General features: G+C 51.6%; 114 protein-coding genes, 1 riboswitch and 1 other annotated feature. Of the genes, 15 read left to right on the plus strand and 99 right to left on the minus strand.

Features of this window, described 5'->3' with window-relative positions; translation table 11 throughout:
* Positions 1-251 precede the first annotated feature (251 nt).
* The 14 genes from IEY53_RS09670 to IEY53_RS09735 form a co-directional block, all read right to left on the minus strand.
* Complete coding sequence (locus tag IEY53_RS09670; RefSeq protein ID WP_229696069.1) at positions 252-716, minus strand: GNAT family N-acetyltransferase; 465 nt, start codon at positions 714-716, stop codon at positions 252-254.
* Positions 706-1896 carry a formate-dependent phosphoribosylglycinamide formyltransferase gene (purT, locus tag IEY53_RS09675; protein WP_189024850.1) on the minus strand — a complete coding sequence of 397 codons (1191 nt, stop codon included), beginning with the start codon at positions 1894-1896 and terminating at the stop codon, positions 706-708. Before purT ends, IEY53_RS09670 begins: the two co-directional genes overlap by 11 nt.
* 148 nt (positions 1897-2044) lie before the next feature.
* Positions 2045-5728: a dynamin family protein gene (locus tag IEY53_RS09680; protein WP_189024354.1), complete on the minus strand. Its 3684-nt coding sequence runs from the start codon at positions 5726-5728 to the stop codon at positions 2045-2047.
* 402 nt (positions 5729-6130) lie between these two features.
* Positions 6131-6397, minus strand: a complete 267-nt coding sequence (locus IEY53_RS09685; RefSeq protein WP_189024356.1) for an NAD/NADP transhydrogenase alpha subunit — start codon at positions 6395-6397, stop codon at positions 6131-6133.
* 2 nt (positions 6398-6399) lie between these two features.
* Positions 6400-7110: an endonuclease III gene (gene nth / locus IEY53_RS09690; protein WP_189024358.1), complete on the minus strand. Its 711-nt coding sequence runs from the start codon at positions 7108-7110 to the stop codon at positions 6400-6402.
* Positions 7111-7311: 201 nt separating this feature from the next.
* On the minus strand, positions 7312-10032 hold the full coding sequence (locus IEY53_RS09695) for an S-layer homology domain-containing protein (RefSeq protein ID WP_189024360.1): 2721 nt from the start codon (positions 10030-10032) through the stop codon (positions 7312-7314).
* Between the two features lie 76 nt (positions 10033-10108).
* Entirely contained in the window at positions 10109-10792 is a 684-nt protein-coding gene (locus IEY53_RS09700; RefSeq protein WP_229696070.1) for a GerMN domain-containing protein, read from the minus strand.
* Positions 10793-10901: 109 nt separating this feature from the next.
* Positions 10902-12359 carry an N-acetylmuramoyl-L-alanine amidase family protein gene (locus IEY53_RS09705; RefSeq protein ID WP_189024363.1) on the minus strand — a complete coding sequence of 486 codons (1458 nt, stop codon included), beginning with the start codon at positions 12357-12359 and terminating at the stop codon, positions 10902-10904.
* A gap of 164 nt (positions 12360-12523) precedes the next feature.
* Positions 12524-14077 (minus strand): N-acetylmuramoyl-L-alanine amidase family protein, encoded by a 1554-nt coding sequence (locus tag IEY53_RS09710; protein ID WP_189024365.1) that lies wholly within the window; start codon positions 14075-14077, stop codon positions 12524-12526.
* 203 nt (positions 14078-14280) lie between these two features.
* The gene (gene leuD, locus IEY53_RS09715; RefSeq protein ID WP_189024367.1) at positions 14281-14883 is read right to left on the minus strand and encodes a 3-isopropylmalate dehydratase small subunit; all 603 of its coding nucleotides are present in this window, start codon (positions 14881-14883) and stop codon (positions 14281-14283) included.
* A gap of 30 nt (positions 14884-14913) precedes the next feature.
* A complete protein-coding gene (gene leuC, locus IEY53_RS09720) occupies positions 14914-16338 on the minus strand; it encodes a 3-isopropylmalate dehydratase large subunit (RefSeq protein WP_189024369.1) in 1425 nt (474 codons plus the stop codon).
* Between the two features lie 186 nt (positions 16339-16524).
* Entirely contained in the window at positions 16525-16938 is a 414-nt protein-coding gene (locus tag IEY53_RS09725) for a hypothetical protein (protein ID WP_189024371.1), read from the minus strand.
* Positions 16939-16974: 36 nt separating this feature from the next.
* Entirely contained in the window at positions 16975-17433 is a 459-nt protein-coding gene (locus tag IEY53_RS09730; RefSeq protein WP_189024373.1) for a RidA family protein, read from the minus strand.
* 21 nt (positions 17434-17454) lie between these two features.
* A complete protein-coding gene (locus IEY53_RS09735) occupies positions 17455-17994 on the minus strand; it encodes a GNAT family N-acetyltransferase (protein WP_229696071.1) in 540 nt (179 codons plus the stop codon).
* A gap of 141 nt (positions 17995-18135) precedes the next feature.
* On the opposite strand from IEY53_RS09735, the gene IEY53_RS09740 reads away from it, so the two are divergent.
* Positions 18136-19047 (plus strand): LysR family transcriptional regulator, encoded by a 912-nt coding sequence (locus tag IEY53_RS09740; RefSeq protein ID WP_189024376.1) that lies wholly within the window; start codon positions 18136-18138, stop codon positions 19045-19047.
* Positions 19048-19595: 548 nt separating this feature from the next.
* Here IEY53_RS09740 and IEY53_RS09745 read toward each other — a convergent pair.
* Positions 19596-19793 (minus strand): hypothetical protein, encoded by a 198-nt coding sequence (locus IEY53_RS09745; protein ID WP_189024378.1) that lies wholly within the window; start codon positions 19791-19793, stop codon positions 19596-19598.
* A gap of 439 nt (positions 19794-20232) precedes the next feature.
* Here IEY53_RS09745 and proB point away from each other — a divergent pair, with 439 nt between their 5' ends.
* Genes proB through proC form a run of 3 tightly spaced genes read left to right on the plus strand, consistent with a single transcriptional unit; the run spans position 20233 to position 23520 of the window.
* Positions 20233-21336: a glutamate 5-kinase gene (proB, locus tag IEY53_RS09750; RefSeq protein WP_189024380.1), complete on the plus strand. Its 1104-nt coding sequence runs from the start codon at positions 20233-20235 to the stop codon at positions 21334-21336.
* Between the two features lie 30 nt (positions 21337-21366).
* Positions 21367-22614, plus strand: a complete 1248-nt coding sequence (locus IEY53_RS09755; RefSeq protein ID WP_189024381.1) for a glutamate-5-semialdehyde dehydrogenase — start codon at positions 21367-21369, stop codon at positions 22612-22614.
* 27 nt (positions 22615-22641) lie between these two features.
* Positions 22642-23520, plus strand: coding sequence for a pyrroline-5-carboxylate reductase (gene proC, locus IEY53_RS09760; RefSeq protein WP_189024383.1), 879 nt, complete (start codon positions 22642-22644; stop codon positions 23518-23520).
* Positions 23521-23749: 229 nt separating this feature from the next.
* Here the strand turns inward: proC and IEY53_RS09765 are convergent, their stop codons facing one another.
* The 23 genes from IEY53_RS09765 to IEY53_RS09875 all read right to left on the minus strand — a co-directional run bounded on the left by IEY53_RS09765 (position 23750) and on the right by IEY53_RS09875 (position 47815).
* Positions 23750-24517 carry a DnaD domain-containing protein gene (locus tag IEY53_RS09765; protein WP_189024385.1) on the minus strand — a complete coding sequence of 256 codons (768 nt, stop codon included), beginning with the start codon at positions 24515-24517 and terminating at the stop codon, positions 23750-23752.
* Positions 24518-24538: 21 nt separating this feature from the next.
* Positions 24539-25834, minus strand: a complete 1296-nt coding sequence (asnS, locus tag IEY53_RS09770; protein ID WP_189024387.1) for an asparagine--tRNA ligase — start codon at positions 25832-25834, stop codon at positions 24539-24541.
* A gap of 19 nt (positions 25835-25853) precedes the next feature.
* On the minus strand, positions 25854-27062 hold the full coding sequence (locus IEY53_RS09775; RefSeq protein WP_189024389.1) for an acetate/propionate family kinase: 1209 nt from the start codon (positions 27060-27062) through the stop codon (positions 25854-25856).
* A complete protein-coding gene (locus IEY53_RS09780; RefSeq protein WP_189024391.1) occupies positions 27059-27931 on the minus strand; it encodes a 3-hydroxyacyl-CoA dehydrogenase family protein in 873 nt (290 codons plus the stop codon). Before IEY53_RS09780 ends, IEY53_RS09775 begins: the two co-directional genes overlap by 4 nt.
* A 133-nt stretch (positions 27932-28064) precedes the next feature.
* Entirely contained in the window at positions 28065-29567 is a 1503-nt protein-coding gene (locus IEY53_RS09785) for an AAA family ATPase (protein WP_189024393.1), read from the minus strand.
* The gene (locus IEY53_RS09790) at positions 29560-30102 is read right to left on the minus strand and encodes a hypothetical protein (RefSeq protein ID WP_229696072.1); all 543 of its coding nucleotides are present in this window, start codon (positions 30100-30102) and stop codon (positions 29560-29562) included. Before IEY53_RS09790 ends, IEY53_RS09785 begins: the two co-directional genes overlap by 8 nt.
* 1133 nt (positions 30103-31235) lie before the next feature.
* A complete protein-coding gene (locus IEY53_RS09795) occupies positions 31236-31748 on the minus strand; it encodes a cell wall elongation regulator TseB-like domain-containing protein (protein WP_189024395.1) in 513 nt (170 codons plus the stop codon).
* Between the two features lie 56 nt (positions 31749-31804).
* Positions 31805-33106 (minus strand): amidohydrolase, encoded by a 1302-nt coding sequence (locus IEY53_RS09800; RefSeq protein WP_189024397.1) that lies wholly within the window; start codon positions 33104-33106, stop codon positions 31805-31807.
* Entirely contained in the window at positions 33093-33746 is a 654-nt protein-coding gene (locus IEY53_RS09805; RefSeq protein WP_189024399.1) for a redox-sensing transcriptional repressor Rex, read from the minus strand. The genes IEY53_RS09800 and IEY53_RS09805 overlap by 14 nt, the downstream gene beginning before the upstream one ends.
* A gap of 197 nt (positions 33747-33943) precedes the next feature.
* The gene (dinG, locus tag IEY53_RS09810; protein WP_189024401.1) at positions 33944-36805 is read right to left on the minus strand and encodes an ATP-dependent DNA helicase DinG; all 2862 of its coding nucleotides are present in this window, start codon (positions 36803-36805) and stop codon (positions 33944-33946) included.
* A 116-nt stretch (positions 36806-36921) separates the two neighbouring features.
* Positions 36922-37563, minus strand: coding sequence for a tetratricopeptide repeat protein (locus tag IEY53_RS09815; protein WP_189024403.1), 642 nt, complete (start codon positions 37561-37563; stop codon positions 36922-36924).
* Positions 37564-37674: 111 nt separating this feature from the next.
* On the minus strand, positions 37675-38058 hold the full coding sequence (gene panD, locus IEY53_RS09820; protein ID WP_189024405.1) for an aspartate 1-decarboxylase: 384 nt from the start codon (positions 38056-38058) through the stop codon (positions 37675-37677).
* Positions 38051-38893 carry a pantoate--beta-alanine ligase gene (gene panC / locus IEY53_RS09825; protein ID WP_373293838.1) on the minus strand — a complete coding sequence of 281 codons (843 nt, stop codon included), beginning with the start codon at positions 38891-38893 and terminating at the stop codon, positions 38051-38053. Before panC ends, panD begins: the two co-directional genes overlap by 8 nt.
* 44 nt (positions 38894-38937) lie before the next feature.
* Complete coding sequence (gene panB, locus IEY53_RS09830) at positions 38938-39810, minus strand: 3-methyl-2-oxobutanoate hydroxymethyltransferase (RefSeq protein WP_189024409.1); 873 nt, start codon at positions 39808-39810, stop codon at positions 38938-38940.
* A 779-nt stretch (positions 39811-40589) separates the two neighbouring features.
* Positions 40590-41390 (minus strand): biotin--[acetyl-CoA-carboxylase] ligase, encoded by an 801-nt coding sequence (locus tag IEY53_RS09835; protein WP_189024411.1) that lies wholly within the window; start codon positions 41388-41390, stop codon positions 40590-40592.
* On the minus strand, positions 41383-42678 hold the full coding sequence (locus IEY53_RS09840; RefSeq protein ID WP_189024413.1) for a CCA tRNA nucleotidyltransferase: 1296 nt from the start codon (positions 42676-42678) through the stop codon (positions 41383-41385). Before IEY53_RS09840 ends, IEY53_RS09835 begins: the two co-directional genes overlap by 8 nt.
* Positions 42678-43850 (minus strand): N-acetyl-alpha-D-glucosaminyl L-malate synthase BshA, encoded by a 1173-nt coding sequence (bshA, locus tag IEY53_RS09845; RefSeq protein WP_189024415.1) that lies wholly within the window; start codon positions 43848-43850, stop codon positions 42678-42680. Before bshA ends, IEY53_RS09840 begins: the two co-directional genes overlap by 1 nt.
* A 93-nt stretch (positions 43851-43943) precedes the next feature.
* Entirely contained in the window at positions 43944-44846 is a 903-nt protein-coding gene (locus tag IEY53_RS09850) for an alpha/beta hydrolase (protein ID WP_189024417.1), read from the minus strand.
* 71 nt (positions 44847-44917) lie between these two features.
* Positions 44918-45631 (minus strand): bacillithiol biosynthesis deacetylase BshB1, encoded by a 714-nt coding sequence (gene bshB1 / locus IEY53_RS09855; protein WP_189024419.1) that lies wholly within the window; start codon positions 45629-45631, stop codon positions 44918-44920.
* Complete coding sequence (gene mgsA / locus IEY53_RS09860; RefSeq protein ID WP_189024421.1) at positions 45628-46050, minus strand: methylglyoxal synthase; 423 nt, start codon at positions 46048-46050, stop codon at positions 45628-45630. Before mgsA ends, bshB1 begins: the two co-directional genes overlap by 4 nt.
* Positions 46051-46068: 18 nt before the next feature.
* Positions 46069-46872 (minus strand): 4-hydroxy-tetrahydrodipicolinate reductase, encoded by an 804-nt coding sequence (gene dapB / locus IEY53_RS09865; RefSeq protein ID WP_189024423.1) that lies wholly within the window; start codon positions 46870-46872, stop codon positions 46069-46071.
* A 33-nt stretch (positions 46873-46905) separates the two neighbouring features.
* Positions 46906-47427, minus strand: coding sequence for a tetratricopeptide repeat protein (locus IEY53_RS09870; protein ID WP_189024425.1), 522 nt, complete (start codon positions 47425-47427; stop codon positions 46906-46908).
* A 58-nt stretch (positions 47428-47485) separates the two neighbouring features.
* A complete protein-coding gene (locus tag IEY53_RS09875; RefSeq protein ID WP_189024427.1) occupies positions 47486-47815 on the minus strand; it encodes a nucleotide pyrophosphohydrolase in 330 nt (109 codons plus the stop codon).
* A gap of 185 nt (positions 47816-48000) precedes the next feature.
* On the opposite strand from IEY53_RS09875, the gene IEY53_RS09880 reads away from it, so the two are divergent.
* Positions 48001-48870 (plus strand): YitT family protein, encoded by an 870-nt coding sequence (locus IEY53_RS09880; RefSeq protein ID WP_189024429.1) that lies wholly within the window; start codon positions 48001-48003, stop codon positions 48868-48870.
* A 149-nt stretch (positions 48871-49019) separates the two neighbouring features.
* Here IEY53_RS09880 and IEY53_RS09885 read toward each other — a convergent pair whose 3' ends face one another.
* From IEY53_RS09885 to spoIVA, 35 genes are all read right to left on the minus strand, one after another.
* The gene (locus IEY53_RS09885) at positions 49020-49916 is read right to left on the minus strand and encodes a sporulation protein YpjB (RefSeq protein WP_189024431.1); all 897 of its coding nucleotides are present in this window, start codon (positions 49914-49916) and stop codon (positions 49020-49022) included.
* Positions 49917-50002: 86 nt separating this feature from the next.
* Positions 50003-50620 carry a DUF1405 domain-containing protein gene (locus tag IEY53_RS09890; protein WP_189024433.1) on the minus strand — a complete coding sequence of 206 codons (618 nt, stop codon included), beginning with the start codon at positions 50618-50620 and terminating at the stop codon, positions 50003-50005.
* Positions 50621-50713: 93 nt separating this feature from the next.
* Positions 50714-51592 carry a menaquinol-cytochrome c reductase cytochrome b/c subunit gene (locus IEY53_RS09895; protein ID WP_189024435.1) on the minus strand — a complete coding sequence of 293 codons (879 nt, stop codon included), beginning with the start codon at positions 51590-51592 and terminating at the stop codon, positions 50714-50716.
* Between the two features lie 30 nt (positions 51593-51622).
* Positions 51623-52294, minus strand: coding sequence for a menaquinol-cytochrome c reductase cytochrome b subunit (gene qcrB, locus IEY53_RS09900; RefSeq protein ID WP_020427667.1), 672 nt, complete (start codon positions 52292-52294; stop codon positions 51623-51625).
* A gap of 6 nt (positions 52295-52300) precedes the next feature.
* Positions 52301-52855, minus strand: coding sequence for a QcrA and Rieske domain-containing protein (locus IEY53_RS09905; protein ID WP_189024437.1), 555 nt, complete (start codon positions 52853-52855; stop codon positions 52301-52303).
* 224 nt (positions 52856-53079) lie between these two features.
* Positions 53080-53508, minus strand: coding sequence for a DUF2487 family protein (locus IEY53_RS09910; protein ID WP_189024439.1), 429 nt, complete (start codon positions 53506-53508; stop codon positions 53080-53082).
* A gap of 179 nt (positions 53509-53687) precedes the next feature.
* Positions 53688-53867 (minus strand): IDEAL domain-containing protein, encoded by a 180-nt coding sequence (locus tag IEY53_RS09915; protein WP_189024441.1) that lies wholly within the window; start codon positions 53865-53867, stop codon positions 53688-53690.
* 18 nt (positions 53868-53885) lie between these two features.
* Positions 53886-54392 (minus strand): gamma carbonic anhydrase family protein, encoded by a 507-nt coding sequence (locus IEY53_RS09920; RefSeq protein WP_189024442.1) that lies wholly within the window; start codon positions 54390-54392, stop codon positions 53886-53888.
* Between the two features lie 10 nt (positions 54393-54402).
* On the minus strand, positions 54403-55491 hold the full coding sequence (locus tag IEY53_RS09925; protein ID WP_189024444.1) for a hypothetical protein: 1089 nt from the start codon (positions 55489-55491) through the stop codon (positions 54403-54405).
* 89 nt (positions 55492-55580) lie between these two features.
* Entirely contained in the window at positions 55581-56168 is a 588-nt protein-coding gene (locus tag IEY53_RS09930) for a histidine phosphatase family protein (protein WP_189024449.1), read from the minus strand.
* 132 nt (positions 56169-56300) lie between these two features.
* Entirely contained in the window at positions 56301-56894 is a 594-nt protein-coding gene (locus IEY53_RS09935) for an anti-sigma factor (RefSeq protein WP_189024451.1), read from the minus strand.
* Between the two features lie 5 nt (positions 56895-56899).
* On the minus strand, positions 56900-57490 hold the full coding sequence (locus IEY53_RS09940; RefSeq protein WP_189024453.1) for an RNA polymerase sigma factor: 591 nt from the start codon (positions 57488-57490) through the stop codon (positions 56900-56902).
* An 874-nt stretch (positions 57491-58364) separates the two neighbouring features.
* Positions 58365-59459, minus strand: coding sequence for a prephenate dehydrogenase (locus IEY53_RS09945; protein ID WP_189024455.1), 1095 nt, complete (start codon positions 59457-59459; stop codon positions 58365-58367).
* 47 nt (positions 59460-59506) lie between these two features.
* The gene (gene hisC / locus IEY53_RS09950) at positions 59507-60604 is read right to left on the minus strand and encodes a histidinol-phosphate transaminase (protein ID WP_189024457.1); all 1098 of its coding nucleotides are present in this window, start codon (positions 60602-60604) and stop codon (positions 59507-59509) included.
* Between the two features lie 49 nt (positions 60605-60653).
* Positions 60654-61475 carry a tryptophan synthase subunit alpha gene (gene trpA / locus IEY53_RS09955; protein ID WP_189024459.1) on the minus strand — a complete coding sequence of 274 codons (822 nt, stop codon included), beginning with the start codon at positions 61473-61475 and terminating at the stop codon, positions 60654-60656.
* Positions 61472-62671, minus strand: a complete 1200-nt coding sequence (gene trpB, locus IEY53_RS09960; RefSeq protein WP_189024461.1) for a tryptophan synthase subunit beta — start codon at positions 62669-62671, stop codon at positions 61472-61474. Before trpB ends, trpA begins: the two co-directional genes overlap by 4 nt.
* A complete protein-coding gene (locus IEY53_RS09965) occupies positions 62668-63348 on the minus strand; it encodes a phosphoribosylanthranilate isomerase (RefSeq protein ID WP_189024463.1) in 681 nt (226 codons plus the stop codon). Before IEY53_RS09965 ends, trpB begins: the two co-directional genes overlap by 4 nt.
* Positions 63341-64168: an indole-3-glycerol phosphate synthase TrpC gene (gene trpC / locus IEY53_RS09970; protein ID WP_189024465.1), complete on the minus strand. Its 828-nt coding sequence runs from the start codon at positions 64166-64168 to the stop codon at positions 63341-63343. Before trpC ends, IEY53_RS09965 begins: the two co-directional genes overlap by 8 nt.
* The gene (trpD, locus tag IEY53_RS09975) at positions 64158-65198 is read right to left on the minus strand and encodes an anthranilate phosphoribosyltransferase (protein ID WP_189024467.1); all 1041 of its coding nucleotides are present in this window, start codon (positions 65196-65198) and stop codon (positions 64158-64160) included. Before trpD ends, trpC begins: the two co-directional genes overlap by 11 nt.
* Positions 65199-65274: 76 nt before the next feature.
* A complete protein-coding gene (gene trpE, locus IEY53_RS09980) occupies positions 65275-66828 on the minus strand; it encodes an anthranilate synthase component I (protein WP_189024469.1) in 1554 nt (517 codons plus the stop codon).
* A gap of 330 nt (positions 66829-67158) precedes the next feature.
* Positions 67159-67533 (minus strand): chorismate mutase, encoded by a 375-nt coding sequence (gene aroH / locus IEY53_RS09985; RefSeq protein WP_189024471.1) that lies wholly within the window; start codon positions 67531-67533, stop codon positions 67159-67161.
* Positions 67527-68630: a 3-dehydroquinate synthase gene (aroB, locus tag IEY53_RS09990; protein ID WP_189024857.1), complete on the minus strand. Its 1104-nt coding sequence runs from the start codon at positions 68628-68630 to the stop codon at positions 67527-67529. Before aroB ends, aroH begins: the two co-directional genes overlap by 7 nt.
* A gap of 2 nt (positions 68631-68632) precedes the next feature.
* Positions 68633-69802, minus strand: a complete 1170-nt coding sequence (gene aroC, locus IEY53_RS09995) for a chorismate synthase (RefSeq protein WP_189024480.1) — start codon at positions 69800-69802, stop codon at positions 68633-68635.
* 238 nt (positions 69803-70040) lie between these two features.
* Entirely contained in the window at positions 70041-70844 is an 804-nt protein-coding gene (locus IEY53_RS10000; protein WP_308424216.1) for a CheR family methyltransferase, read from the minus strand.
* Positions 70845-70868: 24 nt separating this feature from the next.
* Positions 70869-71312, minus strand: coding sequence for a nucleoside-diphosphate kinase (gene ndk, locus IEY53_RS10005; protein WP_189024482.1), 444 nt, complete (start codon positions 71310-71312; stop codon positions 70869-70871).
* Between the two features lie 93 nt (positions 71313-71405).
* Positions 71406-72374 (minus strand): polyprenyl synthetase family protein, encoded by a 969-nt coding sequence (locus IEY53_RS10010; protein ID WP_189024484.1) that lies wholly within the window; start codon positions 72372-72374, stop codon positions 71406-71408.
* Entirely contained in the window at positions 72371-73231 is an 861-nt protein-coding gene (locus tag IEY53_RS10015) for a menaquinone biosynthetic enzyme MqnA/MqnD family protein (RefSeq protein WP_189024486.1), read from the minus strand. Before IEY53_RS10015 ends, IEY53_RS10010 begins: the two co-directional genes overlap by 4 nt.
* Positions 73232-73233: 2 nt before the next feature.
* A complete protein-coding gene (locus IEY53_RS10020; RefSeq protein ID WP_189024487.1) occupies positions 73234-73836 on the minus strand; it encodes a UbiX family flavin prenyltransferase in 603 nt (200 codons plus the stop codon).
* Entirely contained in the window at positions 73833-74708 is an 876-nt protein-coding gene (locus IEY53_RS10025; protein ID WP_189024489.1) for a UbiA-like polyprenyltransferase, read from the minus strand. The genes IEY53_RS10020 and IEY53_RS10025 overlap by 4 nt, the downstream gene beginning before the upstream one ends.
* The gene (locus tag IEY53_RS10030; protein WP_189024491.1) at positions 74701-75456 is read right to left on the minus strand and encodes a demethylmenaquinone methyltransferase; all 756 of its coding nucleotides are present in this window, start codon (positions 75454-75456) and stop codon (positions 74701-74703) included. The genes IEY53_RS10025 and IEY53_RS10030 overlap by 8 nt, the downstream gene beginning before the upstream one ends.
* A 4-nt stretch (positions 75457-75460) precedes the next feature.
* On the minus strand, positions 75461-76375 hold the full coding sequence (locus IEY53_RS10035; protein WP_229696073.1) for a heptaprenyl diphosphate synthase component 1: 915 nt from the start codon (positions 76373-76375) through the stop codon (positions 75461-75463).
* Between the two features lie 69 nt (positions 76376-76444).
* Positions 76445-76987 (minus strand): hypothetical protein, encoded by a 543-nt coding sequence (locus tag IEY53_RS10040; RefSeq protein ID WP_189024493.1) that lies wholly within the window; start codon positions 76985-76987, stop codon positions 76445-76447.
* Positions 76988-77114: 127 nt separating this feature from the next.
* Positions 77115-77363 carry a trp RNA-binding attenuation protein MtrB gene (gene mtrB, locus IEY53_RS10045; protein ID WP_189024495.1) on the minus strand — a complete coding sequence of 83 codons (249 nt, stop codon included), beginning with the start codon at positions 77361-77363 and terminating at the stop codon, positions 77115-77117.
* 122 nt (positions 77364-77485) lie between these two features.
* Positions 77486-77758 (minus strand): non-specific DNA-binding protein Hbs, encoded by a 273-nt coding sequence (hbs, locus tag IEY53_RS10050; RefSeq protein WP_019909963.1) that lies wholly within the window; start codon positions 77756-77758, stop codon positions 77486-77488.
* A gap of 349 nt (positions 77759-78107) precedes the next feature.
* A complete protein-coding gene (gene spoIVA, locus IEY53_RS10055) occupies positions 78108-79586 on the minus strand; it encodes a stage IV sporulation protein A (protein WP_189024497.1) in 1479 nt (492 codons plus the stop codon).
* 447 nt (positions 79587-80033) lie between these two features.
* On the opposite strand from spoIVA, the gene IEY53_RS10060 reads away from it, so the two are divergent.
* Positions 80034-80396: a RidA family protein gene (locus IEY53_RS10060; protein WP_189024499.1), complete on the plus strand. Its 363-nt coding sequence runs from the start codon at positions 80034-80036 to the stop codon at positions 80394-80396.
* A 216-nt stretch (positions 80397-80612) separates the two neighbouring features.
* Here the strand turns inward: IEY53_RS10060 and IEY53_RS10065 are convergent, their stop codons facing one another.
* The 16 genes from IEY53_RS10065 to IEY53_RS10140 form a co-directional block, all read right to left on the minus strand.
* Positions 80613-81365 (minus strand): YphF family lipoprotein, encoded by a 753-nt coding sequence (locus tag IEY53_RS10065; RefSeq protein ID WP_229696074.1) that lies wholly within the window; start codon positions 81363-81365, stop codon positions 80613-80615.
* 36 nt (positions 81366-81401) lie between these two features.
* Positions 81402-81770, minus strand: a complete 369-nt coding sequence (locus tag IEY53_RS10070; RefSeq protein ID WP_189024501.1) for a 2Fe-2S iron-sulfur cluster-binding protein — start codon at positions 81768-81770, stop codon at positions 81402-81404.
* Positions 81736-82407 carry a nucleotidyltransferase family protein gene (locus IEY53_RS10075; protein WP_189024503.1) on the minus strand — a complete coding sequence of 224 codons (672 nt, stop codon included), beginning with the start codon at positions 82405-82407 and terminating at the stop codon, positions 81736-81738. The genes IEY53_RS10070 and IEY53_RS10075 overlap by 35 nt, the downstream gene beginning before the upstream one ends.
* 112 nt (positions 82408-82519) lie before the next feature.
* Positions 82520-82690, minus strand: a complete 171-nt coding sequence (locus IEY53_RS10080; protein ID WP_373293832.1) for a DUF2768 family protein — start codon at positions 82688-82690, stop codon at positions 82520-82522.
* A 154-nt stretch (positions 82691-82844) separates the two neighbouring features.
* Positions 82845-83120 (minus strand): stage VI sporulation protein F, encoded by a 276-nt coding sequence (locus tag IEY53_RS10085; RefSeq protein WP_189024507.1) that lies wholly within the window; start codon positions 83118-83120, stop codon positions 82845-82847.
* A gap of 67 nt (positions 83121-83187) precedes the next feature.
* Positions 83188-84228, minus strand: a complete 1041-nt coding sequence (locus IEY53_RS10090) for an NAD(P)H-dependent glycerol-3-phosphate dehydrogenase (protein WP_189024509.1) — start codon at positions 84226-84228, stop codon at positions 83188-83190.
* Positions 84221-84838: a glycerol-3-phosphate 1-O-acyltransferase PlsY gene (gene plsY / locus IEY53_RS10095; protein ID WP_189024511.1), complete on the minus strand. Its 618-nt coding sequence runs from the start codon at positions 84836-84838 to the stop codon at positions 84221-84223. Before plsY ends, IEY53_RS10090 begins: the two co-directional genes overlap by 8 nt.
* A 12-nt stretch (positions 84839-84850) precedes the next feature.
* Positions 84851-86176 carry a ribosome biogenesis GTPase Der gene (der, locus tag IEY53_RS10100; protein ID WP_189024513.1) on the minus strand — a complete coding sequence of 442 codons (1326 nt, stop codon included), beginning with the start codon at positions 86174-86176 and terminating at the stop codon, positions 84851-84853.
* Between the two features lie 137 nt (positions 86177-86313).
* A complete protein-coding gene (gene rpsA / locus IEY53_RS10105) occupies positions 86314-87636 on the minus strand; it encodes a 30S ribosomal protein S1 (protein WP_229696075.1) in 1323 nt (440 codons plus the stop codon).
* Positions 87637-87794: 158 nt separating this feature from the next.
* Entirely contained in the window at positions 87795-88382 is a 588-nt protein-coding gene (locus IEY53_RS10110; protein WP_189024515.1) for a lysophospholipid acyltransferase family protein, read from the minus strand.
* Positions 88379-89089, minus strand: a complete 711-nt coding sequence (cmk, locus tag IEY53_RS10115) for a (d)CMP kinase (protein ID WP_189024517.1) — start codon at positions 89087-89089, stop codon at positions 88379-88381. The genes IEY53_RS10110 and cmk overlap by 4 nt, the downstream gene beginning before the upstream one ends.
* A gap of 178 nt (positions 89090-89267) precedes the next feature.
* Complete coding sequence (locus tag IEY53_RS10120) at positions 89268-89921, minus strand: flagellar brake protein (protein ID WP_189024519.1); 654 nt, start codon at positions 89919-89921, stop codon at positions 89268-89270.
* A 176-nt stretch (positions 89922-90097) separates the two neighbouring features.
* Positions 90098-91456 carry a germination protein YpeB gene (gene ypeB, locus IEY53_RS10125; RefSeq protein ID WP_189024521.1) on the minus strand — a complete coding sequence of 453 codons (1359 nt, stop codon included), beginning with the start codon at positions 91454-91456 and terminating at the stop codon, positions 90098-90100.
* 299 nt (positions 91457-91755) lie between these two features.
* Positions 91756-92451, minus strand: coding sequence for a glutamic-type intramembrane protease PrsW (gene prsW, locus IEY53_RS10130; RefSeq protein WP_189024523.1), 696 nt, complete (start codon positions 92449-92451; stop codon positions 91756-91758).
* 124 nt (positions 92452-92575) lie between these two features.
* Complete coding sequence (locus IEY53_RS10135; RefSeq protein ID WP_189024525.1) at positions 92576-93190, minus strand: genetic competence negative regulator; 615 nt, start codon at positions 93188-93190, stop codon at positions 92576-92578.
* A 189-nt stretch (positions 93191-93379) separates the two neighbouring features.
* The gene (locus tag IEY53_RS10140) at positions 93380-93754 is read right to left on the minus strand and encodes a hypothetical protein (RefSeq protein WP_189024527.1); all 375 of its coding nucleotides are present in this window, start codon (positions 93752-93754) and stop codon (positions 93380-93382) included.
* A 94-nt stretch (positions 93755-93848) separates the two neighbouring features.
* On the opposite strand from IEY53_RS10140, the gene IEY53_RS10145 reads away from it, so the two are divergent.
* The gene (locus IEY53_RS10145) at positions 93849-94799 is read left to right on the plus strand and encodes a polysaccharide deacetylase family protein (RefSeq protein WP_189024529.1); all 951 of its coding nucleotides are present in this window, start codon (positions 93849-93851) and stop codon (positions 94797-94799) included.
* A 393-nt stretch (positions 94800-95192) separates the two neighbouring features.
* Here IEY53_RS10145 and IEY53_RS10150 read toward each other — a convergent pair whose 3' ends face one another.
* From IEY53_RS10150 to IEY53_RS10160, 3 genes are read right to left on the minus strand one after another with little or no spacing between them, the layout of a single operon-like run.
* Positions 95193-96044 (minus strand): metallophosphoesterase, encoded by an 852-nt coding sequence (locus IEY53_RS10150; protein ID WP_189024531.1) that lies wholly within the window; start codon positions 96042-96044, stop codon positions 95193-95195.
* Complete coding sequence (locus IEY53_RS10155; protein ID WP_189024533.1) at positions 96038-96400, minus strand: hypothetical protein; 363 nt, start codon at positions 96398-96400, stop codon at positions 96038-96040. The genes IEY53_RS10150 and IEY53_RS10155 overlap by 7 nt, the downstream gene beginning before the upstream one ends.
* On the minus strand, positions 96397-96990 hold the full coding sequence (locus IEY53_RS10160) for a type II CAAX endopeptidase family protein (protein ID WP_189024534.1): 594 nt from the start codon (positions 96988-96990) through the stop codon (positions 96397-96399). The genes IEY53_RS10155 and IEY53_RS10160 overlap by 4 nt, the downstream gene beginning before the upstream one ends.
* A 77-nt stretch (positions 96991-97067) precedes the next feature.
* Between IEY53_RS10160 and IEY53_RS10165 the strand changes: the two genes are divergently transcribed.
* Together IEY53_RS10165 and serA are read left to right on the plus strand one after the other, a co-directional pair.
* Positions 97068-97973, plus strand: a complete 906-nt coding sequence (locus IEY53_RS10165) for a hypothetical protein (protein ID WP_189024535.1) — start codon at positions 97068-97070, stop codon at positions 97971-97973.
* 110 nt (positions 97974-98083) lie between these two features.
* Positions 98084-98311, plus strand: a binding site (T-box leader).
* A 241-nt stretch (positions 98312-98552) separates the two neighbouring features.
* On the plus strand, positions 98553-100145 hold the full coding sequence (gene serA / locus IEY53_RS10170; protein WP_189024536.1) for a phosphoglycerate dehydrogenase: 1593 nt from the start codon (positions 98553-98555) through the stop codon (positions 100143-100145).
* A 61-nt stretch (positions 100146-100206) separates the two neighbouring features.
* On the opposite strand, the gene IEY53_RS10175 is transcribed toward serA, so the two are convergent.
* Complete coding sequence (locus tag IEY53_RS10175) at positions 100207-101019, minus strand: SDR family NAD(P)-dependent oxidoreductase (RefSeq protein ID WP_189024537.1); 813 nt, start codon at positions 101017-101019, stop codon at positions 100207-100209.
* A 154-nt stretch (positions 101020-101173) separates the two neighbouring features.
* Here IEY53_RS10175 and IEY53_RS10180 point away from each other — a divergent pair, with 154 nt between their 5' ends.
* The 6 genes from IEY53_RS10180 (at position 101174) to IEY53_RS10205 (ending at position 107899) form a co-directional block, all read left to right on the plus strand.
* A complete protein-coding gene (locus tag IEY53_RS10180) occupies positions 101174-102142 on the plus strand; it encodes a helix-turn-helix transcriptional regulator (RefSeq protein ID WP_189024538.1) in 969 nt (322 codons plus the stop codon).
* A gap of 88 nt (positions 102143-102230) precedes the next feature.
* The gene (locus IEY53_RS10185) at positions 102231-103481 is read left to right on the plus strand and encodes a methyl-accepting chemotaxis protein (protein ID WP_189024539.1); all 1251 of its coding nucleotides are present in this window, start codon (positions 102231-102233) and stop codon (positions 103479-103481) included.
* A 597-nt stretch (positions 103482-104078) separates the two neighbouring features.
* Positions 104079-104173: riboswitch (cyclic di-GMP riboswitch) on the plus strand.
* Between the two features lie 162 nt (positions 104174-104335).
* Entirely contained in the window at positions 104336-105976 is a 1641-nt protein-coding gene (locus IEY53_RS10190; RefSeq protein WP_189024540.1) for a thiamine pyrophosphate-binding protein, read from the plus strand.
* A gap of 9 nt (positions 105977-105985) precedes the next feature.
* On the plus strand, positions 105986-106381 hold the full coding sequence (locus IEY53_RS10195) for a carboxymuconolactone decarboxylase family protein (RefSeq protein ID WP_189024541.1): 396 nt from the start codon (positions 105986-105988) through the stop codon (positions 106379-106381).
* A 122-nt stretch (positions 106382-106503) separates the two neighbouring features.
* Positions 106504-106884 carry a hypothetical protein gene (locus IEY53_RS10200; protein WP_229696076.1) on the plus strand — a complete coding sequence of 127 codons (381 nt, stop codon included), beginning with the start codon at positions 106504-106506 and terminating at the stop codon, positions 106882-106884.
* Positions 106885-106906: 22 nt separating this feature from the next.
* Positions 106907-107899, plus strand: a complete 993-nt coding sequence (locus IEY53_RS10205; RefSeq protein WP_189024543.1) for a ketoacyl-ACP synthase III — start codon at positions 106907-106909, stop codon at positions 107897-107899.
* Between the two features lie 95 nt (positions 107900-107994).
* Here IEY53_RS10205 and glpK read toward each other — a convergent pair whose 3' ends face one another.
* From glpK to resA, 6 genes are all read right to left on the minus strand, one after another.
* On the minus strand, positions 107995-109488 hold the full coding sequence (gene glpK, locus IEY53_RS10210) for a glycerol kinase GlpK (protein WP_189024545.1): 1494 nt from the start codon (positions 109486-109488) through the stop codon (positions 107995-107997).
* Positions 109489-109633: 145 nt separating this feature from the next.
* A complete protein-coding gene (locus IEY53_RS10215) occupies positions 109634-111073 on the minus strand; it encodes a HAMP domain-containing sensor histidine kinase (protein ID WP_189024547.1) in 1440 nt (479 codons plus the stop codon).
* Positions 111074-111790, minus strand: a complete 717-nt coding sequence (locus IEY53_RS10220) for a response regulator transcription factor (protein ID WP_189024549.1) — start codon at positions 111788-111790, stop codon at positions 111074-111076.
* A 77-nt stretch (positions 111791-111867) separates the two neighbouring features.
* Positions 111868-113130, minus strand: a complete 1263-nt coding sequence (ccsA, locus tag IEY53_RS10225; RefSeq protein WP_189024551.1) for a cytochrome c biogenesis protein CcsA — start codon at positions 113128-113130, stop codon at positions 111868-111870.
* A complete protein-coding gene (gene resB, locus IEY53_RS10230) occupies positions 113127-114815 on the minus strand; it encodes a cytochrome c biogenesis protein ResB (RefSeq protein WP_229696077.1) in 1689 nt (562 codons plus the stop codon). The genes ccsA and resB overlap by 4 nt, the downstream gene beginning before the upstream one ends.
* Entirely contained in the window at positions 114812-115336 is a 525-nt protein-coding gene (gene resA / locus IEY53_RS10235; protein ID WP_189024552.1) for a thiol-disulfide oxidoreductase ResA, read from the minus strand. The genes resB and resA overlap by 4 nt, the downstream gene beginning before the upstream one ends.
* Positions 115337-115343: the final 7 nt, after the last annotated feature.

Below are 115343 nucleotides of genomic sequence, written 5' to 3' on the forward strand. Positions count from 1 at the left end.
GGAGTTTGATTCTATTATCCATGAGTTGTACTTTCCGTGTCCACCTCTTAGTCTAAATCAAATGACCCTCTAATCCTAGTCCATTTAGCCAAAAATGGCTTAACAGGCATAATTAACGGGTTGATTTCCCCCTAATTGTTCAGTATCCAGGAAATCGAAGAATTTAGCGGGCAAATTTCCCTCTAACCTGCTGCTAAAGAGACAAAAAAAAGCCATCCCGCAATCCGGGATGGGATGATCGTAACGTAAAATTATAGCAATGTTTTGCTGAAACGGTAGCCTGCCGATTTCTCGAACCCGATATGCCGGTAGAAAGCATGCGCCGGCGCGCGCTCTACACGGTTGCCGCTTCTCAGGAACAGCTCGCAGCAGCCTTGCTCACGGGCCCATTCTTCCGCAGCAGCCATAAGTCTCTTGCCAAGTCCGTTACCTCTGAGCTCTTCCGATACAATAAGGGCGGTAACCTCAGTAATACAATCCTGCTGTTTGTAATAAGAACTTACCTGCCGAAGCCCGATCATACCCACAACCTCGTTCTCTAATTCAGCAACAAGTGTGCAATGGAAAGGATCATTCGCCATGCTTTCCATTCTCTCTTTCATCACGCTAAGCGTTGTTGGATAGCCGAATTCCCGCAGAAGCGCTGTAACTCTCTCCAAGTCATTCATGCCGCATCTGCGAATTTGCAGTACTGGTGCCTGAGTACTACTGTTCATTCTCATATACCTCCACTTTTAGCATAGACGCCGCCTGCTTGGCTATCGTCCGCGCGATTTCCACATCTTCTGCTGCACTTAATGCGACTGCCATCCGCCGGCCCGGGCGAACTGCCGGTTTGCCGAATACACGGATCTGGGTACGCGGAAGCGCTAGCGCCTCTCCCATCCCGGATACAGTAAAAGCTTGTCCTTCTCCTTCTGCCTTCAGCGTAGCCGAGGCCCCCGGGGTTAGCAGCTGCACCGACTCTACGGGAAATCCAAGGATGGCTCTGACATGTAATGCAAACTGCGATACATCCTGCGTTGCCATGGTCACCATGCCGGTATCATGCGGCCTTGGTGATACCTCACTGAACAAAACTCCCTGATCTGTAAGGAACAGCTCCACTCCAAAAATACCGCGGCCTCCCAGCTGATCGGTCACCGCTTTGGCAATGGACTGCGCTTCTTCCAGCTCCCCGGCAGACATAAAATGCGGCTGCCATGATTCGACATAATCCCCATCCTTCTGGATATGCCCAATCGGCGGGCAAAACACGGTTCCGGACACCGAACGAACGGTCAGCAGTGTGATTTCACTTCTGAACGACACGAAAGCCTCCACAATCACACGTGTGCCTTTGGCTCTTGCTCCCTCAAGCGCGGTGTTCCAGCAAACTTCTGCATCTTCCGGTACACGGCAGATGCTTTGTCCCTTGCCGGAAGAACTCATGATCGGCTTGATCACACAAGGTGTGCCCAGCTCTTCCACAGCCTGGCGCAGCTCATCCAGGCTGTCCGCAAAGCGGTACGCTGCCGTGGGCAGGCCCAGTTCTTCCGCCGCAAGCCGGCGAATGCCTTCACGGTCCATCGTCAGGCGGGCGGCACGTGCCGTCGGAACCACGAAGAAACCTTCCTGCTCGAGTTCCTCCAGTGCATGTGTCGCAATAGCCTCAATCTCCGGCACGATAAGATCCGGTTTCTCCAGGCGGATCAGTGCTTTGAGCGCCTCAGCGTCAAGCATGTCAATTACATAAGAGCGGTGGGCCACACCCATAGCAGGTGCGTGTTCATAACTGTCCACAGCTACGGTCTCTACGCCCAGGCGCTGAGCTTCAATAATGACTTCCTTACCCAGTTCCCCGCTGCCCAGCAGCAGCAGCTTGCGGCTTTGAGCTGAAAAAGGAGCTCCCCACATGGCCATTTCCAACCTCTTTCGGCAATTCGACTGATACGTCCTTTGAATTACAGCAAACGTTGCAGTTTCATTGTAAATTTTCAGACTTCTTTATTTTCATCCATCATTCGTCAGATTGCAAGTGTTCATCGACAATTTCCTACAAACTTCACAGTTGACTTTCCATGATTTCGTCAAAAGAGTGCTCCAACTGCGATAATTGACGTTCGATTGGACCCCAATGCTCTGCAGCGTCACCCCCTTTCAGCAGTTCTGCCATGGCTTCCTCCTGCTCGGCCAGACCCTCACGCAGTCCGGCTGCTGCAACTTGCAGGGCGTGTTCCAGATTCTTGCTGTATCTGTCCAGCAAATGCTGCTCCTGCAGCGCTGCAGCCGAAGCGATAGCCTCCCTGAACACAGGCTCCACTTCGGATTTGACCTTCTCGCGTCCGGGACCTTCAAAGAAATGCCGCGCCGATTTGAAATGTCCCCACAAGCTCAGCCATTCCACCGGTGGAAGCGGACATTCCAGTGTTGCGGGAGACAGCCAGGTTTCCTTGCCCGACTCCACCCCCTCCAAATCCTGCTCGGAGAGTTCCAGTTCTGCCGCTGCGGAAGTAAACGCCGAGCGTACCAGTCCGCGCCCGGCCGCCTCAAGCCGCAGTGTTGTGGCCCACAGCTCCTGCTCCAGCTCACGCTGTGCCGTCCTCCACAGCTCTGCGCCGCAGGCGGCGAAGATCTCTTTCAGGTTCCCGGCATCCTCCCGCAACAGCGAGGGGTGAAACGACTCCTGAAAAAAACGGCCAAAAGCAAACCCCAGCCGCTGCCGGACATGGTAGATCAACTCTCCGCCCTCGCTCCTCAAATCGCGGAACGGGCGTTCTTCAGCCACGACCAGCAACAGCCTTTCTTCCATGCGGCGGCGGCGCTCCTTATGGCGCTGCAGCGCCGCTTCCCGCTCGCCGGATTCCTGCGACTCGAGCGCCCGCCATTCTTCTGCCCGGCTGCGGACAGAAGCAATGCTCTCTCTCGCCGCCTCCAGCGCCAACATAGGTAATTCCTCACCGGCGAAGTTGGACAAGGCTTCCTCGAAGCCCGCAAATCGGGAGCGTGCATAAAGCTCACGGTCATTTGTCAGCTTGGCATCCAGCGCCTGTAGACTGGACAGGGCATAAATTCTCGCAGATGTCAGGCCGCCGGACCGTAAATTCTGCCGGACATGCTCTTTCACCTCATCCAGCTCTTCTTCACTGGAAGCCAGATCCGAAGCGTTGACGATAAAGAACATTTTATCCAGCGCAAAGCTGTCTTTGATCCGGCCCAGCTGAGCCAGCAGGCCCCGGTCCGCTTTGGAGAAGGCATGATTGTAGTAGGTCACAAAACAAATGGCATCCGCATCCTTCATGTACCCAAAGGTGACACCGGTATGGCGCGCGTGCAAGGAATCCGCTCCCGGGGTATCAACCAGCACAATGCCGCTTTCGGTTAGGGGACAGGCATAATACAGATCAATCCCCTGCACAAAACACGCCCGCGTCTCCTCTGCTACCAATTGGCGGTATTCCTCCAGTTCCACTGTCCTTACCGTACCCAGAAGCGGTTCCGCTTCACTCCAGCCCGCCGCAGCTGCCCGCAGAAATCCGATATGCGGCAGAGCCGAGGGATGGATGCCGCTGATTTGCAGCTTGGCCGTTACGGATGTCCAGGTCTCTTTCTGCGGCTCTCCCAGCTGCAGCACACCGAAGGAATGCGTAATGTCTTCCCAGAATTCCGCCGGCTGCTTCATCGTCACTACCGCACTGGCATGGCGGAAATCTCCTTCCGGTGCGAGGATACGTCCTATGGCTGCCGTGGCGGGATGGGGAGACACGGGCAGAATGTCCTCGCCGAGCAAAGCGTTGGCGAAGGAGGATTTGCCCGCGCTGAATGCACCGAACAGCGCGAGTGTGAAGCGGCCGCCGGCGAGGTTCTCCGCCCGCGCCGCCAGACTGCGCGCCGCCGAGGCCATTGCCGGCTCGCCGCGCAGCAGTTCAGCCGCGGCGGTAAGCGTTGCCGCAGCTGCCGAGAGCCGGCGGCGTCCGCCCGCCGGCGAAGCCGGGCCCGCCGCCCAGTCTGGGGCGGCGGGGGCCTTGGCCGCCGCAGCAGCACGCGGCGGCTGCTCTTGCGCGGCGCCCGGCGCTGCCGCGCGCGGGATGTTCCTCACCTCCGGCAGCAGGCCGGGGGTGAGGGTACGGCGCGGCGGCAGCATCGCCGCGAGCGCTTGCGCGCGTGCCGCGGCCGCGCGGTCTAGCGTGGCCACCGCGGCAACGGCACGCGCCTGGCGTGCCAGGGCCTGTTCGCGGCGGTCAAGCGTTGCCCGCCGCTCGTCCAGCAGCGATGGCAGCTGCGCCAGCAGCTCATCGCCCAGGGCCAGCGCGGCACGGCGGAACTGCCCTTTAATTTCGGCCGCCAGATTGCGGCAGAAATTAAGCAGCGCCTCGCCCTCCGCGCCCGTTCCCGGCTTCACTGCAGCCGCCAGCCATTGCTGGCTCACCGCCGGGAAGCTGTTTTTGAGCGTAGTCTCAGCCTCCTCCGCCCAGACTCCAAGCTGCTCGGCCCATGCTCTGACCAGCTGGATCATATGCCATTCCAGCTGGGTAGAAACTTCGCGGCCGAGCAGCTCTTGCCAGGCAGCCAGGCGTTTCTTCTGCTCCTTCTCCCGTTTGGCAGCCGTGGAGAACAGGCCCATGCGGAAGCCGGGACTGACACTAAGCAGATAATCCCCTGTTGCCGATCTAACCTCGGCAGGCATCAGATTGAGATTGTTCAGCAAGTGATCCAGCTCGTTACGCAGCTTGAACCGGGACTGCTCCGGAAGCTCGTTCAGTGCCGTACGTTCCATGGCGACAGAAGCAAGCTCGGCCTCCACAGCTGCAGCTTCCATATCACCCAGCTCTTCGAGTGCAGCATCGCGTTCCTCCTGCTGCTGCTCCCTAAAAGCAGCCAGCGAAGAATCCGCAGCGTGATGGATGGAGCGGGAAAGGCTGTAACCCAGCAACTGCTCCCGTTGCTCCAGGAGATCCGCAATAAGTTCGAGCAGCTGCTCCCAACCGTTAAGCGGATGCTCTTTCACTTTCAGAGAGGTGAACAGGATGCCTGCACACTGAATGCCCCACTCTTGGAAAGCGCTTTCCAGTTGCCGCTGATAGGCCTCAATCGTGATTTCCCGTTCGCGGTGCTTATCGATTTGATTGATAACCAGATAAAGCGGTTTTCCCCAGTCACTGAGGTTTTTGGCAAATGCCAGATTGTTCTCGGACTGCACATGGTTGTAATCCATCACATAGAACACCACATCCGCCAAATGCAGCGCAGAGCGGGTCGCCGCCTGATGTCCATCATCCGTGGAGTCTACACCGGGGGTATCCATGAGCACCCCATGGGCTCCAAGCAGAGGCACCTCTTCCCATACTTCGATTGCGGAGTAATCTCCTCCGTTTCGGCAGTAGACCTGCAGCTTCTCCGGTGTCGTCTCATATGGGAGGACATCGGCTTGTCCTGGTTCCGTTCTGGGATAGATCAGCACACGCGGTGTTCCGCTGCGGATCGAGACAATATTGGCACTGGTCGGCACCGGCCCGGAAGGTAACACGGTGCTGCCGCACAGTTTATTGATCATACTTGATTTTCCTGCCGAAAAATGTCCGCAAAAAGCGATTGTCAGCTCCCCCGCGAGCTCTTTCTGCTGCAAGTCAGCATAGATACGCTCACTTTCCTCGTCGCCCTGCTGCTCCATGAATTGCCTCAGCCGGGAAAGCGGCGACGCTGTTTCCTTACTGGTACCGCTCTCCATCCTGGCTTGCTTTGCACCCATTCCCGTCCACCTCTGTTTCTATTTCAACGTTTATCCAAGTCATTGTCTTAGTAATAATAATTACATTTTATCACCTGTTTGCCACAAATCAAATACACACTACTTACAAAATAACCTATAATCCTTTACGAAACGAGCCGTTGTTCCAATCGCTGTTATCCCCAAGCTTTTATTTATTCTCCTTAGCGGTGAAAATCCGGGGACAAAGGCGAACGCTATCGCTTTTCCGCGGGTCGTTCCGTCCTCTCCGCTGTTTAAGCGGGGGGTTCGGAGATTTCTACCTTGGGGCTTACAAAAACACAAAGCAGCGATTCTCCGGTTATTGGAGAATCGCTGCTTTGCTGACTTAGTACGGTTACTATATATCTTGCACCAAAAACTCCCCAAAAATGAGAGATTCTTTTAAGCTGTTTCCAGTACAGGAAGCAGAATTTCAAATACTTTACCATGCTGCAGAATGGTCACTCCACGGGATTTATCTCTCATGACCACAACTTCAGGCTTTTGGGACATACGCTCCAAGTAATGCTCAGGCACATCGCCGGAATTGCTGATCGTGATGCCTTCGACTTCCTGTTCTTCATTTTCTTCGAGTGAGCTGTCCACTACCCGGTCAAAAATATCCGAAAATACTTCAAAATTGTCAGTGTATACAGAAATGCATTTCATCTCTATCCCATCCTCTTCTTCATCTCTAACTCTTTACTCCGGGGTCTATGATCTTTAGCTTTCCTGATCGTAGATGTTTTCATACGTTTCTTGCCCTCACGGCACACATCCAGAAGCGGACAGAGCTGACATTTGGGATTCTGCGCCTTGCAGTGGTATCGTCCAAAAAAGATCAGCCGGTGGTGTGTCAGTGTCCATTCGTCGCGCGGCACCGCCTTCATCAGCTTCTTCTCCACTTCCAGAACCGAGTCTTTCCACCCGGCCAGCGCAAGCCGTTTCGCGACCCGTTCCACATGCGTATCCACAGCGATGGCCGGAACGCCAAAAGCGTTGGAAACGACCACATTGGCTGTTTTGCGGCCCACCCCGGGCAACGTCACCAGCTGGTCATGCGCCTCCGGCACTTCTCCCCCATACTGTTCAATCAGGATGGCGCACAGGTTCTGGATATGCTTGGCTTTATTACGGAATAAGCCGATGCGCCGGATATCGCCTTCAAGCTCCTCCAGGGGTACGGAGATGTAATCGTGAGGGGTTTTATACTTTTGGAAAAGGTCCTCAGTTACTTTATTCACCGTTGCGTCCGTACATTGGGCAGACAATAACACCGCTATTGTTAATTCAAAGGCGTTGCTATGATTCAGCTCACAATGCGCATCCGGGAACAGGTCTCCAATGGTATCCAAAATGTGGCGGACCTCTGCAACCTTCATAACGTCCCCTCCACAGAGTAATGAAACTCGGCCGAGCCATACTCTTAAATTTATTGAAGAAATATAAGTAAAGTATGTATTGTAACGTATAGCTTCATACATTTCAATACATAACCCGCCTTATATTTCAAAAAAAACGCCCTGACGCAGGCAAGCCCCTGCGCCAAGACGGTGTTCCACCTGGAAAATCACCATACGTCCTTATTGCTTCACAATCTCAACGATAATACCATTATTGATATATAATACAATATTATCATTTTCTTTGAGAGATTGCACGGATAATGTCGTGTCACCTTGATGAATATATGCGTTTGGAGACACACGGAAACGGTAGTTGTTATCATTCAGATTCGCACGTTTGACCAGAAGCTCACTCGTTGTGGTTTCATAACGCCAGAAAATCCGGTTCGCTTGGCTCAAAACATTGATAATCAGTGCTCCGTTCGCATCCTTGCGCACTTCCACGCGGTCGGCAGTTGTCACGTTCCCAAGTGCAGTTGTTGTGGTGCCGTCACGGATAATTTTCACCCCGGCACTGGCCGTGAAGTTCTGAACCGCACCGGCATAATCCTTCACGCTAAGGGTACCGGAAGCAGCATCCACAGCGGCAACTTGTCCGGCAGTACGTTTAACAAACTGCACCGAAAGCGGGGTTGTTCCGTCGAAAGTCACATTGATGAATTCTCCCGATACCAGCTCGGTCAGCTTGACGGCCTGGCCGGCTTCATTCGTTAATGGTATCGCCTGCGTATTGATCTCGCTGACCCCTCCGCTCCATTTCACGCCGATTTTGTTCGTTCCCGAGTTGACGGTAGCTGCTTCAAGCTGTGTCACCATTCTCGCTTTAAGAACCTGTACAACATCCTGGCTGCCTGACAATATAGCGGTTATCGGGCTGCCGATAGGCACGTCCGTAATCGTCGGATTAAGTACACCGAACATGTCCACTGCCTGCGGATAAGACAGGGTCAAACTTTGTCCGTCGCTGACTTTGATCACCATATGACGTGCATTCGTATTCACTTCTGTCAGCGTACCCTCATATTTCGTAACGACCTCCAGGGAAATAGCACGCTCACCGATCCCTTTCACGTTTACCTTGCGATTCTGGGTAAGTCTTGCACCAACGCTGCTCAGGACTGGCGATACTCCGTCGTAGATCAATTTGGTTTTGTCATCCAGCAGGAAGACATGCGGCTTTCCGCTGCTGTCCTTGACTGTCAGCAACTGTGTTTTGGCATTGTAATCTACCACTGCGGCCCCATCAAGCTGCTCGATTTGACGTTTAAGCACTTCGATTTTGGTCACCTGATCGCTGCTGTTCAATGTAAGCTGGATGTTATCCCCGCCTACCGGGTCTGCAATCAGATCATCGATCACGGGCACGGCCATATTCGGAATGACAATAACCGGTGCCGTTCCCAGCAGCTTCACCTCACGTGTACCATCAGCCTTTTTATAAACCACCGAAGATTTGGTCATTTCATTCAATGTTCCCTGAACCGTCCGCTCTATGCCTTCGGTTACCTCTACGGATCGGATCATATTATCCTGAACCGTATACTTAACTGCCGCACCCGTCTTCAGATCTGCAGGAAGCAGAACCGAGCTCTGTGTACGGAACAGGGAAGTGCCATCCTCCCACTTAAAGGTTTCTTCTTTGCCGGCGGCATTTTTGAACGTAATACTCTTCCCGGTCAGATCCACACTTTGAATGGTGCCTGAGGCCGTTTTATTGATAATCCCGGAGGTGACCTGAACGCTCACCACTTTATGAGCGCCCGTGTAGGTTTCGCGCTGCAGTGTAACCGTGCTGTCCGCAACGAGTGCTGCGGGATCGATTTTGTCTCCATTCACATCCACAAAAGTCGTTGCTTCATCATAAGTATATTCGGTGAAACCAGTCGCTGATTTCAACCATATTTTGTTGCCTGGTGCTACCATAGCAAAATTACCCGATAGACTTTCTACCTGTTGTACCGGATCAGTAACCTCAACATAAACAGGACTGTAGGTGGCGCCTATTACAGTAACTTTCGTATGGGGCTGAATATCACTCAGGTTGATACGGGTTTCGGAGGCACTGGTGAAGTAGGCCGTGTTCGCCCCCAAATTATAGACGGAAGAACTTCCGCCTGCATATAAAGTAAGCTTGCCATCCGCCAGTGCACTTACTGTACCTTTGATCGTATTGTCATATTCCAGGGTTGTTTGCGCTTCTGCCCGGCTAAAAAAGGTAGCCAGCTGTGCTCTTGTCACCGCTCCTTGCGGATCAAAACGGTTCCCGTCCAGTCCATTGGCCAGCCCAAGCTTCACGGCAAGATTAATAACCCCCCGCTTGTTCGCTGAAACCTTTGCATCATCGGCAAAGCCGGTTGGCTCGGTGGCATAAGCGGCTGCATCGGCATTTTTGCCAAGCGAACGCACCAGCATTTCGGCAATCCATTCACGGGTAGCCTTGCGTTCTCCCCAAGGCGTCTTTAAATTGTCGGCTGCCATTTCGGTTGTTTTGTCCAACAGCCCTTGCTGGAAAGCCAGCACCACATAATTTTTGAAATAATTGGATACTACAAACTCTTCAGGCAGGGCTACCATGGTTTCGCTGTTCACTTTATCCTGGATTTTCATGAAACGAAGGGCCATAAGCACCGCTTCCTGCTGGGTAACAGAGTCTCCGGGACGGAACAAACCGTTATTGCCGACAATGATCCCTTGGGAGGCCAGTTTATAGATATGTTTTTCAGCCCAAAAGCCTGTCTTCACATCACTGAATATTCCGGAAGCTGCCGAGGTTGCTGCACCGGGTTTGGTGGTTTGAGCTCCAGCTGCCGGCTCCAGCGCAAACACCGCTCCGCCTCCGCCAAAAGCCAGGGCTCCGGCCAATACTGCCGACACCGCTCTAGCAGAATAAGTTATCATGGGACGTTTTAATCTCTTTTGATCTGACAAATGGTTATTCCCCTCTCTATGAACAAATAAATGCAAGACTTATACGTTATTCACTCGCGCTCTCCCGGGTTATCGGATGCTCGAGATCCACATGTCCCATCAGACTCTCCACTTGCTGCCCGTCCACAAGCACATCCAGGCTCTTCACTTCTTCAAATTGGAAAAAAGTCTTAGTCAGCGCACTGATTGCCATGGCTTCACCGCCAGCACCCAACTGGGCCTCCTCCGGTTTGTGGATATCAATAATCACTTGACCATCCTCAACCTTCAGGGATTTAAGTTCGATCTTGCCCCACAGGGATACTTGATCCTGCTTTTCGCTGGTTTGCAGGGCCTTGTAGGCTTCCGTATATTTTTCCAGATCGCTGGTAAAGCTGATTTTTGCCTGGGCAGCTACAAGATCCATTTGCTGGTTGTCCGTATAGTAGACTTCAATGCTCTGACTCTGTTTCTCTACAGCTGCCGACGGCGAGGGGGTAGGACTTGGTTCGCTGGTGGCCGGATTACTGCTCTCCGGAGTCGGTTCAGGGGTATTCTCCACATCCTGCACGACTTCCTCCGGGGCCGTATTATCACTGTTATCCGTGTTATTCCCGGCGCCGCTGACAACAGCAGGCGTTGCAATCCCGCCCTCGTTCACAGGAGCAGCCGCAGGTTTGTCTCCACAGCCCGCAATTACCACCAGTAGCAGTGCGGCTATACTTGCATAACCCAATCTTTTGTTTATCATCGTTGACGCCTCCTTTAGAAGAATGTAGGCAGACCGATGCCGCAAAGTCTACCGGCCCCATTAGACGGGCAGGACGCTGACTTTGCGGCGTTTGTCTGCCGCTTGGCTGTTATTGTATACCGAGATATTCCTTAATGCCACTAACCATGGATGCAGCCACTTTGTTCTGCAGATCTTCGGTGAAAAGAAGCGCTTCATCCTTCTTGTTGCTGAGATATCCGACTTCCAGCAGTACGGCAGGCATCTTGGTTTCCCTGATGACATGGAAGTTCCCGCTGCGTACTCCCCGGTCGCTTAGCCCTGTAGCCTGTACCAAATATTTATGCATCACTTTGGCCAAAGCCTTGCTGGCTTCACGTTTGTAATAGGTCTCCGTCCCGCTCGCAGAAGAAGAACCGCTGCTGTTGGCATGCACGGAGATAAATAAATCCGCCTTGAGGTTGTTGGCAATGGCTACCCGTTCCTTCAATTCCAGGAAAGTATCGTCGCTGCGCGTGAGCACTACATCGAACTTGTCTTCCTGTTTCAGCAGTTCCGCCGCTTTCATGACAATCGCCAAATTAAAATTCTTCTCATACTTCCCGGTGACACCGACGGCACCGGAGTCTTTTGCACCATGACCGGCGTCGAGCACAATAAGCTTGCGGCCGCTTGAGCCCGGCTGGGTGGTGGTGTCTTCCGGACTGGCAGCATTCAGGTCAATAACCACAAGCTTCGTGCTGTCTCCCGTAACGCTGACATTATAATTCTTCGGGTTATTCAGATCGAGTACAAAACGTACGGTATAAGGTACTGTATTATACAGCGAGTAGCGTATCTTCGACACGTCAGGATAATCCGTCACTACCATCTGGCCGTTCAGATTGGGGTCCAGTTCCTGGCCGGATCCGAACATATCGGAGAAAGTGGCATTCGGCAAATCCACAACAATCCGGTCGGGATTTTTCTGCACCGTAACTTTGGGAACGGCATTCCCCTCCATGGCAATTGCGAAACGGTTCTCGCTGAAGCTTATGCCATTGACAATTGTCAAATTCTCCGCGCTACCTGTCTCAGGTACGACTACACTTGTTCCGCCACCTGTTGTTCCGCCACCTGTTGTTCCATCATTTGGGTTGCTGTTATCACTGGGTGGTTGCGGGGTAATAAGATTTACAATCTTCTTCGTATTGTCCCATTCTACAGTCAGCCCGAACTGTTCCCCAATGAAACGAATCGGTACCAGTGTCGTATTATTGCGCAAGAGCGGAGCCGTAGTCAGAATTACGGTCTTGTCATCTACAGAGGCGGCTGTCTGATCCACAACCAGCTTGATGATTCTGCCTTGCTGTTCAATGCTTACCGTCTTGCTTGACTGATCCCAGCCTACCTGGTAGCCAAGGTTCTCGGCGATCATTCTCAGCGGCACCATAACCGTGCTATTCACATTCTCAACCGGGACGTTCTGCCCTGATGTAATATCATTGCCATCCAGAACAATCGTGTTCTTGATGGAGGCAGCCTGTCCATGCTCCGGCACAACCAGTACAAAGAGCAGCAGCAACAGCATAAATCCAAATTTCTTCATTCTTCACCTCTAAGAATCTAGTATTCCGCCTGAGAACGGCGTTCATGATGACACATGCCACCGGCAACCTTCGACATTCATTAGACGCCGCTTATGCGCAAAAGTTGCGAATATATTCCAAGCAAAAACAGCTTTTCATAGAGTCAAGAATGATATACACAGATCTAAAGACCCAAATATTCCTTGATTCCCGCTGCAATTTCCCGGGCCAGATTGTCCTGCAGAGCCTCGCTGTAGAGCGCAGCCTCATTTCCCGGATTGGTCAGATACCCGGCTTCCAGCAGCACAGCCGGCATACTGCTTTCACGAGTAACATGAAGACTTTTGCTCTTCACACCGTTGTCCTTGAAGCCCGTTCCCGCTACCAGATGCTTATGCATAATTTCAGCCAGGGGCAGGCTTGCACTGCGGCTGTAATACGTTTCGCTTCCGTTCACCTTAGCCCGGTTAGGGTGGTTCTCAGGAAGTGAGTTGGCGTGCAGCGAAACGAACAGATTGGCTTTGGCCGCCTCCGCTATTTTGACACGGTCCTGCAGGCCCAGCGTAATATCGTCTGTCCGTGTAAATATTACTTCTACAAGTCCTTCCTGCAAAAGAAGCTCCCCGGTTTTGCGGATGACCGCCAAATTAAAATCCTTCTCTTTCTTTCCCGATGGACTGACTGCACCCGGCTGGGAGCCGCCATGTCCCGCATCCAGCACCACGACCGGCTTACCAGTGCCTGGAGTTACAGGATTTGCAGGCGGATTCGCCTGAACATTAAGATCAATGGTAACCAGCCCTGTGCTTGCATCCGTACTGAGCTGATACGGCTGACTGGCAGCTGTTTCAATGACAAAACGCACCGTTGGCGGGCTCTGGCTGAACAAGGCATACCGGATCTCTGATACGGACGGATAACCGGTCACATCCAGCATTCCCTGCGGACTGCCGTTGCCGGCTACCCCATTCATGCTTCCGGAAAATTCTGCGGCAAATGCTGCTCCCGGAAAATCGACTATGATCCGGTGCGGACTGTCTGCCGTGGATACATTTGGCTTCACAGAGCCCGTAAGCGCGATCATGAGCTTATTCTCTGTGAATACCGCTCCGTTGACCAGCGGCTGGCCGACAGGCGTACCAGGACTGCCTGGAGTTGGCGACGGGCTGGCTCCGCCAGGTACCGCGCCTTGATCTGTTCCGCCGGCAAGCGGAGGCGTTACAGTTGTTGGCGTTGCAGCCGGAGTGTCCGTCGGCACAGGGGCTGAGTTGTCTCCCCCTATACTAGCTGAGCCGCCTGTAAGGTAGACAATTTTGTCGCTGTTATCCCAGCCTACCTTGAGGCCAAACTGCTCGCTGACAAAACGGATCGGAACCAGTACGGTGCCGCCGGTCTGTTTGGGCGCCGCGTTCAGATCCAGCGTCACTCCGTCGGCCGTGGCCGTTTTGCTTCCCACTGCCAGTTCAACACTTTTATGATCCTGCTGAACGGTGACCCTTTTGGATTTCTGCTCCCAAAGCACCTCAAATCCCAGATTCTCCACGACCACACGGATCGGAATCATAACGCTTCCATTCACGTTCTCAAGCTTGATCCCCTTGGGCATGGTTAGCTCCTGGTTGTCCAGAATGATCTTGCCCGCGCTGTTTCCGGCAGCAGCAGCCTTATCGCCGGCAAATGACAAGAACAGCAATGGCAGAATCAACAGCAAGAATAAACGGTGTCCGGCTCTTCTCATCCTTTTCTCTCCTTTGACAAGTAATAGATACATAGAACAGATAAATAGAACTCAAGTACCAGACGACAGAAACTACCAAAAGTTACCTCTGTCGGCAACGAATATATCGATTATAGCAAAAAAACTTCTATTTCCGACACCCGGAAATAGAAGTTTTGCGTAAATTTTGTAAAGTTTTCGTTCTTCACCAGCTTTTGCCGGGCTTACCCGAACAATTTAGCGGTGTGGCGTTCCTCATAAGCAGTAATATCATCGGCATGCTGAAGTGTCAGACCGATATCATCGAGCCCCTGCAGCAGGAACTGGCGGCGGTGCTCATCCAGTTCAAAATTAATCTTCAGACCATAATCATCGCTAAGCGTATTGTTCTCCAGATCTACGTGCAGCACGTAGCCGTCATGCTCGGCGGTGCGGCTGAAAAGCTCATCCACCTGCTCCTCGGACAGCTTGACCGGCAGGATGCCATTCTTAAAGCAGTTATTGTAAAAAATATCCGCATAAGAAGGAGCGATTACCGTTTTGAAGCCATAATCCATAATAGCCCAAGGCGCATGCTCCCGGGAGGAGCCGCAGCCAAAGTTAGCCCGCGAGATCAGAACAGAAGCCCCTTGATAACGGGGTTTGTTCATTTCAAATTCCGGATTGTCGTTGCCGGCTTCATCAAAACGCCATTCATAGAACAAAAATTGCCCAAAGCCGGTACGTTCAATCCGTTTCAAAAATTGCTTCGGAATAATCGCATCCGTATCTACATTAACCCGGTCCACCGGTGCTACAATCCCTGTCAGTTTCTTAAAAGCATCCATAGTTAGTACCCTCCCGCTTCTCTATCAATCTTATACGCCTACGGCTTCGGTCTTATAGTTCCAATCGCGAATATCGGTAAAATGGCCTTTGATTGCAGCCGCAGCCGCCATTGCAGGCGATACCAGATGCGTACGTCCGCCGCGTCCCTGGCGTCCTTCAAAGTTACGATTTGAGGTCGATGCGCAGCGCTGTCCCGGCTGCAGAACATCCGGATTCATCGCCAGGCACATACTGCAGCCTGCATCGCGCCACTCAAACCCGGCTTCCGTAAAGATTTTATCCAGACCTTCTTTTTCTGCCTGCATCTTCACGCGTCCGGAGCCCGGCACCACAATCGCCGTCACTTTACCCGATACCGAGTGGCCTTTGGCAACCTGTGCCGCCGCTCGCAAATCCTCAATGCGGCCGTTAGTGCAGGAGCCGATGAAGACATAGTCAATGCCAATTTCAGAGATCGGTGTGCCTGGTACCAAATCCATATATTCAAGCGCTTTTTCAGCCGCTTTGCGTTCATTCTCTGTCGTGAAGTCAGCCGGATTCGGCACGCTTGCCGTGATATCCGTGCCCATGCCCGGGCTGGTTCCCCAGGTTACCTGCGGGATGAGTGTTTCTACATCAAAATAAACCACTGTATCGTATTCCGCGCCCTCATCACTAACAAGCTTCTTCCACTCTTCAACAGCAACGTCATATGCTGCACCTTGCGGCACATACTGACGGCCGCGCAGGTAGTTGAATGTAGTCTCATCCGGTGCAATCAGACCGGCTCTGGCTCCGCCTTCGATCGACATATTGCAGACCGTCATGCGCTCTTCCATGGACAACTCGCGGATGGCTTCGCCTGTATATTCAATGACATACCCTGTTGCAAAATCCGTGCCGTATTTGGCAATTACGCCGAGAATCATGTCCTTGGCGGTTACGCCGGGATTGCGTTTGCCTGTAAAGCGGATTTCCATCGTCTTGGCCTTGGACTGCTGCAGACATTGGGTAGCAAGTACATGCTCCACTTCACTTGTGCCGATCCCGAATGCCAAAGCGCCGAAAGCGCCGTGGGTGGAAGTGTGGCTGTCGCCGCAGACGATCGTTTTGCCCGGATGGGTCAGACCGATTTCCGGCCCCATAACGTGCACTACACCTTGATCGATATCATTCAGATCGAATAGTCTCACGCCGAAATCACGGCAGTTCTGCGAGAGTGTGTCGATTTGTTGTTTGGAGATTGGATCTGTAATATTAAAACGGTCCTTGGTAGGCACATTGTGATCCATGGTTGCAAAGGTAAGCTCCGGACGGCGAACCTTGCGGTTGCTGAGACGCAGACCTTCAAAGGCTTGCGGAGAAGTTACTTCATGAACCAGGTGGAGGTCGATATACAAAATGCTTGGTTTGCCCTCTTCTTGATGAATAACGTGATTGTCCCAAATCTTTTCAAACATTGTCTTCTTGCTCATGATTTCACCTCATCTTAGAATCGTACATTGGAAGAGAGCGTGGAGTCTCTCTTTAATGTTCTAAATATAACATCACCCTGTTTATAATTCCAAGATATGATATCTATAAATCTTATAGGGGTGGCCTATAAGGCGGATAGTGTAAATTGCGCAACACAAAGGTACATTTTTTGGGGAGGGGCGTATTTAAAATTGTCTTGCACTTACATTAATATCAAGGGAAGTTCCATTAGTGCTGTATATGTAGACTTTATAAGTACCTGTCAGACCAATGCCTAATTGATCTTCAAATGATATTGGTTCCTGTGAACGGGCAGCCACTGGAACATCAAAATATACTGAACCGTTACGTGTTACTTGAAATTGAACTGAAACGTTACTGTTATTTTGCATCCACACCTTTAAACTGCTTCCGTTAGATGGAGCTAAAGTAAATTCATTTTGAAAAGCCCCTCCCGTATGGTGAGTATTTATCACCTGCGACTCTAAAATTGAAACTTCAGATAATGATGAGCGTTCCGGAGATGCTGAATCTAAAAAAACAGTATTTGGTGAAAGAAGTAAGGCTGCGGCCAAAGCGAATCGTAATACTCCCACCATAATAAGCACCTCCCGATAGTTTCACTTTAACTCGCCCTAATCCACAATCTCAAAAATCGAATCCACAATAAGCGGCAGGTTGTCCCGGACCGAAACGGCACCGAACACCGAACGGGCATGCATGCCCCGATCACCGAACACCTCCAGCAGCAGGTCGGAACACCCGTTCAACACTTTATGGTGCTCTTCAAATTGCGGGTCGGCATTGACGAAGCCCTGAATTTTGACCACTCTTTTGACTCTGTCCAAGGATCCCAGCTCCGACTTCAGCACCGCCAGGATCTCTATACCGGTCAACCTGGCAAAGGCATAACCTTCTTCTGTAGTGAAGTCCTGCCCAAGCTTTCCTTTGGGTTTGCCTGCGGGACCCTTTCCCGATACAAACAACAATCCGTTTACGTTGACGCAGTTGGCATATTTGGCCGCGGGCTCGCTGGCCACAGGCAGCTTAATGCCCAGTTCCTGTAGTCTTTGCTCGATCGCTTGCTCCGGCATTTGTAGCCCTCCTTCAGGTAATCACTTCTCGATGGCAAACATCAGATGTTCTTTCCAGACTCCGTTCACTTTTACCTGCTGACTGCCTGCCTCCGTGAACCCTGCCTTGCGGAGTACACGGATTGAGCCGGTGTTATCCGGCAATGCCCCAGCTTCTACACGCTTAATCCCTGCCTCCATAAAAGCAAAATTCAGCACCAATTGGATCGCTTCACTCATATACCCTTGCCCCTGGTGCGCCTGTTCCAGGACATAACCTACAATCCATTTCTTCCCCGAATCAAGCAGCAGTTCAAACAGCGAGATATCACCAATTAATTCCCCGGTGGCAACCAGGAAAATCCCGAAGGAATAACGTTTCCCCTCTTCCCGGGCCCGTGTCCACCCCTCAATAAGTGCGGTCTGTGCTTCAAGGGTATAGAAGGATTCGGAACGGTCACTTACTGAAATCTCTTCAAACATTCTTTGGTTGCGCAGCTGCAAATCCAGCATATCCCCGGCATCGGCTGTCTCCAGATATCTTATGGTTATCCGTTCCCCGGCTTCTTTATATTTCTTCAAATGTACTTCCGCCTCCTTCTCTTCAGTTTAGCAGTCCCCTAAAAGGATGTACAACTCATGGAGCAGAACAGTCCTATATGTAAGAAGTGTAGTTATAGGTTATACTTATAAGTATTCTAGATACAAGCAAGGAGTTCTCTAATGGAACTACGACAACTGCAATACGCGCTGCAAATCGCAGCGGAGCGGAATTTTTCCCGGGCTGCCGACAAACTGCATATCGCTCAACCCTCCCTCAGCCAACAACTCTCCAAGCTGGAAAAAGAGCTGGGTGTGCTGCTCTTTCAACGTAATACCAGCTCGGTGGAGCTGACTCACGCCGGTGCGAAATTTGTGGAGCAGGCACAGATTATCATCGATGCTGTGGAGCTGCTGCGCCAGGAAATGGCCGACATCTCTCAGCTGCGCACCGGACGTGTCGTTGTAGGGAGCATGCCGATCACGGGAGCGCATCTTTTGCCGCATGTGCTGCCTGTTTTTAAACAGAAATATCCCGAAGTGGAGATCACTTTGCTGGAGGACTCCTCCATGAACCTGGAGAAGCTGACGGCCAGCGGCCAGACCGATCTCAGCCTGCTGTCGCTTCCGCTAGAGGTGCCCTCCCTTACCTATGAGGAGCTGGGCGAGGAAAAAATTGACCTGGCCGTCCCCCCTGAGCATCCTTTGGCGGTAAGAAGCGAATCCGGCCTCCGCACCGCGCTTGCGGAACTGGTGAACGAACCTTTTATCGTGCTTAAGGAAGGACAAGGTTTTCGCAAAATGACCGTGGAGCTCTGCCGGGGAGCCGGGTTTGAGCCACGGATCGTGTTCGAAAGCAATAATATGGAGACGGTCCAGTCTCTGGTAGCAACGGGCATGGGCGTTACGCTGGTGCCTCACTTTATCGCCCGCGCACCGCGCAGCGAGTTCGTGCCGGTCTACCTGCCGCTGGAGGAGCCGGTCCCCAGCCGGACTCTGGTTGTGGCTTATCGGCGTGGACGTTATTTGTCCAAGGCGGCAGAAGCCTTTATGGAGACCTTCAAATCCACTGTAGCGGAGCTGACGAAGAGATAAGGACTGCTGAAGACGGCAAATCAAGGATACAGTTTGGTGCCATAAATTGGGCTGTACCTTAAAATATGCTGTTGACAGACTTAACGGACCGGAGAAACGTTATTTCGCGAAATCAGCACATTTTTCTGGTCAAACGGACTCAGGAGCCGCTAAATGATCCATTGACCCCCGTTTTGGGCCAGAGATCATACAATAAGAGCACCTGAATCCGTATAAAAGGACAATACCCTTCGTTGCCTCAAATAAGAGCACCTGAGTCCGCTTCCTAGCACAGCCGGTCCCGGTGACGAGTGGTTGCCGGGACCAAGTCAACCGCTGATTGTAAGATGGATTAAGGGACGTCAGGAGTGAACGTGCGTCAACCTTGGATGAGTTAGTAGATTTCACACGACAGCGGTAGATCCGATATTGCTTCATACGATTCATAGCAGGAAAAAGACGACAGTCTAATCGGAAGTAACCGAATGGACTGTCGTCAATTTGATTTCAGTGGCACCGCCCCGGCAACGGGTGCGGTCTATTTATGGTATCCATTGTCGCAAGCGGTATTATTTACGCAAATTATGCACGCTGGTCAGACGGTTCTGATCATCATCTATACGGGAAGTACTCTGGCTCACCGGACCTTTGGCTCCGGGCTTTCCGGTCTTGTCCTCTACAAATTCACGGATTGCCTGGTTCTGGAATACTGCCGTTTCATTGGAGTCCTGCATCTTTACCTGCTCGGCCTTGTTGCCTTTACTCAAGTCGTATCCACCTCCTGATGACAGATTATAAATAATTACCCGCTCGGCCGCCGGATAAACATAATTCCAGCACAAACCTTCCGCAGGCTGAAATAAATAGGCCCGAATTCCTTTGCAAACCGCCGTACACCATGGTATTCTATAGGACAAATAGTGAAACGTGTTGACGGGACCAGTAAGAACGAGCCTCCCCGCGTCCAGAGAGTAAATTCCGGCCAGGCTGAGAGAATTTACCGCGGGTCCGTTCCGAATCCTACCCCCGAGCGGCCTGCCCTGCAGGACGGATACTCCCGTTACGAGAATGAAGTCGGATGAACCCTCATCAATTAAGGTGGTACCGCGGAAGTTACAAGCTTTCGTCCTTTGCTAAGTCTAAGGATGGGGGCTTTTTGTTGTTTAATTGAACAAATTCTTATTAATCCAGAGGAAGTGAAAGGCAATGACTTCACGAATAGTGGTCAAAATCGGGAGCAGCTCGCTTACCGGTCCGGAAGGCGGATTGAACCGCGAGGCCGTCGCCTTTTTTGCAGCGGAGATTGCACGGCTGAGGCAGAATGGCTCCGAAGTTCTGCTGGTCACCTCCGGGGCAGTAGCTGCCGGATTCCGCAGCATCGGGTATTCGTCCCGCCCCAGGCTGCTCCATGAGAAACAGGCAGCGGCAGCGGTGGGCCAGGTGCTGCTGATGCGGGCCTATCAGGAAGCTTTTGCGGAGCATGGCATTGCCACCGCCCAGATCCTGCTTACCCGCACAGATTTCTGCAGCCGCCGGGCGATGAATAACGCCGTGATGACAGTGGAAGAGTTGCTCAGACAAGGTGCTGTGCCTGTATTTAATGAGAATGATACGGTATCTGTCGATGAACTAAAGTTCGGGGATAATGATACCCTCTCTGCACTTGTCGCCAATCTGCTTAAAGCCAGCCACCTGCTGGTACTGACGGATATGGACGGATTGTACAGCGGAGATCCGCGTAAGTTTCCTGACGCAGTGCGTTATCCGCTCATTGAGGAAATTACGCCGGAGATTTACGCCATCGCCGGTGGGGCCGGCTCAAGTGTCGGCACAGGCGGCATGCGTTCCAAAATTGATGCAGCCAAGATTGCTACACGCGGAGGGGTCCCGGTATTTGTCGGCAGGGCCACGGAAGCCGGCGATTTGGAGCTTGCCGCTTTGGGCAAGGGAAGAGGGACTTATTTTGCCACCACCTTGTCCTCCCTTCCGGTCAAAAAACAATGGCTCGGCTTCATGTCCACCCCGCTGGGCTCCCTTTATGTCGATGAAGGAGCGGCGGAAGCCTTGCTCCATGGCGGCCATAGCCTGCTGCCGGTCGGTGTAAAGCGGACCTTGGGCAACTTCCATGCAGGTGATGTCGTAGAAGTGCTTGGGCCTGATTCCCAGCTGCTTGGGAGAGGCATTGTCAATTATGATGATGCCCAGCTCCGCAGCATTCAGGGCCTGCCGAGCCGGGAGATCGTGCCGAAGCTTGGCGAGGTACACCGGCTGGAAGTCATCCACCGGGATGAATGGATTACGCTGAGATAATAATATATATCTTATTTGGGAGGTTACGCCATGAGTGAAGTTGTACGCAAAGCTAAATTGGCCAAGGAAACCACAGGCGTGCTGGCCAGCTTAACGACCAGCCAGAAGAATGAGGCTCTGCTTGTGATGGCAGAAGCACTCCGTACCGAAGCGCCATCCATCATTGCCGCCAATGCCGAAGATTTGGAGCGGGGCCGCAGGAACGGAACTTCGGAATCCTTGCTGGACCGTCTGGCTCTGGACCCTGGCCGCATCGACAGCATTGCCGAAGGCTTGCAGCAGATAGCGGAGCTGCCCGATCCGGTCGGCGACCGTTTGGAGACCATCGAGCGCCCGAATGGCCTGACCATTGATAAGCTTCGGGTGCCGCTTGGTGTCATCGGCATCATTTATGAAGCCCGGCCAAATGTAACTGTCGATGCTGCAGGGTTATGCCTCAAGACCGGGAATGCCGTGGTGCTGCGCGGCGGCTCCTCCGCCCTCTCTTCCAACCGCAGAATCGTCGAGGTGCTGCATATCGCCCTTGCCGGAACTGCCCTTCCGCCCCATGCGCTGCAGCTGATTGAAGATGCTGACCGTGCCTCGGTTGATGAGATGCTGAAGCTGAACGGTCTGCTGGATGTCATTATCCCGCGCGGCGGCAGTTCGCTGATTCAGAACGTTGTACTTAATGCCACAGTGCCCGTCATTGAGACCGGCGCCGGCATCTGTCATACGTACATTGATGAAAGTGCGCTGCCTGAAATGGCGCTCAGCATCAGCCTGAACGCCAAGGCCCAGCGTCCATCCGTCTGCAATTCCATGGAGACACTGCTGATCCACCGGGATTATGCCAAAGTTCATTTGCCTGCTCTTGCGGAAGCATTCCGTGATGCAAATGTGGAGCTGCGCGGCTGTCCCGAAACTGTGGCTCTGGTTCCATGGGCACTGCCAGCCACCCTTGAAGATTACGCTACAGAATACAACGATTATATTCTTAACCTCAAAATTGTCAGCGGCCTGGATGAAGCCATGTTGCATATCGCCCAGTTTGGAACGAGTCATTCCGAATGTATCGTCACCGAAAATAAAAACTATGCTGCACGTTTCCTGCAGGAGGTCGATGCAGCCGCTGTATATCATAATGCTTCCACCCGTTTCACCGACGGTTTTGAGTTCGGGTTCGGCGCCGAAATCGGCATCAGCACCCAGAAGCTGCACGCCCGCGGACCCATGGGTCTTCCGGCGCTCACTTCAACCAAATATAAAATATACGGCACCGGACAAGTTCGGGGTTAATATTTAAACCACAGGGGGATTTACGCGATGTGTCAGCAACCTTCAACTCCGCTTCTTAATCATAATATTGTTTTTTACGGTGCAGGCTCGATGGCGGAAGCCATTGTCCGCGGCCTGATCAATCGGAGTGTGGTCGCAGCCGGGAATGTGATCATGCTGAACCGCAGCAGCACCGAACGCCTGGCCGAACTGCGGAGCCGCTATGGTGTGCTGGTCAGCAATGATCCTGCCCACAAAACAGAATACCTGCAAAATGCATCTGTTATTGTACTGGCGATGAAACCCAAGGACGCAACGGAGGCCTTAAAAAATCTGGGCCCTTTGCTCACTCCGAATCAACTCATCATTTCTATGATTGCAGGCTTGTCGATCCGCACCATGCAAGGCCTGCTTGGCACACGTCAGCCGATTGTCCGCTCCATGCCCAATACCTCCAGCTCAATTGGTCTCGGAGCTACTGGTCTCGCCTTCTCCAAAGAGGTGGATGAATCAAACCGCCGGCTGGGTCTCAATATCTTCGAAGCGGTCGGAATCACTACAGTTATCGATGAAGACCGGATGGATACCTTGACAGGTATTTCCGGCAGCGGTCCTGCTTATATCTACTACATGATGGAAGCGATGATCGCTGCAGGCATCCGTGGCGGGCTTCCCCTTGAGCAGAGCACCGAATTAACCGTGCAGACCGTGCTTGGAGCAGCCCGTATGGTCCAGCAGACCGGAGAAGAGCCGGCGGCGCTGCGCAAAAAAGTAACCTCGCCAAACGGCTCCACGCAAGCAGCCCTTGAAGTCCTGGAAAGAGGCGACTTTTTTGAAACAGTCATTGCCGCTGTGAACCGCTGTGCCGAACGCTCCCGCGAGATGGGCTCCATTCTGGAAAAGGAGCTTATGAAGGACACCTACTAACATTCCCTTTGGAATGAAATCCCGTTCCTTCGATTAAACAACATCTGCGCACTCCAAAGATCGCTGCTTAGCTTCCTGACCCGGGACGCGGCAGCGATCTTTTTGCATGCTTTTTTTCATATGCTGTGTACGTTCTGGAAGCATCCAAACCTACCGCAGCTCTTCACCTTGCACACCATCAAAAAAAACCGTACCGCCCGGGTACAAGACACGGGCAATACGGTTGTATTCATCTTCCGCCGTTGCGGAATTTCTGGGAATAGTTCTTTACATCCTGGGCATTCTTAACCCGATTGCGGGCCCATTCCAGCAGAATCCGGTCGATATAGCGGAAATGAAGCTTGCCCGCAAAAACCGACTCCTTCAGGGCCAGCAGAATCAGTTCCTCAGGATACCGGTCCTGATCGACCCAGCCGGAAATGTTCTCACATTCCATCGGAGATAAGGGCCGGCCAAATTCCTTCTCAAAAATACTGAACAAACTGCGGCTCTCCTCAGCCTCTACGCCAGCTCCAGGAGCGGCAGGCCTGCCGTAGCCGCCATCCGGTGCTGCTGCCCCGGAATGATGCGCTGCAGCCCGCAGATCGGGCGCAAAAGCCCCCTTATCCTGTCCCTGCGCAGACTGCTTAGCAGCTTCGGCCAGATAGCTGCCAAGCTTGCTGTACAGGCCTGAGAAATTGTAGCGCTCATAATGGATATCTCTCAGCTCATCGTTATCTCCGTCAATGCTGATAAACCCTTCCTTCATGAGCTTCTGCAATTCCCCGGCGATGACGGAGATGCTGCGGCCTGTGACCTGCTGCAGCTCCTCCATTGAAGGGAATTCAATTCCCTCCACCTGTCTGAAGGAGAGCAGATGAATCAGCAGCATCGCTTCACTGCCGCTTAAGCCCAGCTTTCTGTAATGCTTCAGCAGTGCATATGGAATGACGGCCATCCCGTTCTCCAAACCAAAGGCAACGCCTTCGGCCCAGTTAGTCCATCCTTTGCCGTCCATATTCGTCCCCCTTTGTTTCCTTTACGGGTAGAGGCGGTACAGCGTACGAGGGAATGGAATCGTCTCACGCACGTGGTCAAGGCCACAAATCCAGGCTACTGTCCGTTCCAGCCCCAGTCCAAATCCGGAGTGAGGCACTGAACCGTAAGTGCGCAGATCCATATACCACTTGTACGTATCCATCGACAGGTTATGCTCCTTAAAACGTTCTTCCATCAGCGCAGGATCATCGATCCGCTGTGAACCGCCGATGATCTCGCCATACCCCTCGGGAGCGATCATATCCGCGCATAGCACAACTTCCGGACGATTCGGATCCGGCTTCATATAAAAGGCTTTGAAGGAAGCCGGGTAATGCGTAATGAATACCGGCTTCTCATAGGCTTCAGCAATAGCCGTCTCATGCGGTGCACCAAAATCCTCACCCCAGGCGATTTCAAAACCTTTCTCATTCAGGAACTTGATCGCATCATCATAAGTGATCCGCGGGAAAGGTGCTTTTATATTCTCCAGCTTGGAGATGTCGCGGCCCACGGCTTCGAGCTCAGGCCGGCAATTCTTGACTACAGATTGCACGACATGACTGACGAAAGCTTCCTGAACCTTAAGACTCTCCTCATGATCGGTGAAGGCCATCTCCGGTTCAATCATCCAGAACTCGATCAGGTGACGGCGGGTCTTGGATTTCTCCGCACGGAAGGTTGGACCAAAGGAGTACACACGGCCTAGCGCCATTGCCGCCGCTTCCATGTACAGCTGTCCGCTTTGCGTCAAGTAGGCATCCTCTTCAAAATATTTAGTGTGAAACAGATTCGTGGTGCCTTCTGCTGACGTAGGTGTCAGAATCGGCGGGTCCACCAGTGTAAATCCGTTAGTATCAAAATATTCCTGCACCGCACGGATAATCTCTGCGCGAATCACCAGCACTGCACGTTGTTTCGCGGACCGGAGCCATAGATGGCGGTGGTCCATCAAGAAATCAACCCCGTGCTCCTTTGGAGTAATCGGGTAGTTCTCGGTAATATGCAGTACTTCAATACCGGTAACTGTCATCTCATAACCCGACGCACTGCGCGGTTCTTCACGGATCACGCCGGTAACATACAACGAGCTCTCCTGGGTGAGGCTCTTGGCAGCGTCCCATACCTCTTCAGGCACTTCCGATTTCACGACAACCCCTTGGATATAACCTGTCCCGTCGCGAAGCTGCAAGAACTGGATTTTGCCGCTGGAGCGTTTGTTGTTCACCCAACAGCCGATGACAACACTTTCTCCGACATGCTCATTCACCTGTTTAATTACACTTTTATTAGCCATCCCTACGTCTCCCCCAATTTTAGCCGTTAATTCCTTGCACAATACGATACGTATCGCGTGCGATCACAAGCTCTTCGTTTGTTGGAACCACAAGAACCTGAACCTTGGAATCGGCTGTGGAGATACGGCGAGGATCACCGGAGCGGATCTTATTGGCTTCCGCATCAAGCTCGATACCGAGATATGTCAGGTTGTTCAACACTTTCTCACGCAGCAAGGATGCGTTCTCTCCCACACCAGCCGTGAAGACAATCACATCGGCACCATTTAAGGCAGCGGCATAAGCACCAATGTATTTCCGCAAGCGGTATTCGTACATTTCAAAGGCCAGGGAGGCATTTGGCTCTCCTTTTTCGTAACCTTCAATAATCTCCCGCATGTCGCTGCTGATGCCGGAAATGGCCAGCATACCACTGTGCTTGTTCAGCATGGAGTTTACTTCACCGTGAGTCAGTTCTTCCTTGTTCATAACGTAAGGAACGATTGCCGGGTCGATATCACCGCTCCGTGTTCCCATCATCAGGCCTTCCAGCGGTGTCATCCCCATCGAAGTATCGATGGATATCCCACCCTCAATCGCGGTCAGGCTCGCCCCGTTGCCGATATGGCAAGTGATGATCTTCAGTTCTTCAAGAGGACGCCCTACAAATTCGGCAGCCGCCTTGCTCACATAATCATGGGAAGTCCCGTGGAAACCATAGCGGCGGATTTTGTACTTGCTGTACAGCACCCGTGGAATAGCATACAAATAAGCCTTCTCAGGCATCGTCTGGTGGAATGCAGTATCAAAAATAATGGTCTGAGGAACACCCGGCATATTGCTCTCAGCGGCAAGAATTCCCAGCAGGGCTGCAGGGTTATGCAGCGGCGCCAGGTCAAACAGCCGGCGGATTTCCGTTTTGGCCTCCTGGTTCACAAGAGCCGATTCCTTAAAAATCTCTCCACCGTGAACGACACGGTGTCCCACAGCATTAATCTCGTCGATGGAAGAAATTACGCCATGCACTTTGTCGGTCAGGCAAGCGAGGACCTTGCGGATCGCTGTAGTGTGCTCCAGAATTTCGCTTACTTCGGTAACTTCCTGTTTGTCGGTAGGTTTGTGCGTCAGTATGGAGGAATCCATTCCTATGCGCTCTACCAGGCCTTTAGCCAATACGGATTCGTCTGTCATGTTATACAGCTGATATTTCAGCGATGAACTGCCTGCATTAATTACTAAGATATTCATATCCGGTCACCATCCTTGTCGTACTTGAAGAAGCCTTCTCCCGATTTCATGCCCAGTTGTCCCGCACGCACCATCTTCTTGAGAATAGTCGAAGGACGGTATTTCAGTTCTCCGTATTCGCGGAACATGTTCTCGAGTGCTGCGAGGACGGAGTCCAGTCCAAAACGGTCTGCCATTTCCAGCGGTCCATTCTGGAATTGGTAGCCAATCCGCATGGCGTCATCTATGTCTTCAGGGGAAGCTACACCTTCTTGCAGAACATGCATGGCTTCGTTGATGAACAGACAAATGAGACGTGAAGTTACAAATCCGGGGGATTCGTAGATCATGACGCCTTTTTTCTCAACGATTTCGTCGACAAAGGACTTGGTATCTTCAAAGGTGCTGTCTGAGGTCTTCAGACCGCGGACAATCTCAACAAGATCCACCTTGCCTACAGGATGTATAAAATGCATGCCGATTACGCGTTCCGGGTACATCGTTGAGCTGGCAAGTTCAGTCAAGCTGAGTGTTGACGTATTGCTGGCCAGAATAATGTGGCTCGGACACACTTGATCAAGCTGGTTAAATACCTTTTGCTTGGCTTCCAAATCTTCTGTAATGGTCTCGATAACCATGTCACAGGAGCTGAGCTCCGCGAAATGAGTCACTTTTTGGATACGGCCCAGAATCAGCTTTTTTTCGGCTTGTGTAATGGCCCACTTCTCCAATTGTTTGTCGAGACTGGTCTCGATCATGGCGTAGGAGTAATCCAGTCTTTCTGCGGTTTTCTCCACCAGCATCACATCCAGGCCTTTGGCTGCCAGCATTTCAGCAATCCCTTGTCCCATTGTGCCGCCGCCAATGACACCAATTTTCTTAAAATTCATAAAAATGTCTCCATCCTTTCAGGTATCTATACCTTAGCATTGTACCTTGTCTGTCGTAAAGATTGAATAAGCCCGACATATAATGATATCTTAGCATGCCTGAAAAGTAAAAAAAAATAACCGGCATAAAGAATTATGCCGGTAAAAGGACACTGTCACGAAATTGACAACGAAATTGCTCTCCAGAGAGGACTTCTTCCTTCATTAAAATGTCAAGGGAGTAATCAAATACATTTCTTTGCTTCTCCAGCAGTTCATGTGTACGAAGCATCAACTCATCCAGAATCTTACTATTTTCCTTCATAAGCTCTTCTGTGGTTACCATTTCCAGCTTGGCAATACCGAGCGAGGTAAGTCCCGACTTCATCATGGTTTCCACAATATTCAAGGCCTGGTCAAAGTCTCCACGCGATCCGGTACTGCGTCCGCCATAAAAAATAACTTCGGCAGCCGCCCCGCCAAGAGCTATCATAATTTGCTCCTCAAGGTAGTCTTTAGTGTACAAATATTGCTCCTGCTGCGGATTATGCCGCACATAACCCAGCGCTTGTCCGCGCGGAGTTAATGTTACCTGACTGACACTTCCCGGACGCAGCAGCTCCGCCATGATCGCATGGCCCAGTTCATGGATGGCCACGCGCTTTTTCTCTTCCTGATTGGTCTCACGGTCGGTCTTCTCACCCATCATAACCTTGTCAATAGCCATCGAAAGATGCCGTTGTTCGACCTCCGTCAGATTCTCACGCATCATGTAAATAGCGCCTTCATTCATTACGCTCTCAAGCTGGGCACCGGAGAAACCGTACGCTTCTTCCGCAATCTTGTCCAAATCGACCTCTTGATGCAGCGGTTTGTTCTTGGCATGCAGGTCAAGAATCGACTTGCGGCCTTTCTTATCCGGCATGTCCACTTGAATGTGGCGGTCGAACCGTCCCGGACGCAGCAGCGCCGAATCAAGCATCTCCTTACGGTTCGTAGCAGCAATAAGCAGGATACGCGGAGTCTCATTGTTGTAGATCCCGTCCATCTCCGTGAGCAGCTGGTTCAGCGTCTGATCATACTCACGCTGTTGTCCGCCTTCGCGTTTGCCGCCAATGACATCAATTTCATCGATAAAAATAATAGCGCTTTGCTTGTTCTCTTTCTGTGCCCGGGTGCGTGCATCCTTGAACAAATCACGGACACGTCCTGCACCTACACCCACATACATTTCTACGAACTCACTGCCCGATGCGGCTACAAATACGGAGTTTGTGTAGTGAGCGGCAGCTTTAGCCATCAGAGTTTTACCGGTTCCCGGAGGGCCCGTAAGCAAAATGCCCTTGAGCGGACGAATCCCGAACTTGCTGATTTCTTCGTGCCGGATCAGGAAATCAAGTGCTTCACGCAGCTCCTGCTTGGCATTGTCCTGACCGCCTATTTCTTCAAAAGTTAGCTTGGAGGGGCCATTCTTTTTGCGTTTCTTCTCAGCACCGGCATTGACGGCCAGTCCACCGCGCAAATGTGCGATTAGCAGCAACGCTCCGATCATGCCTCCGGCAATCACTATAGGAAAAATATTGATACCGATAAAGGCCATAAATATCAGCAGCACAGGCAAAAATCCCATTAGCACTTCTTTGATCCACTTAGGCATTGTTCCATACCCCCATCGCTGCCGGCTGCCGTGGTAAAATGATAAACTTGCTGTTTTTACCATCGCTTATGGCTACATAAACATTCGTGTCGTCGATTTCCGTCGTTGCTGTAACGTTCTTGTATTTCTCATGTTGTGCTTTCAAGCCATCCAGCTTGGCCGGAATAAGTGTATATTTGCGGCTCTCCATCGCCTCAGCCACAGAGAACATCGCTTCATCCCAATATTCGTCAAGCACGGCGTTGGAATGCTGCTCCACATCCAGCTTTAATCGCCGGCCGTCAATCACGGACTTGCCTTCTGTGGATACATACTGTACCAACTGACGCAATTTTGTGCCCGGCTGTAAATCAAGTTTCAAAGTAACCTGATCGTGGTTAATAGTAATATGTGAATTATTAACTCCTTCATATTGGGACACGATCTTTTGGAGCGGCTCCTGAATGACAAACTGGCGATACAGGAACCATCCCCCGAATAAAAGGGTAGCCGACAGCAGTGACGTTAGCAGTACAGGCATAAGACGAAGTTTCAAAAAACGTCCTCCTCTCAATATATAAAAAATAAGTATAATATATTTTTTAAACTCATAGTGTGTCCAGCCTCTTCCGAGACTGACATGCTCTTAATCATGTTTAAGTACAAATAGTAGTATATCACATGTGTATATACGATTTCTAAAAAAAGTGTGAATATATTTTAAATTTTGAATACTAATTTCTGCCTTCTAGGGGCAGGCTTTTTCTTTTATCGACATTTAGCGCCCGTTTATTAAGAGTTTGCACCGTACAGCCTGTTCTTTGGAGTCCAAGGAATGGAGGCATACGACCCTGTAGAGAGTCTCGAATAGCATACTGAGAGTATATACAAATAGCTATACCCAAACTATTGATTTTACCGTTTATTCTACTGAAATCATCTTCTTCTTCGCCAGAACATTTTAATAGTTTTCAGTATAACTAAAAATAAAGGGAAATTCCAATTTGCGTCACCACTGCAATGAGTCAATGCGAACAAGTGACAGGCTAACTTTCTAAAAAATGTAAACCTTGCGGCTATTACGCCAATCGGCTTGTTCACCAAGGATACCTTACTTTTTTGTTGCTTGACTAGGATTCAAAACTTGGTACATAACTTACTTTAGCCCATCGCCAGACGCTCCACGAGAGGCATTTTTGCCTCTCCTTTCGCCTAAAACCATACCGGGCGCCCCACGAGAGGCATTTTTGCCTCTCTTTTCGCCCAAAACCACGCCGGGCACCTCACGAGAGGCATTTTTGCCTCTCTTTTCGCCCAAAACTACGCCGGGCGCTCCACGAGAGGCATTTTTGCCTCTCCTTTCGCCCAAAACCGCGCCAGGCGCTTCACGAGAGGCATTTTTGCCTCTCTTTTCGCCCACAACCGCGTCAGGCGCCCCACGAGAGGCATTTTTGCCTCTCTTTTCGCCCACAACCGCGCCGGCGCTCGACTGTCTTCGGGTTTTCACCAATAATCCAGTTCGTTTGTGGAGCGTTCACACCGAGCGCCCAAACAGTCATTTTATGGTTTATGGGACAGCCCCCACTCCGCTCGCTGCATTAAACTTAAGCCGGAAAAGTTTCCACCATCCTCAAAAACGCAAAGCAGCGATCCTCCAATAAGGAGGATCGCTTAGTTTTGACTGACTTATTAACGGATAGGCAGACTGTAGCCTTCACCAATCTGCGTGCCGTCCGAGAAGCGGTAGAATTTATAATAATAACGCTCGTCCTGCTCATAAAAAAGCTGCCATGCATATTCCCCGTTATACACCCCTGGCAGCAGCCGTTCGATGCTAATCTCCGGAAGCTCAGCCGCAATCTGGTTGCGGATTTGCTTCTCGGTGGTTCCGTTGCTTAGCTCTTCCGCATATACCGCATTGTCGCCTTCTGCAACCTTTCCGTCCTCCGTGAAACGCACCCACACCATAAGGTCGGTGCCGGCTTTGTTTTTCCCCGTCAAAACCCAATACACCGAGTCCCAGACCGATTTCTGCGCCTTCACCACTTCTGTCAGACCGGCCCGGGCAAGGGCAACCTCTTTGGCCGTGTCGCGTTCAGCCCATTGATCCTTCATAATATACACATAGAACTGGCTTAGTCCGAACAGAACGAGCAGAAGCAGTGCCGAGCCCAGCAGGACCCATTTTTTCCTTTTTTTCAACACACAGCTTCCTTTCTTGAATAATCGAAAGTTCTCTCCCCCGGCAGGCCGGATGATTAACGCTTCAGCAGCCCTTCAAAAGACTCCTGGGCCTTGCGGCGAATCTCTTCCTCATCCAGCGTCAGACACTCGCCATGCTTCACAACCTGTCTGCCGTCCACCCAGACATGCTCCACATCCTTGGCACTCGCCGAATATACCGCATGGGATAACAGGTCCGTATGCGGCAGCAGATGGGGCTGATCGATATCAATGGCGATAAAGTCAGCTTTCATTCCTGCTTCCAGCCGGCCTACGCCATCCAGAAAAATAGACTTGGCCCCGTATTCCGTGGCCATCAGCAACGCTTCCGGTGCCGGCACAGCCGTCGGATCACCCGTTATCCCTTTATGGATCAGCGCGGCAAGACGCATCTCTTCAAACATATCCAGATTGTTATTGCTGGCCGCCCCGTCGGTTCCAAGCGATACGGTTACTCCGGCCTTCAGCAGCTCCGTGACCCGTGCTATCCCGCTGGCAAGCTTGAGATTACTCCCGGGGTTATGAGATACACCGACCTTGTAGCGGGCCAGAATCTCGATCTCTTCGTCATTCAAATGAACACCATGGGCAACAAGTGAAGGACGGGTAAACATGCCCAGCTTCTCCAGATGAGCCACCGGCCGAAGTCCGTAATCAGCCGCATTTTGCTCCACTTCACGGAGGGTCTCCGACATATGGGTATGCATCGGCAAATCCAGATCATGGGCTGCCTGTACAAACTTCACCAGAAAATCAGGAGGACAGGTGTATGGGGCGTGAGGAGAAATCATCGACGTAATACGTCCATTCGCCTTGCCATGCCAATTCCGGGCAAAAGCAATCGCCTCCGCGAGCTTTTGATTCTGTACCTCTTCCGGGCATAATCCGATTACACCGCGCATCAGCACGGCCCGGATCCCCGATAATTCGGCAACCTCAGCTACCCGGTCCATATGATCATACATATCCAGGAAGGTAGTCGTGCCGCCTTTAAGCATTTCCAGAACCGATAGCGAAGCTCCCCAGTAAACATCGTCCCCCGTAAACTTCTCTTCCATCGGCCACATCTTCTCCTGCAGCCAGACCTGAAGGGTCAAATCATCCCCGTAGCCGCGCAAGAGAGACATCGCCGCATGGCCATGGGTGTTCACCAGACCGGGCATAAACATCAGACGGCTGCCGTCCACAACATGCGCGTCCTCAACCGCAAGAGGTTCCTTTTCCCCTATGTATGTGATTCGGTCATTTTCAATGGTCATATAGCCCTGGAGAACGGGCTTGTCCGCTCCCGGAACCAGAAACCGGCCGTTTTTGATAATTGTTTTATGGCTGCTCATGTACAGTTTCTTCCTTTCCGTCTTGCAAATAATAAGCCAGACTTTGCAGATCAGTCGTAAAGTCGGCGGCATGGATGCGGATGTTGGATGGCGTTTTCAAAATAACCGGCGCGAAATTCAGAATCGCTTCGATTCCGGAATCCACCAGGATATCAGCTACATTCTGGGCCTCCGTATCAGGGACTGTGATAATGCCGATACGAATACCTTGCTCGCGGATGGTGCTTCCCAGCTCTTCCATGGGCTGAACGGTCAACGAGTTGATTTTTTGTCCCACCTTGGGTGCATATGAGTCAAAGATTGCCGTAATTTTCATTGTATCCTTGAGATAGGCATTGTAGTTGGACAAGGCATGACCCAGGTTACCTGCCCCTACCAGCGCAACATTGATCTGCTGGTCCAGCTTGAGGATATGGCGGATTTTCTCAATGAGATAAGAGACATCATAACCAATACCCTTGCGCCCGAAATCGCCAAAATAGGCCAGATCCTTACGAATCTGTGCCGGGTTAAGATCCAGCTTCTGTCCCAGCTCCTGAGAAGAAACTGTCGCGATTTCACGTTTTTTGAGATCGTTCAGAAAACGCAGGTACACCGGGAGTCTGCGAACCACTGCCTCCGATATTTTATCCGATTTCATGTTTTCTCCTCCTAAAATAAATGAACTTGCCAAGATACAGCCGGGAAAAAGGTATTCCCCCCTTCTCACCGCCAGGCCCCGCGTAATTCATCGGCAGCCTGGGGTGTGAGGAAAGAGCCAGTTTTCGCTCTCACTGCTTTAATTGTGATAAACACTATTTTAACTAATCAGGCACGAAACAAACAACCGGGAAAACCCTAGGAAATGCCGCCTTCTTCTAGCCACTCGGCTATACGCGGAACCATTTGTTCCGTCAGCATATGCTCCATCTTCGGCCCGGGCAGGGAATAAAGGAAATACTTTCCGTAATAAGATTCAATGACTCTGGTATCATACACAATAACAATACCCTTATCCTGCGCCGTCCGGACGAGTCGTCCGAATCCCTGCTTGAAGCGGATCACCGCCTGCGGCACCGAAAGCTTCATAAAAGGGTTCTTCTTCTGAGCCTGCAGCAGCTCTGCCTTTGCTTCCGCAAGCGGATGATTCGGCGGCTGAAACGGCAGTCTGACGATGGCCAGGCAGGTCAGCGCCTCCCCGGGAATGTCCACCCCTTCCCAGAAGCTGCTGGTCCCAAGCAGCACGGAAGCACTGCTGTCCTGGAAACGGCGGATCAGCTTGCTGCGGCTGCCGCCCTCTACCCCTTGTCCAAGGACCGCGATTTCCTGAGAGGCCAGCGCTTCCTTCAGCGGGTCGTAGACCTGCCGCAGCATCTTATAGGAGGTGAACAGCACCAGCATCCGGCCGCGGGTCGTGATTGCGGCATCAGCCAGTGACTGCACCAGCATATTCACAAAACGGGCATCGCCTATACTGCCCTTCACACTCGGAAAATCACGGGGAATGACCAACAGGGCCTGTTCCCGGTAACGGAATGGGGAAGGCAGCAGAGCGGTCATCAGACGCCCCTGATCGGATGCTTCGCCAAGACCGAGGTTGTCGATCATGAATTGAAACGATTTATCAACCGACAGTGTAGCCGAAGTAAGGACGATGCTTTTCTTCTTGTCGAAGAACAGCTCCTTCAGCTGGGAGCTCACATCCACCGGCACAGCATACATTTGCAGCGATTTACTGCGGTAATTCCCGTTAGCCTCCAGCCAATAAACTACATTCTCGTCATTCAGCCCCATAAAAAAGCGGACTTGCTCACGAATGGCGGCCAGATCCTTAAATAACCCGCTAATATCGGTTGCGAGACTATCCGATGAGGATTGGCTCTCCTGATCACGCATTTCGCTGATCATCTTGTCCCCTTTGCGGATAATCTCGCTCAGCGCCAGGTTCATCGTATTCTCCAAAGCCGCCAATTCCTCCCAGGCCTCGGGTCTTTTACCCGGCAGCAGACGAAGCACTAATTGTCCGGCTTCGCCTGCCGATGCATCGCTGCGCTCGGGCAAAAGGCTGAACAATCTGTCGCTGAGCTGATCCCAGGTTTCTTTGACGGTAAGCAGATCCGGATAAAGCCGGTCAATCACCCCGCTCCATTCCGCAGCCTGCTCGCTGCCCCCCGACTGCAGCATCTGGCGGAGAACAGGCAGCTGTCCGTTCCGGCTGTCCTTGTACAGGCGGGAGAGCGTGTGCGATACAGTGAAATGCTTCATATGCATGCCCAGGTGTTTGCCGGCCACATCCTCCAAATGATGCGCCTCATCAATGACGAGATGCTCATAAGCAGGCAACAGCTGATGTCCGGCTTTGACATCGGCAAACAGCTTGGAGTGGTTGGTGACGACCACATCGGCAATTCCGGCCTCATGTTTGGCCCGGTGATAATAACATTTGCGGAACCATGGACAGGCGCGTCCCAGACAGGAATCGGTGTCACTTGCCACCGTCTCCCAGAAATCACCGCCGCGTCCGCCCAGATTGAGTTCTTCATCATCCCCGGATTCACTTTGCGTCAGCCAGACGATCATTTGGGCTGCCGTGAGCGTATCCTCCCTGGGGCTTGTAAAGTCCCTTTTGTTAATTTTATGTTCAAACTTGCGCAGGCATAAATAATGTCCTCTGCCTTTGAAGATCGCCGCCTTGAACGGAAACGGAACGACCTGCGTCAGCAAAGGAATGTCCCGTTCACGCAGCTGATCCTGAAGATTAATGGTATGAGTGCTGACCATAACTTTCTGGTCCGTCTTGACGCTTTGGTAAATTGCCGGGAGCAGATAACCCAGTGATTTACCAGTCCCGGTCCCTGCCTCAATTAGCAGATGTTTGTCTTCCGAAAGGGCCGTCATTACTTCCTGAATCATGATTTCCTGGGCTTCACGCGACTCATAGTGGGGCAATGCGGCCTTAAGGCGTTTCATTACCTCATCCATGTAATCGTTAAAAGACAGGGCTGCAAGCGGATTGCTTGCATTCTCTTCCCTCGGCGGAGCAAGCTCCGCCCAGTCCCCGACCGCAAGGGCAAGCTGCCGGTAGAAGGTCAGCTCTCCTTCGGGCTGGAAGGTCTCCTGTTCCCGTTCATGCAGCAGGCCGTCGAAATACCAGCCCAGATCGCTGTCTTCACCCCCGAACAGCTCGCTCAGGCGCTGAATGGTCAGCAGCGGCAGACTGTACAGCTCCTCCAGGCATTTCAGCAGCACCCTTGCGGTGGCTTCCGCATCACTGTCCGCCTGATGCGGACGGTCATGCGTAATCCCGAAATGCGTGCTGACCGCACCCAGCTGGTAGCTGGTCAAGGAAGGAAAACAAATTTTGAGAAAATCGATGGTATCAAGTATTCTTCCCTGAAACGGCAAATAGCCGCACCGGTCCAGTGCATTTTGCAAAAAATGGAAGTCGAAGGCCACATTATGGCCTACCAGCACCACATCATCCAGCAGCGGCACCAGCTCCATCATCATCTCGTCCAGCTCCGGCGCATCCTGTACATCACTGTCGGTAATACCGGTCAGGCCCGTTATAAAAGGAGGGATCGGTGTTCCGGGCTTGACATAGGAACCATATACCCGTGAGATGGACCGGTCTTCTTCTATAATGGCAAGGCCAACCTGGATAATTTCACCCACAGATTGGGTTCCCGTCGTTTCAAAATCAAGCACGGCAAATTTCATTATAAGTTCTATTCCCTTTCACTTGAGACTCTTTATCAGCATAACAGAAGTTGCGAAAAAAGGCGATGCACACTGAGTGTTCAGTGGATGCATCGCTTCAATGGAGAAACCTATAATTACAAAAGCGAAACCAGCTGATTTCCAAAATGCAGCTTTCCTTCCCTCTTGCGGCACACCTCCAGATTGACGCTTGGCTCAGGCAGAGCCGGGTCATGCTGCAGGGAGAGCCCAAACAGCTCACTGGCTTCGTGAAAGCGCGCCTGGGAAGCCCGGATGCAGCCCATGGCGTTATAAATCATCGCCTTCAGCTTGCGCTCCCGAATCAGGGACAGCATATGTCCCAAATGTCCCCAGGCTGCTTCACCGTCACCTTCCTGGAGATAAGCCATGGCCAAGTACAAGCGTGCGGCCAGACTGTTCGGATATTGCCGGATAACCAGCTTAAACTGCTCAATGCATTTGCGGTACATCAAGAGCTTGTAATACCCCTGGCCTCTGGCAAAAGAATCCATGGACAACTCCGGGGCCTCCTGCTCCTTCATCCCCCCGTCAAGCTGGGCCGCTACATCCGCACTTTCACGGAATTGGCTCAGTTTCTCCGCAAAGGACAGCCATTCATCCATGACATCGTCGCTGAGTCTGTGCAGCATATTGTACTTGCCCAAAAGCTCATTCCGGCGGGTACCTTCCGCTGTAGGGAATTCAGCAACGATTTCGCGAAGCATCTCGTTCATTTCAGCAAATAAATGTTGAAACATGGGACATCCCACCCTTACTGAAAATGAAATCAGCTTAAGCTTGCCTTACTTCATTTTTGGCAAGTCCGGGGGCTTTCATCCCTGCCATTCATTACATGGCTTAAAGGAGGATTATGCAATCGTAGCGTGAATCTCATGGTCGGCCAGCTTCATTGGCTGATTGTTCTCGTCAACAAAGACCACGGTCGGCTTATGGGACGCCAGTTCCTCGGAAGACAACATCGCATAGGATATGATAATGACCGTATCTCCAGGATGGACAAGCCGCGCTGCCGCACCGTTCAGACAAATGACGCCACTGCCGCGCGGGCCGGGGATTACATAAGTTTCCAGGCGTGAGCCGTTGTTATTGTCCACAATCTGTACCTTTTCATTCTCCAGCAGATCGGCCGCTTCCATCAGATTCTCATCAATGGTAATGCTGCCCACATAATTCAAATTGGCTTCCGTTACCGTTGCACGGTGAATCTTGGACTTCATCATATGTCTAAACAAGAACAGCAACCTCCTTTGGGATAAACACGTTATTGTCAATCAGCCGGGTTCGGCCGAACTTCACGGCCAACGCCATAATAATCTCTCCAGGCGCTTCGTTAAGACTGATGCCTTGGTCCAGCGGCTCAAGTTCCGGAAAACTGAGAATTTCCGCATAATCTATGACTGCCAGCGGAGAGGATTCAATGACGGATACCAGCAGCCCTCGAACCTCTGCAGCTGTTCGCACCTGTCCTGTCTGGATCGCCTCCCGCGCTTCGCGCAGCGAATGGGACAATACCAGGGCCTGGCTGCGTTCCTCAGCCGAGAGATAAACATTGCGCGAGCTCAGGGCAAGTCCGTCCGCTTCACGGACAATTGGACAAGCTACGATCTGCACGTTCATATTCAGGTCGGATACCATACGGCGCAGAACAGCAACCTGCTGGGCGTCCTTCAGTCCAAAAAAGGCATAATCCGGCTGCACCATATTAAACAGCTTGCTGACTACGGTGGTCACCCCGTCAAAATGCCCGGGACGGGAAGCACCGCACAGCTGAGTAGTCAGCGACGATACCGTTACCTGGGTACGGGTAGGCTGTGGATACATTTCTTCTACACTCGGGATGAACACAATATCCGCCCCCTCGCGCTCGGCGAGTTCCAAATCCCGGCGTTCATCGCGCGGATACGCTTCAAAATCCTCATTCGGCCCGAATTGCAGCGGATTGACAAATATGCTCATGACAACCGTATTACTCATTTCTGCAGCCTTGCGCAGCAGACTGGCATGCCCTTCGTGCAGAAAACCCATGGTAGGCACAAACCCGACCGGGGTATGGCCGCCTTGGCGCATATATTCCAAAGTTTCGCGCAGCTGCTCTACTGTTCTGACTACTCTCATTTGGGGTCCGCTCCTTTTCCGGCATTGCCGTATAAAGATTCCAGCACCGTCTCATCCGCATTGAAGACATGGCGTTCTTCCGGGAAGGAGCGCTGTTTCACATCCTGTACATATTGGCTGATCCCTTCGCGGATCACATTTCCAATATCGGCATAGGTTTTGACAAAACGTTTCTCGCGGTAGGACGAATCATAACGCAACAGATCATGGTAGACCAGCACCTGACCGTCCACATAACGGCCTGCCCCAATGCCTATGGTTGGAATGCTTACGGCTTCGGAGATAGCCCGCGCCACTTCCTCAGTCACCAGTTCCAGCACGATGCCGAACGCACCCGCAGCTTCCAGAGCTTTGGCTTCGTCCATTAGCCGCTGCGCATCTTTGGCATCCTTACCTTGAATGCGGTAGCCGCCGATCATGTTCACCGACTGCGGGGTCAGGCCGATATGTCCAAGAACGGGAACACCGGCAGCCACAATGGCCGCCACCGTACCGCAGATTTCCTGGCCGCCTTCCATTTTGACGGCATGGGCCAGCCCTTCCTGCATTAGACGCCGGACCCCCCGCATGCTCTCGTCGATACTTCCGTGATACGTCATAAAAGGCATATCCGCTACGATAAAGGTATGCGGCGCTCCGCGCTTGACTGTGCGGGCATGATAGACCATGTCGTCTATTGTAACCGGCAAGGTCGTCTCATTCCCCTGCACGACATTGCCGAGCGAATCGCCAACCAGAATCATGTCGATTCCCGCTTCTTCCGCCAGCTGTGCAGAAGGATAATCATAAGCGGTCAGCATGCTGATCGGCACGCCGTCCGTTTTCATTTTTTTAAATTTCACAATATTCAACGCCTGTTTGTCAGCCACTCTTCCCATCCCCTTTTCGTGAATTGAACCTGCGCGAAAATGCGCAAACAAAAAAACCTTTTAGCATAGTCCGCTAAAAAGGTCCGAAGGGCAAAAAAGAGTCACTCGCGATCGTCCCTTCTGTCTCGGTCCTTACGGCTCAGAGCAGAATCCAACGTAACCGTCAATGCAGTTATGAAGGCAATTCCCATAAAAGCTATCAAAATGACATTCAGTTAACCCGAGTGCAGTTCAACTGTCTGATACCGCCTCTGCCGATAGTATAACAAAAACACCGCAGAATTACACCCTAAAAATGTGACAAGTGATGACAAGCTCGGGAATTTTATACGAAGGGAACACTCAAAAAAACAAAAGGGATGCCGTGAGAGCCTGGAGTAGGCTGGCTACGGCACCCCTGATTACGGTAGGGATAAGGGAAAGGGAAAAACACCCGCTAACTGCAGAATATTGGCAATAAGGCGGTGGTTATCGGGAATAACACCCGCTAATCTTCCTTGGCTCGCCTGAATTCTGGAGAGGGGTTCGATTAGTGGGCGGGATTCCCTTTAAAGTGGATAAAAGAAGCCAAATTCGAAAATTAAGGGGTGGATTTCCCTATAACTGAGTTACAACCTCGCGAACAGCAGTGGAGCGTTCTCCCGAGCAGCCCCTTACACATTAGTTCCGAGTGGACGGACTTATCAGCGGGAGCGGGAAACCTCTCCTGGAGATAAAGGCCTAACGCCTGCCTGCCGCTTTCAAGCTACGATCGCATAAGAGTGCAGGATAACCCGGCTTTAGATCAGCTCAATCTCACCGGAGCATACATTAATAATCTCGCCGGCGCTGTCGCGCAGCAGCAATCCTCCCTGTCCGTCCAGTCCAACCGCCGTCCCTTCATTTCTCCCTTGCGGGGTATGAAAGGCAACCTGGCGTCCCAGGGTGACAGACATGGCCTCCCAACGCTCCCGGACAGGCTGAAAGCCTTGCTCCAGGTAAAGGGCATACAGGCTTTCCAGCTCTGCCAGTACCACACCCGCCAATGCCGAGCGGTCTACCGGCTCTCCTCCCCGTTCAATCCGCAGTGAGGTGCCCACTCCCTGAATATAATCGGGATAATCTTCAGACACCAGATTCACGGAGATTCCAATACCGGCGATGCAGTAGTTGAGTTCTCCCTCACTCAGCGAGGATTCCAGCAGGATCCCGCAGATTTTGCGGCCCCCGGCCAGCAAATCGTTTGGCCATTTGATGCCAGCCTGTACGCCGGTGGCCTGTCTCACGGCCGTACAGACCGCTACCCCGGCCAGCAAGGTGAGCTGTGGCGTCGTGAGCAGCGGCAACTGCGGTCGCAGTACTACGCTCATCCAGATGCCTTTGCCACTGGGGGAATGCCATTTCCTGCCCATGCGGCCTCTGCCGCCGGTCTGTTCTTCCGCCAGGACGGCCGTCCCTTCGGGCGCACCGTCTTCGGCCAGCCTTTTTGCTTCCTCCTGGGTGGAAATGACCGTTTCCAGCAGGTGCACCGTCTTAGACCAGCCGGATGAATGCGCTGCTTCCTGGAGCCGGGTCAGCGACAGTCTCTCATAGTTATTCATAGCCATCCATCCTTTTTGCTTCCTGCAGCAATACTTGCCGCTCATTGGAAATATCCCCTGCCGCCGCGGCAAACAGAAGCTTTTGCAGCAGCTGGCCGACCCAGGGGCCAGGCCGTTTCTGCAGCAATTCGGCCAAATCGCCGCCGGACACCGCCAGCTCAGCCAGGCTGCTTAGCGGCATCCGGCTGAGCCACTCCCCGGCGGCGTCAGGCCCGCCGCCGCCGTGCCCCGGTGCTGCCCCATCTCCGGGCAGCACCCTAAGCACCGCCAGCCAGCCTGCGGCGGCCTGCGGGCCTTGGTCCAGCACGGCGGCGATCCAGCGCCGCCGCAGCGTTTCCGTGCCGCCCGGGGTACCCGGCGGCACTTCCTGCAGGGCCGCGGTCCAGGCTTCGCCGACCCGCAGGACCCGGGCGACGGCTATGCGCGTCGCCCCCGGGAACGTCCATGCCCGCAGCAGCTCGTCGGCCTCATTGGCCGACTGCTTCAGGGCATGGAGTAGCAGCGCCCACCTGCGGTGGGCGCTCTGCAGTTCCCCGATCCCGGCTGTGCTGGCGGCGGCTGCCGCCAGGTCCGGTCCGGTCCAGGGGAACGGGGCCTTGCCGCGCGCAAGCAGGCTGCTGCGCGCAAGCATGCCGAGGCCGCGCAGGGGATGCGGCCCCTCCACGATCCGCTCCAGCTCTGCGCGGACCCGCTCCACGGCAATATGCGCCAGCTGATCCCGCTGGCGCAGGAGCCCCCGCCAGGTGTTCTTGGCTATGGCGAAATCCAGCACGGCTGCAAAACGCACACAACGCAGCATCCGCAGCGCATCTTCATCAAAACGCTCTTCGGCAGCCCCGACACAGCGGACCCGCTTGCGGCGCAGATCCTCTGCCCCGCCAAAAGGATCGGTCAGCTTGCCGTCAGCACCGCAGCAAATCGCATTGATGGTGAAGTCGCGGCGGCGCAAATCCTCCTTTACATCACGGACGAAAAACACCTGCTCCGGACGGCGGTGATCGGCATAACCGCTCTCTGTACGATAGGTGGTCACCTCAAAGCCGAATCCATCGAGCAGCACCGTCACCGTGCCATGCTGAAGCCCCGTCGGAACCGTCCGCTCAAATAGCGCAATCACTTCCTCCGGCAGCGCCGAAGTCGTCAGATCCATATCATGCACGGGACGGCTTAGCAGCTCGTCCCGGACACAGCCGCCTACCCAATAGGCCTCATGGCCCTGATCGATCAGGCGGCGTACCACTTTGCCGGCAGCTTCAGCCATGCCGGCCGGTGCCATGCTCCATTTCATCAGTAGCTCCCTGCTCCCAGGCTGCAGCCCACTTTGGGGGCCTGGCGCCCGAGCACGCGGTAATAAATATCTTCATATTGATTAGTAATGGCGTCATTACAGAAATCTTTACACGACCGGTGAAGGCAGGCCTCTCTGAATTCTGCCGTCATCTTGTCATCGGACAACAGTTGCACGGCATATTTGGCCATGGTTTCCGTATCTCCGATCGGGGCAAGGAACCCCGTCTTGCCGTGCTGGATCAGCTCGGGAATTCCCCCTGCGAGCGAACCGATGGTTGGTACTCCGCAAGCCATTGCTTCCAGTGCTACCAGTCCAAAGCTTTCCTTCTCCGACGGAAGCAGCAGCAGGTCCGCCAATGAAATGACCTGTGCAATCTCATCCTGCTTACCAAGGAAGCGCACCTTGTCTTCGAGTCCCATTTCGGCGATTTTTGCCTGGATTTTCGGAAGCTCCGGTCCTTCCCCGACCAGCAGCAGCCGCGAAGGCAGTTCCCGGCTTACCCGGGCAAACACTTCTACAACATCACTGACTCTTTTAACCGGACGGAAGTTCGAGATGTGCATCAGAATCTTCTCGTCAGGCGTGGCAAAGTCGCCGCGCAGGTCGGACACATCCCGTGGATAATAGACGCGTTTGTCCACAAAGTTATAGGTAAGATCAATATCGCGTGTGATATCCAGCACTTTCCGGGTTTCATTGATAAGATCCTTTGATACTGCCGTCACGGCATCACTTTCATTAATTCCGAGCCGGATCAAATCTTTAAGTGATTCATCCTGGCCCAGCACCGTTATGTCCGTTCCATGCAGTGTAGTGACCACCTTCATATCATTGCCCAGCATTTGTTTGGCCAGGAAAGCGCATACCGCATGCGGAACCGCGTAATGCACGTGCAGCAGATCTAGTTTCTGCATCTTGGCCACCTGGGCCATCTTGGTAGCCAGCGCCAAATCATAAGGAGGGTAGCGGAATACATAATAATCGTTGACCTCAACCTCATGATAAAAAATGTTCTTCTGAAACGTACCCAGCCGGAACGGGACACTGTGCGTAATAAAATGGACCTCATGGCCTTTTTCAGCCAGCAGCTTGCCCAGTTCAGTAGCCACTACACCCGAGCCGCCTAGAGACGGATAGCAGGTAATACCTATTTTTAACAACCGGTCCATAGTTCCGTCCCCTTCTTATTTAACTATTGTCTATAACTGATATTACCCTTGCAGGTTATTTTCGACCGTCTCCAGAAATGAAAGAACCGCAGCTTACATCTGCTGAAGTCCCGGAGCTTCAATCGGAAAATGTCCGGCTCCCTCCAGGATCACACATTCTTTCGCAGACCCCAGCCTGTTATAAAAAGGTTCGCTAAAAGCGATCGGCGTCATTGCGTCCTGCTCCGGATGCACCAGCAGCACAGGGCAGGTCTTGAAATCTTCAGGCTGGACCTCCGGCTGCATATTCAGAAAAGTCCGCAGTAACCTAAGCGGAATACGTGTTCCGGCTGCTGAGGGATCATTGATAATCAGCCGGGTCAGATCCGTATTGTTGGAGATGAACTGCATACGGGACACGTGCTTCACCGAGATTTTGAAAGAGTCCAGAACTAAGGGTAACCTATCCATTGCCAGTTTACCTAAGCGGCTGATGATCCGGTTGGGTGCAAGTTGATCCCGAACCTCAGGCCGGCTGGTATCCACAAACGTCGTGGCGATGAGTCCCTTCACGCGTTTGTTTCGGGCAGCCGCATGATAAGCCAGCATTCCGCCAATACTGCTGCCGAGCAAAACGACCGGAATCCCGTCATGCGCATATTCACGGTCGATCAGTTCGGCAATTAAATCAACCCATAGGGAATAATTCAAAGAATATGTAGAATGAGTCCGGCTTAACCCATACGGAGGCAAGTCGGGCGATACCACCTCATAACCACAGCTTTGTAGCATCCCTGCATAAGGGGCAAGTAATCTGCCATAACCACCCGCACCATGTACCGAAATAATTTTGAGCCGGGCACCGGCTGCAGGCATCCGGTCCAGATGAATCTTCCCCCGCTCCCACTCCCACCACTCCTCAGTGGGCAGTCGTCCTTGCTTAAGCCTGATTTCTTCAGGAAAAAATCTCTGATACTGCTTCCAGTAGAGCAAAGAATCATTATAAGAATAGCACATATAGCCGCCCTCTCGAAGTTGCTGTCACATCCTTCTTTAGCGGCATCCCCGCAAAGAAGATACGGGGCCGCTCATTGCCCCCCGGAAGTACCAGCATTAAACAGGTCTACCCGATAGGGGAGCTTGGTTGCAAATGCTTCCGCATAAGGAATGAGCCGCCGCTGCCCGAGCAGCATGTCCCTGGAACGCACACGTTCGATATACCCTTCATTGAGGGGGGTAGAAACTACATCCTCGCCCGGTGCCTTCTCGAATTGGGAGCGGTAGCAGGCAAGCGCCTGTTCCTTGAGACTGTACTGCTCGGTCACATCCACCATCAGATCGGTACGGCCCAAATCGTTAATGAAGTAAAAATACAGCTGCTGGACAGCTACCGGGGGTTTGTCCGGCATATATTTGCGCAGCTTGGCATTAAACACCGCCTCTTCCACCAGCTTGCTGCAGGCAATATGATCGGGATGGCGGTCTTCCCAATAAGGCGCAAACACGATGGCCGGAGAACAGCGGCGGATTTCCGCCGTGACCGCAGCCAAATGCGCTTCGGTCAGAAACAGCCCCCGGTCAGGTAAACCCAGATTGGTCCGCTCCACAGCGCCGAGCAGCTCTGCAGCCGCCTGCGCTTCCGCCTTGCGGCGTTCCACGGTTCCATTGGAAGACATCTCCGCAGCGGTCAAATCGCATAATCCAACCTTAAGTCCGGCGGCGGTATGTTTGGCAATGGTCCCTCCCATGCCGATCTCGGCATCATCCGCGTGAGCACCGAAAACAAGAATATCCAGCTTCATTCGTCAACCCCGGGCTTGTACTTATGTACCAGTTCACGCCAGGCAAAGTCTCCGCGGTCAATCGCCTTCACCAAAATTTCGGCTGTCGCAATATTGGTGGCCACCGGAATGCCATACACATCACATAGCCGGAGCAAAGCCGTGATATCCGGCTCATGCGGCTGCGCCATCAGAGGATCACGGAGAAAAATAATCAAATCCAGTTCATCCTGGGCCACCATGGACCCGATTTGCTGGTCTCCGCCGAGCGGACCGGACATATACCGGTGAATATCAAGCTTGGTGACTTCCATGATCCGCTGCCCGGTTGTCCCGGTGGAATACAGGCTGTGCCCCACAAATACATGCTCATAAGCCGTTACGAAATTGACCATTTCATCCTTTTTGCGGTCATGTGCGATAAATGCAATCTTCAACATTAGGTGTCCCTCTCCCGTCTACTCTATAAAATGCTCAAAACCATATATTAAACCGGTATATTCCATGACCTTTTGCACACCCAGCTTGACTCCCGGCATATATCCGGCTCTTTCATAGGAATCATGACGGATTTTGAGCGACTGTCCATACCCGCCAAAGATGACTTCCTCCTGGGCAAATACCCCCGGAAGACGGACGCTGTGAATCCGGAAGCCGTTATAATATCCCCCGCGCGACCCTTCGATAGTTTCTTCCTCCTTGGGATTGCCTTGACGGAGCTCTTCGCGGACCTCCGAGATCATCTCCGCCGTTTTGATCGCCGTACCCGATGGGGCATCCAGCTTCTGGTCGCCATGATATTCGATAATCTCCAAATGAGGGAAATACTTCGAGGCCTGAGCGGCGAATTTCATCATAAGAATGGCTCCGATGGAGAAATTGGGCGCAATCAGGCCGCCAATCCCCTGATCCTGGCACTGCTTGTCCAGCTCCGTAATCTGCTCCGGAGTGAAACCTGTAGTGCCAATGACCGGACGCACCCCGTATTTGATGGCCAGTGCGGTGTGTGCGTAGGCAAATTGCGGCGTAGTAAAATCAACCATTACATCCGCATTCCCGGCTGCCAGAGCAGCCTCCAGATCGGACGAAACAATGACACCGGAATCCTGCAGGCCGACTAAGCGGCCTGCATCCGTCTCCTTTGCCGAACGGTCAATGGCTGCCGCCAGCACCAATTCCTCATCCTCAAGCACCAGCTTCAATACTTCCTTGCCCATTCTTCCGCCTGCACCGGCTACAATAACCCTGATCTTGTTGTTCATATAGATTCATCCTCGCTTTCACTGGTTCCATGATTATTGCATATACGTTTGCAATGATTTTTGAAGGTCCTTCATCAATTGCCGCAGTCCGGCATCATCCGGATGCAAGGAAATTACCTCTTTTAAGGCAGCGATGGCCTGTAAATGTTCATTCATTCGGCTGTGCGCGATGGCCAGCCACACATATGCGTCACCATATAATGGATCGAGAGTGATCGCTTCCTGTAACAAGGTTATGGGGTGATAGGGATTCTGCGCAGCTCCGTCCTCGACCTCCAGCAGGCGCTTGGCCTGCTGCACAAGCACCAGCGCCTGCAAATGCTGCAGATGCAGCAGATACTCCGGTTTGTCTGGGTCCAGCCCTACGGCGGCAAGTGCGTGCTCGATCGCTTTTTCAAGCATACCGTTCCTGGCATAAGTGATGGAGCAGCGGTACCTGACCTCGGCATCGCCCGGACTTGCCGCTATGGCCGCCTCAAAACAAGTGATCGCCTCGGCAAAATCACTGCGCAGAATACACCGGTAAGCCTCTCTAACATAATCATTCGGACTCATATGAACACCACCCTCACGGCTGTAGCCGTTCGTTTGGTACAGCATATGATATCAATGCCTAATCGGTGTTAATCTTCGTCCAGCGCCCGGCATCCCGGGTGTTGAACTTGTGCATGACTTTATCGTGTGCTTCCTGCAGATCAATGTCAAGCGAGTTGGCGAAGCAGACGGTGATAAACAGAATGTCGCCCAGCTCCAGTTCTATGGAGTTCTCGGCCTCATCCAACTTCTTCGGTTTCTCGCCGAACTGATGATTCACTTCTCTCGCCAGCTCGCCTACTTCCTCGGACATCCGGGCCAGCATGGACAACGGACTGAAGTAACCTTCCTTAAACTGCGATATATAAGCATCTACTTCACGCTGGATGTCACCGAGACTTTTATTCATATTTTTCCAATTCGCCCCCTTGAATCATCTTGCCTTCTGTTTGCCCCTATGTTATCGTAAAGACGTTTTGAAGACAAATCTTTTTTCGTTTTTTTATGAAATGATGCAAAAAAGGGATACTAAAGCTGAAGCCGCAGATAACCTGCTGGGCGCGATAAGCCAGTATAATGAAAACGGGGGATTACATGAATTCATCCAAATTGTTTGCCATTAGCAAGACCGTAGCACCCATTATGCTGGGCACGGCAGTGTATGCCTTCGGGCTGCTCTATTTCATTATCCCCAACCAGCTCATGGAAGGCGGGGTTACCGGAATTACCCTCCTGCTGAATTATGCTTTCAGCATTCCGATCTTCCTGACAACCCTGCTGCTTAATCTACCGCTGTTCCTGCTGGGCTGGAAAATCCTCGGTGCACGGCAAATCGCCTACACCGGCGTCGGAATCGGATCCTTATCCCTTTTCCTCTGGATCTTTGAACGAATGATAGCGGCAGGCTGGATTGTACCGTTTACAACAGAGCATGATTTCATTCTTGCTTCATTATATGCAGGCGTTACGCTAGGCGCGGGCCTGGGCATCGTGTTCCGCTTTGGGGGCACGACAGGCGGTGTCGATATTGTCGCCAGAATTTGCGGCCGCAGCTTTGGCTGGAGTATGGGCCAGGTGATTCTGGCCATCGATATTCTCATTATCGGCGCTTCCCTGTTTTATATCCCAAGGGAAAAAATCTTATATACACTGGTAGCCGTCTTCATTTCCTCACGGGTCATTGACTTCATCCAGGAAGGCGTGTATGCAGCCAAAGCCTTCACCATTATCAGTGATGAAGCCCCCAAGATCGCCGATCTGATCGGCGAGGAACTGGAACGCGGGGTCACCCTTATTCCCGCTATCGGAGCCTATTCCAAACAGTCCAAATACATGGTCTACTGTGTGGTCTCCCGCCAGGAAATCCGCCGGCTGAGCCTGCTGGTCAAATCAGTCGACCCGAGGGCATTTATCATCATCAACGATGTCCACGATGTTCAGGGCGAAGGTTTCCGGGAAAGCTGAGGGGCACACCTTATTTCTAACAGGCTGCCCCCATGGCCAAACAGTAAAACAGCGATTCTCCAAATAACCGGAGAATCGCTGCCACGGCTTGTGGAAACCTTCGTTAGCCCAAAGCACCTGCCGGATTTCACACGGTGGGCACTCCCCGTCTATACTGCCTTCCATTCCTTGCTGTCACCGCGATACTTGCGGTACCCGGCATAACCGAGTGCTACGAGAATAAATGCCGCAGCCAGCATCCCCCAGCCGCTGTAGCCCTCAGGTGCCAGCGGTGTGGTCAAGGCAGGCTCATCCTTTTCTTTGCCGAACATCACCCGGGCGGCCTCCTGACCGTAGGAGACCATTTCCAGCAGCTTAGCGCGTTCGCTGGGCTGTGAAGATTTCGGAATTCCGGCTGCATGAGACAACCAGGAATCAAAAACATTCACTACATCCGGCTGCCGGGAAATAATCACAGCGGGACGAATCGTATTGTACCTGCTGTCCAGTCGGCTGAGTGCCGTCTGCCAGCCCTTCAGGTCATTGGCCGAAGCGCTTTGCTCCATCGCATTCAGATCTTCACGGATCAGCTTATAGTATTGAAGCCACATCGGCTGCCGGGGGTGGTTCAGGCTGTTAGCCGCCAGCCTCAGCTTCGCCGCTGCGGCTTCCCAGCGCTCCGGTGAGGACTGTACTGCAGATACCGCCGTCTTCACATCCATAATCACGCTCGAAAGTGCATTGATGCCTTCCACCGACGTTAACCCCTCAAACGAAGAAGACACAAAAATTCGCGAAACTTCATCCGTAGCTTGCCGGACCTTTGCCACATTTCCTTCCAGTACATAGCCATATAAATCTTCAGCCGACTGTTCCAGCTGCTGCGCTCCGCTTTTGCCGCCGAGCACCACTGCCCCTTGGTCAGGGGCCTCAGCACTGCCCGGGGACGCTGGCTGACCGGAACTGCCGGAAGCAGCACCCTCGGCAGCCGACACTGCAGCCCCGGCCGTGCCGGCCAGCAGCCAGCCCAGCAGCAGAACCATAAACACATAACCTATCCGCGGCATGAGACATCCCTCCTACCCTAAATGTATGGGCGGAGGACAAGGGATAGAACAGTTCATCAGAGCCATTCTGAAGGCCCTGGCCTCAACTATAAACGTCTCTTTCTCCCCGTGAACAGCCAAGCGGCAGCGACGCTTGCAAAGGTCAGACCAAAGGTGAAGTATTGAACCTTAGTCACATGATTGCTCAGCTCTGCCGGCAGCCAGGGATAGATGCCGTAAGAATAATCCACCGTGTCATTCCACAGTGTCCAGATCAGGGCGAGCGGAATCATTTTCCGGTAGGAGAAAAGACCGGCATAGAGCAGCACCTCCACCGCCATTCCTGTATGGGAAATGACAAGCATCCAATCTTTCCAGCCCAGCACATCTCCTTGATATCCTCCGGCAAAGATGATCCCCACCGCCCAGATTCCATATTTCACCGAAGTTACAACCGCAAGCGCTTCGATTAATTCACGGATGATCCCAAAGGCCAACCCTTTGGGCGGATATAACATCAGCAGTAATGCCGCCGTGAAGAACAGACTCGCCGTCGGGCTGTCCGGGACAAATGGAAGCAGCCAGAGCGGATAATTCGCGGCAGTGTACTCCAGTTGATTGCCATACCATATGTACCCGTATACTGTACCGAGAAGATTCACAATAAACAACAGCCAGATGATTCCCCGGTGTTTAAACAATCTTTTCAACCTATGTTCCGTCATACAGACTTTATACCCTCCCGATTAGGCCAGCTTGATCGTTGTAACATACAAAAACCTGACCGCATAGACGATCAGGTTCGCGTACTTTTTATTTTACTGTTCGCTTTTTTGTTTGGCAAGCCAGCCGGCCAGATCGTCAATATCCTGTTCGGTGAGACCTGCCCCCATAGCAGCGTCATGCATCGGAGGCATCTGCCCCGTGCCTTCATTTATAATAGTAAGGATTGCATTCTTGTCCAGCGTATCCCCGATCCCCCGGAGGGAAGGACCCGCCGCTCCCTTAAGATCGGTAGCGTGACAGCTTACACAGGTAGCCTGCTTGAACAAAGCCATTGCAGGGTCATCCTTATCCACGATGGCTATATCCTTGGTCTGCACGGCGCTCGTCGTCGGCAGCCCTTTGGCTCTGTTCTCTGCCGCCTTTTCTTCACGCTGCACATCTTCGGGAATTTGTCCCGTTTCGGCCATCTCATGTTTGTATTCGGTCCAGGCGGTATTCGTTAAATACATTATAGCCGCCAGGGACAGAAACATTAGAGAAGAAGCGATCGGTCTGCGGTAAAAGCGCCGTTCTCTGCCCGTGTCTAAGAATGGAGCCAGAAGCAGCGCCCCGAAGGCTACCCCGGTTACCCCGAGAGTCCCCAGTACAATATAATCTCCGGAAGCATAAGGAAGCTTCAGGTATTGATACAGGAACAGGAAATACCAGTCCGGCATCGGTATAACGGTCGCGGCCGCATTTGCCGGGAAACCCAGCGGAGCAGGCTCTGAAATCGTCAGCACCAGTATGCCCACCAGCACTACTACACCGACCATCCATTCTTTTAACAAAAAGTTAGGGATAAATGCTTCGGATTTGCCAGGGTAGGCCGTATAATCCGGAGGCGTGATAAAACCATTGCCTCTGCGTACCCGCGAATCCCCGACAAATACGACTTTTTCTTTGGAGTTGTCTCCTTTTCCGTGTGCCATCCATACTCCTCCTCTCTGACTTAAGTTGACTTACAGCGGACCGGAAATACCCTGTCTGCGGATCATAATAAAGTGTCCTACGAGCAGAATAAGCAGTACCGCCGGGAGGAAGAATACATGCAGGGCAAAAAACCGGGTCAGCGTTTCAGCGCCAACAATAGTCCCGCCTTGCATCAGCTCCTTAAGCACCGGCCCCATGACCGGAACCGAGTTCGCAATCTCCAGTGTAACCTTGGTGGCAAAATAGGCTTTGTTATCCCAAGGCAGCAGGTACCCGGTTAGACCCAGGCCGAGCATGACGAAAAAGATCAGCATGCCGACCACCCAGTTCATTTCCCGGGGAGCCTTGTAGGACCCGGTGAAAAATACCCGCATGGTATGAAGAAACATCATGACGATAACCAGACTGGCACCCCAGTGATGCATCCCGCGGACAATTTGTCCAAAAGCAACCTTTGTCTGCAAATATTCCACGCTCGCGTAAGCGTTGATAATATCCGGAACATAATACATGGTCAAGAACATTCCCGATAAAATTTGGATGACGGTAATAAAAAAGGTCAGGCCGCCAAAACAATAAACAAAGGCGGAAAAGTGATGCGCGGGATTGACATGCTCGGGAACTTCATGATCAGCCACGTCTCTCCAGATCGGCGTAATGTCCAGACGTTCGTCAATCCAGTTATAGACATTTTTAAACATCAGAATCTACGCCTCCTTGTTGGCTTCGGTATTAGGTGTGATGTCTCCCAGATACACCCATCCGTTTTCAATTTTGGTCTTGTACTGGTCAAGCGGTTTCGGCGCTACGGAAAGATTCTTGCCCAGCTTCGTATAACGCGCACCGTGGCAGGGACAATGATATTCGTCCGGATGGTCCTTGTTGCTGTTCCATCCCACCGTACAGCCCAGATGTTTGCAAATGGGTGAAAGCGCATAAATTTCTCCGCTTTCGTCTTTGCGGATCCACGCGATGAGTGAAGCCGTACTCGCGTACCATCCGTCCTGCTGTTTCAGCTCAAACGTGAATTCTTGCGGCTGGTCCGTGATTTTGGCAACCTCCGCCACCTTGATAAAATCACCCTCGCCCTTCTTATGTAGTATCGGGTCTACCGCAAACCGTACCATCGGCAGGATAGCCCCGGCACCCATAAATGCTGTGGCGCCGCCAAGCGTGTACGTCAAGAACTGCCTGCGCGACATCTCTTTACGGCCGGGTCGTTGTTCGGGCCAGGTCTCCTGCTGCTCATTATGGCTGCTCATACTGTATATAACCCCCTTCTCAAAGTAGTTGAAAAGCACCTGACGGTGTCCGATCAGAGATGTTGCCAAACATAAATTAATCCGTTTTCAATGATGAATGTCACATGTCATATAAGTTCAACCTAATAATAGCTTAGGCTCCAAAACCCGTCAAGAATATTGTCTAATTTGTGACAGGCCAGAAGCCTTAGTAGAAGCTAAATTGTTGATTTTTCGTCACAATTTCATTCTTTTACTGTCTGCCACATTTCTTGAATTTTACCGCTGATAACGGAATTGATTCTTTGATGGCTGGGCACGACAATATTAGGCAGGGACAGCACTAAATCGCTTTCAACAATCTCTCTCCCGGAGAGGCTGATATCTGCTGAGAGCACGATAGCATACTGGAAACCACTGGATTTGACTTTGCGGCAAAGCTCATTGATCAAGCCAATATATTCTTCTCCCATGTACTGCAGAGCCGGATAGGTTACGACACGGCCCTGGAATGGCACCTCCACCAAATCCATGAAATCACGCAGTCTCTCCAGTGCCCCCGCTGCCTCCGGCGGGCTCTCCAAAGCGCTTAGCCCTGTAAAGGGCAGCAGACAGGTATCAAAGAACTCCCTGTTTTTTTCCCAATCCTTAAAGTCAAAATCACTGAATTTCATATCTTTCCCTCTCCCCTTCTCTACTATATGCCATACTGTGTCCCTATTATATTGAAGCATTGCAATGAACGTCTACTGTCCGCACCCCAAAATAACTAATGTTATTAAACTATTAAAAGAGAGTTGCTAGTGGGATCAAGCTTTTGGCCCGCAAAAAAAGAAATGCGCTAGGCGCATTTCTATGCCAGGCTTTTCAGTTCCTCTGTCAGATTCCGGAAGGCAGTTTCATCTCCGGCAGCCAGCGCCGTGTCGATCTCCCGGTACAAGATGTCAGTGCGTCGCTTCCGCAGCGCTTCGTCCCACACCATTTCTGCCGCAAGCCCCAGCATCACTTCATAGGTAGCCTTCATTTTGTCCATTCGATACACCTCCGCTGTTTAAGAGATCCCGTATTCCTTCGCCTTATTCACATAACTTTCAGCCGTCCGGGCCATTCGGAGCAAATCCTGCTCATTTAACTCACGGACCACTTTGGCCGGCGAACCCATGGAAAGTGTGAACGGCGGAATGATTTTGTTTTCGGTTACAAGAGATCCTGCTCCTATTAAAGCATATTCACCAATCTCTGCTCCGTTCAGTACAATTGCACCCATTCCAATTAATGTGCCCTTGCCTAACCTGCAGCCGTGTATAATTGCCCCATGTCCCACCGAGATATCGTCCCCAAGCACCAGCGGCAAACCCTCCGCCACATGCCCTATGGCACCATCCTGAATATTGCAGCGTTCACCGACAATCACAGGGGCCAGGTCTCCCCGGAGCACAGCATTGAACCAAATACCTGAGTTTCTGCCCACTCTTACATCTCCCACAAGCTTCGCCCCATCCGCGACGTATACGTTGTCTGCGAGCCGCGGTATGTAGTCCCCATAAGCGATTAGCATGATTCCCCCCTTATTGCAAGAAATGCTTTGGAACTGCAGTCTTGCTTCCCCACGATGTCATCATCACCACTGGCCCTTCCGGGGTCTCCCCCACGCGGATCATACCCAGGTGCAGCATCATCCGTAAAATACGCTGTTCCAGAATAGATGAAGCCTCATCATAGTAAAAAGGTTTGATCAGCCACCCCACCCCGTCGAATAAAGAAGATACGGTCACCCATTCCCTTGCGCCTGAACTGATCCAGTACACCAGTGATGGAAGATTTGGAATAGCCCCTTTATACAGTCTTAACCAAAAGGAGAATAACTGCATCAGGCTCTCTCCTTTTCCTTCATCCAGCACACCCTCTCCCGCCTTTGTCAGCTTCAAAAGGTAACCTTCTTCTGAAATCCAGCGGCGATGCCGGGCGTAATCGTACATCAGCGCAAGCCTTGGAGGATAGTGTTCGTAGGCTCTTCCATATCCGAATCTCCAGCCTCCTTTGGTGAGAAGCGGTTCCGGGATCTGGAGCGCATTCATAAGCCCCTGCTGATAACGCTTATACAAGGCCCCTTCCTGATTCAGCTCCGGTTCGTTGTCGCCCACAAATTTCAGGAAGAGAAGCAGATCCGTCTGCAGCATTTCGCCTTCATTGCGGTATACCGCAGGTTCGGCTCCGGGGAGTATACGGCCTTGGATATATTCACCCATTCTTTCCCGGAAGCGCTCCTTTAAATCCTTGGGCACCTGGAATAAATATCGGGTCTGCTGGGAAGCGCCGCTGAAGAGCCAGCCTCCGCTTTTGAACCGGGAGACCATTTCGCGATAGCCGCCGGTCTTGCCGGGCGGGGCATCAAAGGATGCCTGTCTTGCCGCAGCCAGCAAATCTTCCAGACTGAAGTAACTGCGTTCATCAAACAACAGCATGTTCAGAAACCGCAAATCCTCCGGAGCACATTCCCGGATATGAGCCTCCATAAAACTTCTGCTTCCAAGCCGGATCAATATGCTTTGGATCAAATCATGCTTGGAGTTCTGCTTGCATTCACACTGGTAACGTCCCGCAATGGCGGTCAGCTGACCAATATCGGCATACGTGAGCATATCCGCCAGATTCATTGTTATCGCCTCGTCGTTTTACTACCATTATGGGAAAACTTCCCCTTTTTATTCCCTTTTGAGCAAAAAAAATAACCCGAGGGATCGGGTCAATGCTGATTTTGCAGAATATGCCGGGTGCAGTTGTAAAGAAGCGGGTTCCATTCCTGTTCTTTTTTCTCCAAAATCGTCAACGAAAGGTTGCCAATACGTTCGGAATACTTGTCCTTATATAAAGCAATGTACAATTGGGCCAGAAATCCGCCATGGGATACCACCAGAACATTCCGGTCTGGATGGGCGAGTGAAAGATCCTCCATGAACGCAAGGGCGCGCGCTTGAAGCAGTTCATCAGTTTCCTGCCCCAGGGACAGCAGATTCCAATCCTTGCCCCACTTCTGCTCACGCTCCGCTGCTGTAAGGCCCTCTACCTGCCCGTAAGCCCGTTCACGGATACGGTCGTCCGGCTCTAGCAGCGGGATACCCAGCTTACCGGCGATAATCTGTCCGGTCTCTGCTGCCCGGGACAAGCTGCTGGTAATGCAATAATCCCAGTGGTAGGTTTCCTGCAGCAGCCGGTCCCCCAGCATTCGTGCCTGCTGACGGCCTTCTTCATTCAGCGGAATATCGCTTTGCCCCTGGATCCGGCCGGCGGCATTCCAATCCGTCAGGCCGTGCCTTATCAAGCCGATTAGCATGGTCGTCCCCACCTTCCTTCTTGATATTGGTTTTTGATATTTGTTTCTTAATGTAACATGAATGAAATCAAATGTCTTCTTTTCGGCGGTAAATACCAAAAGAAGCCCTCTTTACGTAAAGTAAAGGAGCTCCTATTGTCGACGGTACCGGTTCAAGCGGGTTAAAGTGATCACCGACAGGCCAATGCCGAGAAAGGACAACATCATCCAATATTGCGGATGGGCAGGTCCCATGCTCACTACAAGCGGCTCCACAATACCTCCACCCTCGGAGAGAGATGCCGGGTAAGAGGACTGCCACAGCGATACGCCGGCTACCCCGGTTTCTACTATGCCGCTTTGCGCTACAGTAGTGTTGGAAGGGGTCTTGACCATCGTAAAATAAAGGAAGCTGGAGATAAAAACAGCCAGGAAGCAGGCAATCCACAAACTGATCCGGCGCCGAAAAACGGCAGGCGTTCCAGCAGATTTACCGTCGCCCGGCATCAGCCAAGGGCTCTCCAAATAAATCCGCTCCATCACTTTGACATTTATGGCTTCCGCACTTTCTTCACTAACCTCTACCTTCACTTCCTGCATCAACAAAACGCTTTCTTCCCACTGTTCCCATTGGGCGGCGCAGTAAGAACAATTCGCAATATGTCTTTCCAGCAGAATCCGCTTGGGATCGGTGGGGGGAGCATCCCACATGAGCGGAATAAGGTCTTGCGCTTCCCTGCAGTTCATAGGCCTTACACCCTCTCAGCCTGCTCTTCTTCAATTACAGGCTCATAGAAATAGGATTCGAGTTGGAGCTTCACACTGCTCCTGGCACGGAACAATAATGACTTCACGGAGCTGACACTCTGGTCCAAGATCAAGGCAATTTCCTGGTAATCCATTTGATCGTATTCACGCAAAATCAGCGCGGAGCGCTGTTTCTCCGGAAGATTATTAATGGCTTCGCGGACCAGATTCATCCGTTCCTTGCGAAGAGCCACCTGCTCCGGGGCAACTTCAAGCGGAGCCACGGGGGTGTAGCCGCTTTCTTCCAGGGACACATTGCCGGCACGGTTCTTGCGGAGCTCGCTGAGCACAGTGTTGCGTGCTATTGTATACAGCCACGTTGAGAACGAGGCATCTACTTCACGGAAGGAATGCAGACTCCGGAACGCCTTGTAGAACGTCTCTGAACAGAGATCCTCTGCAATCAGCTCCATATGGGAGTTCTTGAGCATATGGTATACAAAAGCCAATATTTTACGCTGATAACGCCGCATTAGTTCTGAGTATAATTCAGTGTTGCCTTGCTTAATTTGCTGGATCAATTGGGAATCCGTCATGGTGAGTTCGGCCCTCCTCGCCCTTGCACGTCTTTTCCCGTCCGGTCCGTACTTATTATTACCGGGCAGGTCTTGAAAAGTTGCGGTGATACTGCAAATTGGTATGCAATTACGAAATACTTTCTATGTATATTCACAAACCCTGAAATTAACGCATGCCTTTATAACAGACGCCAAATGCGCCCATAAACATATCTGGGCAGCCATACCAATATTAGCAACTTAAAAGTGCTCAATTCTTCTCAAAAAATATAAAACTATAAATATAGCTTTTCTATTGTAGCACAGATCCGCATAGGATGACATTAATAGAGCCTTAATCGGTTCACTCGCCGGCAGAACACGACATTCGCCAAGACCGCCAACCCCTTGCCCCTGCTCGATTTATTCAACAAACCTCAATAAGCTGCAGAATCACTTTGAAATAGGTGTTGACAAAATGAAAACGTATACATATAATAAAAGTACAGTATGGTTTCTCTCCACTCCTATCCAAATACTACACGGTTCCAAGTAATTGTGAACTGTAACCGCTTATTATGTAAGCGGTCTTTTTTTGTCTATTTTTTGGCATACCTCTAAGTGTGCCTCTAAGCATGACTTTAGACTTCTGGGCTCTGTCGCCGATAAAGGCGCGGGTCCTTATTTCTTTGTACCCGGCTAATGCAAATAGAAACAGCATGCTAGCTAATCGCACGCATTGGGAGGCATTTTTGCCTTCTCTCCGCCACGTGCAGACCTTTCGCATGCATTGGGAGGCATTTTTGCCTTACACACGCTCCTCCCCGCTAACTCCGCCCTTAAAGCTCCCCCCTCCTGCTAACCAGGCGCACACAAAAAGAAGCCGGGCATCTGCCCGGCTCCTCAAGTATTTTTAGACAAACACTGTGTAATCGTTCTTCTGCAGCAGGATTTTGGCCCGCTCCATATCGTTCTCCTGGCGGAAGGAGAGGCGCATAATGCCCGGCACATCCTCACGGCTCTCAATAATCTGCACATTGCTGAGGTTGATGCCCTGATCCCCAAGCTCAGTAGCGATTCTTCCGATAATCCCCGGATGATCCGGAACATCAATATGCAGGTCGAACAACGGCGTAATCATCCCTTTGCGCCGTTCCGGCAGCTGGCTGCGGAAATCGTTGGCTTCGTGAAAAGCCTGCTCAATCCCCTCGCCGTCCGCACGCTCCAGCATCTGGATAAAAGCCGAGACCTCATCATTCCAGTCCCGCAGAAGACGCAGCATTACCGCCTTGTTGTTGAGCAGGATGTCCCGCCAAATGATAGGATCACTCGAAGCAATCCGGGTGATATCCCGGAAACCTCCAGCCGCAAGTGTGCTGTACAAAGAGTCCGTGTCATCATAGGCACGAATCTGGTTCACCAGCGCGACGGCGATGATATGCGGCAAATGGCTGATCGCCCCGACGATCTCGTCGTGACGCTCAGGGTCCAGCCTGACCATCTGCGCTTTTGTATGTAGGAGCAAAGACTCCAGCGCCTGATAAGCATCCTCCGGCACCCCTGGTGGAGGCGTCAGGACGTAATAAGCGTTCTCAAACAACAGCGAGGAGGCTGCCTCTACACCCGAGCGCTCTGAGCCCGCCATTGGATGGCCGCCGATGAAGTGTACACCTGGCAGCTCCAAGGCTAGCGCACAGGCCGCAATACTGGCCTTGGTGCTGCCAACATCCGTAATGATGCAGCCGGGCTTCAGCGGAAGCTTGCTAAGCTGCTGAAGGTAATCTTCGAGCATGCCTACAGGCACACACAGAAAAATATAATCAGCATCCAGGGCCGCTTCCTCCACAGAAAGCGTGGCGCTGTCGACCACCCCTCTGCTGACATATTTTCTTGCGGATTCAGGACGGTGGGCATGGCCAACGACGGTCAGGCCCTCCTTGCCTTTGAAGCAAAGGGCCAGTGAGCCTCCGATCAGACCGACACCGAAGATTGCTATTTTTGTCGTCATGTTCTTTGAACTACCTGCCTTCTCTAATTTCGTCTGGTCTGCTTGCGTTATGCCTTAACTCCCTGTTCGGCAAGTGTCTGCTCCAGAGCGGCTACAAACGCACGGTTCTGCTCTGCCGAACCTACCGTGACACGGATATAAGTAGGATACAAGCGGTGTCCTGCTCTGACTATAACCCCTTTGCGGAGCAAGGCATCGAAGACCTCGGTTCCCGGCTTGCGCACATCGACCATAATGAAATTGCCGTGTGCCGGAAAAGACTTTAATCCCAGCCGTTTGAATTCATCCTGCAGCTGAACAATACCCGCGCTGTTGAGTCTGCGGCATTCCTGCACATAGGCCTGATCCTTAAGCGCAGCCAGTGCCGCGGCCTGGGCCAGCCGGGAGGTATTAAACGGCTCGCGCACCTGATTGATCAGAGTGATAATCTGCGGACTGGCTACGCCATAACCGATGCGCAAGGCAGCCAAACCGTATATTTTGGAGAAGGTGCGCAGAACAACCAGGTTCGGGTAACGCTCAAGCAACTTGATGCCATCCGAATAAGTCAGATCCGTTACATATTCGCAGTAAGCTTCATCCAGCACGACCATTACATTCGCCGGCACCGAATCCAGGAAAGTAATCAGAGCCTGCTCAGGCACAATCGTCCCGGTCGGGTTGTTCGGATTGCAAATCCAGATCACTTTGGTCCGGTCCGTAATCCGGGCCAGCATCCCGTCCAGATCATGCGTTCCCTCCACAAGCGGCACCTCTATGGATACAGCACTTTCGATATCGGCGTTGCTTTTGTAGACGGAGAACGTTTGGTCAGCCATAATGGTCTCGTCACCCGGCAGGAAGAAAGCACGGGTAATCAGGGCAATAATCTCGTCCGAACCACAGCCAAAAATAATATTCTCGCTCTTCACCCCAAGATGGCTCGCGAGTGCAGACGTCAACTCAGCGGCGGCACCGTCGGGGTACAAGGATAAATTCTCAAGTTCCGCAACAATAGCGGCTTTGGCACTCGGGGAAGCACCATACGGGTTCTCATTGGAAGCCAGCTTAATAACCTCTTCCAATCCCAGTTCCTTCTTCACTTCTTCTATAGGCTTACCTGGCTTGTAGACAGGAAGGTCTACTATATTCGGTTTCGGATTCATGAACCGCCCTCGCTCTCCATCGATATAATACGAGTCTGCTGTCAGACTGTTATGGTCTTAATTGTGCCACAAATTCACGAATTTGCAACAGGCCCTCCGCACGCGTCGCAGGTTGCTCCAGCAGTGGAATCACATCCTCGACCTTGCGGACAATGGCACTGCCGACTACAACCCCGTCACAAATCCGGGCGAACCTTGCAACCTGCTCTCCGGTTGAGATCCCGAATCCGACAGCGATGGGAAGGTCGGTGGCTTCACGCACGGACTCCAGAAAGGCATCAATGCCGGTATGAAAAGAGGATCTTTCTCCGGTCACGCCAAGCGAAGAGACGCAATAGACGAACCCGCTTGCCCCAGAGACAATTTTGGCGATGCGTTCGCTGGAGGTTGGAGCAACCAGCGGAATCAGATTGATGCCGGCAGCGCTGCTGCGGCGGCGCATATCCTCCGATTCTTCGACAGGAAGGTCGGGGATGATCAGGCCGCTGATTTCATGCTTATCCAGCTCAGCAAAAAAAGTGTCCAGTCCCATCTGCATCACCGGATTATAATAAGTGAACAGAATAAACGGCAGGCTGCTGCCTGCTTGCCGGGCCTTAAGGGCCGTTTCCATACAGGTGCGCAGATGGACCTTCCCGCGCAGCGCCCGGGAAGAAGCCCGCTGAATCACGGGTCCATCCGCCAGCGGATCGGAATACGGAACGCCCAGCTCCAGAATATCGGCTCCAGCCGCTTCCAGCTCCCTGATAATATCAAGCGTAGTATTCAGATCAGGGTCTCCCACCGTAAGGAACGGAATCAGGGCCGCCCGTCCTTCGGACTTAAGCTTGCGGAACATCAGATCCATCCGGTTCGTCGTTTCTGTCGTCATTGGTTTCCCTCCCCTTGCGTGTAGGCCATGATCGATTCCACGTCTTTATCTCCGCGGCCGGACAGACAAATAACGATAATATCATCTTTTGAGAGGGCCGGAGCGATTTTCACTACCTGGGCTATGGCATGGGCCGACTCGAGTGCAGGGATGATACCTTCAGTGACACAGAGCAGTTTCAGCGCGTCCAGTGCTTCTGCATCGGTGATTGGCACATATTTAGCGCGTTCAATATCCTTAAGATAAGAGTGCTCAGGGCCTACGCCGGGATAATCCAATCCTGCCGAAATGGAATGGGCCTCCGTAACCTGTCCGTATTCGTCCTGCAGCAAATAGCTCATAGAGCCCTGGAATACCCCATGGGTCCCCTTGCTCATCGTTGCGGCATGAAAAGGAGTGTCCACCCCTTTGCCCGCTGCCTCCACACCGATCATGCCTACACTTTCATCCTCCATGAACGGATAGAACATCCCGATGGCATTGCTGCCGCCGCCGACAGCCGCCACCAGCAGATCCGGCAGCCGGCCCTCAGCCTCCAGAATCTGGCGCCGGGTCTCGTCGCCGATAATCCGCTGGAAGTTGCGGACCATCATCGGATAAGGATGCGGACCAACTGCCGAACCCAGGATATAAAAGGTGTCATCGACATTGCTGACCCAATAGCGCAGCGCTTCGTTTCCGGCATCCTTGAGGGTACGCGAGCCGGAGGTAACCGGAATCACCTCGGCACCCAGCAGCTTCATCCGAAAGACATTCAGCGCCTGGCGGCGTGTATCTTCTTCACCCATGAACACCTTGCACTCCATGCCTAGCAGCGCCGCCACTGTTGCCGTAGCTACACCATGCTGGCCGGCTCCCGTTTCGGCGATCACCTTGGTTTTGCCCATTTTTTTGGCGAGGATTCCCTGTCCAATGGCATTGTTGATCTTATGCGCACCGGTATGGTTCAGATCTTCACGCTTGAGATACACCTTGGCTTCTCCCAAGTGCTTGCTTAAGCGCTCCGCATAATACAGCGGGGTCTCCCGTCCGGAATACTGCTTCAGCAAATAATCTATTTCTTCCTGAAAAGCCGGGTCTGCCGAAAAGGTGCGGTAGGCCTCCTCCAGCCCAATCAGTGCATTCATCAACGTTTCAGGCACGAAGCGGCCTCCAAAAGAACCGAAACGTCCATGCTGGTCCGGTACTTGTATCATGATTGCTTCACCCTTCCCACAAAAGCTGTCATTTTGGCAATATCCTTGATGCCGCCGCTTTCCACTCCGCTGGATACATCCACGCCATCCGGGGCGTAGCCCGCCAGCAGTTCACCCACATTGCCGGGGTGCAGGCCGCCGGCGATAAATAAAGGCAATCCATGCCTAGCCGCCACCTGGCGGTATGCCGGTATGGTCTCCCAGGCGAACGTGCGGCCGGAACCGCCGCTCTGATGGGTATCGTAAGTATCCAGCAGCAGTGCATCGACCGCACCCGCGTAGCTTTCCATATGTGCATATCCGCCGCCTGATTCAGCATGGGCTTGATCCGAGACGGAGAGAGCTTTCCAGACCTTGGCTTCTGGAAAAGCCAACTTGACCTCCCGGCAGAACTCCGGGCTCTCCTGCCCGTGCAGCTGAATGACATCCAGCGCAGCGATGGAGAGCAGTTCTCCCAGCTCCTTCAGCCCCGGATTGACAAACACGCCCGCGGCCTGCGGAATTCCGCCTGTCTCCCAGTTTCCCAGCTCGGCGATCAATTCGGCCGCTTGAGCGGGGGATACCTTCCTGCGGCTTGGTGCAAAAACAAAGCCGATATAATCGACCGGTAAGTGTATCATAGATTTTAGCACTTCAACGTCCTGAAGTCCACAGATTTTTACCATTGTCTCAGCCATGCAAGGCACGATCCTTTCCTTCAGGCAGAGGGCCCAGCAAGGTATGGACAGCAGCCTCGACGTCCTGCTGCCGCATCAGATATTCGCCGACAAGAACGCCGTGTGCCCCTGTTGTCTTCAGATAAGTAATATCTTCGGGACCTGCAATTCCGCTTTCACTGATGAGCGGAATGCCTTCCGGCAGCAGCTCTGCCAGCTCCGCAGTAGTAGACAGCGCCGTCTCGAAGGTACGCAGATTACGGTTATTCACCCCGAGCAGCACATGCGGGGCAGCAGCCTTCCCTGTACCCAGCACCACTGTAAGCTCCTCCCGGTCATGCACTTCAATCAGGACATCCAGCCCCAGCTTCCCCGCCGTATCCGTGAAGGATGCCAGCTGCACCGGTGTCAGAATAGCCGCAATCAGCAGTACGGCATCCGCGCCGAGCAGCCGGGCTTCATAAATCTGCTTCTCATCAATAATGAAATCCTTGCGCAGCAGTGGAAGAGCTACAGCTTCCCTTATAAGACGGAGATAAGCGCCGTCGCCTTGAAAATAATCTTTATCTGTCAGCACGGACAGGCAATCCGCACCTGCCGCTTCATACCCGCGGGCAATCGACACCGGATCGAAGTCGGGCCGGATCAGCCCTTTGGAAGGTGATGCCTTCTTCACTTCCGCGATCAGTCCCATCTCCCGGTTCCGGTTCATCAAGGCCGCCCGGAAACCCCGGGTTGCCGGCAATGCTGCAATCCCGCGTTCCGCCTCCGCCAGCGACCATGTCCGGCTTAAGGCCTCTACCTCTTTTATTTTGGTGGCTACGATTTGATCAAGATACATAGTTAAGCTCCTCCGTCATCGCTTTAAGCTGGCCCAGCTTGGCTAAGGCCTTGCCCGAGTCCACTACCGTTCTGGCCTGTTCGACGCCTTCGGCCAGCGTGTCTGTCAATCCGGCAACATAAATGCAGGCGCCTGCATTGGCCAGCACAATGTCCCTGTAAGGTGTTATGGCTCCTTCCAGAACCGAAGTTATGATTCTGGCGTTCTCCGAAGCATCGCCGCCCAGCACGGATTCCAGCGGATGCATAGTCAACCCCAGCTCCTGCGGGGTGAGCTCATAAGTTCTAACCTTTCCATCCTTCAGTTCCGAGACCTGGGTAGGAGCAGAAATGCTGATCTCATCCAGACCGTCCAGGCTGCTCACTACCATAGCCCGTTTGGAACCCAGCTCGCCCAATACCGTTGCGACTGTCTCCGTCATATTGCGGTCATAGATGCCCAGGAGCTGACGGTCCGCTCCCGCAGGATTGGTCAAGGGACCCAGCATATTGAATACCGTACGTACACCCAGCTCGCGGCGGGGTGCTGCCGCATGGCGCATGGAGGGATGATAGATCTGCGCGAACAGGAAGCAGATGCCGATGCTGTCCAGGCACTGCCGGGCCTGCTCCGCACTCAGATGAATGTTGACACCAAGCGCTTCCAGCACATCGGCACTGCCCGCCCGGCCCGAAGCCGAGCGGTTGCCATGTTTGGCGACCCGTACAGAAGCCGCCGAGGAAATGATCGCGGAGGCTGTGGAGATATTGAACTTATGGATGCCGGAACCGCCCGTGCCGCAGGTATCCAGCAGGCGCGCACGTTCTGTCGTTACCGTGGTCCCGAATCCGCGCATCGCTTCTGCGAATCCGGTGATTTCCTCCACGGTCTCCCCCTTGATGCGCAACGCGGTCAGCAAGGAGCCAATTTGGGCCTGGGAGGCTTCGCCTTCCATAATTGTGCCCATAATCTCTTTCGCCTGGCTGCGGGTAAGATTGCGTCCTTCAATCAAATTGGCGATTCCTGCTTGAATCAGCTTCGTTGCCTCCATCTTCCTCGTCCTCCCAAAAGTTAGTGTGACACAGCTTTCAAAGGTGATGAACCTTTATTTATAGGCAGCCCCCTGCTTAGGGAGTGTATTCGTACATATAGTCCTGATTGATGCTCTGTTTCTCCTTCACCACCGGCGGGAACATTGCTTCCGCCATCCGGATAGCCTTCAGCATGCCCTTGGCTTTGTTGACGGTTTCTTCATATTCCTTCTCGGGAACCGAATCCCAGACAATGCCTGCGCCAGCCTGCACAAAGGCCCGGCCTTTGCGGAAAATGATGGTGCGGATAGTGATGCAGGAATCCATATTCCCCGAGAAGCCAAGATACCCGATTGCCCCTGCGTAAGCCCCTCTGGCTTCCCGCTCCAATTCGGCGATAATCTCCATTGCCCGCAGCTTCGGTGCGCCGGAGACGGTCCCTGCCGGGAGACAGGAGAGAAAGGCATCAAAAAAATCTTTGTCCTCACTCAGAGTACCCGATACATTGGACACCATGTGCATGACATGGGAGTACCGCTCAATCTCCATAAAAGAGTCGCATTTCACCGTCCCGAACTTGGAGACACGGCCGAGGTCATTGCGCCCGAGATCGACGAGCATGAGATGCTCGGCACGTTCTTTTTCATCCTCCAGCAGTTCAGCAGCCAAGGCTCTGTCCAAAGCCTCATTCTCGCCTCTTGGGCGTGTTCCGGCGATTGGCCGCGTCTCGACCCGGTTGCCGTCGACCTTCACCAGCGCCTCCGGCGAGGTGCCGACGATGATTTCCTCATCCATTTTGAGATAATACATATAGGGTGAAGGATTCAGCGTACGGAGCAGCCGGTATACATGCAGCGGAGAGACCTCCGTATTGATATGCATGCGCTGTGACAGCACCACCTGAAAAATATCCCCGGCCCGGATGTATTCCTTGGCCTGCTCCACATTGCTGATGTATTGCTCTTTGGTCAGATTGGAGTGTATCTCCCCAAGCTCAATGTCCTGCGGGATGCTGCGGCGGTTGACGTTCTCCTTCGGGCCTTCCTTTTGCAGTTCCTCGGCCATGTCCTCAAGCTTCTGGCTCAATTCCTCATAATTGGCACGGATCTCGGAATCCGTCTCCCCGTCCTGCACATGCAGGTTGCCGACCAGGAGAATCTGCTGCTTCACATGATCAAACACAATAATGCGGTCACAGAACATGAAGCGGATATCATCCATATTCAGATCATCGTGGGCATGAGCCGGCAGCTTCTCGTAATATTGCAGCAGATCATACCCGAAGAATCCAATCGCTCCCCCTGTAAAAGGCGGCATTTCCTCCAGCTTGGGACTGCGATAGGAACGGAGCAGCGCCTTGAGCTCCTCAATGGGTTTGCCTTGCAGCTGTTTCTTCTTGCCGCCGACTTCCACATAGATTGCGCCTTTTTTGCCGGATATCTTCAGAAAGGGGTCACTGCCGATAAAAGAATATCGCGCCCATTGAATTCCGCCTTCTACACTTTCGAGTAAAAAGGCATGATCGCGCTCCGCGAAGCGCTGGAAAATACGGATAGGTGTCTCCATGTCGGCGAGCAGCCGTTTTACCACAGGAATCAGGTTATAGTCCCGCGACAGCGACACTACTTGTTCTACACTCGGATTCGTCATTGGGGGTACCTCCCTTAATATTTATGAGCCGGTTCATGAAAAACAAAAAAACCTCCACCGAAGTAGAGGTTGTTGTAAGTAAGTATACGAAAAAGAGCATGGGGTCGGCATCTATCGCTGAACTGTACAGAATTCTCCCTTGAAAGCTGCACCGGTAGCACAAATACACTCCAGCACACGCTAAAAGAAACTGCACTCACGATCCTTGCCTAACCTGCTATACTGCACTCTGCTCTGCTATACTCAACTCAGCTAAACTAAACTCTTCTTCTCTCGGCTAACTACACTATACATGATGATTCGGGTCAATGGCAACCCCGGTCCGCTAATTTATGACTTGCTTTGGGCCAAATCAGGCCGCAGCCTTTGCGCCTCGTTCAAATAGACATGACGGATATCGCGCTGCGACTTGTCCGTATTCACCTGCACCATCAGACGAATACACTTCGGCAGGCTCCCTTTGACAGGAATCTCTACGGAGCACATCAGCGGCACCAAATCCCAGCCCTCAATCTCACGGATCGCCCGTGCCGGAAACGTGGCATCCAGATCCTCAGTCATGGTTATCCATACGCTGCAAATATCTTCAGCGATGACGTCATTGCGCTCGACAATTTCCTGCAGGAGCACAACCGTTTCGCGCAAAATTTCCGTTTCCTCATTCTGGGTGACAGTTGTAGCCCCCCGAATTCCCCGGTTTACCACGGGCTTCCCTCCTTCTTGAGCTGCGCGATAACCTCACGCACCAGCGACTCTTCCACATTGCCTACAATACTTACAGCACCGATGGCGTCAGGTACGATAAAGGTCATCTTGCCTTCCTTGAACTTCTTGTCATGCATCATGGCTTCGATCAGCTCATCTTCCCCGTATTCGGCAGGCAGCCGGGTAGGCAAGCCAAGTGCCGAGAGCATGGAGACCGTATCCTCATAAATGGCGGTGTCCCGGCCAAGCTTCGCTGCCAGAAGTGCTGAGCCTGCCATTCCGATAGCGATGGCTTCACCATGCAGGAACACACCGTATCCGCCAACGGCTTCAATCGCATGCCCTATCGTATGGCCCAGGTTCAGAATGGCCCGTTGACCTTGCTCCCGTTCATCATTGCCCACTACGTCGGCTTTGATCGCACAGCCGCGTTCCAGTGCATAACCCAGCGCTTCTGCATCAAGCGCAAGCAGCTCGCCGGCGTGCTCCCGGCACCAGCAGGCAAATTCTTTGTCCAGAATCAGGCCGTGTTTCACCACTTCGGCCAGCCCGGAAGAGATCTGACGCGCCGGCAGCGTTGCCAGTGTGTCCAGATCATACAGAACCAGCGATGGCTGATAGAATGCGCCGATCATATTCTTGGCGAGGGGATGATTCACGGCAACCTTGCCACCGACACTGCTGTCATGAGCCAAAATGGTTGTCGGAAGCTGCAGGAAGCCTATCCCTCTCATATAAGTGGCGGCAACAAATCCTGCCAGATCACCGACTACACCCCCGCCCATGGCCAATACGGCTGAGCTGCGGTCCAGACCGGCGGAAATGGCCGTTGTCATCACCTCTTCATAGACCTGCAGGGATTTGGACGCTTCTCCTGCCGGTATGACATGGCTTGCCACGGTATACCCCTTGCTGCGCAGGTTCTCTTCCAGAGCCGGCAAATAACGCGGGGCGACTTCACTGTCAGTAACTACCAGCAGCGGACTGCGGACAGGGAATCCGGCCTCAACACACCGGTCGCCAATCTGGCTTAAGAGGCCGCTGCCGATAAAAATAGGGTAGGAGCGCTCACCCAGCTCCACTTGAATAGTCCTAATCATTAGTAGCTCTCCAGCTGAGACTGGTAGCTGTCGTAATTGGCTTTGATTTCCTCCAGGGAATCCCCGCCAAATTTATCAAGGAAAGCTTTGGCCAGTTCCCAGGCCACCACATTCTCCAGCACAACACACGCTGCCGGAACGGCACAAGCATCGGAACGCTCCACTTGCGCTGTGAAAGCTTCTTTGGTATCGATATCCACACTTTGCAGCGGTTTGTACAGTGTCGGGATTGGTTTCATCACCCCGCGCACCACAACCGGCATTCCGTTGGTCATTCCGCCTTCAAAACCGCCCAGACGGTTGCTCGCCCGGTAGTAGCCCCGCGCCGCATCGTACATAATCTCGTCATGCACCTGTGAACCACGCAGCTTGCCGGCTTCAAAGCCAATTCCGATCTCCACGCCCTTGAAGGCATTGATCGACATTACCGCACCCGCAATGGCGCTGTCCAGCTTACGGTCCGCTTGTACGTGGCTGCCGAGTCCGATCGGCAGGCCTTCAACGATACATTCCACAATCCCGCCGATCGAGTCGCCTTCTTCCTTGATTTTGTCTATATAAGACTCCATCTTTTGTTCGGTTTCTTTATCGACGACCCGTACAGAGGATTGCTCCGTCAGCTCTATCAGCTCATCTATCGGCAGATTATTGGCCGGTGCTTCAATCTCGCCGATGCGAATCACTTGTCCCGCAATCTTGACACCAAAGGCTGCGAGCAATTGTCTGGCTACAGCACCGACAGCGACTCTGGCCGCCGTTTCGCGTGCACTGGAACGTTCGAGCACATTGCGAAGGTCGGTAAGGTTATATTTCAGTCCGCCATTCAGATCCGCATGGCCGGGACGCGGCCGGTTCACCCGGCGTTTCTCTTCGTCGCTGCCGGGAATAGGCTCTATATTCATAATATTCTTCCAGTGGGTCCAGTCCTTGTTCTCAACGACCAGGGCCACGGGAGCCCCTGTAGTAGAGCCATGCCGTACCCCGCCGACAATCTGTGCCGTGTCTTTCTCAATTTGCATGCGGCGTCCGCGGCCGTACCCCTTTTGCCGCCGGTGCAGTTGAAAATTCAATTCCTCAAAATCAAGCGTCAAATTGCTGGGCAATCCTTCAATAATGGCCGTAAGCTGGGGGCCGTGCGTTTCCCCCGCTGTTAAATAGCGTAAACTCATGCTGCGTTCCCCCTTCACACTTTTAAACTGTAAACCGCTAAAATGTTAAATGTCTTTGCTCATTATAGTATAGGCCATCCGCTTTGACAAGAAAGGGATCAGCCTTCGCAGCCCGTTGTTCCCCGGATATAAAAAGTGCCGCCCATACCCTCGCGGGTATAAACGGCACTGCTTGAGCCTTCGCTGCTCTCTTCCATGATGTAGCAGGCGCCGACCGCTGGCGGCGGACAGCAGCCGATTATTTCTTACGGTAAAAGAAGGTTTCTGTGGACTCGAAGCCATACTGTGCCGGGGTGAAAATCTGCTCGGTGCTTCCGACGAACAAATAACCGCCTGGACGCAGGCTGGCCGAGAACTTGTGATAGAGCTTATTCTTTGCTTCTTCCGTGAAATAGATCATCACATTGCGGCAAATAATCAGATCGAAGCCCTCGTCGAACTTGTCCAGCAGCAGATTCTGCTTGCGGAAATCGATATTCTTCTTCAGCGATTCGCTCACCTTGAATACCGGACCCTCCGGAGTGAAGTAACGAGCAGCTACATCGCGTGGCACATCCTTAAGCGAACGCTCCAAATAAAGCCCCTGCTTTGCTTTGGCCAAAGCTCCGTCGTCAATATCGGTAGCCAGTATGCCCGTTTGTGCCAGAATGTCCTTGTCCGCCAGAATCATAGCCAGTGTATAGGGCTCCTCACCGGTGGAACAAGCGGCACTCCAAAGCTTGAGTCTGCGGCCGGAACGCTGCAAATCCGGGAGAATGACATCCCGCAGCACTTCCCACCGGTTCGGATTGCGCCAGAATTCGGATACATTAATCGTCATCCGGTCCAAAAATTCATAAAATAAAGCCTTGTCCTTCATCATCGCCGCAAAAAATTCACTGAAGCTATGATATCCGTTCTTCATCCGCAATGTGGTCAAACGCCGTTTCATCTGCGCTTCCTTGTATTGAGCGAGATCGATGCCTGTACTTTGCTTGACGCTGTGAATAAAGCCCATGTAATCCGGATCTGCTGTTACTGCATTCTCTTCACGATCAGCCATGCTTCCCCCTGCCTCCTGCCAGACCTAAGTCCAAATTGCAATATCCTTGTTGTATTCGGTCAGTTCATCCGGAGCGAAGAAATTGGCAATTTCCCGTTGCGCACTCTCCGGCGAGTCAGATCCATGAATCAGGTTAAGCGGGGTATGGCTGGCAAAATCGCCGCGTATCGTTCCCGGAAGGGCTTCGCCCACCTTGGTTTTGCCAATCAGCATACGGGATAAGGCAACGACATCGTCCCCTTCCCATACCATCGCAAACACAGGGCCCGAAGTAATAAAGGCTACCAGCTCCGGGAAAAAATCCTTGCCCTCATGCTCCGCATAATGACGTTTTGCCTGTTCTTCTGTGACGCGAATCAGCTTCGCAGCCACTAGCTTGAAGCCCTTATCCTCGAGACGCGCGACAATGCGCCCGATTAGTCCCCGTTGTACACCGTCCGGCTTAATCATCAGATACGTCTTTTCCATCGGCTCACTCTCCATTTTCTCTTACGAATGATGGGTTTTACGATATCTTACCAGAAACACGGCCTCCTGTGAACGCTTAATATTCGGAGGTTGCTAATACGCCCTGCCTGTGACAAAAAAAGCGATGTCCCGCAAATTGCGCTTCGTCCGGTTATTGGGAAGCTGATCCAGTGCAGCCAGCGCTTTGTTAATATAGCGGGTAGCCAATTCTTCGGAACGGGCGACCCCCTCCCCCGACAGAATCAGGTCGATGGCCCGGCCTACAGTGCGTTCGCCTGCACGGATAAAGCTTAGCTCCTCAAGCAGCGAGGAACGCAGCCTGTGATCTTCAAGGCTGTAAATTACAGGCAGCGTGATATTGCCCTGCCGCATATCGCTGCCCGGCGGTTTGCCGATCTGTTTCTCCGTCCCGGAAAGATCGAGCAGATCATCACGGATCTGAAACGCCATGCCAACGTTATACCCGTAATTATAGAGCAGCCGTGCCACACGGGGCTCCGCTTCGGCAGCGAGCGCGCCAAGTTCGCAGCTGACGGCTATCAGCAGTGCCGTTTTGCGGCGGATCCGCCGCAGGTAGTGACGGACACTTTGCTCGCTGTTGAAAAAATCACGAATCTGCTCCATCTCTCCGATGGACATTTCCACCATGGCTTTGGACAAAATCTGGTGTATCCGCGGATTTTTCAGCTCGGTAGTCATCACCAGCGCTTTTGCATAGATGTAGTCACCTGTATACATGGCGATTTTGTCGCCCCACTTCGCCTTCACGGTCGGTTCCCCGCGCCGGAGCTCTGCATCGTCGATGACGTCGTCATGTACAAGTGAAGCACTGTGGATCAGCTCCAGGGGCACGGCAACACGTTTGAGCTTCTCCAAATCGTAGGTTCCGAATTTGCCGCCCATCAGCACAAACACCGGGCGCAGCCTCTTTCCGCCTGCCTTCAGCAGGTGCATGGAAGTTTCCGTCAACAGCTCATCATCACCCTGGACGCTGCGGTACAGCTCTTTTTCGATCTGGTCCATATCTTTATTCAACAATCCGAACATTTGCAGTCGTTTCATTCTTTCACCCGTGTCAGCAGATTGTTGCTCCAAAGCTCCATCTTCACTTCCTGCGGCAGCAGGCCCATCTCATAGGCATAGCGGAAATAGAGGTTCAGACCTTCCTGCTGCCTTTCTTCAAAATCATAACATAAATTGCGGAAGTACTCTTGCCAGTAGGCCTCCGTCCCTCCGATGGCGGAGCGAGCGGCAGCGATAATCGGAGTCAGAGAACGCAGGCCGCGGGCTTTGCTCTCGGCAAAAGCCTCAGCGATCTCAGTAATGGCTTCCGGCTTCACGCGCGCCGCTTCCCTATTCACCGCCCAGACCGCAAAGGTCATGCCAAGGCCGGTCCATTCCTTCCACATCGCGCCGAGATCCGTTACTATGTAGCCTTGATTCTGCCAAGAGGCTCTGATCGCACTGTCACCGATCAGCAGACAGGCATCCGCCTGCTCCATCATAGCATCCAGATCGGGGTCGGCACTAATATACTCGGGTTTGCCTTGCATTGCCTTCTCCATCAGAATCTTTAACAGATTCACTGAAGTGGCGGAAGTATTTGTAACCGCAATAGTTCCATTAGCGATTCGCTCAAGCGGTGCCTTCGAGAACAGCAAAATGGATTTCACGGCCCCAGCCGCACTGACAGACAGATTTGGCAACAGCAGCAGCCGTTCGCTGGCCAGGGCATATGCGAAGGATGACAAGGCACCTACATGAATGCTGCCATCGCTCATCCCCCGGTTAAGAACGGCCGGCACCTCGCTCACCATCACTGCGGGAACCTTCAGGGAAGAGGGATGAAAATTGTGAAATACCGGCCAGGAGTTGGTATAGCTGATTTTACCGATAATGGTAGGTCCGTCGGAATACATCCCTACTCCCCCCATCTGCGAAATAAAGTATGTTCTATATTCAGACTGTCCAGCACCTTGCCAACCAGAAAGCCGACAAGATCATCTATGCTTTGCGGTCCAAAGTAAAAAGCCGGCATCGCCGGGATCATCCGGACACCGAGGCGGGACAACTTCAGCATGTTCTCCAGATGGATCGCATGCAGTGGTGTCTCACGGGGCACCAGCACCAGGGGACGGCCCTCCTTCAGCATCACATCGGCAGCACGGGTCATCAGGTTATCGGAGGCTCCGCTAGCGACAGCGGACAATGTACCCATGGAGCACGGCATAATAATCATCCCCTCCACCCGAAAAGAGCCGCTGGCGATCGAAGCGCCGATATCCGCAATAGGGTGATAATGCAGAGAACCGGGATAGTCTTTGAACTTCGCGTTCAAAAACTCTTCCCGGTCAGAGACCCCATAACCCAATTCTTCTTTAAAAACGCGCCAGCCGGCATGACTCACCACCAAATGTACCGTATATTCAAGGGACAAGAGGGTTTCGACCAGGCGGATTCCGTAAATGGCCCCGCTGGCTCCCGTAATTCCTACTACCATGTGTTTGGGTCTGGGATTGGTCATTTGTGAAACTGCACCACCAGGTCAATCAGAGTAAAAGAGAATACCACAATGCTCAGTACACCATTCATAGTGAAAAAAGCGGTTTGTAAACGGCTGAGGTCATTGGGGGAGACAATATAATGCTCGTAAAAAAGAATAATATAAGCTATGAGCATACCGGCCACATACCACCAGCTGAGATCTGTAATGAACAGCAGCGATACGAACCCTGCCCCCGTCAGAACATGGAACACACGGGCAATCGCCAGGGAACGGGCCACCCCGAAACGGACCGGAATCGAATACAAACCTTCCTTTTTGTCAAACTCAACATCCTGACAGGAATAGATAATATCAAACCCGGCGGTCCAAAATACGATCGTGAAGTAAAAGACCATGGAGGTCCAGTCCACACTGCCGGTTACTGCCACCCAGCCGCCCAAAGGGGCGAGTGCGATGGTAAGCCCGAGAATGATATGGCAGGCCCAGGTAAACCGCTTTGTAAAAGAATAAAGAACAAGCAAAAAGACTGCGATCGGCAGCAGCTTGACGGATAACGGATTCAGCTTGATAGCTGCCCAAAAGAGCAGGAAAAAGGAAACCGCAATAAATATAATGACCTCTCCGACTTTGAGCAGCCCTGCGGGGATAGCTCTTCCGGCGGTCCGTGGATTCTTCGCATCGCTGATCCGGTCAATTAGCCGGTTGAGTCCCATCGCCGCACTACGGGCGCCGAACATCGCCATTACAATCCAGCCAATCTGCCCCCAGGAGGGCAATGAGCCGAACATCACGACGGAACCGAGCAGCGCACCCATGAAAGCGAACGGTAAAGCAAATACCGTGTGTTCAAATTTAATCATTTGCAGAAAAATACCAATTTTCTTAAACATCCGAGTTCTCCTTGAGCCCAATATGTAATGCTGCGATGCCTCCGGTCAAGGGGAACGATTCCACTCTCTGCAGTCCGGTTTCACGAAAGATAGCTGCCAGCTGTTCCCGGTCAGGGAATAAAGCCAGGGATTCAGGCAGCCATTTATACTGCTCATACCTCTTGGCGAATAATTTTCCCAGCAAGGGAAGCACACGCTGAAAGTAGAAATAATAAATCCCTTTAAAGGGCTGCTTCATCGGCTTGGAAAGCTCCAGACAGACTACCATCCCGCCAGGCTTGACGACTCTCTTCATCTCGTGCAATACCTGAACCGGATCAGGCACATTGCGCAGTCCGAAGCCGATCGTGGCATAGTCGAAGGAATTGTCGCCGAAAGGCAGTTCCATGGCGTTGCCCTGCACGAGTGAGATCCGGTCCTGAAGGTTGCGGTCCTGCACCTTGCGCCGCCCTACCTCTAACATGCCTGCACTGAAATCAAGCCCCATGACGGTGCCTGTTTTGCTTGCCTCCGCCAAGGCAATACTCCAGTCGCAGGTCCCGCAGCACAAATCCACAGCGGAATCGCCCAACTTCATCTCCATCTTCTTCATCGTGAATTTGCGCCAGGCCTTATGACGGCGGAAGCTGAGAATGTCATTCATCAGATCATATTTGCCGGCGATGCTTTCGAATACAGAATGCACAAACTGCTCTTTCGGTTTCGTGCTGTTATCGCCCACAGCAGCGGGCGTTTTGTCCATCGTCATTTGGTTACCCCTCCACGGCTGCTTGTCCGGAAATTTTCATCTGCAGAAGGAAGCGGTCCAGTAAAGCTCCCAGCTCTCGAATCAGATTCTCGTCTTTCAAGCCCTGCAGCAGTCCCTGAATGGACTGGACGGAATGATGCAGCTTGTCCGTCAGCAGGGAATCGCACTTATACTTCATCTTCAGTTTCTTCCAATCCTTAGGATCAATATTCTTGTCGCGCAGCAGAGCAAGCTCATCCTCTGTTGCTGCCTCAAGCATTTTCCAGTAACAATAACCCTGTTGAGCGCTTGCAGGATCATTGCTGCGGGCAAGCTCCAGGATCACAGTCTCACACTGGCTGAACTCGGCAAGCAGCTTCTCCCAGACTTCAGCGAGCGATTCCTCAATCATCGGAGTAAAAGAAAGGAACAGCCGCATATTCAGCTGTACCGTGTGCCGCAAGTATTGTTCAGCGGAGAGAACCATAGCCTTCATCTTGGTATAAAGACCGGCCTTCATCACATTGAAATCGGCAATGGCCGTACTTAGGACTCCAACCATTTCAATCTGTTCGCGTTTGGCCAGCAGCTGATAGAACCAGCTGCTGAAATAATCCCCGGCCAGTACCTTCAGCTGGCGGGAGCGCATAGGATCGCCCCCCGGTTCGCCGCCGGACCGGTCAATGGCTTCGTGCGTGTCGAGCCCAAGCTGCACAAGGGCTGTTACCAGAGTGTACAGCTCTCCATTGCGCACTGCGGCCGCAGAGCCGTGATTCAGAAAAATATATAACAAATGACCCCGGCCATCAGAAAACGGCGGCAATTCCGTGTGCCGCTGAATCATGTCGTAGTCGGTGTAGGGTTTAGCCAGTTGCGGTATGCGGTACGGTTTCATTTCAGCCTCCGAAGCCATTGACATCATGACAATTTCTTTGTTCACAATCTTGTCTATTATATCACATGTTTTTTGGTCACGCACGATAGCGCATTCTAGTTTCTTTTACCCAGTTCAGGGAGAAATGAACTGATTGATCCACAGCTCGCTTTCGCTAATCCGGAAGCGGGTCTTCAGCCGTTCGGGCAAACGGACATTTCCGGCAGCAGCAAGCTCTTCCTGCAGGGCTCGGGTCCATTCTCTGCGCCGGATATCCGCAGCCAGCAGCAGCCGGCGTGTACCCAGCCATTTGTCGTCGGCAACAAGGCGCAGCAAAAGCTGATTGACGTTGTCCGTCTCTTCAAAGGCAAAGGAAATGGCCCCGGCCATATTTCGGTACAGTTCAGCCGGCTCATGGTCATTGCCGGTGACCTTAAGATCCAGCGACAGCACACCGTTCTTCCAGCCCGCACTTCCTATCGCTAAAGTAAAGGGATATGCCCCCAGCGCATCCACCAGGTTGTCGTCTTCAAGCACCGTGTAGCTGCCGTCCGTAAAAACCTCTACCGTCCCGTACTGCTGCCGCACGGCGGCATCCAGATCGGCCAGCTTCGGCAGGACTGCTGCCGAGGCAGCAGCCATAAGCGCCGCAGCTCCGATCCACCAAGCCCGGTTCATCGACACACCCCCTTACTCATCGTTTCCGCTCTTTACCCATTTATACCAACCGTTTGGAAGACAAGTCCCTGCTGGAGTCAAGCCCATAGAACATTATATTTTAAAAAAAGCAGGCTATGCCTGCTTTTCAGCTGTCGCTCTCCAGTTGCCCGTGCTTACTCCATATCTCAGCCTTGCCGCGGATCTTTATCGCGGAGGTATGATCGGTAAATTGGGCAAAAAGCACCTCGCCTTTATCCAGCTTCTCCATATGATGAAACCGTGTATCATGACCCCGGGTAAGCCCTATGACCTGTACACCATTCTCCTTGGCCTTAACCACAATATAGTCGCTGTCCACCGGAAGCGGATTTCCGCCATTCTTATTCTCCGTCATCTCTGATCCTCCTCTGAACATATTGAAACATGCCCTGCATGCTGCCTCAAAAACAAATGCCGCCTCTAGAGGGCGGCATAGTTGTTTCAAACAAAGACTATGGGAACGATATGTAGAAATCTTTATTTGATTCCGTCTTTAAGCGCTTTACCTGGTTTAAAAGCAGGTACCTTGCTTGAAGGAATTTCGATTTCTTCACCGGTTTGCGGGTTGCGGCCTTTGCGTGCGGAACGTTCGCGCACTTCAAAGTTTCCGAAGCCAACCAGTTGCACTTTGTCACCGCTTTGCAGAGCTCCCGTGATCGCTTCGAAAACGGCATCTACCGCTTTAGTAGCATCTTTCTTGGGAAGTTCAGTAGCTTCTGTAACTACATTGATCAAATCTGATTTATTCATGTATTCTCACCTCCCTGGGCAAATTTCCGGTATCATTCACTCTTTCCGTTTAAACGTAAAATATACGTGATAATCCCGTTTATTACTAGACAATGGCGCCCATACACCCTGAAGCGCAACAAACTTATAGTAATACAGCCCATCCATAATTTCAAGGCGTTACTTAAAAAAGGAGCAGAAAGTATTATTCTTCCTTGCAGATTCGACTAATTTGATGGACCTATAACAACGGTTATTCTTTAAAACATGCAGATATCATGCAAGATTCATAAAGATCCCGCCCCTTTTTTGAAACAGCACAAAGAGCGGGATTCCTCCCGCTCTTTGGTAATAATAGAAGCCAATCCCGTTAAAGAATGATGGCAATCAGTCCGCCCGAGCCCTCGTTGATGATCCGGCCCAGCGTCTCTTGCAGCTTGTAGCGTGCATTATCCGGCATCATGGCGATTTTGCCCTGAATGCCTTCCCGCACAATAGAGTGCAGTGAACGTCCAAAGATATCCGATTCCCAAATCTTGATCGGGTCTTTCTCAAAATCCTGCATCAAGTAACGGACCAGCTCTTCACTTTGCTTTTCCGTTCCAATAATCGGCGAGAATTCGGACTCGACATCCACCCGTATCATATGGATCGACGGTGCGGTCGCCTTCAGACGGACCCCGAAGCGGGAGCCCTGCCGGATCAGCTCCGGTTCATCGAGCGCCATTTCGGCAAGGGACGGTGCCGCAATGCCATAACCGGTAGTCTTGACCATTTCAAGCGCTTCCGAGAAGCGGTCATATTCCCGTTTGGCATGGGAGAATTCCTGCATCAGCTGCAGCAGGTGGTCCTTGCCGCGGATCTCAACACCCACGACCTCCATAAGCACCTGATCATACAGTTCTTCCGGGGCATACAGATCAATTTCTGCAACACCCTGGCCCATATTCATTCCGCTGAGACCGGCCCTGTCGATGAAATCATATTCCGTAAACTGGGCTACCAGCCGATCCACATCGCGCAGACGGCGGATATCTTTTACAGTGTCCCGGACAGAATTCTCATAGCTGCTGCGCAGCCAATGATTTTCGCCTAGCACCATTACCCAGCTTGGCAGGTTCACGTTGACTTCATGAACCGGGAATTCATACAACACTTCACGCAGCACACCGGTAACATCGTCTTCAGTCATATTCGCCGCACTGAGTGTCATGACGGGAATATCGTATTTAAGGGCAAGCTCGCTGCGCAGCTGCTGCACCTCTTCACTGCGCGGCCGGGTCGAGTTGATTACCAGCACAAACGGCTTGCCAACTTCCTTCAGCTCCGCAATGACGCGTTCCTCAGAATCCACATAAGAACTGCGCGGGATTTCGGCTATCGTACCGTCTGTAGTCACTACAACACCCAATGTGGAATGTTCCTGAATGACTTTGCGTGTACCAATCTCCGCCGCCTCTTGAAACGGAATCGGATCTTCAAACCACGGCGTAGAGATCATACGCGGACCATTTTCATCCTCATACCCTTTGGCGCCTTCCACTGCATACCCGACACAGTCCACCAGCCGGACGTTGACCTCAAGCCCTTCCGCAACCTTGATCTGAACGGCATTGTTAGGGACGAACTTCGGCTCTGTTGTCATAATCGTTTTGCCGGCTGCACTTTGCGGAAGCTCATCTACAGCCCTTACACGGTCGGACTCGCTCGTAATATTGGGCAATACGATTGTTTCCATGAAGCGCTTGATAAATGTCGATTTTCCCGTGCGAACCGCGCCGACGACGCCAAGATAAATGTCTCCGCCGGTACGCTCGGCAATGTCCTTGAAAATATCCACTTTTTCCAAAAGAGATCCCCTCCTCATATTACTCCGAAGAAAAAATGCCTGAAGAGCATCGACTTCGCGTTCCGCCGGTAATCATGACCTTTTCAGGACACTAACCGGACCTATCGTATGCCCGCTGGGAAGCTTAGCGCTTTATGGCCGCAAAATCCTTCCATCCCGCACTAAACTCCGAATGCTCGGACATGCATTTGGACTAGTATCATCATATGTATCCGGGACGAATTTATGACCTGAAATCACGCAAATTGAACGGTTATTTCAAAATATCAAAGTTGCGCGGCACCAGTCTCCCCGGGTACCCGGAAGCCTTCTCATCCATCATATGTCCGCAAGGATCATAGTAGAACGGTCCGGTGATTCAGAGCTGAAGTTGCAATACAGGAACACTTGTTCTATAATGGGGTTACGGTGAGTTTTTAACCCAGGAGTTTTGAAGGAGAAGAACAGATGGTAACAAGAGTGACAACAGCCTTCAGCTATTCATCCGCAGTTGAAGTAGGAGATTACGTGTTTATCGGTTTTCACAGGGGATTTGGGGAAAGTTTGACAGAGCAAATACATAGTGCCTTTAATCATTTGCAGGATACTCTTCAGCAGCTTGGTGCCTCTCTGGAGCAGGTCGTTAAGATAAACGTTCAACTCAAGAATATCGGTGATTTACCTGAAATGGAACAGGTGTTTGCGGATTATTTCACTGACGGCGAGTTTCCGGCAAGAATGATCTCCACAACGGAATTTATAGATAGAAATTGCCTTTTAATGATAGACGGAGTGGCCTATCATCCACGCTCCCGTATACATAAAGCTTGATAAATGGAACTGTCCCATAAGCCATGAAAGGGCTGCTGGACATCCCCATTTTTGATTTTGCTGTAGGCAACTGGGAAGCACTTTAAGTGGACATTTTCTGAAACAAGCTGAGAATAACCCATAACGAAAGAGCAGCGATTCTCCGGGCTACGGGAGATTCGCTGCTCTGCTTCAACAAGATCCATGTATCAGATCAGTGATACCGATTATACATTCCTAGGAGCCGGGAGGCTGTGGAACGGGCTGGCCATTGACCCAAAGATAAGGCAAGGATTTTACGGGAACATAATAAGAAGCCTGCTCCAGATCCAGCCGCAAATCCTCATTTTCCTGGTGTTCCCCCCCATTTTTATCAATGACCGCCATAATATCAAAGACGTAATCAACATACACATTGCCTTTTTGATCCATAATGAACTCAAGGGGCTGGCCCGAATACACGCTGTTAAGCGTAATAGAATCTGTACCCGCCTCTTTGGCATCAATGGTGTACAACCCCGGGTATAACTCTTCTTTCGCCGGAAGCTCCCCGCCATGCGCTGATTTATAGCGATTGACCTGACGCTGAACATCATTTACCTTCTGGACGGTAATTAAGTCCATCACCTTTACGGAAGGATCTGTCTCTTCATCCAGGATCAGGAAATAGGCGCTGCCGCCCTTCTCAAAAGCTGTGGCCGGGAGATCATCCAGATATCCTTGTTCTTGCAGTTTGTTAAGATCTATCCGGAACTTCTCATATCGCGGTGTCGTTTCATCGGCGTTAAGAATCGGGAGCAGTCCTTCTTCTTGCTGATAATCATCCACAGCGGCCTGGATCCGCTTTACACTTTCGCGGTAGTTCACTCCTGATTGCTGCGCTTCTCCCTGATACATGCAGCCTGTCAGGCTGATAACCAGCGGCAGGAGCACGGACAGCTGCAGCCAGAACGGCATGCGCTGCTTGAACTCACGCCTTATGTATTTCACGAATTCATTCTCCCCCCTCTGGTCTGATTAAGAATACTACCACAACTCCTCTTCTTCTCCACGGCGTGCTGCTTCAAGCTTGCGGCGCACGGCTGCCTTGAGCGGGTCTTCAGGCACCTGTACGTTCACATCATCCCATACAGCAGCCTGACAGGCGAGCCGGACACCTTCGTCCAGTGCACTTCCCAGCTTGCGCCGTTCAATGTCACCCGGGGGCCTCACACCGGCAGCATCGGCCGCAGACAGCTTCACTTTGCACATCAGGCAGCCGGCTTTGCCTCCGCAGCGGGTCGTAATCGTTACCCCTGCTTTGCGGGCAGCCTCAAGTAAAGATACCCCCCGCGGCACCACGGCCTTTCGCCCAGTCGGCTCAAATACTACTGTCAATCCTTGCTGCGGTTTCATGATCGACTTCCTTCCTTCTATGCCAAACGCCGGGTGGAGACAGATAGAGCAAGTCTTCCAGACGCTGAATGTGGGTAGCCTCCCAGGTGTTGTACTGCATAAGCTCACACAGGAGCGGCAGGTGCAGCGGCAGTTCTCTGCTCATCACGTCTACGAGCTGATCATATCGATCTGAACGGCCACGCAGCATATTGAATACAAGCTCATGGGCTAGCGGCATCAGCCGCACAGGTCCACAGCCGAAATAATCCTGCAGTGGGGCATGTTGCATCAACCGCTCAACCTCCACGATATACTTCGATAATCCGGAGGAGATCTGAAAGCCGCACACAAGCTCCACTGCAACCCCCTGAACCCTGTAGTGGCTGCGCAGAGAGTAACACCCCTTGCTCCAGTCAGCAGCAGGCTCACCTACTGCATATGCGCTTAGCGCACCATGCAGATGTTCCGCAGCTGCCAGATCAGCGTACAAGTCGATATCGCGCGGAGGCGAGCTTAACGGCACGTTGTGCAGCAGCAGACCGCTGCTGCCACCCAGCATCCATATAGGCGGATTCTTTTCCTTTGAGAAGCTTAACAGCTCTGCTACGCTAAGCAGCGCAGCCAGCAGGCCGAGGGACATCCCCGCATCTGCCATATCGTCACGCCCCATTCCTGTACAATCTCAAGCCCTAATGCATGATTACTATCGGCTGTCGAAACCACAGATGTCGGTATAACGTATTTGCTGCCTCAATAGATGTAAATGCTTACATAATGGAAGCGACTCCGCCCAGAAGCCCGATCAGCATGATGACAAAAGCAACCACGGACAGCAAGGCCCGAAGCAGGCCCTTGGTCTTGCTGCGGGCAAAAGTAATCAGGAATACGGATAATCCCATCACCAGAATCGCAATCAGGGACAACCACATTTTTGTCATCGGATCCATCGCCCTCAAGTTCCCCCATTCAGCTGCAAATTATAGGATCTATTATAACATGAACATGCTGCGTTATCCGCAAAAAAAGAGTAAAAGCCTGCGGGGTTCCAAAACGGCTCCGCTTCTTTTACTCTGGTTCCAGCACTGGCAACAGTTATTTTTTAAGTATCATTTTCATCAGAGACTCCATCGTACCGGAAGTCGCACCGCCTTTTTTCACAGCGTTGACGATGTCCTGAATCGTTGCTTCGCTAACCGGTACTTTGGCCATTGATGACACCTGCTTGATTAACTGGCGGAGCTGGGCTTCATTCTGCGTCGTCCCTGGCTTAACTGTACTGGCCAGCTTTTTGACGGCACCTTCCGTAATGTTTTTGCCCGTCTTCTTGTTGATGGCGTTCAAGGCATCCTTGGAAAAATTCTTGCTCACTTTTCATCCCTCCTCCGTCAATCCCCAAGATCAGCATATGAGGATTTCAGGCAAAAGGTGAACAGGATCAGGAGTGCCACTGCTCCCACGTTTCCTGCGAGATCGTCTCCATTTCCGTCTTGCGGTCCCGTCCCATCAGAGCCTCTACTGCTGCCAGCGGAGTTCTTCCCTTGAACAGCACATGATAAATTTGATCGGTAATCGGCATCTGTACGCCCAGCTTGAGAGAAATGGCGTATGCCGCTTCCGTAGTACGGATCCCTTCAACAACCATTCCCATGGAATCCAGCACCTCAGGCAGCGGTTTGCCTTGACCCAGCAGAGAGCCTGCGCGCCAATTACGGCTGTGCTGGCTGGTTGCGGTAACAACCAAGTCGCCAATTCCTGCTAGTCCGGAGAAGGTCAACGGGTTCGCCCCAAGTTCGACACCGACCCGGGAGATCTCAGCCAGTCCCCTTGTGAGCAGCGCTGCTTTGGCATTGTCCCCGAATCCAAGACCATCAGAGAGACCCGCACCGAGAGCGATAATATTCTTTAACGCCCCCGCCAGCTCGACACCGAGCAAGTCACGGTTCGTGTAGACACGAAAATCATTGTTAATGAACAACTCCTGCACCGCAGCAGCACGTTTGTCATCCGGCGAAGCCACAACGACCGTTGTCGGGCAGCGGCGCACCACTTCCTCGGCATGGCTGGGTCCGGAGAGCACTACAATCTGACCTTCGCTGCAGCCGAGTTCCTCGGAGATCACGGTGGACATCCGCTTCATGCTCTCTGTCTCAAAACCTTTGGTGGCGTGAACACAAAGCATATCTTCTTTCCAGAACGGCTTCATGCTGTGTGCTACCTGGCGCATGCCTGAGGATGGCGCAACAATTACGGCCGCTTTGCTGCCTGTGAGCGCGGTCTCCATATCAGTCGTAGCCGTAATATTGGCAGGGAGGGTAATACCCGGCAAATACTGCTGGTTTGTGTGTAAAGTATTGATTTCTTCCGCCTGATCCGCGTTGCGTGTCCACAGATAAACCTGCGGGTGATTGGCTGCCAGCACACTGGCCAGTGCAGTCCCCCAACTGCCCGCAACAAGCACGGTAACTTTATCAGACAACACGGTTCCCTCCTTTAGCTTTGGAGCCGATCTTGTTCTCCCGGCCTTGAACAATCTTCACGATATTGGTCCGATGCCGCCAGAACGCAAAGATGGCGATAATGATGCTGGTCCAGAGCACAGGCCCTGCAAAATCGGTGAACAGCAGAAATACAGGTGTCAAAGCTACAAAAATCAGGGAACCCAGCGATACATAACGGGTAATAAAGATCGAGCCGATAGCGAGGATTCCGGCAAGCAGCGCAGGATATAACGCAAGCGTAGCCATAACGCCGATCGTTGTAGCAATGCCTTTCCCGCCACGGAAATGAAAATAGAGCGGCCAGTTATGTCCAACAATCGCAGCGATTCCGCAGGATACCGCTATCCAGGAATCCCAGCCCCCTGCCCAGGTTCCCAGCCAAACTGCACCGATCCCTTTTAGAACATCAAGCAGCAATACCAGTATGGCGGGACCTTTTCCCAGCACACGCAGCGTATTGGTAGCCCCTGCATTTCCACTTCCGTGTTGACGAATGTCGATCCCCTTCAGCAGCTTGGCAAACAGCACACTAAAGCTGACCGAGCCAAGCAAATAGCTTACAACGATAACCAGAATATCTAACGCCACACTGTTTCTCCCCTAACCTTCGTTTTCGGATTTGCGCCGTGTAAAGAGACGGATGGGTGTCCCCTCAAAATTAAATGCCGCCCGGATTTTGTTCTCCAGGTACCGCTCATAAGAGAAGTGCATCAACGAAGGGTCATTTACAAACACAACGATGGTCGGCGGCTTCACAGCAACCTGAGTTACATAGTTGATGCGCAGACGGCGTCCTTTATCCGTAGGTGGAGGGTTGATGGCAATGGCATCCGAAACAACATCATTGATGAGATGTGTTGTGATCCGCAAGGCGTGCTGCTGAGAGACATGCTGCACAACCGGAAGCAGCTTTTGCAGACGTTGTTTGGTCAGCGCGGACAGAAAAACAATTGGCGCATAGCTCATAAACAAGAAATGGTCACGGATCTTTGTCTCGAAGTTCTGCATGGTCTTGTCATCTTTCTCAACAACATCCCACTTGTTCACCACAAAGATAGAAGCCTTGCCCGCTTCATGCGCATAACCGGCAATATGCTTATCCTGATCAATGATCCCTTCTTCACCGTTAATGACTACGAGAACCACATCAGCCCGTTCAATGGCGCGCATTGCCCGCATAACACTGTATTTCTCAATGTTCTCATACACTTTGCCGCGTTTGCGCATTCCGGCCGTATCAATCAGAACATAACGTTGTCCATCCCGCTCAAAAGGGGTATCAATCGCATCACGGGTCGTCCCTGCCACCTCACTTACAATAACCCGTTCTTCCCCAAGGATGGCATTTACCAAGGAGGATTTACCCACATTCGGCCGGCCGATCAGGGCCACACGAATAACATCTTCATCATATTCATCGTCGGTCAGCTCCGGCAGACGTTCGGTTACCGCGTCCAGCAAATCGCCTAGTCCAGTACCGTGACTTCCGGAAATCCCGATCGGATCGCCGAATCCGAGACTGTAGAATTCGTAAATATCATCGGCACGTTTCATATTGTCTACTTTGTTGATCGCCAGGACAATGGGTTTGCCTGAACGGAACAGAATCTGCGCCACCTCTTCATCGGAACTCGTCAATCCGGCTTTGGCTTCACACATAAATACAATGACATCTGCCTCTTCAATCGCCAGCTCCGCCTGAACACGGATAGACTTCAGAATAGCATCATCACCGTCAATTTCGATCCCTCCGGTGTCAATAACACTGAAGGACTTGCCGTTCCAATCTGAAATTCCATAAATCCGGTCACGTGTAATCCCCGGCTTATCCTCTACAATAGCCAATCTATCGCCAATCAGCCGATTAAAAATCGTCGATTTACCGACGTTAGGCCTCCCTACGATTGCCACTACGGGTCTTGCCATTTCCATTCCTCCTGTCTTCCTTACGTTTCTCATCATAGCAAAAAACAATACAATTGGCTAACACAGTGAAAACACAATCGGCGAACCCCCGTATTGAGGGTTCGCCGATTACTTTACCCGGTATGTTTAATCAGGGATTAGTTGTTACCCTTGAATTTGTCCAGCTTGTCGCCAAAACGTTCAGCAAGTGTAAAGCTAAGTCCTTCATTGCTAAGCGAGACATTAGGGTTGTTCAGCACTTCTTTAGGCGCTCTGTCTCTGCTGTTGCTGCGTTCAGGTCTGGCCGAAGGAGCCGGAGCTTCTTCTGTTTCTTTAATGCTCAGGCTGACACGTTTCTCGGACGGGTTGAAATCAAGCACTTTGACTTGAACCTCTTGTCCTTCTTTAAGCACTTCATGCGGAGTACCGATGTGCTTGTGGGAAATTTGCGAAATGTGTACAAGACCTTCAACACCAGGCAACAATTCAACGAACGCACCGAAGTTCACAAGGCGTTTAACTACGCCTGTAACTACATCGCCAATGTTGATTTGACCGGAAGCGGAATCCCAAGGTCCTGGAGCAGCAGCCTTGATGCTCAGGCTGATTTTTCCTTTTTCAGGGTCAACCTTAAGTACTTTAACGCGAACTTTATCTCCTTCGGAGACAACATCGGAAGGTTTCTCTACGTGGTTCCAAGCAATCTCGGACACGTGAACCAGACCATCAACTCCGCCGACATCAACAAATGCGCCGAATTGGGTAAGGCGTTGAACAGTACCTTCGATGATTTGGCCTTCGGACAGCTCAGCCATAATCTTCAGCTTGTTGGCTTCAAATTCTTCCTCCAGCACTTCTTTGGCGGAAAGAATAACCTTGCTGTTCTCGCGGTCAAGTTCTTTGACTTTGACGCGCAGCGTACGGCCTTTGTAATCACTGAAATCTTCTACGAAGTGACGTTCCACCATGGAAGCCGGAATGAATCCGCGTGCGCCGACATCGGCTACAAGTCCGCCTTTGACAACGTCAGCCACAGTAACTTCGAAAGCTTCCTGCGAAGCAAAATACTTCTCAAGATCTTCCCATGATTTCTCGCTGTCAACCGCACGTTTGGAAAGCACCAGGCTTTCTTTGTTGTCGTTGATGCTGACAACTTTACATTCTACTTCCTGTCCAACCTCTACCGCTGCTGCGGCGTTGTCCAGTTGTACGGAGGACAATTCGCGGATCGGAATCACACCGTCGTATTTATATCCAATGCTTACATAAGCTTGGTTATCTTCAATTTTGACGATTGTTCCTTTCACGGTATCGCCTTTTTTCAGAGAAATGATCTCCAAGTCCTCTTGGTTAGTCACTTCTTCTTCGTTAGCGGCAACGGTTTCTGCTGCTGTGCCCTGTTCTTCTGTCACAGCGGACTCCACAGTTTCGTTGTTCTGAGCGTTATCCGCAGCTTCCTGATTTCTAGTTTCTTCAGACATGTGATTACCCTCCTCGATTCAAAACCCCATTTATTTAAACCCGCGTAGAGCGGAGTTCAAAACAATCATTACTGCAAATTATACCATCACTGTATCAGAGATAGTATGTTCCAAAAAATAGCGGCTATGCCGTTATTTCAAGAACAATGGTTCCAAGCTTAATTAAGTGTTGGCTTGCCGGTCCTTCTCATCTCGTGAATGCGTTCCATAATCAGGTCAGTCACCGCTTCCAGAGATTCGGTACCCGCTCCTTCGAATGAACTGAGATCGATGGGAGCCCCATAGATGACTGTCATCCGCCGAAAAGGCTTGTAGGAACCGACAATGGCAGCCGGTACAACAGCTGCACCGCTGCGAAGCGCAAAGCTTGCAGCACCCTTCTTGGCCGATCCTGCATCAGAGTTCCGTGTTCCTTCCGGAAAGATCCCCATGATGTGGCCGCCGCGAAGTGTATTAAGGGCCGTTTTAATGGATTCTTTGCTTACGCCTCCACGCTTGACAGGAAAGGCACCCACTTTGGTAATGAGCCAGCCGAGTCCCGGAATAGCAAACAGTTCCGCCTTGGCCATATATCTGACCTGGCGCTTCAGCTTGATCCCAATGGTCATGGGATCAAACAGACTGATGTGATTGGCGCAAAGCAGCACCCCGCCTTCCTCCGGCACATTCTCTTTCCCGACAATCTTAAGAGGGAAAAGAATGGCGTAAATCAAGCGAAGCAATCCTCGGCAAATAACATAAATCATAAATGATTTCTCTCCCCGTCCACATGAGATCTGCAATGGGACACAATGGCCTCAACAACTTGCTGAATATCCATGAAAGTCGTATCCAGAAGAATGGCATCCTCGGCACGACGCAGCGGCGAAATTTCCCGCCCTTCATCCAAGCGGTCCCGCCGGGCGATATCCTGTTCCAGCTGCTGCAAAGTCACCTGTTCCTTGCCTCTCAATTCGTTAAAACGGCGGAGAGCCCGTTCCTCCACGCTTGCTGTCATGAAGATCTTCACTTCGGCATCCGGAAGCACGGTCGTTCCGATATCACGGCCATCCATGACAACCCCTTTGCGAAGCGCCATCTGACGCTGCAAGTGGCTGAGCCTGGAACGTACACCCTCAATTCCCGAATACTGCGACACTTGGCCGCTGACCTCAAGACTGCGGATATGCGGAGTTACGTCTTCCCCATTAATCAACACCTTCTGCAGATCTTCTCCCGGAATCAGCTCCATCACCAAATCCTGCACCTTGCGGTTCACTTGGCTCTGATCCTCGGGTGTTATGTTCTCACGAAGCATCCACCAGGTAATTGCCCGGTACATTGCTCCCGTGTCGACATAAATGTAAGACAGCTTCTGGGCTACCAATCGGGCTACAGTACTCTTGCCTGCCCCGGCAGGTCCGTCGATGGCGACGTTAATTCTGTCATTAAAATGTGTACCCTGCCTATCCAACGGGGCATTCCTCCTCAAACACTCTTTGCCTGCATTATCAGAAACGCAAGCCAAACCATGTTCATACTTACTGATATTATCAAGAAAAAAGCAGGCATTGCCTGCGACGTATAAAATTATACCACAGTTTGTACGTCAGTGCAAAACCGCACAACGTGGAAAAGTTACAAAAATCGCTTTACCGGTTGCGGAAATCAAACTGGCGCTCAAAGCAGAAACGGATTATTTTTTGGCGTTCCGTATCCGAAATAACGGCAAACTTCAGCATGGCCAAATTGCGCCCGTTATCAAGGGTCTTGATCCGCACAACTTCACCTTCGAAATAGACATGTTCAGTATTGCCGTTACGGAAGGGGACGAGCAGCCAGCAGGACAACGGTGTTCCTACTTCAAGCTTCACCTTATCATCGGAGAGGAACGACGCTCCACCTCCGCCGATATCTTCGGTCCGTACCAGGAACCTGCTGCCTTTACTGTCTTTGACCGCCATCTCAAGCTCCGCACCGACGCGAAAAAAACTTCTGCGTTGAATCTTGTAGATCGCATCCGCCTCCGGCCTGCGCACCCGGACCATCCGGATAACCTCTTCCTTGAACCCAAGAACATGGGTGGTGAAATAATTTTTCACACCGCCCTCGCTCATGAAATACACGGAAAGCTCATCGCCTATTAAGACTTTTTTCAGCCGGCCATTCCCTTCCTGGATAGGAACTTCGATCAGAAATGCGTCAGCCTCCAATTCGGCAATGCGGGATTTAAAGACGGCTTCAGCTTCAGCCTTGTCACTGGAAGCAATCTGTATGTAAAGATAATCATTGATTTTGGGATACAAACCTGTCACCGCCACTTAGGAGTAATAATAAATTCTACACCTGATTATAGCATGGCCGTTGATCACCCTGGCAAGAAATATATATATTATTGTCGAAAAATAAAAGAGGTGAGCCGTATAACGGATCACCCCTCTGTTCAGGAACCGTGACTTCACTGAGTCCTTCTATAGACCTTCTATAGATTCTGGGCTCCGGAAGCGGTTCTGATTTCCTCAACCGCTTCCTCGTGCCCATCTTCCGCATTCAAATATATACGGTATTGGGAGCCGTTTATTTTGCCGCCGAACTCATAAGTCAGCACTTCCACGGCATCCTCATTCTCAATCCAGGCCAGGCGGTTGTAGATTTCCTTGAATTCCGGATTCAGCATTTCTCTCGCCTTGGCCAGAGAGAGCTTGGGCTTTGGAATCTTCCGGTTGTCGCGATGCTCATGGACATAGTCGCTGGCCTGAAATCCGGTAACCTCTCCGGTATCGAGGCCGATGCGCAGCGTCATTTTCTCGGGGTACACCAGCACCCCATCCTGCTTGGTTACGAAGGTCAGGTTGCCCATATTAGCGTACTGATCGGCACTGACGGCGGTCATATTTGGGTAGCCCTTCTGACTCAGGAACTCTTCTGCCTTGGCCACCGCTTGCTGCATTGTCACCTTGGCCGGGCCGATCTCACGATTGTCATTATAAGAGATCAGCAAGCCGCCATTCACGGTGAAATCCATAGAGATCGGCTGATTGCGCCCGGGTAAAGTGACGGTAGCGGTGTAGGAAGCCCAGTCCGTTCCCTTTCCGTTCTCCTTAACCTGCACATCTGCGTTTGTCCCCGCATCGGCAAATTTGGCAGCCTTGCGTTTGATATCTGCAGGTGTAACAGGCGTTCCGCCCAGCTTTTTGACTGATCTTTTGTCATAGATACTGGCTACGGATGGGCCCCAGTCCAGCTCCGGGTAAGACGCAACACGTTTGTCAACGGTCTTGAAACCATCAATGATGGTATTGTCCTCCACCTTATTCTCTGTGGCCAGCGCCGTTTCTACATCCATCCAGCGCAGCCGTTTGCTGATTACTTTTTGCTGGACCTCCTGCAGATCTTTGGCGATTTCACCGGAGTCTTTATATAAGGCCTTCAAATTCCCCAACTCGCCATCGGTAAGCGGCTTTTTGGCAAAGTCTCGGACGGCAGCCTTATAGGAGAAGTTAGCAATTTTGGACAGGAACTCTTCCGTGTCACTGAAAGGCAGCAACGTCAGCGGCAGTTGGTTAATCTCATTCTGAGCTTCACTCGTCAGTCTCCATACATTTACCAGACCCTTGCGGTGCATGCCATTTGATCCTGAATGAACAGCCAGCGTATTCCCGAGCTCGCCATGAAGACGTTCCACGTGATAGGACAAATCATGGAAGGCCCGTTGATATTGGTTCTCCGCCTTGATTAGAATCGAGTTTTTCTCCTGGTTCTCCTGATAACCCCACACAAGTGCTCCTATCAGCAGCAGTGCAGTAAGTGGGAACATGACAGCACTTAATCTTTTGTACATTGGGTGCAGCGCTCCTTTCGATAGCTTATTGCCGTTAGTTTGACAATAACTGAGAAGTCTTATGCACCCGCCGGAAATCAAACCCGTTCTTCAATTTCAAAACCGCTGACATTGCTGCACAGACACTGCTTAAAACCAGTCTGAATGACTCCCTGCTCCTTACTGCCTCTTAATATGTAGGTCTCACCACACTGCTTGCATACAATTCGTACTTTTACACGCAAAAAAACACACCTCGCTCCTCTCGGGTATTCTTTACTTACAGAACGGCCCTTCAGAACTAAGTGTGTCCATCTCAGCTACAGGTTAATCTCTTCTTCACGCTTCAAAAAACGGAACGGCGAGCGATTGTTCGCCCTTGCCACCTTCCCCATGCCTCCATACCATAATATGGCCATTAAGGGTACAATAAACCAAATCCAATAGTTGGAGGTTGTCGTAAGAACGAAGTCATATATTCCGTGCCACAGCCACGGCAGCAGCAACGAAATAAACAGAATCCGGCGCGTACGCACTCCATTGGAGAATTTGGCCCGGCCCATATGGTAGCCCATAATCACGGCAAACATGGCATGTCCGGAAACAGGCAGCAGCGCTCTGATAAACATGGATGCAATGGAGGCTTGGCTATACCAGGCATACATTACATTCTCAATGGTTGCGAAGCCTAGAGATATCGCTACGGCATATAGTATCCCATCATAGGGCTCGTCAAATTCGGTATGATTATAAATCATATGGTACAATACAAACCACTTCATACATTCTTCCACACCGGCAGAAATAAGAAACGAATGGACATAAGGTCCACCGTCAAGGCCAAGCATCAGACCTCTTTGAATGATCATTACAGGAAAAACAATCAGAAAGCCAAGCAGAAAAACCTTGATAACCATATGAAGCGGCTCCTGGTCATACTTGTCTTTCAGATAGAAAAAAGTCAGCAAAGCAAGTCCCGGTGCTACTGCTGACGAAATGATCGATAAGATAAGCACCGATTAACCTCCCCGCATCCTGTGAACCTAATATTCTACCAAAAAAACAAGGAATGACTGTCACAGCGAGCAGGCTATGGAAAAGGCTGGCCAGCAGTAATACTTTCCAGCCTTCCCAGCAGGGTTATTCCTGACGTTTAAAATGGGCGCACAGTTGCTCAATGGCGTTCTCAGCCATTACTGTCTTGCCATATTCGTCCAGCACTGCTTCGGTGACCGGAGAGGAATCTCCGAACTCCGACAATACTGCAACCAGCCCTGACAATGTAGCTTCTTCAAATTCCTTCGGATCGAAGTAGAGATACCATTTATCATTATAAGAATACAGTTTTCCCTCGGAAGTAATATTGCCGATGAGCACATGAGCCGCTTCAACCAGAACCTCAAAATCGCGGAATGCATACACTATGGAGTCGCTTTGTTCAAGGGTGACTTCCATTTCGAAGATCTCTTCAGGCAATTCATCTTCCCCGGCAGCACCGTATTGATGGTGATCATATTTCCCCCGGGTCACAATAACGACCATGCCTTGTGCGGGCAGGGCGAACACTTCAACGGCAAGCGGACCTGTGGCATCAAACCCAAGCTCACTATACGCCTGATCCATCATTTCCGTGAACAGATCATGAACCTTAGGAACCTCCTGCCACATGTCTTCCTTCTGGATTCCCCGCTCGCTCAGGTCGTCAAAAGTGAGGAAAATCCGTATCTTATCTTGACCTAATCTCTCTATTCTCATGACAGGATCCTCCTTTGCAAGCTCAATTTATTATAATGTATGATGAGTCCCGAGTAATGAGCCAAAAATGGTTACTATGTATGTATGTTATCATTTTGGCGCTGTAATTGCACGTAAATAAATATATAAAAAAGAATCATTTTGTGGACAATAACATCCCCAAAATGATTCTGCGGGACCTACTTGCGTTTACAAACCGGGTATGGCTGTATGTGTTTCTTTTAGAATCTGTTCCACATCATGTTTTACATCAGGGTTGCTGCGGATAAAATCCTTCAGCATTCTCATATTGTCTTCTTTGGATTTGAGCGATTCCGGCTTATGTTCCGCTGTTCCGCCACTGCGTCCCTTCGAATTGTCATGGGAACGGTCTGCAGAGGCCGAGGTGTTTCCAAAGCCTGTCAAGGCCATGCCCACTATCTTGTCTTTGGCCCGGTCTGCGGCTCCGCCCACGGACATCCCGGAACCGCCTAACGTAGACATCAGGTTATTCCGTTTTTTGGACATCATCATACTGACTACTGCCCCTGTCAGAACTCCGCATAGAAATGACGAAGTATTCATATCTCTAACCTCCTTGTATGGTAAAATCATGATTAGTGTTCGCGGAAAGATTCCGGCTCATACAGCCTAATAACAGGAAAGTGAGATGAAATAAGTGGGTAAACAGACAGCAGCGCTGCTGCTAGCTGCCTTTCTGCTGGTTTCTTGCAGCAATACGGACGGGAACAGCAGCAACGCAGCCAAAGAAACAGACAACCAGCCCACGGCGGCAACGACCACTGCGCCAGATACAGCGGCGACTATCGCAACAACCCCTCCGGCAGGCCAGGCCAGCCCCTTGCCTTCAGCAGACACAGCGGGCACGGAAACGGCACCTGCTGCCACGCCTTCGCCTGCTGCCGACACTGAACCCGCCAGCGTTACTGTTCCCGGAGAAGGGACAACGGCCTCTGCTGAGGTGCCTCTCCTGTATCACATGAACAAGAATTATGACATCATTCCGAATGACGAAGGCACTGAGAAGAAAGTGGTTCTGCTTACATTCGATGACGGCCCCAAGGAAGCGGCTTTGATCAATTCGATGATGGATACGCTGGACAAGCACAAGGCCAAGGCTATTTTCTTTGTGAACGGCTACCGGGTAAAGGAACATCCCGAGCTGATGAAGCTCATCCATGAGCGCGGGGGCATACTTGGCAACCATAGCTGGGATCATATTGTCCTGAAAGACAAACCATATGCCGAGGTCAAGAAGCAGATCGAAGATGTGCAGGCCACTGTCAAGGAAATAACCGGCGAAGCCCCGCAGTTTTTCCGTCCGCCGCATGGAGCTGGCGGTGATGTTAGCAAAAAGGTAGCCGCCGAGAACGGCCTGCTGTACATGACCTGGTCCGTCGGCTCACTCGATTGGGAAATGAAGGAGAAGGACACCAATAAAACGGATAAGCTGATTGAGAATATAACCAGCCAGCTGCATGCCGGAAGCAATATTCTGATGCACGAGCTTCCATGGACCGCTGAGGCGCTCGATAAGCTGTTGACTACGCTGGAGGGCAAAGGCTACAGTTTTGTCGATCCGCGCAGTATTGAGCTGAAGATGCGTTAAACGAATTAAGGGCTCTAACAGTAACCAATCAAACAAGCAGCGATTCTTCCGCCACCCGGAGAATCGCTGCTTTTCATTTTCGGACAACACTTTTGTTAAGGCATTTTTGCCTTTCGTTCGTACCAATCAGGCCAAGGTCGGCGCATTCTAAGGCATTTTTGCCTTTCGTTCGTGCCAATCTGGCCAAGGTCGGCGCATTCTAAGGCATTTTTGCCTCTCGTTCGTGCCAATCAGGCCAAGGTCGGCACATCCTAAGGCATTTTTGCCTTTCGTTGATGCAATCAGGCCAAGCTCGGCACATTCTAAGGCATTTTTGCCTTCTATTCGAGTCGTTCTGTATCCGAGTCTGCGGACATAACACTTCGTTGTTTGAGCAGTCCCGAGTAGCCATGGTCACTCCATAGCGGACGTTTCACCTGTGCGCAGCGTCAGCACATGCATCTCCGCCGGACTGCCCCAACGCAGGGGCAGGTGGGCCGTGCCGAATCCGCGGCTGATCATTAGCTTTGCGTTCTCCCTGGAACCATCTCCTCTGGGCCACTCAAACATCCCTGCGTTATATTCATGATAGAATTTCTCCACTTTTTTGGTGCCGACAATAGGCAGGACCACCTGGCCTCCATGAGTATGGCCGGACAGGATAAGATCCGCAGGTACGGCGAGCCGTTGCGACAGCCACAGCGGATCATGAACCAGAATGATCCGGCAGCCACGGGACGCTGCCGGACCCTCCAGTGGCGGCAGCGGAGCATACGCTGTTTTGCCGCCCTTTTTGGGGAAGTCCACCCCCGTCAGCCACACGGTCTCGCCGCCTCGACGGAGCGGAACATTCTCATCCATCAACAGCTTTGCCCCGCTGCTGCGGATGATCCGGTCAACCTTGGCGATGTCGGCGCGATAATCATGATTGCCGTGCACTGCATATGTAGGGGCAATAGAGACGGCCAACTCCATATTCTCGATCAAGCGTTCCAGGGGACACTGTTTCTCAGTAAGATCCCCGCCTAGAAATACAGCATCCACCTTTCCCTTTAAGGGAGCCAGCAGCGCTTTGGGCAAGCGCCTACGGTGAATATCACTAATGAAGAGAATACGGTACCCTTCAAATGCAGCGGGTAAGGAGGGCAGCGTTATTTCCTGAGCAATAATATTATTCCGGAAAGCATTCACAACCATAGCTGTACCGAAAGCTCCGGCTGACAACAGTCCGACAGCGCCTATTCCGAGCAGCCACGGAATTACCATAACGTCTTCAGGGGCGGCGCTCCTTTAATTCCCCATACGAGGAGTGAGGCCAGCAGCAGCACAAAAATAAAGATCAGCGAATTCACAAACATTTTGCTTAGGCGTACACGCTCAGAGCTATACGTCTGCGAACGAGAAGGTGTTGAATGCTCCCCATCCCCGGTTTGGCTCTCCTCCGCTGGATTTACGGAAGCAGTGGAATAACGTGCTTTTCTGGACAAAGTCCCCGATGCTACCCGCACCCGGCCTGCTGGCTGTACGGCGGGCTCAACAGAAGCCGCTCTCCTCTTCCCTTGGGCAGGGGATTCTTTTTGTCGTTTTTGGCGGGACTTCACCCGGCTGAGTTCCTGGCTCATGACTTCCTCCTGTAACGAATCACCAGTCCTGAGAACAGGTCGATGAAGAAATGACATAATATAGGGGCCCATAATGTACCCGATTGAATGTAAATATATCCTAGGCCATAGCTGCTTAAGAACACCCAGCCTGTAGGTACCCAATGCCGCAAATAACGGATATGAATGACTGCAAACAAAATACTGGTCCAATAAGGACCGAAAGCATGCTGAATCGCCCCCCTGAACAGAAGCTCCTCGCATACCGACACAACGGCCGCGATCAATACAATATGCCAAACCGGACGATTCCGGAATAACATCTCGTTAATACCACCGTCATCCATGCTGTCTTCAGGGACAATATAGGTCAAGAAAAAATCAACAATCAGCATAACTCCAGCCAATCCAAGGCCCCATGCCACAAATTGTACGTTTTCAGGAAAATTTAATACATGAATAGGGTTTCTTTTCTGAAATAATATCCAGATCAAACCGATAATTAAGGTAAGCCCCTGTGTAATATAGAGATTTAGCAGGAGAACCCGGTCTGTGAGCTGCTGCGGATCCACTTTTTTTAATTTGATCTCGCCAAATTTAAATTTTTTCATTCTTAACCTGCCTGTTCTATATTGTTTTACCCGCAAAATACATAACGATCATTCCCCTAGAAAAAGGAGCACTAATTATGAACAGTCCTACCTCTCGCAATCAAATGTTGTACACACTTGGTTTTTTATTTTTCCTGATATGCGCTTTCGCCGCGTTTTTTACAGGGGTGAAGGTTGGCGCAGATAAAACCGAAGCCAAATACGAGCATTTGAACACCAAGGTAAGTCCTGAGGAATTTTCGGGTTCTTATCGACAGCAAGATCTTGTTACATTCTATCATAACGTATTTTTGCCTTACCGGGAATTTAAGCGGAACTGGAACACCGAAGTGGAGCAGTTGGTCCGCAGCACAGACGCCCGCGAGAACGCGGCCACCCTGAAGAATCTCAGCATTCTGGCGGATAAGCAGTACAAGAAGGTCAATCAGGATTCCATCTTCACCAGCTCTCCGCTGCTGCACCAGTCCCAATTAAATATACTCAAAAGTCTGACATTGTTCTCGCAGGCTTCCAGCAAAGTTTCTGCAGGCGTTTCAGGAGCCGAGACTGCCAAGACGCTGAAAAGCGATGAATTCACGGCCAGTGCCGCAAGATTCGGCCTGCTCGCGCAAAAAAACTTCTATGACTCCATGCTGAAATGGGGGGCCAATACCAACAATAAAATCCCGGCCCAATCCGGCGAGCTGCGGACTCTATCATTTATTCAGTGGAAAAAGATGCCGCTTCTGCTCAAGAACGTATCTATCGCGGACATGATGCTGAACCGGGAGATCTACGCCGGTTATGATCCCCAGGATGTTACAGCAAAAATAGACGATCTGATTTATTCGGGCACGGCCAGCTCTCTAAAACTTACGGATGTCCAATCTGCCGTCACGCTGCTAATTTCCACTGGCGCAGTGCAGGAACAGGATTTCATTAAATGGCGGGATCAATATTATGGCAAGGAGACAATGCCGCAGCTGCCGTTTTTTCTGGAATAAGGCCAGCTATAGCATCATAACCAAAAACCAGAGCCACTTCAAGAAGCTGTAACACAAAAGCCTATTGACACATCTGCCGGGAGCATGTTACATTATGAAAAATTAATTAAGCAAAAGCGATGATGGAACAAGGAATCTGCTAGTCTTCAGAGAGTCGGTGGTTGGTGAAAACCGATGGCGAACAGCATTCTTTAGCGCTCCTGAGATATTGTATCGAAACTATCAGTAGGTACAATCGGATCAACTCCGTTACCAGTGTGGCCTTTGCGGGCCAATGAGGCTGCTTCCTCCAAGTTGCAGTGAATTAGGGTGGTACCACGACAACTCTCGTCCCTTACTACGGCAGTAGTATGGGGTCGGGAGTTTTTTAGTTGCCTGTTTTTGCAAAATCTGCCGTTACGGGCCTGTACCCACGCGATTTGCGGTTCTTCTGCACGCTATTTCTTTTGCACGACACCGCGTTGCTTCGCTATTAATTAAGTTTGTACGCTGCAGTTCGTCTATTTTCTGGTACTGTGGATAGCCTTTTCAGGGCATCCTCGACATATAGCTTTCCAACTTTAAGGAGGACAAGAAACCATGTTTAAAGTATTAGTATCGGATCCGATCAGTGATTTGGGCATTCAGAAATTGATGGACGCAAGCGATGTAACTGTAGACAAGAAGACAGGCCTCAGTGAAGACGAACTTATTGCGATTATCGGCGAGTATGACGGCTTGCTGGTGCGCAGCCAAACCACGGTAACCGAAAAGATTATTGAAGCCGGCAAAAATCTTAAAGTTATCGGACGCGCGGGTGTTGGTGTTGATAACATTAAGCTGGATGCAGCTACCCAGCATGGCGTTGTTGTAATCAACGCCCCTGACGGCAATACCATTACCACCTGCGAGCATGCTTTTGCCATGATGATGGCTCTGGCCCGTCACATCCCGCAGGCTTATGCAAAAACTATCGGCGGCACTTGGGATAGAAAGACTTTCCTGGGCGTTGAACTGCGTGGCAAGACACTCGGCGTACTGGGTATGGGACGGATCGGCAGCGAAGTGGCCAAACGCGCCAAAGCCTTCGGCATGGACATTCTGGCTTATGACCCGTTCCTGACTGCCGACCGGGCAGAGAAGCTGGAAGTAACGCTGGCCTCTGTGGATGATATCATCCGCGGCGCAGACTTTATTACTGTACACACTCCATTGACTCCCGAAACACGCCATATGATCTCACGCCCTCAATTTGAGGTAATGAAAAAAGGCATGCGCATTGTCAACTGTGCACGCGGCGGTGTTATTGACGAGTTGGCGCTGGTTGAAGCCGTGGACAGCGGCATTGTTGCCGGAGCCGCATTTGATGTATTCGAGAAAGAACCGCCGCAAGCGGATCACCCTTTCCTCTCGCATCCGAAGATTATCGTCACCCCGCATTTGGGCGCTTCGACTGTTGAAGCCCAGGAGAATGTAGCGATCGATGTATCGGAACAGGTGCTCCATATCCTGCGCAATGAACCGTTCATCAATGCCGTCAACATTCCGCCGGTGGCTCCAAGTGTGATGAGCAAGCTGCAGCCTTACTTTAAACTGGGAGAAAAGCTCGGCAGCTTTGCAACTCAGCTTACAGACGGTGCTATCCGTGAGATTCAGGTGGAATACGCCGGCGATCTGTCGGATGTAGATACGCAGCCGCTGACCCGTTATATTGTCAAAGGTGTGCTCTCCCGCCATTTTGCCGACGATGTGAACATTGTCAATTCGATGCACTTGGCCAAAACACGCGATGTCAACGTAATTGTGACCAAAGCGTCCAAAACCAAAGGCTTCACCAATCTGATTACCGTTACACTGAAAGCCGAGCATGACGAAGAACGTCTGGTGGCCGGCACGCTCCTTCAGGGCTACGGAGAACGGATTGTTCAGGTGAACAAGTTCCCTGTTGATATCGCTCCGGAAGGCCACCAAATCGTCATCGCGCATAATGACAAGCCGGGAATTATCGGTAAAGTGGGTACGTTGCTTGGAGAGAATGATGTTAATATCGCCTCCATGCAGGTGGGCCGTAAAATTGTCGGCGGAGCAGCCATCATGCTGCTGACCGTAGACAAAGAGGTTCCGCAGGCTGTCCTTGTGAAGCTGGCCGGCTTGCCGGAAATCAACACCGCAGAAGAAATAGTCCTGCTGTAGTAACATCAAACAAGGCCATCCCCGCAATTAACGGTGGATGGCCTTTCTTTTGCATAAAACGTTACTCGGGAACCTTGAAGACAGGTACCCTGCGCCCGTCGATATCTGTAAATCCGTACGTTTCGGCGAGCCTCCCCACTTGCTGCGGCACTCCTGTCCTGGACATGATCTCCGGATCGGCAGCCATTGCCCTCACGGCCCGGCCGATATACGCTGTGGATTCAGAATTGCGAAGGTCCTCAACCTCCTGCCAATGATCTTCATCGGTATTCATACTTTCAAGCACCAGTTCCGTTCTCATCCAGCCCGGTGACAGCGGGATTACCGCTATGCCATCCCCGGCCAACTCGATCGAAAGACCGTAGGCCATGCGCACCAATGCATTTTTAGCCAAATCATAATAGAAGTGGCCGATATATTTATCGTCATCCCAAAAGGTGGTATGGACAATAAGCCCTCCTTGCGGTGACTTGCGCATTAGCGGAATCGCAAAATGATTCGTCATGAGCTGAGCCCGCACTCCTGCATCGAACATATTCTTCCAGTGATCGGTCTCAAGCTCCCAGAAGGGTTTGTTCTCAATTTTCAGATCATTGCCGCCCCATACATTATTCACTAAAATATCCAGTCTGCCTTGCTCTTGCAAGATTCTCCGGACAGTTTCTTCAGTCTCCCGGTCCTCGGTGTGGTCACAACGAAGCGCGGCGCCTGCCCCCCCGCTTTGTTCCATTTCCTTCACAACATCGTTCAGATTATCATGTCTTCCGGTAACATACACATAGGCGCCAGCCTTGGCCAACTCCAATGCAATCCCTCTGCCAGCCCCTCTGCTTCCTCCGGTAACCAAAGCAATTTTCCCTTTTAATTCTGTCATCCTTTTGCCTCCTGTTCGCTCTGTAACTTTACGTTGTTATAAGCCTCTCTCCTCTTACTTAATTAAGCATAAGCTTTATATATGACATCAATTGACATATTAAAAGGATACGATAGAATTAATTTTATTAGATTTTACAAGGGGGTTAATTCTTATGAGAGCAGATCGTTTATTATCCATACTGCTGCTGCTGCAAAATCGCGGAAAAATGTCCTCGCGTGAACTGGCACAACTGCTTGAGGTATCGGAACGGACAGTGTTTCGGGATATGGAGGCGCTCAGCGCATCCGGGATTCCGGTACTGGCTGAACGCGGCCGCGAAGGCGGCTGGATGCTGACCGAGGGCTACCGCACCTCCCTGACAGGCATGAAGCCGCAGGAGATCGCCTCCCTGCTGCTCTCAGCAGACTATTCGATATTAAGTGACCTGGGAATCCAGAAGGACTATACAGCGGCTGTACGCAAACTGGAGGCCGTCTCCTCAACACAGCCCGGGTCAGTGATGAGCTATCTTAGCCAACGCATCCATGTCGACGGGGCGAGTTGGCAACCTTCCGATGAATCCTATCCTTTTCTCTCCCTCCTGCAAGAGGCGCTTTGGGAAGACCGCAAGGTCAGCATCTCTTATCTGCGGAACGGGGAAACTGTAGAACGGCTGATCGAACCTTTGGGGCTGGTTGCCAAGCGCGGAGTCTGGTATATCGTGGCGCGCAGCACGGAAGGGCTGAGAACCTATAGGGTATCCAGAATGGTGCGTGCCGAAGCCAGCAGGGAGACTTTTACGCGGCCGGAGGATTTTGATCTGATGCGTTATTGGGAGGAATCGACCCAGGCCTTCAAATCTGCGCTGCCCCGTTATCCGGCGAGAGTGCTCGTCAAAGAGGAATATTTGCAGGCATTCACCAGGGAGCGTTATGTCACAGTGATTGCCACAGAAGCAGCCTCTAGGCCTGGTTGGGTTGTGGCAGAAGCAGAATTCAACACCCTGGAGTCAGCCTGCCGGATCGTATTATCGTTTGGTCCACAGGTAAGTGTCACAGCCCCGCAGGAACTCATAGATAGTGTTGTGGCTGCCATCCATGAAACTTTTGGCTTATATGATGAGCATGATATCAGAAATTAATTTTATGTCAGTTCTCACAATAGACCAATAGACCCTTAATCCCCTATAATATTACAATACTTAACCATATAAGGGGGACAAATTTCCTATGAGCTGGATGAACAAGCTTCCGCTTAAGCAAAGAATTGTTGCCGGTTGTTACCTGGTCGCAGCATTATTCTCCATCCCGGTATTAGTTACGTTTGTTGTAATGGGCAACATCATTGTTGGCATTATCCTGGTAGTACTCCTTGCATCCCTGACTTACCCGCTCTCACGGTTTGTTGAGAGAACGCTTACATCTTCATTTGATGACATTTCGAATGTAACACACACGATTGCCAAGGGAGACTTTACAAACCGTGCCGATGAGAACGGTTCCATGGGAGAAGTCAGCCGCTCCTTTAACACCATGATTGACAAGCTCAAGAAGATCCTGACCGAAGCTTCCCAGATTACCCGTCAGGTTATGGATGCCAGCCGCGGGATCGAGGACAAGAACCAGAATCTGAAATTCGTCATGTCGCAGGTGGCCTCCTCATCCAACGAGCTGGCCCTTGGCGCCAACGAGATCTCGCTCGATATCTCCAATATGACCGAATCTATCAAAGACATTGAAGTCAAAGTCTCGAACTATACCAGCTCGACCAAAGAAATGAACAGAAGATCCGTACATACCCTTGAATTAGTTGAAAAAGGCCGCCAATCCGTAGACACCCAATCGGAAGGAATGCGCAAGAATATTGAAGCAACGCAAAAGGTTGCGGATACGATTGAAGCCCTTTCGCAGAATGCCCGGGGCATTACGATGATTACCAGGACGATCACTGAAATAGCCGAACAGACCAACCTGCTCTCGCTGAATGCTTCCATCGAAGCGGCCCGGGCCGGAGAGCATGGACGCGGGTTTGCCGTCGTTGCCCATGAGGTCCGCAAACTTGCCGAAGAATCCACAGCTTCGACCAAAGAAGTCTTCAGTCTCGTGCGCAGCATTGAAGCTGACATCCAGCAGGCAATTGATAATATTGCTATTAATGAAGAGGTTGTGCAGGTACAGAATGAAATGATCCTGCAGACCGCAAATATATTCGCACAAATTGTCCAGAGTGTCCAGTACATAACCGAGCAAATTGCCTCATTCTCTGCGGAGAGTGACCTGATGCTGGAAAGTGCGCTGAAGATATCGGGAGCGATTGAGAATATCTCGGCGATTACTGAACAAACCGCGGCCGGAACCGAAGAAGTGTCCGCTGCCATGAATGAGCAGATTCACGCTCTGCAGTCTGTTGCAGAAGAAACCGAGAAAATGACAAACGCGGTGTTTCAGTTGCAAAAGACCATTCATATCTTCAAATTTTAGTATAAACTGAATCGGGCTGACACATAATTTTCAACTTTATGTGTCAGCTTTTTTCCGCCCAAAGAGAGGCCGTTTGGGTCCGGAGTTAATATCCCTTGGGAAATTGCAAAACCTAAGTCTCCCCCATTTGTACTAATCCTCTTCTGGGTGCCGGTTTTCTTATACGCTTTCATATTCAGGAGTTTTATCCTCTGGAGAAACCTGATTCATTATACCTATCCTGATTCTTTCATCCTAAATCGACTAATCCCCTCTAAATATTTAAATATTTGATTTTATTTCGCCGGGGACGATTTTCAGCCTTCTGTCCGACTGGTTCTTAGTACCCACATCCAGAATCAAGTGACAATTTGCATTTTTTTATAATTTATCATGTTTTTTTCCGCCAGAATCAACCTTGGACTATTCGTCAACCGGATGATTTCTCATCCTTTTTATTACCTGAAACTGCTGCGTCACAGCTTTTTAAGAGTTCATTTCCCCGGGTCCGCTTAGTCGCTTTTTTCGTCAAATTTCGCGTTGTTTTGTATTAATTATATTGACAAAGAAAGTCGAGAAATATATTGTAAAGGAAAATTATTCTTCTTATAACTGCTAAATAAATATGGGCAAAATTCCCGAAAGGGAATGACGCAAAGCCATGGATCTACAGTCTCATTTAAGGATGGGACCATGACTGCCAGGTTGCTGAAAGACCGAATCACTGAGTCATCATGCAGTTTTTTGGAAATTTGTGCTCCTCGCCTGTGCTCATCCCTAGAGTACAGGTTTTCTTCTTTTCACTTTCCCTGGCAGAGGCTAACTTTTTGAGGGTCAAAGAACGATATTAGTATTAACAACAATTCATTTGTGAGGTGTATCCGTTGAAAACAGTAGCAGATTATATGGCTAAGGCCCTACACGACCTTGGAGTCACCCATTCCTTTGGGATCATTGGTAAATCTATCTGTCCTGTAGTTTTGAAAATGGTAGATTACGGGATCGAGTTCATTCCGGGCAGACATGAGGCAAGTTCCGGATTTGCAGCTTCCGGTTACGCTCTGAAAACCGGGAATCTGGGCGTAGCCTTCGGGACCTCCGGCCCTGGTGGGACCAACCTGCTGACAGCTGCGGCCCATGCCAAAGCCAACAACCTGCCGGTCCTGTTTATAACAGGCCATCAATCCATTAAAGAGCTTGGCATTCCGCAATGCCAGGATTCCTCCTCCTATCTTGCAGACCTGGCGGAAATGTTCCGACCGGCCACCCTGTTCAGCAAAATGATCGAACGCGGCGATCATTTCAGCACTATTTTTAATCATGCTGTTTCTATTGCGCTAGGAACCGTACGCGGCCCCGTTCATCTGTGCATCCCCTTCGATGTTCAGACGGAAATGCTGGAAGAATGCCCTATTGTACTGCCTGAAAGAGAGTCTCTCGTCAGCCTTGCCAATCTCGAACGTGTAATTACAGCAATTAATCATTCGAGCAGCCCGTTAATCATTGCCGGCAAAGGCGTGAACCGTTCAGGAGCCCATAAAGAGCTGATCCAGCTCGCCGAAACCTTCAATATTCCCATCGTCACCTCCCCCGGAGGCAAAGGCGCCATTCCTTGGGATCATCCGCTGTATCACGGACCCATTGGGGTAGGCGGCTGTGCTCATGGCGACAATCTGTTGAACGAAAGTGATTTGCTTATTGTCCTGGGTTCACGTCTAAGTGATATGACTATCTGCAATCTAAAACGTGAAAATCATCCGCATACCTTGATTCAGTTCGACTGCGACCCAACCTTTGTCGGGAAAATACTCAGCTCCAATACTGTAGCAGTCACGGGAGACCTCCGCGATAATCTGGTGCTCTATCTGAATAATATAAATCCGGAAACTATTACAAAACGGGAAACCAAAACCGTTAATTACACTGAGGAGCTGCCTGTACTCGACAAACTGTCCCTGGCTTCGGTTCTCAGCACCATGAGTGATTTGATTCCATATAACAATACTGTTTTTGTAGATGACGGCAGCCATGGATTCCATGCGGTTAAATGGTACAAGACCAAAAAGCCCGGCAGTTTTGTATTTGACGCTTATTTTGCCTGCATGGGCAATTCAATTGGCATGGCGATCGGGGCCAAAGTAGCTTCTCCTGCAGAAACTATTTTCTGCATCACCGGCGACGGTTGTTTTATGATGCTGGGTACCGAGATTAACACTGCCGTATGCAAAGATATTCCGGTCATCTTTATCGTGGTCAACAATATGCAGCTGGATATGGCACTCAAAGGGATGGCGAAAACTACCGGACGGATTGACGGGACATTATACGAAGTACCTATGGATGCGGTGAAATTCGCAGAGTCTCTGGGTGCTGTAGGGTTTAAATGCGAGACAGAGGAACAATTTGCCGCTGCAATTCATGACGCCGTAGCCCTGAACCGTGTGGTTGTTATTGAGCTGCTGACAGATCGTGATGAAATCCCGCCCACTGCACACCGCACGCTAAATCTCAACTAGGAGGCCTGTATGAACGACAACATCAACAGTGGTTTGAATCATTTCGCTGCTTTATCGGGAGATTACGGGGCCAAGGCACTTGCCCCCATCAAAGAGAACTTTCCTGAACTGGCCGAATTTATTATGGGCAGCGCTTATGGAGATATTTTTCAGCGAAATACTATCGGGGATGACTGGAAGGAAATTGCGATCATCTCTGCACTGATTTCCATGGGGCAATTTGACCAGCTTGGGGTCCATTATGTGATGGCGCTCAGCGTGGGAATGTCTGTGGAGCAAATTAAAGGAATTTTGCTGCATTTGACCCCCTGCCTGGGGGCTCCGAGAGTCATCAGCGCCTTTAATGTGCTTTTGGCCACACTCGAAGAAATCGATTATTCCACAATTCGACAAAATAACATATAATTCGACTTTGTTTATTGCATATAGATGAAAAATAAGGTTATAATGGACTTGAAAACTACCAAGATAAGACTATAATGTCGAATTTTGCCGGAGTCCGTATCGGATTGCACAAAAAGATTGATATGAATCACAACAATGGGAGCGATGTACAGATGGGTAAATTTGTATTAAAGACAGACACTGCAAAAAAAGTGATTAACATTGAGCTTGACGGAACCTTCTCCGAAGAGGATGGCGTAAAATCCATTCAAGCCTATCAACAAACGATCAATCCGATTAACCCAGCCGACTACGAGCTGCAGATTGATTGCAGAAAGCTGAATGTAACCGCTCCGGATGTAGTGCCTTTGCTGGAGGGATGTTTCGTTATGTTCAAATCCGACGGATTTGTACGGGTAAATCTTACACTTGAGAACAACCCGATCCTCAAAATGCAGCTGGCTCGTCTGGGCCGCAAAGCAGGTCTCGACAACCTGGAAATCATCTCGACGGCAAAAGCTTAAGACATATTTTAGGAGGAATCATATGCCCGGAATTCGTATTAAGGACATCGATATCTATCATCCTAGCAACAAGGTCGGCAATGACTTTTTTATACAGCATTTTGACGAAAAGGGTATCGAAATTCGCGGGCTTCTAGCCGCTCTGGGCAGAAATACACGCTACCGCATTGACAATGAGGATGAGAATTCCTTGACCATGGCTTTTGAAGCAGCAAGCAATGTGCTGGAAAAAGCCGGACTTACCGGTGCGGATATCGATCTGATCGCCTATGCGAGTCAGACTCCAGAGTATATCTTTCCTACCAATTCATTAATGATTCACCGGCTGATTCATGGTGCATCCCATACCATTTGCATCGACAGCAATGCAAACTGTGCCGGAATGACCGCTTCTGTTGAGCAGGTAAGCCGGCAAATGATGGCGAATCCGCGGATCCGGCGGGCACTTGTGATTGGTTCCGATCACGTGGCTCCACATGCCGACAGAAATGACCCGGTCTACTATGCGAATTTTGGCGATGCGGCTGCAGCTGTTATTCTGGAGCGTGACGAGGATTCGACAGGATTCATAGATTCCATTTACCAGACTGACACCTGTGTGTACGGAAATTCCCTTTTCCCCGCCGAAGGCTTGGCCAACCTGGGGAGACATGGTGTTGCTGCAGGAGAATTCAATGTCAAGTTCATCCCTTTTGATGATTCCATCTGTGTGGATGCTGCCTCTGAATCTATTCAAACCCTGCTCTCTCGCAACAACATAACACCGGGAGAGATTAAAGCGGCCTGCTTCTCCCAGTTGTCGCTGCCTAACATTCTGGCCGTTGCCGAGAAGACCGGAATCGATAAGGATGTCGCAGTCTACATCGGAGACGAGTTCGGTTATACCTCGACCAGCAGCCCCTTTATGGCGCTGCACAGAGCTGTTAGCACAGGACAGGTTATCCGGGGCGACAAGGTTTTGTTCTGGACGGTTGGTGCCGGCTGGCAGAATGTCGCATTTGTCATCGAATACTAGGATCATAAAAGGGTCTCCGGCCGCCATGAAATGGCAACCGGGAGACCCTTTTTGTTATTCGGGATTTTTAGAACAATAACACCATATGATTGCCTTTACCGGTGACCTTCGTGTTTCTCCCAGCCCATCGTACGCGATACCGCATCCTGCCAGGCATGATAACGGCGTTCCCGTTCCTCTGGCTCCATCAGCGGTGAAAAGACCTTCTCGGCTTTATTAAAGCGCTCCAGCTGTTCTCTGCTCCAGACGCCCGAGGTGAGCCCTGCCAGCAGTGCAGCCCCCAGTGCAGTCGTCTCTGCATAAGCTGTACGGGTAACCTCACTGCCCAGAATATCGGCTTGAAACTGCATCAGCAGATCATTGCGGACTGCTCCTCCGTCGACACGCAGTCCTGTCAGCGGCATGCCGGCATCCTTCTCCATCGCTCCAATAACGTCTCTGGACTGGAAGGCCAGAGATTCGAGCGTTGCCCGTACCAGATGCCCGGAGGTTGTGCCCCGGGTCAAGCCAAACACGGCGCCACGGGCGTACATATCCCAATAGGGAGCACCCAGTCCGGTAAACGCCGGGACGACGACAACCCCGTCACTGTCTTCTACCTCTCTTGCTTTGTCCTCAGAGCCCGCAGGAGCTGAAATAACCCCCAGCCCCTCCTGCAGCCACTGGACAGCCGCTCCGGCGACGAACACACTGCCCTCAAGCGCATAATACAGCTCCTCACCCATTCCCCAAGCCACTGTGGTCAGCAATCCATGGCTGGAGGTTACCGCTTCGGTTCCGGTATTCATCAGAATGAAGCAGCCTGTTCCATACGTATTTTTGGCGCTGCCCGCTTCCAGACAGGTATGCCCAAATAAAGCAGCCTGCTGGTCCCCCAGAACGGAACGAATGGGAATCTCCGTACCGAACCAGCAGGATTCCGCGAAGCCGAATTCTCCGCCCGACATTCTCACTTCCGGCAGAATGCAACGGGGAATCCGCAGGGCTTCCATTAACTGCGCATCCCACTCACGGTCATGCAGATTGAACAGCATAGTTCTAGAGGCATTTGTAACATCCGTAGCGTGGACTTCCCCGCCAGTCAGCTTCCAGATGAGCCAGCTGTCTATGGTTCCTCCGAGCAGTTCTCCCCGTTCAGCCCGCTCCCGTGCCCCGTCTACGTGATCCAGGATCCACGCCAGCTTCGTGGCCGAGAAATAGGCATCCACCACCAGCCCCGTCTTGCGGGCAATTAACGGAGCCAGCCCCCTGTTCTTCAATTCTTCGCACTGCTGTGCGGTACGGCGGTCCTGCCACACAATGGCGGGATAAATAGGTTGTCCGGTAGCCTTCTCCCAGATCAAGGCCGTCTCCCGCTGATTGGTGATCCCGATGGCGGTGATTGCAGCAGCAGGCTGTCCGCTTGCCTGGATGGCATCCCTTGCCGCTGCGAGCTGAGTCTCCCAGATCTGCTCCGGATCATGCTCCACCCACCCGGGATACGGGAAGGACTGCCTGATTTCATATTGCCCCTGAGAGATCATCCCAGCCTCCTGATCGAACAAAATGGCCCGCGAACTGGTTGTGCCTTGGTCCAATGACAAAATCATTCTATAAGCCTCCTAATAAGTTTGGTTAGCGCAGGCTTCTCTTGGGTTACCGGTTCGGATATGTTCCACGATGAACAAGATTAATGTGTTCATTTCAACAAAAAGCACCCCTGCTGTCAGAGGCGCTGTCATGCTTTGTTTGTTATTACTGTTTTTCGACAGGAAGTCGAAGGGTGAACACTGTACCCTCTCCAAGCTTGCTGGCAGCAAAAATATGGCCTTGATGCGAGGATACGATATTCTTGACAATGGCCAGACCCAGTCCGGTACCACCCGATTCGCCTCTCACACGTGCCTTGTCTGCCTTGTAGAAACGCTCAAAGATAAAAGGCAGATCTTCCGGCGGTATACCCACCCCTTCATCCTGTATTTCTACCTCAAGGTAGCGGCGTCCTTCCAGTACAATCGTACCGGCCTGAATGGTAATATGCTTCCCTGCCAGCGTATGGCGAAAAGCGTTATCGAGCAGATTCGTGAGCACCTGCTCCAATTTATCTTCATCTGCCGCTTTAAGAAGCAGCCGCTCGTCAGGCTTGCTGAACTCCAGCAGAATCTCCCGCTCTTTGGCCCGGACTGTGAATTTGCGGTATACCCGGTCAAGCAGCTCGCCCAGGTCCACCTGGACCTTCATCATATCCATATGTCCGGCTTCCATGCGGGCCATGTCGAGCAGATCCTTAACCAGCCGACCCATGCGCAGCGATTCATCATGGATCACCTGAATCAGCTCGCTGCTCTCTTCCGGCGAAGATGCCATCCCGTCAAGCAGGGCCTCACTGTAGCCCTGCATCATCGAGAGCGGCGTCCGGATCTCATGTGAGACGTTAGCCACAAAGTCACGGCGCATCTTCTCCAGCCGGACCTCTTCGGTGACATCGCGCAGAACCGCTACCGCTCCGCGTATGCTGTTCTCGGAGTACAGCGGCGCCATGTGCACAGACCATACTCCCTGCCGCACATGAACGTTCGAGCGCTGGTCGCCGCCCTGCTCCAGCGTAGTGTTGAACAGGGGCAGCAGCGGAGGGGGAACGCTGCCTGGCAAGTCCACTTCCGGACTTGACTCCGCTTCGTTCTCCTGCTCCCATGGAATATCGCTCCAGTTCTCCAGCAGCGCTTGTCCATGCGGATTAGTCAGGATGATCCGCCCGGCAATATCGAAAGTTATGACCGCATCACTCATGCTGCGTAGCACACTGGACAAATGTCCCTTTTCATGATTAAGGCTGCGGATATTGGCTTCCAGCTCTTCAGCCATATGATTAAAGGAAGTAGCCAGCTGACCAATCTCATCGCTGTTTACAAGCGTCAGCCTTGTCCCATATTCGCCGCGGCGGATATTGTTGGCCGCCTTAATCACCTGCTGCATAGGCTGGGTAATCTTGGTGAACAGAAATAACGCAAAAAACGTTGTCAGGGAAAAGCCTATCATACAGGTATACAAAAACAAACGTTTAATCGCCCCGGAATTGGCAAAATTGCTGTCGATATAGGGCAGCAGGAATAACCCCAGCGTCATCAATACGACAGCAACCAGACAGATGATCGTGACCCACAGCTTGCCGACCAGAGTTCTCCAGAAGTTCACTTACTTGGGAACCTCGAGTTTATAGCCTACTCCCCACACGGTCGTGATCATTGCTGCAGATTCCGGCGATACCTTGTTCAGCTTCTCGCGAAGTCTTTTGACATGTGTGTCCACGGTGCGCAAATCTCCAAAGAACTCATAATTCCACACATCCTTGAGCAGTTCCTCGCGTGAAAATACTTTATCCGGCGAAATCGCCAGATAATGCAGCAGCTCATATTCTTTTGGCGTCAAGCTTACTTCCTGGCCGCCTGCCGTTACACGGTGGGCATCATGTTCGATAATCAGATGTGGAAATACAATATTGTTGCTTGAATTGGTCTCCTTGGATAAAAAGGCTGTTGCCGAAGAACGGCGCATAATGGCCTTGACCCGATAGATGACCTCGCGCGGACTGAATGGCTTCACAACGTAATCGTCCGCTCCCATCTCAAAGCCCTGCACGCGGTTAATCTCTTCACCCTTGGCGGTCAGCATCAATACAGGTGTTGATTTGACGCCTCTAAGCCTTGTCAGCACTTCAATCCCGTCAATGCCCGGAAGCATGACATCCAGAAGAATCAGACCGTAATCATTGGCTGTTGCTTTGCGAAGAGCAATCTCACCGTCTTCCGCCTCGTCAATTTCGTATCCTTCTTTTTCGAGGTACATTTTGAGCAGGCGGCGGATACGTTCCTCATCATCCACCACCAGAATTCTATTCAAATGCTCTGCCATTTCACAACAACCCCTTCATCTAATACAGTAGAACGTTATTCAAAAAAATTCTGCAGCCCTTCAAAGGCCAGATCTGCTCAGTCCGTCCCTGCATAAGAGTGAAGTCCGGCAATCACCAGATTGACGCCTACCAGGGTAAACATAACGACCAGAAAGCCGAGTACGGCGAGCCATGCGGATTTGCGGCCCTGCCACCCGCGGGCCAGCCGCAGATGGAGATAGGCACTGTAGAACAGCCAGGTGACAAGTGCCCAGACTTCCTTCGGATCCCATCCCCAGAACCTGCCCCAGGCTACCTGAGCCCATATCATTGCAAAAATCAAAGCCCCCAGTGTAAAGATGGGAAAGCCTATAGCGATCGCGCGGTAAGTAATCTCATCCAAATCATCCGCATCAATGCCGTCCAGCACCGGGTGAATGGCTTCGCCCAAGGGTTTGCGGACGATAAGCCGGATCAGCCCGTAAAGAAGAAGACCGGAAATCAGCGACCAGATTACGGTGTTGAATTTGCGTCCGGCGTTGACACCGTTCATCCATGAAGGTGCTTCAAACAAGGGTTTATCCATGCCAAGAAACGACTGGAAGCTCTCAATTTCGCTATCGTAAGGTGCCACAATCGGCGGCATTTTATAGCTCACTTTCTCTATTGTACTATTTTCCTGCCCGGGGCTGTCAATCGTAACGTTGGGCCGGACAAAAACAGACTCGTATCCGGCCCCGCGGAAAGCGAATACAGACACAAGAAAACCAAGAATAACGATAATGGAAAAGAGAGTGAATTCTACCAGTCTCTGCTGCTTGCGGTCGTTTTTGTCTTTGCTGCCGAAATTGACGGTCCGCAGCAGATACATCAGCCCGGCTGCAAATCCGACAGCGAAAAAGGATTCACCAAGCGCAGCCAGTGTAACATGAATGTTCAGATAAATGGACTTCAATGATGGAATCAGCGGCTGCACCTCTTGCGGAAACACAGCCGCGTATGCCATCAGAATAATCGAGATCGGAACCGCAAACAGTCCCAGAATGATTTTACGGTAAATGGCGAAGATAACGGTAAACGCCACCATAACCATCATCGATAAAAAGGTCATAAATTCGTACATGTTGCTGACGGGGATATGCCCGGAACCCATCCAGCGGGTGATAAAATAAGCCAAGTGGCAAAGCAGTCCGATTGAGGATGCGGCAAAAGCGATTTTGCCCCAGCGGGCAGTATGCTCCTCCGGCTTGCGTCCGGACCATTTGCGGCCCATGATGGCGATAGTGTATAACATGAAGGCACCGCTGTATAAGAAAAACGCGGCTATAAATATGTCACTGCTGAAATCGAGCAAGCTCATGCCAGGCCTCCTCCGTTATCCAATGTTTTTTCATCGACTGCCATATCCACTTTCCCCAGAACACCGACGATCTCGCGGCGGAAGCCGAACCAGTTCTTGTTCGTGTGGCCGCCAAGTGTCAGCACACCGTCATCTACGGTCAGCCAAACGCGGCGATGCTGCCAATAAAAACCCAGCACCAGACCCAGCATCACAATTGCGGCACCTACCCAGATAAAGGGCATTGCACGGTCTACACGTACATTCAAATAGGTAGTGGACTCCGAGAAATCGACATCCTTCATATCGCCCACTTCAAGCTCCAGAAAACGGCTGCCGCCGCCAAGCTTATCGTTGATGGCTGTCTGCTGAAACTTCGTTTTGTCGACTTGTTTGGGAAAATAAAAATACTGCTGTCCTTCCGCCGGAAGATCCGGCCCCGTAATCAGGAACAGGAAGGCGGGCGCATTCGGATACGGGGATACGGATACCGGCTGCCCTTCGTCGCTTAGGCCAAAATCCATGTACTTTTCTTTCAGCGTGACCGTATAAGGGCCGGCCTCAAAGCTGCGCTCCGGATTCTTCATCGTAAGCTTGAATTTGCCGTAGACTTCTCCTGTACGGGAATCCTTAAGCTCAGGCTGTACGGAACGCAGGACCGGAGTAAGGTCATAATCAAACTGATACGCTTTCAGACCTTTGTAGCTGAGCGGAGAATTCACCCGGATATCATGGGACGCCACTTCATTCAGCTGCGGCTTCTTGGACGGATCTCCGCAGTCCGCTGTACATTCGTACAACACCGCCTGGGTCTCATACAATTTGGGAAGCACTTTCTTCCCGCGGAATTCCTCAGGCATCTCTTCCTCCGTATAGAACTCTACGATGAATTTCTTGTTCTCCAGATAGAAGGTAGTGTCCGGAATCTGTGTAATTTCCCCTTGGGGAAAAGCCAGATGCTGGTCCATGTTCAGGCCCGGCAACCCTCTTGCGAGCACCGCCAGCAAAAAAATAATCAGACCTATATGTATAACATAGGGTCCCCAGCGGCTGAAACGGTGTTTCTCCGCCAGCAGAGCCCCCCCATCGGTCTTCACGCGATAGCCGCGCTTCTTCAGGGGACCTGCCACCCGCTCTACCCATGTTTCCGGATCGTCCTGCACTTCTGTAACCAGCACGACCTTCTGACGGGTGAGAAATTGACGGTGCTTGCGGATCTTTTGTCTGGTCAGCGCCTTGTACAGCGGAAGTACACGGTCCAGGCTGCAAATCACCAGTGAAGCGCCAATCATTACAAGCAGGGTCACGAACCACCAGGATTCATAGGTGTGCGAAAGGCCGAGTTTATAATAAATATCCCCGGCTGTCCCGTACTCTTGCTTGTAATAGGTTGAAGCATCAATGTTAAGAAAAGTGCTCTCTTGAGGCAGAATGGTGCCCAGCATCGAACCCAGCAGCGTCAGCACAATGAGATAGACGGCAATCTTGACCGAGGAAAAAAAGTTCCAGACCCGATCAATGATTCCCGGGTTCACACGCTGCGAACGGCGGGCTACGCCATCATAACGCATTTCCAGGTTCTCACTGGACTCCGCCTCTTTCTCTTCCAGCGGCTTGCCGCAGGCCTCACAGAGAACCGTACCCACCGGATTCTGATGGCCGCACTCACATTTGGTATTGGTAAACAAAGGCGCCTTGCTGCTCATCGCTTCACCAGCTTCCCGATTTGGGTATCCAGTGTGCTTAAGTCAAGCTGGCCGATATGGATACTGTCCACTTTGCCTCTGGCATTGATGAAAAAGGTAGTCGGCATCGGCGAAATGCCATAGCTGCGTACCGCATCCCGGCCCGGGTCCATAACAATCGGAAAGTTGATGTCAACAAGCTTCACAAAATTCTCGACGGTCATCTGATCCTCACCGACATTCACGCCTACGACGACTACTCCCTCATCCTTCCACTTCTCCCACTGAGCCTGGAGAGCGGGCATTTCTTTAACGCAAGGGGCACACCAGGAACCCCAAAAATTCAGCACAACCGCCTTGCCCTTGTATTCGTCCAGCGTATGGGACTTGCCATCCAGGCCAAGCAGTTCAAAGGACGGCGCAGTACTGCCCTCCTTCGGCTTTCCGTCCCCGCCAAACACCGAGGAACCGATTGCATAACCTCCCAGCAGAACGATTAGAAACAAAATAATAATCTGAACCGGCTTTCTCGCTTTGCCCACACGTGAA

Origin of the sequence: Paenibacillus albidus, assembly GCF_014644435.1 — a bacterium.
GTDB lineage: Bacteria > Bacillota > Bacilli > Paenibacillales > Paenibacillaceae > Paenibacillus_AQ > Paenibacillus_AQ albidus.

Coding starts and splice junctions, on each gene's coding strand:
- IEY53_RS09670 (WP_229696069.1), bottom strand. CDS start 716: ATGAACAGTAGTACTCAGGCACCAGTACTGCAAATTCGCAGATGCGGC.
- der (WP_189024513.1), bottom strand. CDS start 86,176: ATGGCAAGACCCGTAGTGGCAATCGTAGGGAGGCCTAACGTCGGTAAA.
- proB (WP_189024380.1), top strand. CDS start 20,233: ATGACTTCACGAATAGTGGTCAAAATCGGGAGCAGCTCGCTTACCGGT.
- IEY53_RS09965 (WP_189024463.1), bottom strand. CDS start 63,348: ATGGCTGAGACAATGGTAAAAATCTGTGGACTTCAGGACGTTGAAGTG.
- ccsA (WP_189024551.1), bottom strand. CDS start 113,130: ATGAGCTTGCTCGATTTCAGCAGTGACATATTTATAGCCGCGTTTTTC.
- IEY53_RS09880 (WP_189024429.1), top strand. CDS start 48,001: ATGAATTCATCCAAATTGTTTGCCATTAGCAAGACCGTAGCACCCATT.
- IEY53_RS10020 (WP_189024487.1), bottom strand. CDS start 73,836: ATGACCAATCCCAGACCCAAACACATGGTAGTAGGAATTACGGGAGCC.
- IEY53_RS09800 (WP_189024397.1), bottom strand. CDS start 33,106: ATGAGCAGCCATAAAACAATTATCAAAAACGGCCGGTTTCTGGTTCCG.
- IEY53_RS09705 (WP_189024363.1), bottom strand. CDS start 12,359: ATGAAGAAATTTGGATTTATGCTGTTGCTGCTGCTCTTTGTACTGGTT.
- IEY53_RS10030 (WP_189024491.1), bottom strand. CDS start 75,456: ATGACGATGGACAAAACGCCCGCTGCTGTGGGCGATAACAGCACGAAA.
- IEY53_RS09905 (WP_189024437.1), bottom strand. CDS start 52,855: ATGAGCAGCCATAATGAGCAGCAGGAGACCTGGCCCGAACAACGACCC.
- IEY53_RS10025 (WP_189024489.1), bottom strand. CDS start 74,708: ATGTTTAAGAAAATTGGTATTTTTCTGCAAATGATTAAATTTGAACAC.
- IEY53_RS09815 (WP_189024403.1), bottom strand. CDS start 37,563: ATGTTTCAACATTTATTTGCTGAAATGAACGAGATGCTTCGCGAAATC.
- IEY53_RS09910 (WP_189024439.1), bottom strand. CDS start 53,508: ATGAAATTCAGTGATTTTGACTTTAAGGATTGGGAAAAAAACAGGGAG.
- IEY53_RS09775 (WP_189024389.1), bottom strand. CDS start 27,062: ATGAATATCTTAGTAATTAATGCAGGCAGTTCATCGCTGAAATATCAG.
- IEY53_RS09785 (WP_189024393.1), bottom strand. CDS start 29,567: ATGCCTAAGTGGATCAAAGAAGTGCTAATGGGATTTTTGCCTGTGCTG.
- IEY53_RS09850 (WP_189024417.1), bottom strand. CDS start 44,846: ATGTGCTATTCTTATAATGATTCTTTGCTCTACTGGAAGCAGTATCAG.
- IEY53_RS09725 (WP_189024371.1), bottom strand. CDS start 16,938: ATGGTGGGAGTATTACGATTCGCTTTGGCCGCAGCCTTACTTCTTTCA.
- IEY53_RS09890 (WP_189024433.1), bottom strand. CDS start 50,620: ATGACGGAACATAGGTTGAAAAGATTGTTTAAACACCGGGGAATCATC.
- IEY53_RS10220 (WP_189024549.1), bottom strand. CDS start 111,790: ATGGCAGAGCATTTGAATAGAATTCTGGTGGTGGATGATGAGGAACGT.
- bshB1 (WP_189024419.1), bottom strand. CDS start 45,631: ATGAAGCTGGATATTCTTGTTTTCGGTGCTCACGCGGATGATGCCGAG.
- dinG (WP_189024401.1), bottom strand. CDS start 36,805: ATGAAATTTGCCGTGCTTGATTTTGAAACGACGGGAACCCAATCTGTG.
- proC (WP_189024383.1), top strand. CDS start 22,642: ATGTGTCAGCAACCTTCAACTCCGCTTCTTAATCATAATATTGTTTTT.
- IEY53_RS10160 (WP_189024534.1), bottom strand. CDS start 96,990: ATGAAAAAATTTAAATTTGGCGAGATCAAATTAAAAAAAGTGGATCCG.
- IEY53_RS09925 (WP_189024444.1), bottom strand. CDS start 55,491: ATGAATCTGGCGGATATGCTCACGTATGCCGATATTGGTCAGCTGACC.
- IEY53_RS10200 (WP_229696076.1), top strand. CDS start 106,504: ATGAATCACAACAATGGGAGCGATGTACAGATGGGTAAATTTGTATTA.
- mgsA (WP_189024421.1), bottom strand. CDS start 46,050: ATGTTGAAGATTGCATTTATCGCACATGACCGCAAAAAGGATGAAATG.
- trpB (WP_189024461.1), bottom strand. CDS start 62,671: ATGATACAAGTACCGGACCAGCATGGACGTTTCGGTTCTTTTGGAGGC.
- IEY53_RS09870 (WP_189024425.1), bottom strand. CDS start 47,427: ATGAGTCCGAATGATTATGTTAGAGAGGCTTACCGGTGTATTCTGCGC.
- rpsA (WP_229696075.1), bottom strand. CDS start 87,636: ATGTCTGAAGAAACTAGAAATCAGGAAGCTGCGGATAACGCTCAGAAC.
- hisC (WP_189024457.1), bottom strand. CDS start 60,604: ATGAATCCGAAACCGAATATAGTAGACCTTCCTGTCTACAAGCCAGGT.
- IEY53_RS10075 (WP_189024503.1), bottom strand. CDS start 82,407: ATGGCAGATGCGGGGATGTCCCTCGGCCTGCTGGCTGCGCTGCTTAGC.
- IEY53_RS09755 (WP_189024381.1), top strand. CDS start 21,367: ATGAGTGAAGTTGTACGCAAAGCTAAATTGGCCAAGGAAACCACAGGC.
- IEY53_RS10165 (WP_189024535.1), top strand. CDS start 97,068: ATGAACAGTCCTACCTCTCGCAATCAAATGTTGTACACACTTGGTTTT.
- IEY53_RS10010 (WP_189024484.1), bottom strand. CDS start 72,374: ATGAAACGACTGCAAATGTTCGGATTGTTGAATAAAGATATGGACCAG.
- qcrB (WP_020427667.1), bottom strand. CDS start 52,294: ATGTTTAAAAATGTCTATAACTGGATTGACGAACGTCTGGACATTACG.
- IEY53_RS09700 (WP_229696070.1), bottom strand. CDS start 10,792: ATGATAAACAAAAGATTGGGTTATGCAAGTATAGCCGCACTGCTACTG.
- aroC (WP_189024480.1), bottom strand. CDS start 69,802: ATGAGTTTACGCTATTTAACAGCGGGGGAAACGCACGGCCCCCAGCTT.
- IEY53_RS09840 (WP_189024413.1), bottom strand. CDS start 42,678: ATGAAATGGAGCATGGCACCGGCCGGCATGGCTGAAGCTGCCGGCAAA.
- trpA (WP_189024459.1), bottom strand. CDS start 61,475: ATGACGACAGAAACGACGAACCGGATGGATCTGATGTTCCGCAAGCTT.
- IEY53_RS09935 (WP_189024451.1), bottom strand. CDS start 56,894: ATGAACTGCAGGGAAGCGCAAGACCTTATTCCGCTCATGTGGGATGCT.
- IEY53_RS10180 (WP_189024538.1), top strand. CDS start 101,174: ATGAGAGCAGATCGTTTATTATCCATACTGCTGCTGCTGCAAAATCGC.
- IEY53_RS09875 (WP_189024427.1), bottom strand. CDS start 47,815: ATGAATAAAAGTCTCGGTGACATCCAGCGTGAAGTAGATGCTTATATA.
- IEY53_RS09680 (WP_189024354.1), bottom strand. CDS start 5,728: ATGGGTGCAAAGCAAGCCAGGATGGAGAGCGGTACCAGTAAGGAAACA.
- IEY53_RS09930 (WP_189024449.1), bottom strand. CDS start 56,168: ATGCTAATCGGCTTGATAAGGCACGGCCTGACGGATTGGAATGCCGCC.
- IEY53_RS10070 (WP_189024501.1), bottom strand. CDS start 81,770: ATGAAACCGCAGCAAGGATTGACAGTAGTATTTGAGCCGACTGGGCGA.
- IEY53_RS09710 (WP_189024365.1), bottom strand. CDS start 14,077: ATGAGAAGAGCCGGACACCGTTTATTCTTGCTGTTGATTCTGCCATTG.
- IEY53_RS09885 (WP_189024431.1), bottom strand. CDS start 49,916: ATGCCGCGGATAGGTTATGTGTTTATGGTTCTGCTGCTGGGCTGGCTG.
- IEY53_RS09730 (WP_189024373.1), bottom strand. CDS start 17,433: ATGCCGGAGCAAGCGATCGAGCAAAGACTACAGGAACTGGGCATTAAG.
- IEY53_RS10015 (WP_189024486.1), bottom strand. CDS start 73,231: ATGTATTCCGACGGACCTACCATTATCGGTAAAATCAGCTATACCAAC.
- leuC (WP_189024369.1), bottom strand. CDS start 16,338: ATGAGCAAGAAGACAATGTTTGAAAAGATTTGGGACAATCACGTTATT.
- serA (WP_189024536.1), top strand. CDS start 98,553: ATGTTTAAAGTATTAGTATCGGATCCGATCAGTGATTTGGGCATTCAG.
- IEY53_RS10080 (WP_373293832.1), bottom strand. CDS start 82,690: ATGACAAAAATGTGGTTGTCCCTGATTGCGATTCTGGTGATGGGATTA.
- trpC (WP_189024465.1), bottom strand. CDS start 64,168: ATGTATCTTGATCAAATCGTAGCCACCAAAATAAAAGAGGTAGAGGCC.
- IEY53_RS10175 (WP_189024537.1), bottom strand. CDS start 101,019: ATGACAGAATTAAAAGGGAAAATTGCTTTGGTTACCGGAGGAAGCAGA.
- IEY53_RS10185 (WP_189024539.1), top strand. CDS start 102,231: ATGAGCTGGATGAACAAGCTTCCGCTTAAGCAAAGAATTGTTGCCGGT.
- IEY53_RS09945 (WP_189024455.1), bottom strand. CDS start 59,459: ATGACGACAAAAATAGCAATCTTCGGTGTCGGTCTGATCGGAGGCTCA.
- ndk (WP_189024482.1), bottom strand. CDS start 71,312: ATGGAAAAGACGTATCTGATGATTAAGCCGGACGGTGTACAACGGGGA.
- IEY53_RS09780 (WP_189024391.1), bottom strand. CDS start 27,931: ATGAATTTTAAGAAAATTGGTGTCATTGGCGGCGGCACAATGGGACAA.
- asnS (WP_189024387.1), bottom strand. CDS start 25,834: ATGGCTAATAAAAGTGTAATTAAACAGGTGAATGAGCATGTCGGAGAA.
- IEY53_RS09940 (WP_189024453.1), bottom strand. CDS start 57,490: ATGACGGATTCCCAATTGATCCAGCAAATTAAGCAAGGCAACACTGAA.
- IEY53_RS10040 (WP_189024493.1), bottom strand. CDS start 76,987: ATGAACCGGGCTTGGTGGATCGGAGCTGCGGCGCTTATGGCTGCTGCC.
- bshA (WP_189024415.1), bottom strand. CDS start 43,850: ATGGACCGGTTGTTAAAAATAGGTATTACCTGCTATCCGTCTCTAGGC.
- trpD (WP_189024467.1), bottom strand. CDS start 65,198: ATGGAGGCAACGAAGCTGATTCAAGCAGGAATCGCCAATTTGATTGAA.
- trpE (WP_189024469.1), bottom strand. CDS start 66,828: ATGACGAATCCGAGTGTAGAACAAGTAGTGTCGCTGTCGCGGGACTAT.
- IEY53_RS10155 (WP_189024533.1), bottom strand. CDS start 96,400: ATGAGCCAGGAACTCAGCCGGGTGAAGTCCCGCCAAAAACGACAAAAA.
- IEY53_RS10150 (WP_189024531.1), bottom strand. CDS start 96,044: ATGGTAATTCCGTGGCTGCTCGGAATAGGCGCTGTCGGACTGTTGTCA.
- IEY53_RS09895 (WP_189024435.1), bottom strand. CDS start 51,592: ATGGCACACGGAAAAGGAGACAACTCCAAAGAAAAAGTCGTATTTGTC.
- IEY53_RS09765 (WP_189024385.1), bottom strand. CDS start 24,517: ATGGACGGCAAAGGATGGACTAACTGGGCCGAAGGCGTTGCCTTTGGT.
- IEY53_RS10195 (WP_189024541.1), top strand. CDS start 105,986: ATGAACGACAACATCAACAGTGGTTTGAATCATTTCGCTGCTTTATCG.
- nth (WP_189024358.1), bottom strand. CDS start 7,110: ATGAAGGTTGCAGAGGTCCGCCACATTTTGGATACCATTGGAGACCTG.
- hbs (WP_019909963.1), bottom strand. CDS start 77,758: ATGAATAAATCAGATTTGATCAATGTAGTTACAGAAGCTACTGAACTT.
- IEY53_RS10135 (WP_189024525.1), bottom strand. CDS start 93,190: ATGAGAATAGAGAGATTAGGTCAAGATAAGATACGGATTTTCCTCACT.
- IEY53_RS10205 (WP_189024543.1), top strand. CDS start 106,907: ATGCCCGGAATTCGTATTAAGGACATCGATATCTATCATCCTAGCAAC.
- dapB (WP_189024423.1), bottom strand. CDS start 46,872: ATGAACAACAAGATCAGGGTTATTGTAGCCGGTGCAGGCGGAAGAATG.
- resB (WP_229696077.1), bottom strand. CDS start 114,815: ATGAGCAGCAAGGCGCCTTTGTTTACCAATACCAAATGTGAGTGCGGC.
- IEY53_RS10000 (WP_308424216.1), bottom strand. CDS start 70,844: ATGGCTGATCGTGAAGAGAATGCAGTAACAGCAGATCCGGATTACATG.
- purT (WP_189024850.1), bottom strand. CDS start 1,896: ATGTGGGGAGCTCCTTTTTCAGCTCAAAGCCGCAAGCTGCTGCTGCTG.
- IEY53_RS09915 (WP_189024441.1), bottom strand. CDS start 53,867: ATGGACAAAATGAAGGCTACCTATGAAGTGATGCTGGGGCTTGCGGCA.
- IEY53_RS09740 (WP_189024376.1), top strand. CDS start 18,136: ATGGAACTACGACAACTGCAATACGCGCTGCAAATCGCAGCGGAGCGG.
- IEY53_RS10060 (WP_189024499.1), top strand. CDS start 80,034: ATGGTAACAAGAGTGACAACAGCCTTCAGCTATTCATCCGCAGTTGAA.
- IEY53_RS09835 (WP_189024411.1), bottom strand. CDS start 41,390: ATGAATAACTATGAGAGACTGTCGCTGACCCGGCTCCAGGAAGCAGCG.
- mtrB (WP_189024495.1), bottom strand. CDS start 77,363: ATGACGGAGAATAAGAATGGCGGAAATCCGCTTCCGGTGGACAGCGAC.
- leuD (WP_189024367.1), bottom strand. CDS start 14,883: ATGGATGCTTTTAAGAAACTGACAGGGATTGTAGCACCGGTGGACCGG.
- IEY53_RS09685 (WP_189024356.1), bottom strand. CDS start 6,397: ATGAAATGCATTTCTGTATACACTGACAATTTTGAAGTATTTTCGGAT.
- IEY53_RS10140 (WP_189024527.1), bottom strand. CDS start 93,754: ATGAATACTTCGTCATTTCTATGCGGAGTTCTGACAGGGGCAGTAGTC.
- panC (WP_373293838.1), bottom strand. CDS start 38,893: ATGCGCCAAGGCGGCCATACCCCGGTCGGGTTTGTGCCTACCATGGGT.
- IEY53_RS10110 (WP_189024515.1), bottom strand. CDS start 88,382: ATGATTTATGTTATTTGCCGAGGATTGCTTCGCTTGATTTACGCCATT.
- glpK (WP_189024545.1), bottom strand. CDS start 109,488: ATGATTTTGTCATTGGACCAAGGCACAACCAGTTCGCGGGCCATTTTG.
- ypeB (WP_189024521.1), bottom strand. CDS start 91,456: ATGTACAAAAGATTAAGTGCTGTCATGTTCCCACTTACTGCACTGCTG.
- IEY53_RS09805 (WP_189024399.1), bottom strand. CDS start 33,746: ATGAAATCGGATAAAATATCGGAGGCAGTGGTTCGCAGACTCCCGGTG.
- IEY53_RS09920 (WP_189024442.1), bottom strand. CDS start 54,392: ATGCTAATCGCTTATGGGGACTACATACCGCGGCTCGCAGACAACGTA.
- IEY53_RS09695 (WP_189024360.1), bottom strand. CDS start 10,032: ATGATAACTTATTCTGCTAGAGCGGTGTCGGCAGTATTGGCCGGAGCC.